At 62.7% G+C, this 111,440-nt stretch carries 113 protein-coding genes, 1 other RNA gene and 1 riboswitch; of the genes, 68 read left to right on the forward strand and 46 right to left on the reverse strand.

Annotated elements, in window-relative coordinates:
• Positions 1-109: 109 nt before the first annotated feature.
• On the reverse strand, positions 110-760 hold the full coding sequence (locus tag NKI20_RS02635; RefSeq protein ID WP_352828102.1) for a GntR family transcriptional regulator: 651 nt from the start codon (positions 758-760) through the stop codon (positions 110-112).
• 106 nt (positions 761-866) lie between these two features.
• On the opposite strand from NKI20_RS02635, the gene NKI20_RS02640 reads away from it, so the two are divergent.
• The 13 genes from NKI20_RS02640 to NKI20_RS02700 all read left to right on the forward strand — a co-directional run bounded on the left by NKI20_RS02640 (position 867) and on the right by NKI20_RS02700 (position 15,999).
• On the forward strand, positions 867-1,760 hold the full coding sequence (locus tag NKI20_RS02640) for a dihydrodipicolinate synthase family protein (RefSeq protein ID WP_023758596.1): 894 nt from the start codon (positions 867-869) through the stop codon (positions 1,758-1,760).
• 56 nt (positions 1,761-1,816) lie between these two features.
• Complete coding sequence (locus NKI20_RS02645) at positions 1,817-3,154, forward strand: NAD(P)/FAD-dependent oxidoreductase (protein WP_352828104.1); 1,338 nt, start codon at positions 1,817-1,819, stop codon at positions 3,152-3,154.
• A gap of 32 nt (positions 3,155-3,186) precedes the next feature.
• A complete protein-coding gene (locus NKI20_RS02650; RefSeq protein WP_352828107.1) occupies positions 3,187-4,188 on the forward strand; it encodes a 4-hydroxyproline epimerase in 1,002 nt (333 codons plus the stop codon).
• A gap of 334 nt (positions 4,189-4,522) precedes the next feature.
• Entirely contained in the window at positions 4,523-5,425 is a 903-nt protein-coding gene (locus NKI20_RS02655; protein ID WP_023758599.1) for a branched-chain amino acid ABC transporter permease, read from the forward strand.
• A gap of 4 nt (positions 5,426-5,429) precedes the next feature.
• On the forward strand, positions 5,430-7,025 hold the full coding sequence (livM, locus tag NKI20_RS02660) for a high-affinity branched-chain amino acid ABC transporter permease LivM (RefSeq protein WP_023758600.1): 1,596 nt from the start codon (positions 5,430-5,432) through the stop codon (positions 7,023-7,025).
• On the forward strand, positions 7,025-8,575 hold the full coding sequence (locus tag NKI20_RS02665; protein WP_023758601.1) for an ATP-binding cassette domain-containing protein: 1,551 nt from the start codon (positions 7,025-7,027) through the stop codon (positions 8,573-8,575). The genes livM and NKI20_RS02665 overlap by 1 nt, the downstream gene beginning before the upstream one ends.
• Positions 8,575-9,303, forward strand: a complete 729-nt coding sequence (locus NKI20_RS02670; protein ID WP_023758602.1) for an ABC transporter ATP-binding protein — start codon at positions 8,575-8,577, stop codon at positions 9,301-9,303. Before NKI20_RS02665 ends, NKI20_RS02670 begins: the two co-directional genes overlap by 1 nt.
• Positions 9,304-9,409: 106 nt before the next feature.
• Complete coding sequence (locus tag NKI20_RS02675) at positions 9,410-9,757, forward strand: DUF6867 family protein (RefSeq protein ID WP_023758603.1); 348 nt, start codon at positions 9,410-9,412, stop codon at positions 9,755-9,757.
• A 137-nt stretch (positions 9,758-9,894) separates the two neighbouring features.
• Positions 9,895-11,013: a branched-chain amino acid ABC transporter substrate-binding protein gene (locus tag NKI20_RS02680; RefSeq protein WP_023758604.1), complete on the forward strand. Its 1,119-nt coding sequence runs from the start codon at positions 9,895-9,897 to the stop codon at positions 11,011-11,013.
• Between the two features lie 304 nt (positions 11,014-11,317).
• Positions 11,318-14,776: a pyruvate carboxylase gene (pyc, locus tag NKI20_RS02685; protein ID WP_352828114.1), complete on the forward strand. Its 3,459-nt coding sequence runs from the start codon at positions 11,318-11,320 to the stop codon at positions 14,774-14,776.
• Between the two features lie 157 nt (positions 14,777-14,933).
• Complete coding sequence (locus tag NKI20_RS02690) at positions 14,934-15,194, forward strand: DUF2312 domain-containing protein (RefSeq protein ID WP_013529099.1); 261 nt, start codon at positions 14,934-14,936, stop codon at positions 15,192-15,194.
• A 45-nt stretch (positions 15,195-15,239) separates the two neighbouring features.
• Positions 15,240-15,680, forward strand: coding sequence for a hypothetical protein (locus NKI20_RS02695; protein ID WP_352605534.1), 441 nt, complete (start codon positions 15,240-15,242; stop codon positions 15,678-15,680).
• A gap of 7 nt (positions 15,681-15,687) precedes the next feature.
• Positions 15,688-15,999 (forward strand): hypothetical protein, encoded by a 312-nt coding sequence (locus NKI20_RS02700; protein WP_352733058.1) that lies wholly within the window; start codon positions 15,688-15,690, stop codon positions 15,997-15,999.
• Positions 16,000-16,094: 95 nt separating this feature from the next.
• Here NKI20_RS02700 and msrB read toward each other — a convergent pair whose 3' ends face one another.
• From msrB to NKI20_RS02730, 6 genes are all read right to left on the reverse strand, one after another.
• Entirely contained in the window at positions 16,095-16,499 is a 405-nt protein-coding gene (gene msrB, locus NKI20_RS02705; protein WP_013529102.1) for a peptide-methionine (R)-S-oxide reductase MsrB, read from the reverse strand.
• A gap of 105 nt (positions 16,500-16,604) precedes the next feature.
• Positions 16,605-17,795: a vWA domain-containing protein gene (locus tag NKI20_RS02710; protein WP_352828118.1), complete on the reverse strand. Its 1,191-nt coding sequence runs from the start codon at positions 17,793-17,795 to the stop codon at positions 16,605-16,607.
• A gap of 6 nt (positions 17,796-17,801) precedes the next feature.
• Positions 17,802-18,206: a type II toxin-antitoxin system HicB family antitoxin gene (locus tag NKI20_RS02715; protein WP_352605540.1), complete on the reverse strand. Its 405-nt coding sequence runs from the start codon at positions 18,204-18,206 to the stop codon at positions 17,802-17,804.
• Between the two features lie 11 nt (positions 18,207-18,217).
• The gene (locus tag NKI20_RS02720) at positions 18,218-18,412 is read right to left on the reverse strand and encodes a type II toxin-antitoxin system HicA family toxin (RefSeq protein ID WP_352828121.1); all 195 of its coding nucleotides are present in this window, start codon (positions 18,410-18,412) and stop codon (positions 18,218-18,220) included.
• A 62-nt stretch (positions 18,413-18,474) separates the two neighbouring features.
• On the reverse strand, positions 18,475-18,921 hold the full coding sequence (locus tag NKI20_RS02725) for a GNAT family N-acetyltransferase (protein WP_352605544.1): 447 nt from the start codon (positions 18,919-18,921) through the stop codon (positions 18,475-18,477).
• Positions 18,922-18,997: 76 nt separating this feature from the next.
• The gene (locus NKI20_RS02730; RefSeq protein WP_352605546.1) at positions 18,998-19,837 is read right to left on the reverse strand and encodes an AAA family ATPase; all 840 of its coding nucleotides are present in this window, start codon (positions 19,835-19,837) and stop codon (positions 18,998-19,000) included.
• Between the two features lie 160 nt (positions 19,838-19,997).
• On the opposite strand from NKI20_RS02730, the gene ssrS reads away from it, so the two are divergent.
• The 4 genes from ssrS to NKI20_RS02750 all read left to right on the forward strand — a co-directional run bounded on the left by ssrS (position 19,998) and on the right by NKI20_RS02750 (position 22,569).
• Positions 19,998-20,153, forward strand: a non-coding RNA gene (gene ssrS / locus NKI20_RS02735) — 6S RNA.
• 91 nt (positions 20,154-20,244) lie between these two features.
• Entirely contained in the window at positions 20,245-20,832 is a 588-nt protein-coding gene (locus tag NKI20_RS02740) for a 5-formyltetrahydrofolate cyclo-ligase (protein WP_023758613.1), read from the forward strand.
• Between the two features lie 70 nt (positions 20,833-20,902).
• Positions 20,903-21,727 (forward strand): TIGR00282 family metallophosphoesterase, encoded by an 825-nt coding sequence (locus NKI20_RS02745; RefSeq protein WP_023758614.1) that lies wholly within the window; start codon positions 20,903-20,905, stop codon positions 21,725-21,727.
• A 74-nt stretch (positions 21,728-21,801) separates the two neighbouring features.
• The gene (locus tag NKI20_RS02750; protein WP_352605550.1) at positions 21,802-22,569 is read left to right on the forward strand and encodes a TerC family protein; all 768 of its coding nucleotides are present in this window, start codon (positions 21,802-21,804) and stop codon (positions 22,567-22,569) included.
• An 83-nt stretch (positions 22,570-22,652) separates the two neighbouring features.
• On the opposite strand, the gene NKI20_RS02755 is transcribed toward NKI20_RS02750, so the two are convergent.
• Genes NKI20_RS02755 through NKI20_RS02765 form a run of 3 tightly spaced genes read right to left on the reverse strand, consistent with a single transcriptional unit; the run spans position 22,653 to position 24,012 of the window.
• Positions 22,653-23,120 carry an SRPBCC family protein gene (locus NKI20_RS02755; protein WP_352828125.1) on the reverse strand — a complete coding sequence of 156 codons (468 nt, stop codon included), beginning with the start codon at positions 23,118-23,120 and terminating at the stop codon, positions 22,653-22,655.
• A 26-nt stretch (positions 23,121-23,146) separates the two neighbouring features.
• Positions 23,147-23,509 carry a VOC family protein gene (locus tag NKI20_RS02760; protein ID WP_352605554.1) on the reverse strand — a complete coding sequence of 121 codons (363 nt, stop codon included), beginning with the start codon at positions 23,507-23,509 and terminating at the stop codon, positions 23,147-23,149.
• A 20-nt stretch (positions 23,510-23,529) separates the two neighbouring features.
• Positions 23,530-24,012, reverse strand: a complete 483-nt coding sequence (locus NKI20_RS02765) for an SRPBCC domain-containing protein (RefSeq protein WP_352828128.1) — start codon at positions 24,010-24,012, stop codon at positions 23,530-23,532.
• A gap of 52 nt (positions 24,013-24,064) precedes the next feature.
• On the opposite strand from NKI20_RS02765, the gene NKI20_RS02770 reads away from it, so the two are divergent.
• The 3 genes from NKI20_RS02770 (at position 24,065) to NKI20_RS02780 (ending at position 25,642) form a co-directional block, all read left to right on the forward strand.
• Positions 24,065-24,388, forward strand: coding sequence for an ArsR/SmtB family transcription factor (locus NKI20_RS02770; protein WP_352733039.1), 324 nt, complete (start codon positions 24,065-24,067; stop codon positions 24,386-24,388).
• Positions 24,389-24,599: 211 nt separating this feature from the next.
• The gene (locus NKI20_RS02775) at positions 24,600-25,349 is read left to right on the forward strand and encodes a YebC/PmpR family DNA-binding transcriptional regulator (protein ID WP_352828130.1); all 750 of its coding nucleotides are present in this window, start codon (positions 24,600-24,602) and stop codon (positions 25,347-25,349) included.
• Positions 25,346-25,642, forward strand: a complete 297-nt coding sequence (locus tag NKI20_RS02780; protein WP_352605558.1) for an Rdx family protein — start codon at positions 25,346-25,348, stop codon at positions 25,640-25,642. The genes NKI20_RS02775 and NKI20_RS02780 overlap by 4 nt, the downstream gene beginning before the upstream one ends.
• Before the next feature lie 18 nt (positions 25,643-25,660).
• Here NKI20_RS02780 and NKI20_RS02785 read toward each other — a convergent pair whose 3' ends face one another.
• Both NKI20_RS02785 and NKI20_RS02790 read right to left on the reverse strand, forming a co-directional pair.
• Complete coding sequence (locus NKI20_RS02785; protein ID WP_352733067.1) at positions 25,661-25,810, reverse strand: glycine zipper domain-containing protein; 150 nt, start codon at positions 25,808-25,810, stop codon at positions 25,661-25,663.
• Positions 25,811-25,889: 79 nt separating this feature from the next.
• Positions 25,890-26,369, reverse strand: coding sequence for an anthrone oxygenase family protein (locus tag NKI20_RS02790; protein WP_352733034.1), 480 nt, complete (start codon positions 26,367-26,369; stop codon positions 25,890-25,892).
• Between the two features lie 128 nt (positions 26,370-26,497).
• On the opposite strand from NKI20_RS02790, the gene NKI20_RS02795 reads away from it, so the two are divergent.
• Positions 26,498-27,139 (forward strand): TetR/AcrR family transcriptional regulator, encoded by a 642-nt coding sequence (locus NKI20_RS02795; protein ID WP_352828134.1) that lies wholly within the window; start codon positions 26,498-26,500, stop codon positions 27,137-27,139.
• A gap of 85 nt (positions 27,140-27,224) precedes the next feature.
• On the opposite strand, the gene rpmE is transcribed toward NKI20_RS02795, so the two are convergent.
• Positions 27,225-27,446 (reverse strand): 50S ribosomal protein L31, encoded by a 222-nt coding sequence (rpmE, locus tag NKI20_RS02800; RefSeq protein ID WP_006327661.1) that lies wholly within the window; start codon positions 27,444-27,446, stop codon positions 27,225-27,227.
• A 207-nt stretch (positions 27,447-27,653) separates the two neighbouring features.
• Between rpmE and NKI20_RS02805 the strand changes: the two genes are divergently transcribed.
• The gene (locus NKI20_RS02805) at positions 27,654-29,453 is read left to right on the forward strand and encodes an ABC transporter transmembrane domain-containing protein (protein WP_352828137.1); all 1,800 of its coding nucleotides are present in this window, start codon (positions 27,654-27,656) and stop codon (positions 29,451-29,453) included.
• Positions 29,454-29,488: 35 nt separating this feature from the next.
• Here the strand turns inward: NKI20_RS02805 and NKI20_RS02810 are convergent, their stop codons facing one another.
• On the reverse strand, positions 29,489-30,976 hold the full coding sequence (locus tag NKI20_RS02810; RefSeq protein WP_352828139.1) for a carboxypeptidase M32: 1,488 nt from the start codon (positions 30,974-30,976) through the stop codon (positions 29,489-29,491).
• A 139-nt stretch (positions 30,977-31,115) separates the two neighbouring features.
• On the opposite strand from NKI20_RS02810, the gene NKI20_RS02815 reads away from it, so the two are divergent.
• On the forward strand, positions 31,116-31,469 hold the full coding sequence (locus tag NKI20_RS02815) for a DUF1304 domain-containing protein (protein WP_023758627.1): 354 nt from the start codon (positions 31,116-31,118) through the stop codon (positions 31,467-31,469).
• 72 nt (positions 31,470-31,541) lie between these two features.
• Here the strand turns inward: NKI20_RS02815 and NKI20_RS02820 are convergent, their stop codons facing one another.
• From NKI20_RS02820 to NKI20_RS02860, 9 genes are all read right to left on the reverse strand, one after another.
• Positions 31,542-31,976 (reverse strand): hypothetical protein, encoded by a 435-nt coding sequence (locus NKI20_RS02820; protein ID WP_352828141.1) that lies wholly within the window; start codon positions 31,974-31,976, stop codon positions 31,542-31,544.
• Between the two features lie 250 nt (positions 31,977-32,226).
• A complete protein-coding gene (locus NKI20_RS02825) occupies positions 32,227-33,258 on the reverse strand; it encodes a peptidoglycan -binding protein (RefSeq protein ID WP_352605569.1) in 1,032 nt (343 codons plus the stop codon).
• Between the two features lies 1 nt (position 33,259).
• Positions 33,260-34,285 carry a MotA/TolQ/ExbB proton channel family protein gene (locus NKI20_RS02830; protein WP_352605571.1) on the reverse strand — a complete coding sequence of 342 codons (1,026 nt, stop codon included), beginning with the start codon at positions 34,283-34,285 and terminating at the stop codon, positions 33,260-33,262.
• Positions 34,286-34,392: 107 nt separating this feature from the next.
• Positions 34,393-35,079 carry a PAQR family membrane homeostasis protein TrhA gene (gene trhA / locus NKI20_RS02835; protein WP_023758631.1) on the reverse strand — a complete coding sequence of 229 codons (687 nt, stop codon included), beginning with the start codon at positions 35,077-35,079 and terminating at the stop codon, positions 34,393-34,395.
• A 121-nt stretch (positions 35,080-35,200) separates the two neighbouring features.
• Complete coding sequence (locus NKI20_RS02840; RefSeq protein ID WP_352605573.1) at positions 35,201-36,001, reverse strand: inositol monophosphatase family protein; 801 nt, start codon at positions 35,999-36,001, stop codon at positions 35,201-35,203.
• An 84-nt stretch (positions 36,002-36,085) separates the two neighbouring features.
• The gene (gene efp / locus NKI20_RS02845; RefSeq protein ID WP_023758633.1) at positions 36,086-36,652 is read right to left on the reverse strand and encodes an elongation factor P; all 567 of its coding nucleotides are present in this window, start codon (positions 36,650-36,652) and stop codon (positions 36,086-36,088) included.
• Between the two features lie 139 nt (positions 36,653-36,791).
• A complete protein-coding gene (locus tag NKI20_RS02850) occupies positions 36,792-37,787 on the reverse strand; it encodes a tetratricopeptide repeat protein (protein WP_502898031.1) in 996 nt (331 codons plus the stop codon).
• Positions 37,788-37,833: 46 nt separating this feature from the next.
• Entirely contained in the window at positions 37,834-38,481 is a 648-nt protein-coding gene (locus NKI20_RS02855) for a thiamine phosphate synthase (protein WP_023758635.1), read from the reverse strand.
• A 133-nt stretch (positions 38,482-38,614) separates the two neighbouring features.
• Positions 38,615-39,520, reverse strand: coding sequence for a DMT family transporter (locus NKI20_RS02860; protein ID WP_352828147.1), 906 nt, complete (start codon positions 39,518-39,520; stop codon positions 38,615-38,617).
• A 132-nt stretch (positions 39,521-39,652) separates the two neighbouring features.
• On the opposite strand from NKI20_RS02860, the gene NKI20_RS02865 reads away from it, so the two are divergent.
• Together NKI20_RS02865 and NKI20_RS02870 are read left to right on the forward strand one after the other, a co-directional pair.
• Complete coding sequence (locus NKI20_RS02865; protein WP_352605579.1) at positions 39,653-40,132, forward strand: Lrp/AsnC family transcriptional regulator; 480 nt, start codon at positions 39,653-39,655, stop codon at positions 40,130-40,132.
• 200 nt (positions 40,133-40,332) lie between these two features.
• Positions 40,333-41,103: a sulfite exporter TauE/SafE family protein gene (locus NKI20_RS02870; RefSeq protein WP_352605581.1), complete on the forward strand. Its 771-nt coding sequence runs from the start codon at positions 40,333-40,335 to the stop codon at positions 41,101-41,103.
• A 36-nt stretch (positions 41,104-41,139) separates the two neighbouring features.
• On the opposite strand, the gene NKI20_RS02875 is transcribed toward NKI20_RS02870, so the two are convergent.
• Positions 41,140-41,691, reverse strand: coding sequence for a DUF2269 family protein (locus tag NKI20_RS02875; RefSeq protein ID WP_352605583.1), 552 nt, complete (start codon positions 41,689-41,691; stop codon positions 41,140-41,142).
• 329 nt (positions 41,692-42,020) lie between these two features.
• Between NKI20_RS02875 and NKI20_RS02880 the strand changes: the two genes are divergently transcribed.
• From NKI20_RS02880 to ftsH, 19 genes are all read left to right on the forward strand, one after another.
• Complete coding sequence (locus NKI20_RS02880) at positions 42,021-42,401, forward strand: hypothetical protein (protein ID WP_023758641.1); 381 nt, start codon at positions 42,021-42,023, stop codon at positions 42,399-42,401.
• A gap of 376 nt (positions 42,402-42,777) precedes the next feature.
• Positions 42,778-43,311, forward strand: coding sequence for a protease adaptor protein RcdA (rcdA, locus tag NKI20_RS02885; RefSeq protein ID WP_023758642.1), 534 nt, complete (start codon positions 42,778-42,780; stop codon positions 43,309-43,311).
• Between the two features lie 179 nt (positions 43,312-43,490).
• Positions 43,491-44,012 carry a crossover junction endodeoxyribonuclease RuvC gene (gene ruvC / locus NKI20_RS02890; RefSeq protein WP_352828154.1) on the forward strand — a complete coding sequence of 174 codons (522 nt, stop codon included), beginning with the start codon at positions 43,491-43,493 and terminating at the stop codon, positions 44,010-44,012.
• A 43-nt stretch (positions 44,013-44,055) separates the two neighbouring features.
• Complete coding sequence (locus tag NKI20_RS02895; protein WP_352605587.1) at positions 44,056-44,325, forward strand: AbrB/MazE/SpoVT family DNA-binding domain-containing protein; 270 nt, start codon at positions 44,056-44,058, stop codon at positions 44,323-44,325.
• Positions 44,303-44,740, forward strand: a complete 438-nt coding sequence (locus NKI20_RS02900; RefSeq protein WP_352732997.1) for a type II toxin-antitoxin system VapC family toxin — start codon at positions 44,303-44,305, stop codon at positions 44,738-44,740. Before NKI20_RS02895 ends, NKI20_RS02900 begins: the two co-directional genes overlap by 23 nt.
• Before the next feature lie 10 nt (positions 44,741-44,750).
• Positions 44,751-45,371: a Holliday junction branch migration protein RuvA gene (gene ruvA / locus NKI20_RS02905; protein ID WP_352828158.1), complete on the forward strand. Its 621-nt coding sequence runs from the start codon at positions 44,751-44,753 to the stop codon at positions 45,369-45,371.
• A 67-nt stretch (positions 45,372-45,438) separates the two neighbouring features.
• On the forward strand, positions 45,439-45,723 hold the full coding sequence (locus NKI20_RS02910; protein ID WP_023758647.1) for an AbrB/MazE/SpoVT family DNA-binding domain-containing protein: 285 nt from the start codon (positions 45,439-45,441) through the stop codon (positions 45,721-45,723).
• Positions 45,720-46,124, forward strand: coding sequence for a type II toxin-antitoxin system VapC family toxin (locus tag NKI20_RS02915; RefSeq protein ID WP_352605591.1), 405 nt, complete (start codon positions 45,720-45,722; stop codon positions 46,122-46,124). Before NKI20_RS02910 ends, NKI20_RS02915 begins: the two co-directional genes overlap by 4 nt.
• Positions 46,121-47,158 carry a Holliday junction branch migration DNA helicase RuvB gene (ruvB, locus tag NKI20_RS02920; protein WP_023758649.1) on the forward strand — a complete coding sequence of 346 codons (1,038 nt, stop codon included), beginning with the start codon at positions 46,121-46,123 and terminating at the stop codon, positions 47,156-47,158. Before NKI20_RS02915 ends, ruvB begins: the two co-directional genes overlap by 4 nt.
• A 154-nt stretch (positions 47,159-47,312) precedes the next feature.
• Entirely contained in the window at positions 47,313-47,789 is a 477-nt protein-coding gene (gene ybgC, locus NKI20_RS02925; protein WP_352732991.1) for a tol-pal system-associated acyl-CoA thioesterase, read from the forward strand.
• Positions 47,790-48,062: 273 nt separating this feature from the next.
• Positions 48,063-48,773 carry a protein TolQ gene (gene tolQ, locus NKI20_RS02930; protein ID WP_023758651.1) on the forward strand — a complete coding sequence of 237 codons (711 nt, stop codon included), beginning with the start codon at positions 48,063-48,065 and terminating at the stop codon, positions 48,771-48,773.
• Positions 48,774-48,783: 10 nt separating this feature from the next.
• Positions 48,784-49,236, forward strand: a complete 453-nt coding sequence (gene tolR / locus NKI20_RS02935) for a protein TolR (protein WP_023758652.1) — start codon at positions 48,784-48,786, stop codon at positions 49,234-49,236.
• Between the two features lie 8 nt (positions 49,237-49,244).
• Positions 49,245-50,402 (forward strand): cell envelope integrity protein TolA, encoded by a 1,158-nt coding sequence (gene tolA, locus NKI20_RS02940; RefSeq protein ID WP_352632052.1) that lies wholly within the window; start codon positions 49,245-49,247, stop codon positions 50,400-50,402.
• Positions 50,403-50,469: 67 nt separating this feature from the next.
• The gene (gene tolB, locus NKI20_RS02945; RefSeq protein ID WP_502898032.1) at positions 50,470-51,753 is read left to right on the forward strand and encodes a Tol-Pal system beta propeller repeat protein TolB; all 1,284 of its coding nucleotides are present in this window, start codon (positions 50,470-50,472) and stop codon (positions 51,751-51,753) included.
• A gap of 38 nt (positions 51,754-51,791) precedes the next feature.
• Positions 51,792-52,169: a four helix bundle protein gene (locus NKI20_RS02950; protein ID WP_352828166.1), complete on the forward strand. Its 378-nt coding sequence runs from the start codon at positions 51,792-51,794 to the stop codon at positions 52,167-52,169.
• 242 nt (positions 52,170-52,411) lie between these two features.
• Positions 52,412-52,918, forward strand: coding sequence for a peptidoglycan-associated lipoprotein Pal (pal, locus tag NKI20_RS02955; protein ID WP_023758656.1), 507 nt, complete (start codon positions 52,412-52,414; stop codon positions 52,916-52,918).
• A 224-nt stretch (positions 52,919-53,142) separates the two neighbouring features.
• On the forward strand, positions 53,143-54,246 hold the full coding sequence (ybgF, locus tag NKI20_RS02960) for a tol-pal system protein YbgF (protein ID WP_352605601.1): 1,104 nt from the start codon (positions 53,143-53,145) through the stop codon (positions 54,244-54,246).
• Between the two features lie 60 nt (positions 54,247-54,306).
• A complete protein-coding gene (tilS, locus tag NKI20_RS02965) occupies positions 54,307-55,677 on the forward strand; it encodes a tRNA lysidine(34) synthetase TilS (RefSeq protein WP_352828170.1) in 1,371 nt (456 codons plus the stop codon).
• Between the two features lie 125 nt (positions 55,678-55,802).
• A complete protein-coding gene (gene ftsH / locus NKI20_RS02970; protein ID WP_352828173.1) occupies positions 55,803-57,731 on the forward strand; it encodes an ATP-dependent zinc metalloprotease FtsH in 1,929 nt (642 codons plus the stop codon).
• Positions 57,732-58,093: 362 nt separating this feature from the next.
• On the opposite strand, the gene NKI20_RS02975 is transcribed toward ftsH, so the two are convergent.
• Positions 58,094-58,969, reverse strand: a complete 876-nt coding sequence (locus NKI20_RS02975; protein WP_352828176.1) for a hypothetical protein — start codon at positions 58,967-58,969, stop codon at positions 58,094-58,096.
• Positions 58,970-59,337: 368 nt separating this feature from the next.
• Between NKI20_RS02975 and glmM the strand changes: the two genes are divergently transcribed.
• The 5 genes from glmM to serA all read left to right on the forward strand — a co-directional run bounded on the left by glmM (position 59,338) and on the right by serA (position 65,889).
• Positions 59,338-60,690 (forward strand): phosphoglucosamine mutase, encoded by a 1,353-nt coding sequence (gene glmM, locus NKI20_RS02980; protein WP_352605727.1) that lies wholly within the window; start codon positions 59,338-59,340, stop codon positions 60,688-60,690.
• Positions 60,691-60,944: 254 nt separating this feature from the next.
• The gene (locus NKI20_RS02985; protein WP_352828179.1) at positions 60,945-61,781 is read left to right on the forward strand and encodes an outer membrane protein; all 837 of its coding nucleotides are present in this window, start codon (positions 60,945-60,947) and stop codon (positions 61,779-61,781) included.
• A 170-nt stretch (positions 61,782-61,951) separates the two neighbouring features.
• Positions 61,952-62,851, forward strand: coding sequence for an outer membrane protein (locus tag NKI20_RS02990; protein WP_352605731.1), 900 nt, complete (start codon positions 61,952-61,954; stop codon positions 62,849-62,851).
• A 201-nt stretch (positions 62,852-63,052) separates the two neighbouring features.
• On the forward strand, positions 63,053-64,228 hold the full coding sequence (locus tag NKI20_RS02995) for a phosphoserine transaminase (protein ID WP_352605733.1): 1,176 nt from the start codon (positions 63,053-63,055) through the stop codon (positions 64,226-64,228).
• A gap of 59 nt (positions 64,229-64,287) precedes the next feature.
• Positions 64,288-65,889 carry a phosphoglycerate dehydrogenase gene (gene serA, locus NKI20_RS03000; RefSeq protein WP_352828183.1) on the forward strand — a complete coding sequence of 534 codons (1,602 nt, stop codon included), beginning with the start codon at positions 64,288-64,290 and terminating at the stop codon, positions 65,887-65,889.
• Positions 65,890-65,943: 54 nt separating this feature from the next.
• Here the strand turns inward: serA and NKI20_RS03005 are convergent, their stop codons facing one another.
• Positions 65,944-66,855: a DMT family transporter gene (locus tag NKI20_RS03005; protein ID WP_352828185.1), complete on the reverse strand. Its 912-nt coding sequence runs from the start codon at positions 66,853-66,855 to the stop codon at positions 65,944-65,946.
• Positions 66,856-67,062: 207 nt separating this feature from the next.
• Here NKI20_RS03005 and NKI20_RS03010 point away from each other — a divergent pair, with 207 nt between their 5' ends.
• Both NKI20_RS03010 and NKI20_RS03015 read left to right on the forward strand, forming a co-directional pair.
• On the forward strand, positions 67,063-68,361 hold the full coding sequence (locus NKI20_RS03010; protein ID WP_023758667.1) for an adenylosuccinate synthase: 1,299 nt from the start codon (positions 67,063-67,065) through the stop codon (positions 68,359-68,361).
• A gap of 74 nt (positions 68,362-68,435) precedes the next feature.
• Positions 68,436-70,100 (forward strand): hypothetical protein, encoded by a 1,665-nt coding sequence (locus NKI20_RS03015; protein ID WP_352828189.1) that lies wholly within the window; start codon positions 68,436-68,438, stop codon positions 70,098-70,100.
• Positions 70,101-70,123: 23 nt separating this feature from the next.
• On the opposite strand, the gene NKI20_RS03020 is transcribed toward NKI20_RS03015, so the two are convergent.
• The 4 genes from NKI20_RS03020 to NKI20_RS03035 all read right to left on the reverse strand — a co-directional run bounded on the left by NKI20_RS03020 (position 70,124) and on the right by NKI20_RS03035 (position 73,211).
• The gene (locus tag NKI20_RS03020) at positions 70,124-70,423 is read right to left on the reverse strand and encodes a CcdB family protein (protein WP_352828192.1); all 300 of its coding nucleotides are present in this window, start codon (positions 70,421-70,423) and stop codon (positions 70,124-70,126) included.
• On the reverse strand, positions 70,423-70,665 hold the full coding sequence (locus tag NKI20_RS03025; RefSeq protein ID WP_352727606.1) for a type II toxin-antitoxin system CcdA family antitoxin: 243 nt from the start codon (positions 70,663-70,665) through the stop codon (positions 70,423-70,425). Before NKI20_RS03025 ends, NKI20_RS03020 begins: the two co-directional genes overlap by 1 nt.
• A gap of 79 nt (positions 70,666-70,744) precedes the next feature.
• A complete protein-coding gene (locus tag NKI20_RS03030; RefSeq protein ID WP_352828195.1) occupies positions 70,745-72,565 on the reverse strand; it encodes an ABC-F family ATP-binding cassette domain-containing protein in 1,821 nt (606 codons plus the stop codon).
• A 1-nt stretch (position 72,566) separates the two neighbouring features.
• Positions 72,567-73,211, reverse strand: a complete 645-nt coding sequence (locus tag NKI20_RS03035; RefSeq protein WP_352828198.1) for a thiamine diphosphokinase — start codon at positions 73,209-73,211, stop codon at positions 72,567-72,569.
• Positions 73,212-73,298: 87 nt separating this feature from the next.
• A riboswitch (TPP riboswitch) is annotated at positions 73,299-73,413 on the forward strand.
• A gap of 43 nt (positions 73,414-73,456) precedes the next feature.
• Between NKI20_RS03035 and thiB the strand changes: the two genes are divergently transcribed.
• The 4 genes from thiB to NKI20_RS03055 all read left to right on the forward strand — a co-directional run bounded on the left by thiB (position 73,457) and on the right by NKI20_RS03055 (position 78,807).
• On the forward strand, positions 73,457-74,455 hold the full coding sequence (gene thiB / locus NKI20_RS03040) for a thiamine ABC transporter substrate binding subunit (protein ID WP_352828200.1): 999 nt from the start codon (positions 73,457-73,459) through the stop codon (positions 74,453-74,455).
• Positions 74,456-74,691: 236 nt separating this feature from the next.
• The gene (gene thiP / locus NKI20_RS03045; protein ID WP_352828202.1) at positions 74,692-76,311 is read left to right on the forward strand and encodes a thiamine/thiamine pyrophosphate ABC transporter permease; all 1,620 of its coding nucleotides are present in this window, start codon (positions 74,692-74,694) and stop codon (positions 76,309-76,311) included.
• Positions 76,304-77,080: a thiamine ABC transporter ATP-binding protein gene (gene thiQ, locus NKI20_RS03050; protein WP_352605749.1), complete on the forward strand. Its 777-nt coding sequence runs from the start codon at positions 76,304-76,306 to the stop codon at positions 77,078-77,080. Before thiP ends, thiQ begins: the two co-directional genes overlap by 8 nt.
• A gap of 257 nt (positions 77,081-77,337) precedes the next feature.
• Complete coding sequence (locus tag NKI20_RS03055) at positions 77,338-78,807, forward strand: M48 family metalloprotease (RefSeq protein WP_352605751.1); 1,470 nt, start codon at positions 77,338-77,340, stop codon at positions 78,805-78,807.
• A 40-nt stretch (positions 78,808-78,847) separates the two neighbouring features.
• On the opposite strand, the gene NKI20_RS03060 is transcribed toward NKI20_RS03055, so the two are convergent.
• A complete protein-coding gene (locus tag NKI20_RS03060) occupies positions 78,848-79,711 on the reverse strand; it encodes an RNA polymerase factor sigma-32 (RefSeq protein ID WP_023762875.1) in 864 nt (287 codons plus the stop codon).
• 327 nt (positions 79,712-80,038) lie between these two features.
• Between NKI20_RS03060 and NKI20_RS03065 the strand changes: the two genes are divergently transcribed.
• The 3 genes from NKI20_RS03065 (at position 80,039) to NKI20_RS03075 (ending at position 82,407) form a co-directional block, all read left to right on the forward strand.
• Entirely contained in the window at positions 80,039-80,812 is a 774-nt protein-coding gene (locus tag NKI20_RS03065) for an amino acid ABC transporter substrate-binding protein (protein ID WP_023762876.1), read from the forward strand.
• Positions 80,813-80,950: 138 nt separating this feature from the next.
• Positions 80,951-81,631: an amino acid ABC transporter permease gene (locus tag NKI20_RS03070; RefSeq protein WP_031261363.1), complete on the forward strand. Its 681-nt coding sequence runs from the start codon at positions 80,951-80,953 to the stop codon at positions 81,629-81,631.
• Entirely contained in the window at positions 81,628-82,407 is a 780-nt protein-coding gene (locus NKI20_RS03075) for an amino acid ABC transporter ATP-binding protein (RefSeq protein ID WP_023762878.1), read from the forward strand. Before NKI20_RS03070 ends, NKI20_RS03075 begins: the two co-directional genes overlap by 4 nt.
• Before the next feature lie 66 nt (positions 82,408-82,473).
• Here the strand turns inward: NKI20_RS03075 and NKI20_RS03080 are convergent, their stop codons facing one another.
• The 6 genes from NKI20_RS03080 to NKI20_RS03105 form a co-directional block, all read right to left on the reverse strand.
• Positions 82,474-83,055, reverse strand: a complete 582-nt coding sequence (locus tag NKI20_RS03080; protein WP_013529179.1) for a CarD family transcriptional regulator — start codon at positions 83,053-83,055, stop codon at positions 82,474-82,476.
• A gap of 365 nt (positions 83,056-83,420) precedes the next feature.
• Positions 83,421-83,759 carry a ferredoxin FdxA gene (gene fdxA, locus NKI20_RS03085; RefSeq protein WP_023762879.1) on the reverse strand — a complete coding sequence of 113 codons (339 nt, stop codon included), beginning with the start codon at positions 83,757-83,759 and terminating at the stop codon, positions 83,421-83,423.
• A gap of 234 nt (positions 83,760-83,993) precedes the next feature.
• Positions 83,994-84,380: an RNA-binding S4 domain-containing protein gene (locus NKI20_RS03090; RefSeq protein ID WP_023762880.1), complete on the reverse strand. Its 387-nt coding sequence runs from the start codon at positions 84,378-84,380 to the stop codon at positions 83,994-83,996.
• A gap of 15 nt (positions 84,381-84,395) precedes the next feature.
• Positions 84,396-87,830: a helicase-related protein gene (locus NKI20_RS03095; RefSeq protein WP_352828209.1), complete on the reverse strand. Its 3,435-nt coding sequence runs from the start codon at positions 87,828-87,830 to the stop codon at positions 84,396-84,398.
• A 708-nt stretch (positions 87,831-88,538) separates the two neighbouring features.
• On the reverse strand, positions 88,539-89,264 hold the full coding sequence (phbB, locus tag NKI20_RS03100; RefSeq protein ID WP_352828212.1) for an acetoacetyl-CoA reductase: 726 nt from the start codon (positions 89,262-89,264) through the stop codon (positions 88,539-88,541).
• 113 nt (positions 89,265-89,377) lie between these two features.
• Positions 89,378-90,562: an acetyl-CoA C-acetyltransferase gene (locus NKI20_RS03105; RefSeq protein ID WP_023762884.1), complete on the reverse strand. Its 1,185-nt coding sequence runs from the start codon at positions 90,560-90,562 to the stop codon at positions 89,378-89,380.
• Positions 90,563-90,867: 305 nt separating this feature from the next.
• On the opposite strand from NKI20_RS03105, the gene phaR reads away from it, so the two are divergent.
• Complete coding sequence (phaR, locus tag NKI20_RS03110; RefSeq protein ID WP_023762886.1) at positions 90,868-91,479, forward strand: polyhydroxyalkanoate synthesis repressor PhaR; 612 nt, start codon at positions 90,868-90,870, stop codon at positions 91,477-91,479.
• Positions 91,480-91,564: 85 nt separating this feature from the next.
• Here the strand turns inward: phaR and NKI20_RS03115 are convergent, their stop codons facing one another.
• Positions 91,565-92,695 carry a citrate/2-methylcitrate synthase gene (locus tag NKI20_RS03115; protein WP_352828216.1) on the reverse strand — a complete coding sequence of 377 codons (1,131 nt, stop codon included), beginning with the start codon at positions 92,693-92,695 and terminating at the stop codon, positions 91,565-91,567.
• Positions 92,696-92,788: 93 nt separating this feature from the next.
• Here NKI20_RS03115 and NKI20_RS03120 point away from each other — a divergent pair, with 93 nt between their 5' ends.
• From NKI20_RS03120 to NKI20_RS03145, 6 genes are all read left to right on the forward strand, one after another.
• The gene (locus NKI20_RS03120; RefSeq protein ID WP_352828219.1) at positions 92,789-93,877 is read left to right on the forward strand and encodes a citrate synthase/methylcitrate synthase; all 1,089 of its coding nucleotides are present in this window, start codon (positions 92,789-92,791) and stop codon (positions 93,875-93,877) included.
• A gap of 176 nt (positions 93,878-94,053) precedes the next feature.
• On the forward strand, positions 94,054-94,836 hold the full coding sequence (locus NKI20_RS03125) for a 3-hydroxybutyrate dehydrogenase (protein ID WP_023762889.1): 783 nt from the start codon (positions 94,054-94,056) through the stop codon (positions 94,834-94,836).
• 49 nt (positions 94,837-94,885) lie between these two features.
• Complete coding sequence (locus NKI20_RS03130; protein ID WP_352828222.1) at positions 94,886-96,016, forward strand: patatin-like phospholipase family protein; 1,131 nt, start codon at positions 94,886-94,888, stop codon at positions 96,014-96,016.
• 865 nt (positions 96,017-96,881) lie between these two features.
• Positions 96,882-98,057, forward strand: a complete 1,176-nt coding sequence (locus NKI20_RS03135; protein WP_352828224.1) for an efflux RND transporter periplasmic adaptor subunit — start codon at positions 96,882-96,884, stop codon at positions 98,055-98,057.
• A 76-nt stretch (positions 98,058-98,133) separates the two neighbouring features.
• Complete coding sequence (locus tag NKI20_RS03140) at positions 98,134-101,316, forward strand: efflux RND transporter permease subunit (RefSeq protein WP_352828227.1); 3,183 nt, start codon at positions 98,134-98,136, stop codon at positions 101,314-101,316.
• A 193-nt stretch (positions 101,317-101,509) separates the two neighbouring features.
• A complete protein-coding gene (locus tag NKI20_RS03145; protein WP_032908138.1) occupies positions 101,510-101,668 on the forward strand; it encodes a DUF3309 family protein in 159 nt (52 codons plus the stop codon).
• Between the two features lie 71 nt (positions 101,669-101,739).
• Here NKI20_RS03145 and NKI20_RS03150 read toward each other — a convergent pair whose 3' ends face one another.
• Positions 101,740-102,699 (reverse strand): SDR family oxidoreductase, encoded by a 960-nt coding sequence (locus NKI20_RS03150; RefSeq protein WP_352828230.1) that lies wholly within the window; start codon positions 102,697-102,699, stop codon positions 101,740-101,742.
• 95 nt (positions 102,700-102,794) lie between these two features.
• Here NKI20_RS03150 and NKI20_RS03155 point away from each other — a divergent pair, with 95 nt between their 5' ends.
• On the forward strand, positions 102,795-103,703 hold the full coding sequence (locus NKI20_RS03155; protein ID WP_352727589.1) for a LysR family transcriptional regulator: 909 nt from the start codon (positions 102,795-102,797) through the stop codon (positions 103,701-103,703).
• Here NKI20_RS03155 and NKI20_RS03160 read toward each other — a convergent pair.
• The 3 genes from NKI20_RS03160 to NKI20_RS03170 all read right to left on the reverse strand — a co-directional run bounded on the left by NKI20_RS03160 (position 103,667) and on the right by NKI20_RS03170 (position 106,058).
• Positions 103,667-104,842 (reverse strand): MFS transporter, encoded by a 1,176-nt coding sequence (locus tag NKI20_RS03160; protein WP_352828235.1) that lies wholly within the window; start codon positions 104,840-104,842, stop codon positions 103,667-103,669. The two genes, NKI20_RS03155 and NKI20_RS03160, sit on opposite strands and share 37 nt — an antisense overlap.
• A gap of 98 nt (positions 104,843-104,940) precedes the next feature.
• Positions 104,941-105,249 (reverse strand): DUF1244 domain-containing protein, encoded by a 309-nt coding sequence (locus NKI20_RS03165; protein WP_031261371.1) that lies wholly within the window; start codon positions 105,247-105,249, stop codon positions 104,941-104,943.
• Between the two features lie 11 nt (positions 105,250-105,260).
• Positions 105,261-106,058 carry an N-formylglutamate amidohydrolase gene (locus NKI20_RS03170; RefSeq protein WP_352727586.1) on the reverse strand — a complete coding sequence of 266 codons (798 nt, stop codon included), beginning with the start codon at positions 106,056-106,058 and terminating at the stop codon, positions 105,261-105,263.
• 322 nt (positions 106,059-106,380) lie between these two features.
• Between NKI20_RS03170 and NKI20_RS03175 the strand changes: the two genes are divergently transcribed.
• Positions 106,381-106,791: a DUF1036 domain-containing protein gene (locus NKI20_RS03175; protein WP_352605849.1), complete on the forward strand. Its 411-nt coding sequence runs from the start codon at positions 106,381-106,383 to the stop codon at positions 106,789-106,791.
• Positions 106,788-108,221 (forward strand): pyruvate kinase, encoded by a 1,434-nt coding sequence (gene pyk, locus NKI20_RS03180; RefSeq protein WP_023762901.1) that lies wholly within the window; start codon positions 106,788-106,790, stop codon positions 108,219-108,221. Before NKI20_RS03175 ends, pyk begins: the two co-directional genes overlap by 4 nt.
• 6 nt (positions 108,222-108,227) lie before the next feature.
• On the opposite strand, the gene NKI20_RS03185 is transcribed toward pyk, so the two are convergent.
• The 4 genes from NKI20_RS03185 to ykgO all read right to left on the reverse strand — a co-directional run bounded on the left by NKI20_RS03185 (position 108,228) and on the right by ykgO (position 111,225).
• Positions 108,228-109,139 carry a phosphotransferase family protein gene (locus tag NKI20_RS03185; RefSeq protein WP_352828239.1) on the reverse strand — a complete coding sequence of 304 codons (912 nt, stop codon included), beginning with the start codon at positions 109,137-109,139 and terminating at the stop codon, positions 108,228-108,230.
• Positions 109,140-109,184: 45 nt separating this feature from the next.
• The gene (locus NKI20_RS03190) at positions 109,185-110,252 is read right to left on the reverse strand and encodes an alpha/beta fold hydrolase (protein ID WP_352828241.1); all 1,068 of its coding nucleotides are present in this window, start codon (positions 110,250-110,252) and stop codon (positions 109,185-109,187) included.
• A gap of 129 nt (positions 110,253-110,381) precedes the next feature.
• Entirely contained in the window at positions 110,382-110,987 is a 606-nt protein-coding gene (locus NKI20_RS03195; protein WP_352605789.1) for a tetratricopeptide repeat protein, read from the reverse strand.
• A gap of 112 nt (positions 110,988-111,099) precedes the next feature.
• The gene (ykgO, locus tag NKI20_RS03200) at positions 111,100-111,225 is read right to left on the reverse strand and encodes a type B 50S ribosomal protein L36 (RefSeq protein WP_006203764.1); all 126 of its coding nucleotides are present in this window, start codon (positions 111,223-111,225) and stop codon (positions 111,100-111,102) included.
• Positions 111,226-111,440 lie beyond the last annotated feature (215 nt).

Here is a 111,440-nt window from a genome sequence, read left to right on the forward strand (position 1 = left end):
AAATCCTCGGCGAGGTCACGTCAACCGAATGCCGAAATTACTTCACCGAGGCTGGCTATGCCCAACCTAAATTCATCCCGCTCTAAGCCAACCGGGCGGTTCGATTGTTTTACCGTGTCGCCGCGGCCTCGGCATGACCGCGCAGCAGCGCCATCAGCCGTTTGGCATCCTTGGCCGCGGCCTCTTCGTCACCGTCGAGGATCGAGCGGATCAGTGCGACATGATGTTCAGCGGATTCAGCAAGACCGGTGTCGGCCTTGTAGCGGAACCAGAAACGGCGGCTGTGGGTCTGCAAGGGTGCGGCCAGGCGGGCAGCGAACGGGTTGTCGGCGGCCAGCGCCAGCGCTTCGTCGAGCGCCTTGTCGGCCTGGATGAAGGCAAGCACGTTGCCCGCGATGACTGCCTTTTGCATGGCAAGGGCTGCTTCGTGAAACAGATCGGCGGCTTCGCGACTGACAAAGCGGGCGGCCGAGCGGGCCAGGACCACCTCGACGCCGCGGCGCGCATCGAGCACGCGCAGCCAGTCGCCGGGATGTAGCGGAGCGATCGCGATGCCGGCGCGCGGGCGCACGTCGAGCAACCCTTCCCAGGCCAGCCGCTGGATCGCCTCACGTACCGGCGTGCGGCCGAGCCCGAGTCTTTCGATCAGGGTGCCCTCGGTGACGAAGCTTGCAGGGGCCAACTCGAGCGTGACGATCATATGCTCGAGTGTATGATAGGCCTTGGCAGCCGCCGGCTCGGTTGTGGTGCTCGCTTCCATGGATAGGCCGCCTCCTGATATATCTAGAATATATCATAGCGAAATCCGTATTGACAGGCGGTTTCCTGACAGATATATGGCTGATATATCAGATGGAGGCATAATCATGTGGACCGGAGTTTTCCCCGCCGTCACGACCAAATTCACCACGGATGATCGTCTCGATCATGCCGAGATGGAGCGCTGCTTCAACCTGCAGATGGAGGCCGGCTGCGACGGCATCATCGTCTGCGGATCGCTCGGCGAGGGGCCGATGCTGTCACCTGACGAGAAGATCGAGGTGCTGAAGACCGCCCAGAAAGTTGCGGGCAAGAAGCCGGTGTTGCTGACCGTCAACGAGGCCGGAACCCGCGAGGCCGCCAGCATCGCCAGGCGTGCCGCGAAAGAAGGCGCCAACGGGCTGATGGTGGTACCGAGCCCGATCTACCACACGAATGCAGAAGAGACCGTCGCCGCACTTCGTGCCGTAGCCGAGGCCGGCGACCTGCCGGTCATGATCTACTCCAACCGGCTTGCCTATCGGGTCGATGTCACTGTCGACCAAATGGAGGAGCTGGCGTCGGACAAGCGCTTCGTCGCCATCAAGGAGTCCTCCGACGATATCCGCCGCTCTACCGAGATCATCAATCGCCTGGGCACTCGCTACGACCTGTTTACCGGGGTCGACAATCTGGCCTTCGAGGCGTTGTCGGTCGGCGCCATCGGCTGGGTGGCCGGATTGGTCACCGCGTTCCCCCGCGAGACAGTCGCCATCTACCAATTGATGAAGCAGGGCCGCCGCGAAGAGGCACTCGCCATCTACCGCTGGTTCCGGCCGCTGCTCGATCTCGACGTATCGACCTATCTGGTGCAGAACATCAAGCTTGCCGAAGTGTTCGCGATCAACAGCAATGATCGCGTGCGCATGCCGCGACAGCCGCTGTCGGGCGAGCGCCGCAAGGCAGTCGAGAAGATCGTCAAGGACGCACTGGCGGTTCGGCCGACACTGCCGCAGTTCTGAGGCTTTCTTCTCCCGAACAGCCCTGCCGTCCACGGGGCAAAGATGGCGGCAGCCAGATGAAGGGCAGCACCTACGTGCAAGGAAATTCCAAGTCGCCGGAAACGGGGCGCCTACCCTCATCCGCCCTTCGGGCACCTTCGCCCTTTGAACGGGGAGAAGCGGAAGACATCGCCATCGTCGGTGGCGGCATCATCGGTGTCTGCGCCGCCGCGGCTCTGGCCGAGGCGGGGCGCAAGGTCACGATCTTCGATCGGACCGGCATTTGCGAGGAGACGAGCTCAGGCAACGCCGCTGCCTTCGCCTTCTCCGACGTACTGCCGCTGGCGCATAAGGGCATGATGCGGCAGCTGCCGAAATGGCTGGCCGATCCGCTCGGCCCGCTCAGCATTCCGCCCGCCTATCTGCCGAAACTTCTGCCTTGGCTGATCCGCTTCTGGCGTGCCGGTGCGCCGGGGAAATACGAGGCGAGCCTTGCCGCTCAGGCAGGCATGATGAAGCTCGCCGAAGCGGAATGGATGGGCCTGCTCGATCGCTCCGGCACGCGAGGGATGCTGCGCGAGGATGGTTCGCTCGAACTCTACGAAAGCGAGGCCGAGTTTCAGGCAGGGTTGCCCGGCTGGGCGACGCGCGAGCGCTTCGGCATCGGCTTTAGCCATGTCGGGCGCGAGGAACTCGCCGCCTTGCAGCCGGGGCTTTCACCGCGCTTCGTCAAGGGCACTTTCGTGCCGGGATGGAAGACAGTCGCCGACCCGAAACTGCTCGGCAAAGCGGTGTGGGCCTATGCACAAACCAAGGGCGCCCGATTTGAGATCGCTCGGATCGAGCGCGTTGCGACCAATCCGGAAGGTGCGGCGCTGACATTGGCCGACGGCACGACCAGGCAAGCCAGGCATCTCGTCATCGCCGCCGGCGCCTGGTCGCATCTGCTGGCGAGGCAACTCGGCGATCGCATTCCGCTTGAAACCGAGCGCGGCTACAACACGACGCTGCCGACGAGCGCCTTCGACGTGAAGCGGATGCTGATCTTCTCCGGACATGGCTTCGTCATCACGCCGCTCGAAACGGGGCTGCGCGTCGGCGGCGCCGTCGAACTCGGCGGCATCGAGCGACCTCCCAATTACAACAGGTCGAAGGCGTTGCTGCAGAAGGCGCAGAAATTCCTGCCGGGGCTCGATCCCTCAGGCGGGTGCGAATGGATGGGATTCCGCCCCTCGCTGCCGGATTCAGTGCCCGTCATCGGTCATGCATCGGGAAACCGGTCGGTGGTTTATGCTTTCGGCCACGGCCATCTCGGCTTGACCCAGGCAGCAGCCACCGGACGGTTGATCCGGGAACTCGTCCTGGGGCAGACTCCGCCGATCGATCTGGCCCCCTTCAGTCCATATCGGTTTTGATTTTCGTGGGTTTTGATTTTTCGAGGAGCGTGATGGCCAAGAAATCCTTCTTCTGCATAGACGGCCATACCTGCGGCAACCCGGTGCGGCTGGTCGCCGGTGGCGGCCCGCTGCTGCAGGGCTCGACGATGATGGAACGGCGAGCGCATTTTCTAGCCGAGTATGACTGGATCCGCACCGGGCTGATGTTCGAGCCGCGTGGCCATGACGTGATGTCCGGCTCGATCCTCTATCCGCCGACGCGCGAGGATTGCGACATCGCAATCCTGTTCATCGAGACCTCCGGCTGCCTGCCGATGTGCGGCCACGGCACCATCGGCACGGTAACGATGGCAATCGAGCACGGGCTGATCAAGCCGAGGACGCCGGGGGTGCTTCGACTCGAAACGCCGGCCGGCCTGGTCATCGCCGAATACAAGCAGGTCGGCGACTATGTCGAGGAGGTGCGCATCACCAATGTGCCGTCTTTCCTCTATGCGGAAGGGCTGACGGTCGAATGCCCGCAGCTAGGCGAAATCTCCGTCGATGTCGCCTATGGCGGCAACTTCTACGCCATCGTCGAGCCGCAGAAGAACTATCGCGACATGGCCGACCATTCGGCCGGCGACTTCATCGCCTGGAGCCCGGTGGTGCGGCAGCGGCTCAATGAGAAATATTCCTTCGTGCATCCCGAGAACCCTGGCATCAACCGGCTGTCGCATATGCTGTGGACCGGCGCGCCGACCAAACCCGAGGCCGACGCACGCAACGCCGTGTTCTACGGCGACAAGGCGATCGACCGCTCACCCTGTGGCACCGGCACCTCGGCGCGGATGGCGCAGCTTCATGCAAAGGGCAAACTCAAGGCCGGCGACAGCTTCGTTCATGAATCGATCATCGGTTCGCTGTTCAAGGGCAAGGTCGAAAAGGACGTCACCGTCGCGGGCAAACCGGCCATTGTTCCCTCGATCGGTGGCTGGGCGCGAATGACCGGATTGAACACCATTTTCATCGACGATCGCGATCCGTTCGCGCATGGTTTTGTGGTCAAGTGAAGGGAAACGTGACCCAACGGAAAGGAGCGGAACGAAAAACGGACTATGTCAGTAACGCAACGATTCTTCTCATCACCTAATTTTGACGGCGATTTCTTCGAAACGAGGCGCATGATGCGGTCGAATCGTCAAAGACATTGCGTTATGCCAATGGTAGGGTCCGCGATAGTCCAGGGGTCGGATACGGAAAAACGGGCAATCAGACGGCGTGTCGGCAAAACACGCACGACGATTGAAAAATGACGTTGCAATCCGGGCTCGAAACTTTACGACTAGGGGAAATACGAAAAGGAATGCGTCTGCATGGGCGACATTCCAGGGGAGCCACGTACACATGCAGTACTTTGTCCAGCAGCTTATCAACGGGCTGACGCTGGGATCGATCTATGGGCTGATCGCGATCGGCTACACGATGGTCTACGGCATCATCGGCATGATCAACTTCGCTCATGGCGACATTTTCATGGTGGGTGCCTTCACGGCCCTGATCGTCTTCCTCGCTCTAGGCGCGCTGTTCTATTCGGTGCCCGTGGTGCTGGCGCTGCTGCTCATGATGATCGTGGCGATGCTGCTCACCAGCCTTTACAATTGGACGATCGAGAAGGTTGCCTACCGGCCATTGCGCGGCTCGTTCCGGCTGGCGCCGCTGATCACCGCGATCGGCATGTCGATCGCGCTGTCGAACTTCGTCCAAGTGACACAGGGGCCGCGCAACAAGCCGATCCCGCCGATGGTCAGTCAAGTCTACAACATCGGCGGCATCAGCGTGTCGCTGAAGCAGATCATCATCGTCATCGTCACGGCGCTGCTGCTGGTGCTGTTCTGGTACCTGGTCAACAGGACTTCGCTTGGCCGAGCGCAACGCGCCTGCGAGCAGGACCGCAAGATGGCGGCGCTGCTCGGCATCGATGTCGACCGCACTATCTCGATCACCTTCATCATGGGTGCGGCGCTTGCCGCCGTCGCCGGCACCTTGTTCCTGATGTATTACGGTGTCATCGCCTTCTCGGACGGCTTCACGCCCGGCGTGAAAGCCTTTACCGCAGCGGTGCTGGGCGGCATCGGTTCGCTGCCGGGCGCGGTGCTCGGCGGGCTGATGATCGGCTTCATCGAGAGCATGTGGTCGGCCTATTTCTCGATCGACTACAAGGACGTCGCGGCGTTCTCGATCCTGGCGATCGTGCTGATCTTCCTGCCTTCCGGCATACTGGGCCGGCCAGAAGTCGAAAAGGTCTGAGACCATGGCCGTCACCGTATCTCCGGAGCGCGACGTCGTCGCCACCCCTGTCCAACGCGCCCTCAAGGAAGCCTTCTATGCCGGCGCCATTGCGCTTGGCCTGTTCGTGCTGTTCATCGGGCTGAAGACCGGTCAGAACATTTCCAATGAACTGGTCCTGACCGCGCGCTGGGGCCTGCTTGCGGCAGTGGTCATCGCCACGGCTGTCGGGCGGTTTCTTTATGTCGCCTATGGCCAGCCCTTCCTGGCCAACCAGAAGATCGCCGATGTTGCCACCGGCCTGTTGCCGAGCAGCGTCGCATCACGCTTCTTCCAGTTGCCGGCCTTCATCGCGGCCGTCATCGCCGCGGTGCTGCTGTTCGTTTTCAACAATTCTCTCGCTGGATGGGTCGGAGCAGAACCGGCCGGCTATCTGCAATTCCTGCGCGCGCTCGCGGTCATCTATCTGCTGGCTTGCGTGATCTATTACTTCCGCGCCTTCATTCATGCCAATTTCACCAAATTGGGCGTCACGGCGCTGGTGCTCTATCCGATCCTCGTGGTGGCGGTGCTGTCGCTGAACGCCTGGTCGATTGCCGGAGGCCTGCAGGGTTCGCTGAAATGGGTCGATAATTTCGGCATCCAGATCCTGATCTATGTGATGCTGGCCTGGGGCCTGAACATCGTTGTCGGCCTCGCCGGCCTGCTCGACCTCGGCTACGTCGCCTTTTATGCACTTGGCGCCTATTCCTATGCGCTTCTCGCCACGCATTTCGGCCTGTCGTTCTGGATCCTGTTGCCGGCCGCCGGCGCCATGGCCGCCCTCTGGGGCGTCCTGCTCGGCTTCCCGGTGCTGCGCCTGCGAGGCGACTATCTGGCTATCGTGACGCTGGCTTTCGGCGAGATCATCCGCCTGGTGCTGATCAACTGGCGCGAAGTGACCAACGGTTCGGCCGGCATTTCCGGCATTCCCAAGGTCAGCTTCTTCGGACTGATGTCGTTCAACGTGTCGGACTCGAACTACATCGCCAAAGTGTTGAGCATCACCCAGTCGGGTGCGTACTACAAGATCTTCCTCTATTATCTGATCCTGGGCCTGTGCCTGCTCACCGCCTTCGTCACCATCAGGCTGCGCCGTCTGCCGGTCGGCCGCGCATGGGAAGCGCTGCGTGAGGATGAGATCGCCTGCCGGTCTCTGGGCATCAACACCACCACCACCAAGCTGACCGCTTTTGCCACCGGCGCCATGTTCGGCGGCTTCGCCGGCTCTTTCTTCGCCGCGCGGCAAGGTTTCGTCAGCCCGGAATCCTTCGTCTTCCTGGAATCGGCCATCATCCTGGCGATCGTCGTTCTCGGCGGCATGGGCTCGCTGGTCGGAATTGCGGTTGCCGCGATGGTGATGATCGGCGGGACCGAGGCGCTGCGCGAACTCGACTTCCTCAAGCAGATATTCGGGCCGGACTTCACACCCGAACTCTACCGCATGCTTCTGTTCGGCATGGCCATGGTCATCGTCATGCTGTGGAAGCCGCGCGGCTTCGTCGGCAGTCGAGAGCCGACCGCCTTTCTCAAGGAGCGAAGGTCGGTTTCAGGTTCCTTCACCAAGGAGGGCCACGGCTGATGAACGCGAATCCGTCCATGAACGAGGCCATCCTGCAGGTCGAGCATCTGTCGATGAAGTTCGGCGGCCTGGTCGCCATCGGCGACTTGTCCTTCGTCGCCAAGCGCGGTGAAATCACCGCGCTGATCGGACCCAACGGCGCCGGCAAGACCACCGTGTTCAACTGCATCACCGGCTTCTACAAGCCGTCCGAAGGCATGATCACGCTCAACCGGAACGACGGCTCGAGCTATTTGCTCGAACGCCTGCCCAACCATGAGATCCCGGCACGCGCCAAGGTGGCGCGCACCTTCCAGAACATCCGCCTGTTCTCGGGCATGACGCTGCTGGAGAACCTGCTGGTCGCGCAGCACAACAAGCTGATGAAGGCCTCGGGTTATACGATCCTGGGCCTGTTCGGCTTCAGCGGCTACCGCAGGGCCTCGGCCGAATCGGTGGATCTGGCCAAGCATTGGCTGGAGAAGGCCGATCTTGTCGACCGCGCCGACGATCCGGCCGGCGATCTGCCCTACGGTGCGCAGCGCCGCCTCGAGATCGCCCGCGCCATGTGCACGGGGCCGGAGCTTCTGTGCCTCGACGAGCCGGCGGCCGGACTCAATCCGAAGGAATCGGCGGCGCTCAACGAGCTGTTGATCGACATCAAGGACACATCAGGCGCCTCGATCCTGTTGATCGAGCACGACATGTCGGTGGTCATGCAGATCTCGGACCATGTCGTTGTTCTGGAATATGGCCGCAAGATCTCCGACGGCAGTCCGCAGTCGGTGCGTACCGACCCGCGCGTCATCGCAGCCTATCTCGGCGTCGACGACGAGGACGTCGAGTCGGTGCTGACTGAAGTCGGCGACGAAGACGTCATCGAACAGCTCGATACCGGACCGGATGCCGCACACGGCCCGGGAACATCATCATCGTATCTCGCCGGGCCGGTGACCGACACGGTCGGCCACAGTTCAGGCGAGCGGGTCACGGTGGCCAAAGGCGCGTCAAAGGCCGGTCAGGTCGACGCAAAATCGCTCGCCGCGGCAGACAAGGCGGCCTCGCTGGCGGCGGTGCCGGCCGCGCCTCGCGCTCCGGCGGCGAAGGCAAAGCCTGCTCCGAAAGCTGCACCAAAGGCGGCAGCCGGAACGGCGGTGAAGTCGACTGCGCCGACCAAGCGGGCAGCCAAGGTCCCTTCCGCGAAGGCGCCTGCGGCGGCGGCAGGAGGAATCTCCAACCGGCTGCCAGCGCCTCGCGGTGGCAAGGCCGACAATTTGACCCGTATCAAGGGCATCGGTTCGGTCAACGAGAAGAAGCTCAACGATCACGGTATCTTCCACTTCGACCAGATCGGCGCCTGGAAAAAGGCCGACGTCGAGGCTGCTGAAGCCTATCTCGCCTTTGACGGACGCATTGCACGTGAGGAATGGGTCAAGCAGGCCAGGCTGCTCAGCCAGGGCAAAGACACGGAATTCTCGCGCCGCGTCGATGCGGGCAAGGTGGCGACCAGCCATGCTTCCGGAAAAACTGCTGCCAAGCCTGTGGCGGGCAAGCGCGGGGGGAGCAAGTGATGGCCGGGACAACGCTGCTCGATATCAAGGGCGTGCAGACCTACTATGGCAATATCCGGGCGCTTAACGGCGTCGATGTCACCGTGAAGGAAGGTGAGATCGTTGCGCTGATCGGTGCCAACGGCGCCGGCAAGTCGACGCTGATGATGACCATTTTCGGCGCCCCGCGGGCTCGCGGCGGCACCATCACCTTTGCCGGCACCGACATCACCCAGATGCCGACGCATGAGATCGCGCGCATGCGCATTGCGCAGTCGCCCGAAGGCCGGCGCATCTTTCCGCGCATGACGGTGATGGAAAACCTGCAGATGGGCGCCAGCCTCGACAACCTCAAACACTATGACGAGGACGTCGAAAAGGTGTTCAAGCTGTTCCCGCGGCTGAAGGAGCGCATAGCCCAGCGCGGCGGCACGCTGTCGGGCGGCGAGCAGCAGATGCTGTCGATCGGACGCGCGCTGATGGCACGGCCGAAGCTACTTTTGCTCGACGAACCATCGCTGGGTCTGGCGCCACTGATCGTCAAGCAGATCTTCGACGCGATCCGCGAACTGAACCGCACCCAGGGGCTTACCGTGTTCCTGGTCGAGCAGAATGCCTTCGGCGCGCTGAAACTCGCCACGCGGGGCTATGTCATGGTCAACGGGAACGTGACGATGAGCGGCACCGGCAAGGAACTGCTCGCCAATCCGGAAGTGCGCGCCGCCTATCTCGAAGGCGGACATCACTGAATTTGAAGCGGTGCGTTCGGTGTTCCGCTCCAAATTGTTTGTTTGTCGCATGATCCTTGTCCGAAAAGTCTGCAACCTTTCGGGATCATGCTAAGGAGACTTCATCATGCAGGGCATTCTCTATGAGGAACCCTCGATCTGGCAGTTCTTCTTCGTCACCTGTCTGCTCGGCGGCTGGGCGGCGTGGATGACGGGCAAGGCCAGTGCCCAGACATGGCGCAGCTTCGTCCAGTTGTTCGCCTATATGCTGGGCCTCGGCATCGGCATCCGCTTCATCCATCACGCGCTGTTCGGCGGCACAATGTTCTCGCTTCAATACTATGTCGTCGATACAATCGTGCTGATGATACTCGGTTTTGTCGGCTTTCAATACACGCGCACCAACCAGATGGTGACGCAATATAATTGGCTCTACGAGAGAGCTTCAATCTTGAGCTGGAAACCAAAAGGTTGACGTTCATCATTAGCGCCGCATCGAAATTGAATCGGCGTGACAAGTGCCTGAAAATCGGCAAACTATGCTTTCTGCGATAAGGGTGGGCATCGCATGAAAGCTTCATCCACGCCCACTCCGTAAATGGGAGCGTTTAAATGAAAAAGTCACTTTTGTCCGCCGTCGCCCTGACCGCGCTGGTCGCGTTCGGCGGCAGCGCGTGGGCTGACGTCCTGATCGGCGTAGCCGGCCCGATCACCGGCCCGAACGCCGCCTTCGGCGCGCAGCTTCAGAAGGGTGCGGAAGCCGCTGTCGCCGACATCAATGCCAAGGGCGGCATCAATGGCGAGCAGATCAAGCTCGAAGTCGGCGACGACGTCTCCGATCCGAAGCAGGGTATCTCGGTTGCCAACAAGTTCGTCGGCGACGGTGTCAAGTTCGTGGTCGGGCACTTCAACTCGGGCGTCTCGATCCCGGCATCGGAAGTCTATGCGGAAAACGGCATCGTCGAGATCACCCCGGCTGCCACCAACCCGAAGTTCACCGAGCGCGGCCTGTGGAACGTGTTCCGCACCTGCGGACGCGACGACCAGCAGGGTAGCATCGCCGGCGCTTATCTCGCCGCGAACTTCAAGGACGCCAAGATCGCCGTCGTGCACGACAAGACCACCTACGGTCAGGGCCTTGCCGACGAAACCAAGAAGGCGATGAATGCCAAGGGCCTGACGGAAGTCATGTACGAAGGCATCAATGTCGGCGACAAGGACTTCTCGGCACTGATCGCCAAGATGAAGGAAGCCGGCGTAACCATCATCTACTGGGGTGGCCTGCACACCGAAGCCGGCCTGATCATCCGCCAGGCGGCCGACCAGGGCCTCAAGGCGACGTTGGTTTCCGGCGACGGCATCGTGTCGAACGAACTGGCTTCGATCGCAGGTGACGCGGTTGCGGGCACGCTCAACACGTTCGGCCCGGACCCGCGCCTGATCCCCGCCAACAAGGAACTCGTCGAGAAGTTCCGCGCGCAGGGCTTCGAGCCGGAAGCCTACACGCTCTACTCCTACGCCGCCGTACAGGCGCTCGCCGAAGCAGCGACCGCTGCCAAGTCGAACGACCCGCAGGCAGTTGCCAAGGCGATGCATGAAAACGGCCCGTTCAAGACCGTGCTCGGCGACCTGTCCTATGACGCCAAGGGCGACCCGACGCTGCCTGGCTACGTCATGTACGAATGGAAGAAGGGCGACGACGGCAAGTACACCTACATCCAGAAGATGTAAGCTCGTCAGTCTCCAAGCTTTACAGATGCCCGGCGCTTCGCGCCGGGCATCTTACTTTTTCCCCTGTTGCCTCCCCATCGAGGCCGGCAGACCAATGCAGCCCGCGCCTTTAGCCCGGAAACGATCGCGCGTTGACCGGCGATGCCCAGCGCTTCGCTGCATGTTCGAACGAATGCGACAGCGTTCGGCGCAAAGATTCCATTTCAATCGGTTTAAATGCTCGTCAATTTCGTTTGCACTGCAGCATTTTCACGCTAATCATTGCGCCGATTTCTGTTTCCTTCCGTTGCTGGAGCCTCAGTCCTTGGCCATCACGAAGATTCTCGTCGCCAACCGGTCCGAAATCGCCATTCGCGTCTTTCGCGCGGCCAACGAACTCGGTCTCAAAACCGTGGCGATCTGGGCCGAGGAGGACAAATACTCCCTGCATCGCTTCAAGGCCGACGAGAGCTACCAGGTCGGACGCGGGCCGCATCTGGCCAAGGACATGGGACCGATCGAAAGCTATCTGTCGATCGAGGAGGTGATCCGCGTCGCCAGGCTTTCGGGCGCCGATGCCATTCATCCCGGCTATGGACTGTTGTCGGAAAGCCCCGAATTCGCCGATGCCTGTGCCCAGGCCGGAATCATTTTCATCGGTCCGAAGCCGGACACGATGCGCCGGCTCGGCAACAAGGTCGCGGCGCGCAATCTCGCCATCGAGGTCGGCGTGCCGGTGATCCCCGCCACCGATCCGTTGCCGGACGACATGGATGCGGTCAAGAAACTGGCCAAGGAAATCGGCTATCCGGTGATGCTGAAGGCATCATGGGGCGGCGGCGGCCGCGGCATGCGTGCCATCCGCGCCGAAGCCGACCTTGCCCGCGAAGTCACGGAAGGCAAGCGCGAGGCGAAAGCCGCCTTCGGCAAGGATGAGGTCTATCTCGAAAAGCTGATCGAGCGTGCCCGCCATGTCGAGGTGCAGGTTCTGGGCGACACGCATGGCAACGCCGTGCATCTGTTCGAGCGCGACTGCTCGATCCAGCGCCGCAACCAGAAGGTCGTGGAGCGGGCGCCGGCGCCCTATCTCGAAATGTCGCAGCGCGAGGAGCTTTGCGGCCATGCGCTGAAGATCGCCCGCGAGACCAGCTATATCGGCGCCGGCACGGTCGAGTTCCTGCAGGACGCCGACACCGGCAAGTTCTACTTCATCGAGGTCAACCCGCGCATCCAAGTCGAGCACACCGTCACCGAACAAGTGACCGGCATCGACATCGTCAAGGCGCAGATCCATATCCTCGACGGGTTTGCCATCGGCACGCCGGAATCGGGCGTGCCGGTGCAGAAGGACATAAGGCTAAACGGCCATGCCTTGCAGTGCCGCATCACCACCGAAGATCCCGAGCAGAATTTCATCCCGGACTACGGCCGCATCACCGCCTATCGCGGCGCGACAGGTTTCGGCATCCGCCTCGATGGCGGCACTGCCTATTCCGGCGCGGTCATCACCCGCTTCTATGATCCGCTGCTGGAGAAGGTGACGGCGTGGGCGCCGACGCCGGCCGAGACCATCGCCCGCATGAACCGGGCGCTGCGCGAGTTCCGCATCCGCGGCGTTGCCACCAATTTGACCTTCCTCGAAGCGATCATCAACCACCCGAGCTTCGCCGATAATTCCTACACCACCAAATTCATCGATACGACGCCGGAGCTGTTCCAGCAGGTCAAGCGCCAGGACCGTGCCACCAAGCTGCTCAACTATCTTGCCGACGTTTCGGTCAACGGTCACCCCGAGACACGCGGCCGGCCGCAGCCGAAGGCCGATGCGGCCGCACCATTGGTGCCCTATCTCAACGGCAATGTGCCTGATGGCAGCAAGCAGAAGCTCGACGTGCTCGGACCGCAGAAATTCGCTGCCTGGATGCGCAACCAGAAGGAGGTGCTGGTCACCGACACGACGATGCGTGACGGCCACCAGTCGCTGCTCGCGACGCGCATGCGCACGCATGACATCGCCGGCATCGCCGGCACCTATGCGCGTGCCTTGCCGCAGCTTCTGTCGCTCGAATGCTGGGGCGGCGCCACATTCGACGTCGCCATGCGCTTCCTCACCGAGGATCCGTGGGAGCGGCTGACGCTGGTGCGCGAGGCAGCGCCCAATCTGTTGCTGCAGATGCTGTTGCGCGGCGCCAACGGCGTCGGCTACACCAACTATCCCGACAATGTCGTGCAGCATTTCGTCAAACAGGCGGCCGCCGGCGGCATCGACCTGTTCCGCGTCTTCGACTGCCTGAACTGGGTCGAGAACATGCGCGTCGCCATGGATGCGGTCGGCACAGAGGGCAAGCTGATCGAAGCGGCGATCTGCTATACCGGCGACATCCTCGATCCGGCGCGGGCAAAATTCGACCTCAAATATTATGTCGGCCTGACCGGGGAATTGCAGGCGGCCGGCGCCCACATCATCGCCGTCAAGGACATGGCCGGACTGCTGAAGCCATCCGCCGCGCGGGTGCTGTTCAAGGCGCTGCGCGAAGCGACCGACCTGCCGATCCATTTCCACACCCACGACACGTCAGGCCTATCGGCAGCCACTGTGCTGGCGGCCGTCGACAGCGGCGTCGATGCTATCGACGCGGCGATGGATTCGCTCTCGGGCAACACGTCGCAGCCATGTCTCGGCTCCATCGTCGAGGCGCTGAAGGGCACCGAACGCGACCCGGGCCTCGATCCGCAATGGATCAGGAAGATCTCGTTCTACTGGGAAGCGGTACGCAACCAGTATGCGGCCTTCGAAAGCGACCTCAAGGGGCCGGCCTCGGAAGTCTACCTGCACGAAATGCCGGGCGGACAGTTCACCAATCTCAAGGAGCAGGCGCGTTCGCTCGGGCTGGAGACACGCTGGCACGAAGTGGCGCAGACCTATCACGACGTCAATCTGATGTTCGGCGACATCGTCAAGGTGACGCCGTCGTCCAAGGTCGTCGGCGACATGGCGCTGATGATGGTCAGCCAGGATCTGACCGTCGCCGATGTCGAGAACCCCAGCAGGGACATCGCCTTCCCGGACTCCGTGGTGTCGATGCTGCGCGGCGATCTCGGCCAGTCGCCCGGCGGCTGGCCTGAGAAGCTGCAGAAGAAGGTGCTGAAGGGCGACAAGCCGATCAAGGTGCGGCCCGGCTCGCTGCTCAAGCCGGCGGACCTCAAGGCCAACCGCAAGGAGATCGAAGCGAAGCTCGAGCGCAAACTCTCAGAATTCGAATTCGCCTCGTGGCTGATGTACCCGAAGGTGTTTACGGATTTCGCCGGCGCGCAGGAGACCTACGGTCCCGTCAGCGTGCTGCCGACGCCGACCTATTTCTACGGCATGAAATCCGAAGACGAGATCTTCGTCGATATCGAGAAGGGCAAGACGCTGGTGGTGCGCTGCCTTGCCATCGGCGATGTCGACGAAAAGGGCATGGTCACCGTGTTCTTCGAGCTCAATGGCCAGCCGCGTCGTGTGAAGGTGCCCGACAGGGCGCATGGCGCGTCCGCCGCCAAGGCCCGCCGCAAGGCCGAGCCCGGCAACGAAGCCCATGTCGGTGCGCCGATGCCGGGTGTCGTCTCCGCACTTTCGGTTGCCGCCGGCCAGGCTGTGAAGGCGGGCGATGTGCTGCTTTCCATCGAGGCGATGAAGATGGAAACGGCGCTGCATGCCGAGCGCGACGGCACCGTCGCCGAGGTGCTGGTCAAGGCCGGCGACCAGATCGATGCCAAGGATCTGCTGATCGCCTTCGGCTAATGCTACCTTCCTGGGGATGGCTGTCCGCATCATGGCGGCAGCCTTTCATGCAGCATCGATAACGGCTTGACCCGCCGCCGCCGGTCGGGCATCGAACCGGCTCAAATTTGGCGCCGTCGTCACCGAGTCGCGGCGCGAAAAACGATGTGGAGAAAAAATGGCCGACGATATCACCGATACCAGCCAGACAGTTGCCGCCGGCCAGCTGCGTGCCTTCATCGAGCGCATAGAGCGGCTCGAAGAAGAGAAGAAGACCATTTCCGACGACATCAAGGAAGTGTTTGCCGAGGCCAAGGGCACCGGGTTCGACACCAAGGCGATGCGCACGATCATCCGGCTGCGCAAGAAGGACCAGGCCGAACGCCAGGAGGAGGAAACCATCCTCGACCTGTACAAGGCCGCACTGGGAATGGTCTAGGGCCAGCCAGCCCCGGCGCCGACGCCGGAGATACGGTTTTGAGCCATGAGCGAATTCGACTTCGGTGCCCGACGCGCCTCTGAATTTCGCCAGCGCGGCTTCTGGACGCTGTTTGCCGAACGGCACCCGGAAGAAAAAGCCCTGATGGCGAGGCGCGGACCGTGGTTCTGGCAGCGCGGGCTGCCCGACTTCGCATTGGTCCTTTCCATGTATGTCGCGCCGGCACAGAACCATGTCGGCGTCTTCTTCGGCCGCAACGAGAAGTTCGGCGCCACGCAAGCCTGGTCGCGGCTCAAGCCGTTCCAGGCGGCGATCGAAGGCAGGCTGAAACTCAGGCCGGAACAGAGTTGCGAAGGCCTCGGCATCAATTCGATGTGGCGGGTGAACTGTTATGCCGAGGACAATTGGCCGGCGATGACCGACTGGCTGGTGACCGAATGTTCGCGTATCGAACGTGCGGTCACAGAAGTCCTGGGGCAGGGGTAGACATCAGGTGTTGCCAGACGGCGTCGGATCCTTCTTCCGCTCACGCTGGCAAGGCCGGGTGCCGCTCGACCGGCTGTTCTGGCGCGACCTTGCCCTTGTCGGTACGGCGCTCAACGTCGCTTCCGCGGTAGCAGCGATTATGCTGCTCGCGCTGAAGCTGCCGCTTGTGCTGGTCCTGGCGGTGCATTTTGCGCTGGTGCCCTACAACATCTTCCTGACCTTTGCCGTCTGGCGAACCACGGAAAGGGCCAGTGGCATCAAGGTGTCGTTGATGACGCTCGGGGCTACACTGTGGCTGATCCTGACGGTCGTGGTCTGAGCGAGCATCGACCGCACCAGCCAATTTCACGGATCGCAGACGAAAAGGGCGGCCGCAGCCGCCCTTCCCATCTATCCTGCGATCGATCGTTTGGCTCAAGCCGCCGGCTCGAATTTCAGCGCCACGCCGTTGATGCAATAGCGCAGGCCGGTCGGCGGCGGGCCGTCCTCGAAGACATGGCCGAGATGGCTGCCGCAGCGGGCGCAGTGGCATTCGGTGCGGACCATGCCGTAGCTGCGGTCGACAGTGTTCTCGACCGAGCCCGGTACCGGGTCGTTGAAGCTCGGCCAGCCGGTGCCGCTCTCGAACTTCAGTTTGGATTCAAACAAAGGCTGATCGCAGCCGACGCAGGAAAAGGTGCCGGCGCGCTTCTCGTAAAGCAAGGCGCAGCTTCCTGGCCGCTCGGTGCCGTGGCCGCGCATGACGGCATATTGCTCCGGCGTCAGCCGGGCGCGCCATTCAGCGTCGGTACGGGTTACGGGGTAGGTATGGGTGTCCATTCGATCTCCTCAGCCTTGCCGGCTCGTTATTGGTTGCAGCCTCGTATTCGCACCAAGATAGGCATTTGTTACCCGTCTGCCCAGTTCCGAGAAGGCGGGCAAGGTTCAGTGCTTTCTTGAAAGCTGCTTCGTCGCGCCTTCGAGCCCGGCCAGTGTCATCGGAAACATGCGGCCGCCGAAAATGTCGCGGATCATCGCGATCGAATGGGTGTAACCCCAGTTCTTTTCGGCCTCAGGGTTGACCCACACCGCGTTCGGCCATTGCTGCAGCAGGCGGCCGAGCCAGACGCTGCCTGCCTCCGGATTCCAGTGTTCGACCGAACCGCCGGGATGAGCGATCTCGTAGGGGCTCATCGATGCGTCGCCGACGACGATCACCTTGTAGTCCGGCCCGTATTTGTGGAGGAGGTCGAAGGTCGGAACCACCTCGGCATGCCTGCGGCGATTGTCCCTCCACACGCCCTCATAGAGGCAGTTGTGGAAATAGAAATATTCGAGCTGGCGGAATTCGGCGCGGGCGGCCGAGAACAGCTCCTCGACGCTTTTGATGTGATCGTCCATCGAGCCGCCGACATCGAAGAACATCAGGAGCTTCACGGCGTTGCGGCGTTCCGGCCGCGTCCGCACGTCGAGATAGCCGTGCTCGGCGGTGGCGTGGATTGTTCCAGGCAGGTCGAACTCCTCCTCGGCACCCTCGCGCACCCAGCGGCGCAGACGCTTCAGCGCGATCTTGATGTTGCGGGTGCCGAGCTCGACGGCATCGTCGAAATTCCTGAACTCGCGCCTGTCCCACACCTTCACCGCGCGGCGGTTGCGGCTTTCATGCTGACCGATACGCACGCCTTCGGGGTTGTAGCCATAGGCGCCGAAGGGCGAGGTGCCGCCGGTGCCGATCCATTTCGAGCCACCCTGGTGACGGCCGTTCTGCTCCTCCAGCCGCTGCTTCAAGGTCTCCATCAGCTTTTCGAAGCCGCCGAGTGCCTCGACCAGCTTTTTCTCTTCCTCGGTCAGGTGCTTTTCGGCGAGGCGACGCAACCAGTCCTCGGGAATGCTCGCGACATCGACCGCATCCGGTCCGCCCAGCGCTTCGATCCCCTTGAAGACATGCGAAAACACCTGGTCGAAGCGGTCGATATGGCGCTCGTCCTTCACCAATGCGGTGCGGGCGAGGTAATAAAAACCTTCGACATCATAGTCGACCAGCCCGGCTTCCAGCCCCTCCAGCAGCGACAGATATTCCCGCAGCGAAACGGGAACGCGGGCTGCCTTCAGTTCGAGGAAAAACGGGATGAACATGGTCGGTTATCTGTGGCCTTCGATCTTCTCTCGTGCGGCGCTTGCAATGAATGCGGAACGCGTCAGGCCACGCCGGCCTGCTTCTTCGTCGATCGCCGCCAGAAGACCGGCGTCGAGCGACAGATTGGCTCGGACGGGCCGGCCCGAGTCGATCAGCACCGGGATCATCACGGCGGATTCGCCGGCGGCAGTATCGAGTTCGTCTTGCAGGAGCAATTGCGCCACCGTACGCGAGACCGGTAACTGCAGATGTTTCGTCGCACGTGCTTCGACCCATTCGCGCACGGCGGAAGTCGCATCGGCAATGGCTTCTTCGGGGCTTGCGCCGCCGCCATGGCAGCCGGGAAGATCAGGGACGCGCACCCCCCAGATGTTCCCTGCCCCATCGAGAATTCCAACATAATGCGTCATGCGGTCTGTCCTCAAATCCATGCAGCCAGCCGGGCGATCGACCGGGCGACACCAGGAGATTGTTCACGATGCCTAGGCACGATGATCATCACCTCTGGCCGTTCCGGATGCTCATACTTGTCGTGCTTGCCGCCGCCGACACTTACCCAGCCATCGCGCAAAAGCCTGATGATAATTTTGCGCGTATTGGTCTCGATCAACGGCATTACACACCCAGATCATGCGCAATATATTGCGCAATGGCGGCCATTTCAAGCTCCCACTTTCTTCACAATAGATCGTACTCGATAAAGCCGGTCCGGCGCGCCACATGGTCGTAGAGCTTGCGCGCGGTGGTGTTGGTTTCGTGTGTCATCCAGTAGACGTTCTTGACGCCGATTTTCGCAGCTTCCTGTTTCACCGCCTCGATCAGCGCCGCGCCAATGCCCTTGCCGCGCACATCCGGGTCGGCGAACAGGTCCTGCAGATAGCAATTGTTTTTTTCCGACCAGCCGGAGCGATGGTAGAGATAGTGGGTGAGGCCGACGACCTTGCTGTCGAGGGTCGCAATGAAACCCTTGGGTTCGAACTCACCCGGCGTGAACAGTCGTTGCCAAGTGACGGCATAGACCTCTTCGGGAAGCTTCGTCTCGTAGAAGGTCAGGTAGTCGGTCCACAGCCGCCGCCAGTCGGCGTGGTCGGACTGCGCGAGCGGGCGGACGATGATCTCAGACATTGCATTTCCTCCGAAGGTTCTGGCCGAAACTGCCTTCCAGTTCGGCCGGCAGCAACGGTCCACAGAAGGGAAAGCGCTACTGCTGCCTTCTGGCCATGAAGGCCAGCCGCTCGAATAGGTGCACGTCCTGCTCGTTCTTCAAGAGGGCGCCATGCAGTTTGGGCAGGGCATTCTTCGGGTCGGCGCGCAAATCTTCCGGCGCAATGTCGTCGGCGACCAGCAGCCTTATCCAGTCGAGCGCTTCGGAGGTCGACGGCTTCTTCTTCAGTCCCGGCACCTCGCGGATCTCGTAGAACTGGGTCAGCGCCGCCCGCACCAGGTTCTGCTTGATGCCGGGATAGTGGACATCGACAATTCTGTGCAGCGTGTCGACGTCGGGAAAGCGGATATAGTGAAAGAAGCAGCGACGCAGGAAGGCGTCCGGTAGCTCCTTCTCATTGTTGGAGGTGATGATGACGATCGGCCTGACCGCGGCACGGATCGTTTCGCCGGTCTCGTAGACGAAGAACTCCATCCGATCGAGTTCCTGCAGCAGGTCGTTGGGGAATTCGATGTCGGCCTTGTCGATCTCGTCGATCAAAAGCACGACCTTTTTGCCGGCCGCGAACGCCTCCCAAAGTTTGCCGCGTTTGATGTAATTCTTGATGTCGTTGAACCTGATATCGCCGAGCTGGCTATCGCGCAGCCGCGAGACGGCGTCGTACTCGTAAAGGCCCTGCTGCGCTCTGGTGGTCGACTTGACGTGCCATTCGATCAGGTCGAGGCCGAGTGCCGCCGCCACCTGGCGCGCCAACTCCGTCTTGCCGGTGCCAGGCTCGCCCTTGACCAGCAAGGGCCGCTCCAGCGCGATCGCCGCGTTGACGGCCACCATCAGATCCTTGTCGGCGACATAGGCCGCCGTGCCTTCGAAACGCATTCTAGCTCCTTGGTTGCCACGACAACCGTAGGGAGACGGACTTGCCAGTGCAAGGCATGGCGGCATGGAGCTGAACAGGAGCAACGGATTTGCAGAGAATAAAGTCGCCGGCCACGCTGTCTCTCTGGCGCTTGCCCGATGAGCCGCCTATATTGCGGGTGACGGTCTGTGCTTCCCGGCAGGAGAACATTTTCCCCGGGGCCTTAACGATCCTTAGGGAGCTGTCCCTGGGAAGACCCGTGGGTTTTCTCACACGGCGCCCACCTACTTTGTAGGTTCCCGGGATCGCTCTCTCCACCGGTTGTGTGGACCGTCGCCTCTCCAAGGCGTCTCCACGCATTCGGTGAATGATACGGTGGAAACGCCGCTCTTCTCCATTCAAATCTGGCCTTCTCCAGCGTTGGCGCATGACATTGTCTAGAGACCTGAAAAAGCAGCTTCGCCGCGAGGCACTCGGGCGCCGCGACGCGCTCGATGAATTCTGGCGGGTGGAGATCGCGCTGGAAATGGCCGAGACGGCGCGCGATCACCTCCACATCGAAGCGGGCCAGATCGTTTCCGGCTTCTGGCCGATGCGCTCGGAGGTCGACGTCAGGCCGCTGATGTTTGCGTTGCGCGAGAAGGGCGCACGGCTCTGTCTGCCGGCCATTCTCGACAAGACCACGATCGTCTTTCGCGAGCTGGTGCGCGGCGCGCCGATGGTCGAGATGGGTTTCGGCACGGTCGGTCCGCATGAGGAGGCCGAGGTGCTCGATCCCTCGGTGATGCTGGTGCCGCTCGCCGCCTTCGATGCGCGCGGCCATCGCATCGGCTACGGCGCCGGCTATTACGACCGCGCCATCGCCAGGCTGATCGACAAGGGACAGCCGCCGCGACTGATCGGCATCGCCTTCGATTGCCAGGAGGTGGCGCAGGTGCCGGATGAGGACCATGACGTCATCATCGCGGAAATACTCACCGAGAGCGGGTTGCGCCGCTTCGTGCCAAAATTGTAGATAAATGGACGCATGATCTTTCACTGGCGTCATGCAGCTTTTGCTTCGCTGACCTTCGGTGCGGGATCATATGAGACTTCTCTTCCTCGGTGACATGGTTGGAAAAACGGGACGCACCGCGGTGTGGGAACAATTGCCCGGGCTGATCTCCGACTTCAAACTCGATTTCGTAATCGTCAACGGCGAGAATGCCGCCGGCGGCTTCGGCATCACCGAAGACATCTTTCGCGAGACGATCGCAGCCGGCGCCGATGTCGTCACCACGGGCAACCATGTCTGGGACCAGCGCGACGCGCTGGCCTTCGCGCCGCGCGAAGAGCGCTTCCTGCGCCCCTCCAACTTTCCCAAGGGCACGCCCGGACGCGGCTCCGGCGTCTACATCGCCAGGAGCGGCGCGCGCGTGCTGGTCGCCAACATCATGGGCCGGGTGTTCATGCATCCCGAGCTCGACGACCCGTTCCAGGCCGGCGAACGCGAGCTTGCCGCCTGTCCGCTCGGCGAGCAGGCGGATGCGGTGGTCATCGACTTCCACGCCGAGGCGACCTCGGAAAAGATGTGCTTCGCGCATTTCGTCGATGGCCGCGCCAGCCTCGTCATAGGCACCCACACACACCAGCCGACCGGCGATCACCAGATCCTCAATGGCGGCACCGGCTACATGTCCGACGCCGGCATGTGCGGCGACTATGATTCCTCGCTCGGCATGGACAAGGAGGAACCACTCAACCGGTTCCTGTCGAAAGTGCCGAAAGGGCGCTTCGAGGCTGCGACGGGACCGGCGACATTGTGCGGCGTCGGGGTCGACATTTCCGACCGCACCGGGCTGACGGAGAAGATCGCGCCGTTTCGTCGCGGCCCGCGGCTGGAGGAAACCGCCCCGTCCTTCTGGTCGTGACATTGATATAGCCGCGCATAGTACCTAACTGCCGGCGACACTGCTCTAGATCGTTAATAGAGGGGACGACCTCCATGCAGCTCATCGAATTCCTGGCACCGCATTTTCAATTCGTGTCCGATCCAACGGCCTGGGTCGCGCTGCTGACGCTGGTCGTGCTGGAGATCGTTCTCGGCATCGACAATCTGATCTTCATCTCGATCCTGACCAACAAGCTGCCGGTAGCCCAAAGGGCCCGCGCACGCCGCCTCGGCATCTCGGCGGCGCTGGTCATGCGGCTGGTGCTGCTGGCCACCATTTCGATCATCGTTCAGTTGACGACGCCGGTCTTCACCGCCCTCGGCCACGGCTTTTCCTGGCGCGACCTGATCCTCATCGCCGGTGGCCTGTTCCTTGTCTGGAAGGCGACCAAGGAAATCCATCACACGGTCGATCCCGACGACCACAAGGACACGATGCTGGGCGAGACGCTGCAGATCAGCCTTGCCGGTGCGATCTTCCAGATCCTGCTGCTCGACCTCGTCTTCTCCATCGATTCGATCATCACCGCCGTCGGCATGACCGACGAGATCGCCATCATGTACATCGCCGTGATCGTCGCGGTCAGCGTGATGATGCTGGCGGCCGGACCGCTGGCGGACTTCATCGCCAGGAACCCGAGCATCGTCATGCTGGCGCTGGGCTTCCTGCTGATGATCGGCATGACGCTGATCGCCGATGGCATGGGTTACCATGTGCCCAAGGGCTATATTTACGCGGCGATGGGCTTTTCGGCGCTGGTCGAGGGGCTCAACATGCTGGCGCGACGGCGCAAGAAGGCGAAGGCGGGTGGTGGGCACTGAGGGGCGGCGGATACCAAACCGAGATCAATCGCGTGCTCCGTCACCATGTGATTGAACAGGAAAAACGGCGATCTTGAGCCGGTTCAGTTCGTCGGCACACCCTTCGGGTGACGGTCGCCGATCAGGCCGAGCGTCAGGCCGTGCTCCAGCCACGTCTTGGCGCCGGCCAGCACGAGGGTGAAGCCGCCGGTTGAACCGATGGCCTCCTTCACCTGCTCGTCGCCGTTGCCGGCGAAACCGAAATTGCGAACCTCCACAAAGGTCGCATCGCCGGGCATTTCGGTGAAGGTCCAGACCACCGTGGTCGGCGGATCGCTCCACTGCATGACGATCTTGTCGTTCGCGACGATCTCGCTGACATCGACTGTCGTCGAGACGCCGTACATGCGCCACTCCCAACGAACCTGCTTTCCGCTGTCGAGACGGCCGCTGCCGTGGGTGAACCAGAATTTCGTGGTGATGGCCGGATCGACGATGGCCTCGAACACGTGGGCGACAGGCCGCCGGATCAGCATGCCGGCTTCGGCGGTCGGTGTCTCGCGGATTTCCATGGGATTGTCCTTTCCGGGCTTGGCGCTCACCAGGCGTCTGGTTCGCGCAGCATGTGAACGATGCTGGCTGGATTGCTGATCCAGCCGCCGCGGAAGCCCTCGCCCAGAGGCTCGATAGCATCGCAACGCACAATTCCGGCCCGGGCGAAATGATCCGCAGCGGCGGGAAAATCATCGGTGAACAGCTCCAGCCACACCTCGGCCTGGCTCAACATCGGCGCTTCATCGATCCACAAGCGGTTGGGACCGAGCTCGAAGCCGATTGCCGGCGCCTTATCGGTGAACGGCTTCAGGCCGACGACGTCGCGGTAGAAGGCGACCGTCGCCTCATATTGGTGCGGCGGCACCTTCATGGCGATGTTGATGCCGCCGGTGATCTTCGCGGTCATTGCGGGCTCCGTCGTCACGTTCAAATGTTGGTCTCGTTGGCGGGTTCGCCCTTCATCTCGCTGCGGTAGTAGCCGTCGCGCAAATTGATGCCGTATTCGACATAGGCCTTCATGCAGGCCAGCATCTGCGACCAGCCCTCGCAGTTGAGGTAGGATTTCTTCAGGCCGACCGCGCCTTCCCGCCAGCCGCTCTCGGCGATGGTGACGAAGGTGCCGCCATCGTCGAGCGGTTCGAGATTCATCTCGACGCGGGTCTTGTAGGCCGGCTTGCCGTCGGCATCCGTGGCATCCCAGCGCAGCACGATGCGGCTGTCCTTGACCACCTCGTCGACCTCGACTGGCACCTTGCCCCACCAGACGACACTGGCACCCGCTTGCAGCGGCGCGCTGGCGCCGCCGATCGTGGTGAAATAGCCGCTGAGCTTCGTTGGATTGACGACTGCGTCGAAGACGTCGGCGACCGGTCTGCCGATGCGTCCTGAAACACTGAATCCAAGTGACATATCCACAACTCCTTCCCTTGATTGGCCGAAGGATATGTTATAGAAATATAACATGTCAAGCCGATCGCAAGACGACCATGTTTTCAAGGCGCTGGCGCATCCGCGCCGGCGCGAAATCCTGGATCAGCTGAAGGATGCGCCAAGGACCACCGGCATGCTGTGCGATGCGTTTCCCGATATCGATCGCTGCACCGTGATGCTACACCTCAAGGTGCTGGAGGAGGCCGACCTCATCGTCGCGCGGCGCGACGGACGCGAGCGCTGGAACCATCTCAACGCGCTGCCGATCAAGCAGATCCATGACCGCTGGATCAGCCAGTATGCCGGCCATGCGCTCAGCATCATCGACCGGTTGAAGTCGGATCTGGAGGCGTGAGCGATGGCGGCGATCCATGTCGTGCGTCCCATGCGCCGTGTGGCTGGACGAATTGAGCCGATTTATCTATAAGCCGGCCATTCCGACAGAGAACGCCGTGCTTCCACGAGTTGCACCTGGGACGCTCTGAAATTTTGAATTCGAGCATTGCGCAAGTCGAGGTGAGATCACCTGCTTCGGATGCTCTAGCCGAGAACACGACAGGGGTGCCATGGCTGGCCATTCACAGTTCAAGAACATCATGCACCGCAAGGGCCGCCAGGATGCAGTGCGGTCGAAAATGTTTTCCAAGCTGGCGCGCGAAATCACCGTCGCCGCCAAGAGCGGTACGCCCGACCCATCGATGAACCCGCGCTTGCGCCTGGCGATCCAGAACGCCAAGGCGGTGTCGATGCCGAAGGACAACATCCAGCGCGCCGTCAACAAGGCCTCGATGGGCGACGCCGAGAATTACGAAGCCGTGCGTTATGAAGGCTATGGTCCAGGTGGCGTCGCCGTCATCGTCGAGGCCCTGACCGACAACCGCAACCGTTCGGCCTCGAACGTGCGCGCTGCCTTCACCAAGGCCGGCGGGGCGATGGGTGAAACCGGCTCGGTGTCGTTCATGTGGGACCGCTCCGGCGAGATCTACTATCCGGCATCGGCCGGCAGCGCCGACAAGATCATGGATGCGGCGATCGAAGCCGGCGCCGACGATGTCGAGTCCGATGAGGAAGGCCACACCATCTACTGCGCCTTCGAAAATCTTGGCGAGGTATCGAAGGCTCTGGAAGGTGCGCTCGGCGAGGCCGAATCGGTGAAGCCGATCTGGCGGCCGCAAAACAATGTTCCGGTCGACGAGGAGCGGGCCCAGTCGCTGATGAAGCTGGTCGCCACGCTCGAGGACGACGATGACGTGCAAAGCGTCTATGCCAACTTCGAGGTCGACGACGAGACGATGGCCAAGCTCAGCGCGGCATGAGCGAAAAAGCGCCTCCCACTATCCGCATCACCTATTGCACGCAGTGCCAATGGCTGCTGCGTGCCGGCTGGATGGCGCAGGAGCTACTGTCGACCTTCGGCACCGATCTCGGCGAGGTGACGCTGGTGCCTGGCACCGGCGGCATCTTCACCATTTCCTGCAATGACACTCTGGTCTGGGACCGCAAGCGCGATGGCGGCTTTCCGGACGCGGCCAAACTCAAGCAGCTTGTGCGCGACGTCATCGATCCGGATCGCGATCTCGGCCATTCGGATCGAAAAACAAAGGCCTGAAGAGCGCCGGCAGCACCGTCACTTACGTCGCAACGCTCCGAAAGCCGCGCCTATGGCGATGCCCATAGCGATGCCGATTGGCAGATCATCCAGAGCGGCGCCGATCGCCGAGCCGACACCAACTCCGATGGCCGTGCCGAAGGCCATGTTTGAGTACTGATCCTTCAAGATCCGTCTCCAAAAAACGTGCCGAACTTTTCAGGCGCGGAGCCTCACTGTCGGCCATCGATGGCTCCGCCCATTGCGGTCAACGCGCGGCGAACCAGAAGGATGCCAGCGCGGCTATGCCGCTGACGGTGCGGACATGGTTCCACATCACCCATTCATTGAGGTAGCGCGACCACAGACTTGCGCCGCTGGCGCTTGCCGGATCGACGGTGGCGAGCGCATCGTTGAGCGGGACGTTGAAGACCATCGTCACCACCACGGTGCCGATGAGATAGACCAGACTACCGGCAATCAGCCAGAGCGAACCCGACTGGCTCCAGTCCATTACCGCGCCGATGGCGACAAGGACGCAGAAAAGCGCCGTGCCGAACAGGGCGGTCATGAACAGCGGGGTCACAGCGGTCACATTGATCGAATTCATCGCCGCGATGCCGCCAGCGGCCGGCATGCGGGCGAGGCCCGGCATGATGAAGCTGGAAAAGGCGAAGAAGACGCCGCCGACGATTCCTGAGCCGATTGCGGCGATAAGGATGAGGATGGGCAGAACTTTCGCGATCATGTCAGTTGCTCCAGATGCCGGTTGCGGTTTTCTTCTGCTTAAAAATATGAGTACTCCTCACATTTGCAAAACGTGATAAACCCTCGTATTTTACGAGTCAAGCGATTTTGGCGGTATGAGAGTTAGTCATGGAAGATGCGGCCTCGCCGGATTCCCCTCAGGAGCAGATCGCTTCGCCGCGCCGGGCGCCAAGCCAGCAGCGCAGCCGCGAACGGGTCGAGCGGATGCTGGCCGCCGCCTCGGCGCTGATAGCCGAGCAAGGCAGCGACGCCATGCGCATGGGTGAGGTGGCGGAGCGGGCAGGGGTATCGATCGGCTCGCTCTACCAGTTCTTTCCCGACAAGCGGGCGATCATCTGGGCATTGGCCGAGCGCTACACCGCCGAAAGCCAAGCCTGCATCTCGGCCGCACTAGCCGGAGTCAGTGACGCCAAAGGGCTGAGCCAAGCGTTTTCGGAACTCGTCGATATCTACTACCGGCTGTTCCTGGCGGAGCCGGTGATGCGCGACATCTGGTCGGGCACGCAGGCCGACAAGGCGCTGCACCAGCTCGAGCTCGCCGACAGCCGGGCCAATGCGGAGTTTCTGACCACGGTGCTGAAACGGCTGCGACCGGCGGCCGATCCGGTGGCGCTGGAAACGACGGCGTTGCTGGTCTGGCAGATGGGTGAAGCCGCCATGCGGCTGGCGATCTCGGTCGAGCGGCAGGAGGGCGACAGGCTGGTCGCCGCCTACAAGCGGATGGCACTCAGGGAGTTGCTGGCTGAATAGCAGGCGGAAAAGCACAAGGATGAATGCTGCAACAAAAAACCCGCCACAAGGGCGGGTTTTCCGATCCGAGAAAAGATTATCGCCCTTAGAGGCCGAAACCTTCGAAACGCTTCTTGAACTTCGACAGGCGGCCGCCGCGGTCGAGCAGGGTCTGCTGGCCGCCGGTCCAGGCCGGGTGGGTGGTCGGGTCGATATCGAGGTTCATCGTATCGCCTTCCTTGCCCCAGGTCGAACGGGTCATGTATTCGGTGCCGTCGGTCATGACGACCTTGATGGTGTGGTAATCGGGATGAATGTCGGTCTTCATGGTTCGGTTCCTGGCTTGCCGGCGCTGCTGACGGGCATAAGCCTGCGTCGATGCGCCCCTTTTTAAAACTCGAAGCCGCAGCTATTGAGGAGCCACGGCTTCTAAAACGGTCGGCGAGCCTATACATCAGCCGGAATTGAATCACAAGGCCGCGGCAAGCGCATATTGAAGCGCATGGCTCAAAGGGCGGCTAGAGGAAACACTGGGATGGCGCACATCAGCAGCGCAGACGAGCGCCGGCGCTCGCTCAAGCCGCTCGGGCGCCTGTTTCCGTATATCGCGCACTATCGCACGCTGGTCATCGGCGCCCTCATCTCGCTGGTCATCGCCGCGACAACGACCCTGGCGCTGCCGCTCGCGGTACGGCGCATGATCGATCATGGGTTCTCGTCGGCCAACACCATCTTCATCGCCGAATATTTCGCCGCGCTGGTGGCGATGGCCGCGCTGCTGGCGGCGGCATCGGCCGGCCGCTACTACTTCGTCATCACGCTTGGCGAACGCGTCGTCGCCGACATCCGCCGCGATGTCTTTGCTCATGTGACGACGCTGTCGCCTTCCTTTTTCGATACCGCCCAGTCGGGCGAGATCGTGTCGCGGCTCGCCGCCGACACCACGCAGGTCAAGTCCGCGGTCGGGGCGACGGCCTCGGTCGCGCTGCGCAACGTCATCCTTGGGCTCGGTGCTCTGGGGATGATGGTGATCACCAGCCCGAAACTGTCCGGCCTGGTGATTGCCGCTATTCCCGTCATCGTGCTGCCGCTGGTCGCTTTCGGCCGCTCGGTGCGGCGCAAGTCACGGCAGGCGCAGGACACGCTGGCCGATGCGACAGCCTATGCCAGCGAACAGGTCGGCGCGGTGCGCACGCTGCAGGCCTTCACCAACGAGAAGCTGGTCACCGGCCATTTCTCGGCTGCGGTGGAAGCCGCTTTCGAGGCGGCGCGCGCCTCGATCTTCGCGCGCTCCTTCCTCACTTTCTTTGCCATTTTCACCATCTTCTCGTCCGTCGTGGCGGTGCTGTGGTTCGGCTCGCGCGACGTGCTCGAAGGCTCGATATCGCCGGGCACGCTCGGCCAGTTCCTGCTCTATTCGGTGTTTGCCGCCGGCGCGCTGGGTGCGCTGTCGGAGGTGTGGGGCGAGCTTGCGCAAGCTGCGGGTGCTGCCGAACGGCTGACCGAGATCCTGGCCGAGAAACCGGCGATCCATGCTCCGGCAGATCCGAAGCCACTGCCCGCGGTCGCTAAGGGCGAGATAGTCTTCGACAACGTCTCCTTCTCCTACCCGGCGCGGCCCGACCGCGCCGCCGTGCACGGCTTGAGCTTTCAGGTCATGCCCGGCGAAACGGTAGCGATTGTTGGGCCGTCAGGGGCTGGCAAGAGCACGGTGTTTTCGCTGATCCTGCGCTTCTACGATCCCGAAACAGGCAAGATCCTGATCGATGGCGTCGACGTGCGTGAGGCCGATCCCGTTTCGGTCCGCCAGCGCATCGCCATCGTGCCGCAGGACGTCACCATCTTCGCGGCCACCGCGAGCGACAATATCGGCTTCGGCCGGCCGGGCGCCAGCAAGGCCGAGATCGAGACGGCGGCGAAGGACGCACTCGCCGACGAATTCATCCTCAGGCTGGAAAAAGGCTATGACGGCCAGGTCGGCGAACGCGGCGTGACGCTTTCCGGCGGCCAGCGCCAGCGGGTGGCGATCGCCCGCGCCATTCTGCGCGACGCGCCGATCCTGCTGCTCGACGAAGCCACCTCCGCGCTCGATGCCGAAAGTGAGACGCTGGTGCAGATCGCGCTGGAACGCCTGATGCAGGGCCGCACCACGATCGTCATCGCCCACCGGCTGGCAACGGTGCTGAAGGCCGACAGGATCCTGGTCATGGATGGCGGCTCGATCGTCGAGGAAGGCACGCATCAGAGCCTGGTCGCCAAGGGCGGCATCTATGCGCGGCTGGCCAAGCTGCAATTCGAAACAGGCGCCAGCGCCTTCAAGGGGGCGGCGGAGTAGTTCAAGCTGTCTGCACTCCTGAAGTGCCGGCCGCCCTACGCCGTTCCATAGCGCTGCTTCAGATGGTTCACGAGATAGGTGGCGTTGAGCTTTTCGCCGGTTGCGCGCTCGAGCAGATCCGGCGTCGACCAGCGTGATCCCTGCGACCAGATTTTTTGGCGGCGCCAGTCGTTGATCGCCTCGAAATTGCCTTTGGCAAGATCCTCGTCGGCTGAAGGATGTTCCCGCGTCAGCGCCGCCCATTGCTGCGCCGCCATCATCGCGCCCAGCGTGTAGGAGGGGAAGTAGCCGAAGGCCGCACCCGGCCAATGCACGTCCTGCATCGGCCCGTCGGCGGGGTTGTCGATGGTGGAGAGGCCGAGATAGTCGCGCATCTTGGCGTCCCAGGCTTCGGGCAGGTCGCCCACCTCCAGCCGGCCCGAGACGAGCTCCTGTTCCAGTTCGTAGCGCAGGATGACATGCAGGGGATAGGTCACCTCGTCGGCATCGACACGGATCAGGCCGCGCTCGACGCGATGCACATGCGGCAGGATATCGTCGAGCGACCAGGCTTCGCCGAGATGCTTTTCGACCACCGGCAGCGCCCAGCGCCAGAAGGCCGGGTTGCGGCCGAGCTGCTTTTCGACAAACAGGCTCTGGCTTTCATGCACGGCCATGCCGCGCGCCTTGCCGAGCGGCCAGTGCGACCATGCCTTCGGCAGGTTCTGTTCGTAGAGCGCATGGCCGGTCTCGTGCAGCACACCCATCAGCGCCGACAGGAAATCGGAGGTCTTGTAGCGGGTGGTTATGCGGACATCACTCGGCACGCCGCCGCAGAAAGGATGGTGCGACACCGATAGCGACCCGTGCGTCAGGTCGAAGCCCACCGCCGCCATCATCGCAAGGCCAAGCTCGCGCTGCCGGTCGATCGCGTAGGTGCCTGAGAGCGGCTTCAACGGGCGCTTGCGCAGCCGCGCGTCCTGGATCGCCAGCGCCTCCGGCACAAAGCTCTTCAGGAAAGCCTTCAGGTCGGCGAACACCGGTGTGATATCGGCGGTGCGGTTGCCAGGATCGTACTGTTCCATCAGCGCGTCATAGGGGGCAAGGCCGAGCACGTCGGCACGCAGCGCCGCCTCCTCGCGCACCAGCGCCACCACGCCCTCCAGCGCCGGCTGGAAGGCCGCCCAGTCGTTCTTGGCGCGCAGGTCGCGCCACAGCTGCTCACAGCGCATGCGAGCCGTCGTCTGGCGTTCGACGAATTCGACCGGCAGGCAGGTCAGGTTGGTGTACTGCCGCCGCAGTTCCGCGACGGCGGCCCGTTGCTCTTCACCGAGCGCCTCGCCTTCGGCCGCGGCAATCCAGTCCGCTATCTCCGGCGCCGTTGCCCTGGTGTGATACATGCCGGCCAGTGCCGACATCGCCTCGGCACGCTTCTCGCCGCCGCCGACGGCCATGTGAGTGGCTTCGTCGGCGCCGAGGATGGCCAGCGCATGCTCGAGCGCTTCGAGCTTATGGCCGAGATCATCGAGTTTCTGAAAGGACATGGCGGCTTCCGTGATTGAGGACGGCGCGAAAAGACACCAACGCAAAAGCCTTGGCAACCCTCAGGCACTGTGCCGGGGATGCATCTTGCGCTGATGCGGTCATGCGTGAAATGCTGCAGCCACAGTTGAGGGGAACAGCATGATCGGCGACATCCTGGTTGGGCTGGTGGCCTTGATCCATGCCTACATCGTCTATCTCGAGATGGTGCTTTGGGACACGCCGCGCGGGCACCAGGCTTTCGGTTTGACACCCGAATTCGCCGGTGCCTCGAAAGTACTCGCCGCCAACCAGGGGCTCTACAACGGTTTCCTCGCCGCCGGCCTCATCTGGGGGCTTTACCTCGGTGCTGCCGGTTTCCAGGTCAAGGTTTTCTTCCTGTTGTGCGTCGCCATTGCTGGCCTCTATGGTGCAGCGACGGTCGGCCGCAAGATCCTGTTCATCCAGACCGTGCCGGCGATTGCCTCCCTGATCGCGGTCTGGCTGGGCTGGTAAAAGGACGCCCGCGGAATTGAGTCCCGAGGGCGTCGGGCGGCCCTTCCTCTTGGACCGTCAGGGGCTACGGCTTCAGCCGTTCGGGTAGTTGCCGCCGTCCGCGCCGTCGCCCATTAGGAAGCCACTGCCGGTATTGAGCCTCAGCCGTTGGTCGACATTGTCGAGGCGGCGTAGCAGGTCATGGTATTGCGCGGCCGGTATCCTGCCATGATCCGACGCCGCGATTTTCTCAGCTGCCTGGGTAATGTGCGAGGTGCGCATTTCCAGCCGCTGCGCCACGGCCGGGGTGATGTTGTTGGCCCGCTTGGCGTCGACTATGCCTTGGCGAACGCCCTGGACCTGTTGGATGACACTGTCGATCCGGGGCCCCGTGAAATCGGTCGGGTCGGTTGCGTCGAGAGCACCCTTGTGATGGCCGGCGGCATAGGCGCCGGCAAGCGGAACGGCGATGAGAAACGCCGCGAGTGTTGCAGTTCTTAGCGGTGTCCTGGGAGTGAAAGAGCGCATCACGCGTCTCCTCTTGTAGAGGAAGGCGGCGGTTGTTCCGCCTGCCTTCTGGCCTTTGGGCCGTCCGGTTCCGTCGTGTCGCGATGCGGGAGACTCATCGCCGGCGGTTCTCAGCCCGGGCGGGAAGCTAGGGCCGCCCTGCGACAATGTGTAATTAAAAAAAGATAATCTTTTCAGGTCTTGCCGGCGTCAGTCCACGCCCTAGAGTTGAGCCGACGAACAAATTCGCGTGAGCTCGCGTGATGAGAGATCAACGTTCGGTGAGCTTCAGTTCAATACGGCGGTTCTTGTTCCGCGCCTCTTCTGTGTCGGCGGCATCGAGCGGCTGAAACTCACCGAAGCCGGCGGCGACGAGCCGGTTGGCCGGCACGCCGTTCTCGATCAGAAATTTCACCACCGAGGTCGAACGCGCCGTCGACAACTCCCAATTGTCGCGATAGCGGCCGGTGCCGGAGAGCGGCTTGTTATCGGTATGGCCGTCGACGCGCAGCACCCAGTTGATTTCGGGCGGGATTTCCTTCTGCAACTCGATGATGGCGTCGGCGAGTTTCTTCATCTCGACCTTGCCGGCATCGTTGATCACCTCGGAGCCGGTCGGGAACAGCACTTCCGACTGGAAGACGAAGCGGTCGCCGACGATGCGGATATTCTCGCGGTCGGCGAGGATTTCGCGCAAGCGGCCGAAGAAGTCGGAGCGGTAGCGGTTCAGTTCCTGCACGCGCTGCGCCAGCGCGACGTTCAGGCGGCGGCCGAGATCGGCGATCTTGGTGTTGGAATCGCGATCGCGATTTTCGGAGACGTTGAGCGCATCCTCGAGCGCGCCGATCTGCTTGCGCAAGGCCGCGATCTGCTGGTTGAGGATCTCGACCTGGCTCAGCGCCTGCTGGCTGATCTGGCGCTGGTTGTCGAGTTCGCCGCCCAGCGCCGCGGCGCGCTGGTTGGCGGCGTCGCCGGCGCCCGCGCCTTGCGCCAGCAATTGCTCGAGCCGGCTCTTTTCCGCTTCGGCCGCCGACAGCGATGCCTGCAGATTGGCCAGCGAGTCATCCTTGTCCTGCGTTGATGAGCGCTCCAACGCCAGAAGCTGGGTCAATTCGTTGATTTGCGAGTTGAGGCGCGTGAGTGCCGTATCCTTGCCGGAAATTTCGCGACCGAGCAGGAACTGCGCCAGAACGAAGACGGTGAGCAGGAACATGATGGCCAGCAACAGCGTCGACAGCGCGTCGACGAAGCCCGGCCAATAGTCGATGCGGCGATCGGTGCGCCGGCCCCTGGCGAGTGCCACGTCAATGCACCCCAGGCTTCTTCAGGGCATCGGCGATCTTTTCCAGTGTGTTGCGCATCGCCTTCTGTTCGTCGGACTGGGCCTCGACCCAGTCGCGCATGATCTGCTGTTCCGAACGCATGTTCTTGACCAGGCCGGAAATGCCGTCGGCGAGATTGGCCATGGCGGTGGCGACGCGTGGATTGGAGCCGCCGCCATTCTCCTGCATGCTGCGCAATCTTTCCGACAGGACCCGGATCTCGTCCGAGGATTCGGCCTTGGCCGGGTCGGAGACGACGATGTCGGACGACAGGTCGGTAACCGAGGACAGCCAGTTTTCCAGCTCGGTGTAGAAGCGCGTTTGGGCGCGGCCGGCCTGCAGGTCGAGGAAACCGAGCACCAGCGAGCCGGACAGGCCGAAGAGCGAGGACGAGAAGGCCGTGCCCATGCCGGCCAGCGGCGCGGAAAGCCCTTGCTTGAGCGAATCGAGCACAGCCGCGGCGTCACCGGTGCCCGGATCGAGCGATTCAATCGTCTCGCGGATCGAGCCGATGGTGTTCAACAGGCCCCAGAAGGTGCCGAGCAGGCCGAGGAATACCAGCAGGCCGACGAGGTAGCGCGAGGTGTCGCGGCTTTCGTCGAGGCGCGTGGCGATGGAATCGAGCATGGTGCGCATCGAGCTGGTCGAGAAAGCCGTGGCCGAGGAGCGGCCGATCATCGCCTTCATCGGCGCCAGCAGCACCGGTTCGGTGGTCTCCGAGCCGGCTCGGAAGGAGTTGACCCAACGAACTTCGCGAAACAGCCGTCCGACTTGGGCGAAGGCCAAGAGGATGCCGACCACCAGCACGCCCACGATCAGCCCGTTGAGGCCGGGATTGCTGCTGAAGGCGGTCGAGATCTGCCGGGTCAGGATGGCGGCGATGAAGGCCACGATGACCAGGAAGATCACCATGGTCAGCAAAAAGACCTGCGGGCTCGAGAGTTTGTGCGGGTCGTAGATCAGGACATCAGAGCGTCTGCCCATGCCGAAGGATTTGAGAAAAGCCATCCGTGCCCCGTTTCCGATGCCGCCGCCGATCACGTGAACCGCGACTCTAAACGGAATTGTGACCAAATTGAATGGCGCTTGGCAAGATTGCCGCGTCGACGTCGGTGTCAGAGCCGATTGATGACCAGGCAGTCGACCATGGCGGCCAGATGCAGGCCGGCGCCGGTGACGACGAAACCGTGCCACAGCGCATTGTGGAAGCGCAGCCCCTTCCAGGCAAAGAAGACGACGCCGCAAGAGTAGACGATGCCGCCGGCGACGATGAGGGCGATCGACATCGTCGGCAGCGTCTGGACAAGGGGCTTGACCAGGATGATGCCGCTCCAGCCGATGGCGAGATAGAAGCCGATGGCCAGCCGGTCGAAACGGCCGGGAAAAAACACCTTGATGGCAATGCCCAGCACCGCTGCGGTCCAGACCAGGACAATCATCCAGCTCGCCAATGGCGAGCCTTCGAGCTGGGCCAGGAAAGGCGTGTAGGTCGCGGCGATCAGCAGATAGATCGCGGCGTGATCGAAACGTCGCAAGACCCATTTCGCCGGCGACGACACTGGCCAAAGATTGTAGGTCATCGACACCGACAGCACGGTGAGCAGCGAGACCACATAGAAGGCGGCGGCAATGTATTCGCCCGGCCCGACACGAAAGGCCGACAGCGCCAGCAATGCCGAACCGACCGATATCGCCAGCACGATGCCGACCGCGTGGACGATGCCGTCAGCGATCATCTCGGCGCGCGAATAGTGCCAGCGTCCAACGAATGGGATGTCGGGGGTGGGATCGATGTCGTTCACTGCCGGGTTTCCTGCGCCGAGCGCTCCAATTTGGACGCTCGCAGGGCAGTATTTCAAGTCTTGTTTGCAGTTTTACGACTGCGGCGCTTCAGCACGGCATGCCTTCAACGCGGCTTTCCTGTCAACGAGAAGAGAGCGGCTTCTTCACGGCCTTCAGCAGGGCTCGCTGAATGACCTCGTTGCCGGCGACAACCGAGCCGTTGTCGAGCATGTCCTGGCCGCCATCCATGTCGGAGACGAAGCCGCCCGCCTCGCGGATCAAAAGCAGCCCGGCGGCGATGTCCCAGGCGGACAGGCCCGTTTCCCAGAACCCGTCCATGCGGCCGGCGGCGACATAGGCAAGGTCAAGCGAGGCGGAGCCCATGCGGCGGACGCCGGAGACTTCGGCCATGACATTGCGCAGCTCGACGAGGAAATTGCCGTGATGGCCACGGCCGAGATGCGGCATGCCGCAGCCGATCACCGTGTCGACCAGTTTGATGCGTCCGGCGACGCGCAAGCGGCGGTCGTTCATGAAAGCGCCGCCGCCGCGTTCGCAGGTGTAGAGCTCGTCCATCGCCGGATTGTAGATGACGCCGGCAACGATCTGTCCCTGGCGTTCCAACGCGATCGAAACGGCAAAGAGCGGTATGCCGTGCAGGAAATTGGTGGTGCCGTCGAGCGGGTCGACGATCCAGCGATGCTGGCCGTCGTCACCCTCGACCGCGCCACGCTCTTCCATCAGGAAGGCATAGCCCGGCCTTGCCTTGGACAGTTCGGCAAAGACGATGTCCTCGGCCTTGCGGTCGGCCTGACTGACATAGTCGCCGGGGCCTTTCATCGAGACCTGCAGGTTCTGCACTTCGCCGAAGTCGCGCGATAGCGAGCGGCCGGCTTTCATTGCGGCCTGGACCATGACGTTGAGGAGGGCTGAGCGTGCCATAGTGGTTCTTCCTGGTGCTTCGCTTTAGACACTGTCTTGATGCATGTCGGTGACCCAAAACCGCGGCCACCTGCGCGACATGCATCAGTCGGCGCGGCGCACGTAAGTGATTTCGTTGGTGTCGACGATGATGCGCTCGCCGGCGCCGATGAATGGCGGCACCAGCACGCGGATGCCGTTATCCAGGATCGCGGGCTTGTAGGACGAGGCCGCCGTCTGACCCTTCACCACCGGGTCCGCCTCGGTGATGGTCAGCGTCACATAGTCGGGCAGCGAAATGCCGATCGGCCGCTCTTCGTAGAGCTGGACCGTCACCATCATGCCGTCCTGCAGGAAGGCGGCGCGATCGCCGACGAAGTCCTTGTTCAGTTCGAGCTGCTCGTAGCTTTGGGTGTCCATGAACACCAGCGCGTCTTCCTGCGCGTAGAGGAAGGAAAAGTCCTTCAGGTCGAGCCGGATCTGCTCGACCGTCTCGGCCGAGCGGAAGCGCTCGTTGAGCTTGGTGCCGTTGATGAGGTTCTTCAGTTCGACCTGGTTGTAGGCGCCGCCCTTGCCGGGCTTGACCGTGTTGGTCCTGACCGCCACCCAAAGGCCGCCATCATGCTCGATGACATAGCCGGGACGGATTTCGTTGCCATTGATCTTGGCCATGATGAGGTGATCCGGGATGCTACCAACGGCCAGGCCGTGGTATGGGATGGTCGCTGCGAAAGCGATTTCGGGCTCCCAAGACCACAAAACGCCAGAAGAGGCAAGGGAGCGCCAAGTCGGGGTCGGGTTGGAGAGGCCGCTACGGCAGGCGGTTCGCCTTCTGCAGGGCCTGCTTGGTCTCGCCGTCGCTCAGCCCCTGCAGGAAATCGTCCATCTGCGGATCGATGAGGCCGGCGCGGCGGGCGACGATGTACCAGGCGCCGGCAAGGACGAGATCCGGATCGGTGCCGATGCCTTGCATATAGAGCTTGGCCAGGCGATTCTGGGCGGCGACATTGCCGCCTTCCGCTGCCTGCTTCGTCCAGCCGAAGGCGGATTTCAGGTCGCGCGCACCGCCGCGGCCTTCGATCATCCAGGCGGCGAGGTCGATCTGCGCGGTGTCGTAGTTCTGTTGTGCCGCCTGCGCCAGCAGGCGCCTTGCCTGCACATCGTCACGCGGCCTGCCGCCGACGCCATTGGCGTAGATCTGCGACATCGCATACTGCGCGTCGGCAAGGCCTGTAGCGGCGGCGCGCTCATAGTAGGAGACCGCCTTCGCCATGCCGGCGTCGCCGGGGTCCTGCTGGACCAGCATCTGCGCGAAATTGAACTGCGCCAGCCGGTTGCCGGCTTCCGCGGCGGCCTGCATCAAAGCATAGGCCTCCTTTTCGTCCTTCTTGACGTAGCGGCCGTCGAGCAGCATCAGGGCGTACTGGAACTGCGCTTCGGGTACACCCTGCTCGGCGGCCAACGCGTACCATTTCGCCGCCTCCGCCGAATTGAGCGGCACACCAAGCCCGCGCGACAGGATCTCGGCGACCAGGGTCTGCGCCGCCGGATCGCCGTTTTGCGCGCGGACCAGTGCCAGATTGTAGGCCGTCTTGTAGAGCCCGCGCTGGAAGGCGCCATAGGCCGCATCGGCGGGTTTTGCGCCGAAGCGGTCGGGGTTGACAGTGTCGGCGGAGGGCAGAGGCGTCGGTTCGGCCGTGGTGGCCGGCTGCGGCAGCGGCTGTTCGATCGGCTTGTTCGCGTGTGCGCCGACATCGGGTTTGGGCTGCGGCAGCAGGATGGTCTCGGCGGCCGCTGCCTGAACCATCAGCGCCGCAAGCAGAGCCTGGAGGGGGAGCCTCGCCCAGGGCACGTCAGTCCTCGAAGCGCGGCGCGGTTTCGTCGAGCAGCGCGTTGGCACTGGCGACCGCTGTCTTGGGATCGGTGCCGTCCGCGAACACGGCGCTCGACAGCGCCACGAACTCGGCACCTGTGGCGCCCACCGCTTCGACCGAGGCAATGTCGGATCCGGCCATGACGATGCACGGGATCTGGATCATATCCGCCCACCATCTGCCGAGCGACAGGTTGCGCGGGTGCGGTTCTGGCTTGTTGTCGTAACCGAAGCGGCCGAAGAAGATGTAATCGGGCCGTGTTTCGCCAAGCTCAAGCGCGTCGTCACGCGTCTTGGCGCCGCCGGTGCCGACCATCATCTTTGCCTGGAAATGCTCGATCGTCTCGGCCAGTTCGGCCTTGGAGACCTCGACATGGATACCGTCGGCCTGGACGCGGCCGGCTATACGGGTGTCGCCGGCAATGATCACTGCCGCACCGGCGGCTTGCGCTGCGGGCACGACCTGTTCGGCGAAAGCCTGGAAGGAAGCCTCGTCCATGCCGTTCTCGGGCAGGATCAGCGACGCGACGTCGCCGCCTTCGAATGCCGCGGCGATACGGGCGGCCGGCACGCCGGGCGGCGCGATCAGCACGATGCGACAGCGGTTGGGGGGCGTTGCGTCATTCATGGTTCTTCGGATCCCGCGTTTCGCCTATGCCGGGCGAAGATGGTTGGATTGCGGCATAGAGCAAAGTGCCCGCTTTGAACAGGCGGGCAGCCGGGATAGCGATGTGGGCCCGCCGGACGCCGGCGGGACCGCTTCACTTAACCGGGTGTGGACTTGCGATAGGCGTTTGGCCCTTCCACAGCTTCCAGCCGAGATTCATGCCGGCAGCGGTGATCAGAATCGCGGTGGCGCCGACGATCTGGCTCAGATGCAGCCGATGGCCGAAGGCGACGACATCGACCAGGATGGCAATGACGGGGTAGATAAAAGACAGCGACCCCTGCAGATGCGTCGGCAGTTTCTGGATGGCGCCGTACATCAATATATACATCAGGCCGGTATGGACGATGCCGAGCGTCGCCAGCATGGTCCAGCTCCATGCATCGGCCGGAAGCTGCGAAAAATTGGCGAACGGAGCCAGCATAACGACGCCGACGCAGACCTGGATCAGTGCGATCAGGTGCGGCGGCGTGCCCTTGAGCTTCTTGGTGACAATGGCGGCGACGGCCCAGAAGAAAGCCGCTCCCAACGCCATGACGATGCCGGTAAAATAGTCCGTGCCGACATCGCTAGCATCGGGAGCGGCCTCAACGATCAACACCATGCCGGCGAAGGCGATGGCGAGCCAGGTCAACTTGGTCAGCGTCAGCCGCTCGGCGAAGAAGAGCGCGCCGAACCCGACCAGCATGAAGGGCTGCGTGTTGTAGACAGCGGTGGCGATCGAGATCGACGCGCGCGAGAAAGCGCTGAACAGCAAAAGCCAGTTGACGACGATGGCGACGCCGCCGAGTGCGGCGATGCCGATGATACGCAATGACAGCCTGTTGCGCAGCAAGCCCAGCCCGGCGCAGATGATGAGCAGCGTCAGCGCGCCGAACGCGCAGCGCCAGAACACCACATCCATGATCGGCTGGCCGGACAGCACGACGAACCATCCGATCGTTCCCAGGATCGCCATTGCGGCGGACATTTCGACCGTGCCACGCACCGTATCGTTCACAACAAACCTCCGTATCAGTTGAGCCGTTATGATCTCATGTGGTGACGCGGCTTTCTATCCGATAGGAAAGGAGATATTGATAAATGACCTAACTATATTAGGCCATGGTTCCAAATCAGCGGGAAATGTAAAATGCTTGATGATCTCGACCGAAATCTCCTCGAAATCCTGGTCAACGATGCGCGGACCTCCCTGAAGGATCTCGCCGCTCAGGTCGGGCTGTCATCGCCAAGCGTTTCGGAGCGGCTTCGACGGCTCGAGGAGCGCGGCGTCATCCGCGCGTTCACCGTCGAGATCGATCCGCTGGCGCTCGGCTATACGTTGCAGGCGATCGTGCGCATCCGGCCCTTGCCGGGCAAGCTGCACATCGTCCAGAAGCTGATCGAGGAAATCCCCGAATTCGGCGAATGCGACAAGGTGACGGGCGATGACTGTTTCGTCGCCCGGCTGTTCGTGCGCTCGATCGGCGATCTCGACGGGATTCTCGACCGCATCGCCGACAAGGCCGAGACCAGCACCGCCATCATCAAGGCGCAGCCGATCCGGCGCCGGCCCCCACCGCTCGATGCAACGGCGCCGCGTGGCAGGGCAAAGCTCGTGCACGCATCCTGAACGGAGTAGCCGCGGCCGGTTTTCAGAGGACTGAATCGAAGGATTTCAAGCGGCCAATGCTCCTGCTGGTTTCGGCTCGTCGATAGGCAGCGCCTGCCATGGCAGCGTGCACAAGCCATGCCGATATTTGCTGTCGCTCAGCTCGGGATTCTGGGTTATTCAATCACCGACACGCTTTCCCTCCAGACCAGTTCCCTCCCATGTCAGGCCTGCTTCTCGATCCGTGGTTCTATGCGGCTGCCATTCCGGCGGTCATTCTGGTCGGCCTGTCCAAGGGCGGGTTTGGCGGCGCCGTCGGTTTCGTTGGCGTGCCGCTGATGGCGCTGACCATGCCGCCGGTGCAGGCGGCCGCTATCCTGCTGCCGATCCTGTGCCTGATGGACATCGTGTCGGTGTGGACATGGTGGGGTGTCTTTGACCGGAAGATGCTGGTCGACATGATGCCGGGAGCCGTCATCGGCATCGGCCTTGGCTGGCTGACGGCGGCATTGGTCACCGAAGGGGCAGTGCGGCTGATCGTCGGTGCCGTCGCCATCATCTTCGTCCTGCGCTGGCTCTATCTGCAGTTTCGCCATGGAGCCGGTCACGCGGCCGCCCCCAACCGCGTGGCTGCGGCCGTCTGGGGTACGGTCGCCGGCTTCACCAGCTTTGTTGCCCATGTCGGCGGCCCGCCCTTCCAGGTCTATGCCTTGCCGATCCGCCTCGATCCCAAGGTCCTGTCGGGCACGGCGGCGATCTTCTTTGCCGCCACCAATGCGCTGAAGCTGGTGCCCTATTTCGCGCTCGGCCAGTTCGACACCGCCAATTTGACGGCGTCGGCGGTGCTGATGCCGTTGGCGCCGCTCTCGACCATAGCCGGGGCGTGGCTGGTGCGGCGGATGCGCCCGGAAATCTTCTATCCCTTCACCTATGCAACCGTCGCGGTCGTGGCGCTGAAGCTGCTGTGGGACGGCATCGTTGGCCTGATGTAAAATAGGTGAGGCGGCTGCCGTCTTCTCTATCTGGGATCAGGCGGCGCTCGGTACGAGGCGACGGTTGCCGCCAAAGGCCAGTGCCGCGCCAACCAGGATGACCAGCACCATGCCGGCGAGGACGCCGATGTCACGCGCAGTCGGCTTGAGGACCATGTCGGCAATGATCACCAGCATCACCGCATAGTCGAAGCGTGCCGCGCGCATCATGCGGTCACCGATGGCAAGAACAGCCGATGTTACGCCCTCCTTGGCGATCATCTCGCCGATGCGCTCGCCGGTCGGCTTGAAGATGAGCATGCCGATCGAAAAGGTCGTGGCGTAGCCGGCAAGGCCGATCAGTATCCACAGGTCGGAGAAGCCGACCCAGAAGCTGCACATGATGAGGCCGAAGACCAGCGTCAGCATCGACATCGGCGCAAAAAACCTGCCGCCCAGTTGGCCGCTGGCGCGCATCGCCTGCAGCTTGTCCTCGATGTTGCCCGCCCGCTCGGCAAGCACGCCGAGAAGGAACAGCACGAAGCCACCACCAACCCACAGAACGGCCGAGATGACGTGAAGGAATTTGACGATCGAATACCAGTCCATGATGTGCTCCTGCAGTGTTCTGGTCGGATTTGCGGCGGCGTGATTTGCGCCGGCCGTCAGAGGAGCGGGCGTTTAGCGCGGTGCCTGTTTCGGAACGATGTCGCCTAAAGCCCGGCTTCGTTTCAGCGCAATGAAGAAGCGGCTGAGATAGTGAACGCGCTATCTGATTTCCTGCTAATATACGCATTGTCGGGAGGGAGTCGGCGCGATATCGTCCGGAATATTGCCGATGCTTGATAGTGCGCTAGCGTCGGGAGTCCGCGGCGACAACAGTCGCTTGACGATCAATCCACTCCCGCAAACGGGAAAGACATTTCGAGGGGTACATTATGCAAGGGGTAGCACGGAATTTCTTCACGCTGGCCATTATCTATGCGTTGTGCGGCATGGCGCTCGGTATCCACATGGCGATCAGCGAAGACCATGGCCAGATGCCAACCCATGCCCACACGATGGTCGCCGGATGGCTGATGTCGTCGGTCTTCGCCTTTTTCTACCATCTGTTTCCGGCCGTCGGGCAAAAGGTCCTGGCCAAGGTTCATTTCTGGCTGACTGCCATCAGCGGTATCGGGCTCATGATCGGCCTTTACATCCTGCTCGCCGGCAATCCGGGGATAGAACCGCTGCTCGGGATTTCCTCGATCGCGTTCTATGCGGGCATATTGCTGTTTGCCCTCATCGCTTTGCCGGCGGTCTGGAAGACGGCCTGAGCTGAACCAGAGGCAGTGAGGCTGTACTGTTACGGCACAGGATTGCGGCGTTCGGTCAAAAAACATCCGCGCCGTTAAGGCTTCATTAAGCTTTACAGGCGTTTACTATGTGCATCCAGTGATCTGGATTCTTACCGAGTGGTTGGAGCCACTTTGTTTGACGCCTCCCTGTTAAACTCCTGAGAGCCGCCTTATCCGCGGCTCTTTTTTTGTCCGCATTTTCGGGGCAGGGGCCAGTGGACCGACGTTAACCTTCTGTTAAACATGTGCTTGCCTTCACCGGTGACGAAGCGCATTTTCAAGCTTCAGTCAGACGGGTTTCCGGGTGTATCGGCAGGGAGCCGAATCAGCCGGTTGCAAGTGCAGGGGCGTATCAATGAACGAGCTTTCGAAGGGCAGTGCGAAAACCGTCAAGCTGGCGGAACGCCGGGTTTTCTCGCAATCCTTCAAGCCGCTTTACCAGGAAGGTATGGGCCTCGTCGAACAGGCCGCCGAATACCTCGACGGCAAGGGCCGGGCCGAGGCGAAGAAACTATCCAGGCTGGCGGCCACCCTCTACGCGGCCGAATCGATGCGGCTGACCACCAGGCTTATGCAGGTTGCGTCGTGGCTGCTTTTGCAGCGCGCCGCCAACTCCGGCGAGATGACCCGCGACCAGGTCGCGTCAGAAAAATCCAAGGTGCGCCTCGACACCGCTTCCGCCCGTGACGAAGCCGCCGGCTGGGCCGAACTGCCCGAGGATTTCCTCGACCTCGTCACCCGCTCGCTGCGCCTGCAGGCACTGGTCCGTCGCATGGACGAGGAGATCTATGGCTCCGGCGCAGTGGCCGACATGCAGCCAGCGGCTCGCCGCCCCAATCCGGTTTCCGACCAGATCAGCCTGCTCAACACAGCTTTCGCCAGAGGCTAATGCATGTCGCCCAAAAGTGGGCCCCGGTTTTGGGAGAACGACATGCATCGCATCAAAAACCTAAAGCGCGTCGCCTGAATCCGTTCAAACGCGACGCGCTTTAGACCTCGGGCACTCCTCTGTTTCCGGTTTGTTCACATTTCGCTGGCATCGCTGTCCATCGGAGATAGAGTGGGCGCATGGGGGAAGCGATTCGCATTATCGGTATCGATCCGGGGCTTCGGCGCACCGGCTGGGGCATGGTCGAAAGCTTTGGCAATTCGCTGCGCTTCATTGCTTCCGGCACCGTGAAGTCCGACGACAAGGCGGCTCTGGCGACGCGGCTCTGCCAATTGCATGACGGCCTCGCCGAAATCCTGCACAGCGCGATGCCGCATGAGGCGGCCGTCGAACAGACCTTCGTCAACAAGGACGCCGTGGCGACGCTGAAGCTCGGCCAGGCGCGCGGCATCGCCATGCTGGTGCCGGCGCGTGCGGGACTCGTCGTTGCCGAATATGCGCCCAACGCCGTCAAGAAGGCGGTGATCGGCGTTGGCCATGGCGACAAGAAGCAGATCCACATGATGGTGAAGGTGCTGTTGCCGAAAGCCACCTTCGATACCGAACATGCCGCGGATGCGCTGGCCATTGCCATTTGCCATGCGCATCACCGACAAAGTATCGCGTACCGGATGGCGCTTGCCGGCCAGGTTTGTTCTTGACTTGTTCACGCTGTGCGGATAAGTAATACCACGAGGTATTACCATGCGTGTGACCACCAAGGGGCAAGTTACGATCCCCAAGCCGATAAGGGACTATCTGGGCATCGGCCCGGGCTCCGAGGTGGAATTCGTGGCCACCGATGGGGACGTTCGGCTGGTTGCCGTCAACGAGAATATCTCCGAAGAGGAGAAATTGCGCAGGTTCAGCGATGTCCTTGACCGGATGGAGGGGACGTTGGACCTGGGAGGCATGACCACCGATCAATACATGGATTTGTTAAGGGGGCCGCGTGAAGATCTCGACGTTGATTGACACCAATGTCTTGATCGACGTCTGGGGACCGGCCGGACCGCTGAAAAGATGGTCGGCCTGGGCGATTGCTTCCTGCCGCCGCGACGGAGCCTTGGTGGTCAACACGATCGTCTGGTCCGAGCTCGCGCCGCTGATCGCGACGGAGACGGCACTTCGAAAAGCAGTCGACATGCTCGAGATGGATCGCGAGTTCCTGCCTTGGGATGCGGCTTTCCTTGCGGGCGTCACGCATTCCCGCTATCGCCGGGCCGGCGGCGTTCGGGAAAGAACCTCGCCTGATTTCTTCATTGGCGCCCATGCGACCGTTGCCGGACACCGTCTTTTGACACGCGACGCGGCTCGTTATCGCAGTTACTTTCCCGACCTCGACATCATCTCTCCGGAAACGCACCCAAGAGGGGCCCATCTACCATGAAAGATCTGGCATGATCGGCAAGCTCAAGGGCACGCTGGACGAGATCGATGAGGATCATTGCCTCGTCGACATCCATGGCGTCGGCTATGTCGCCTATTGCTCGGCGCGCACGCTGGCCGCGCTGCCTTCGCCCGGCGAAGCTGTGGTGCTGTTCATCGAAACCTATGTGCGCGAGGACATGCTGCGGCTCTACGGCTTTCAGTCGGTGCTGGAGCGGGAATGGTTCCGGCTCTTGATGAACAATGTACCGGGCGTCGGCGCCAAGGTGGCACTGGCTATCCTGTCAACGCTGGCGCCGGCGGATCTCGCCAATGCGATTGCGCTGCGCGACATCGCCATGGTTTCTCGCGCGCCGGGCGTCGGCAAGAAGGTGGCCGAGCGCATCGTCACCGAGTTGAAGAACAAGGCGCCGGCCTATGCCGGGTCCGCTTCGGGGACCATCGGCCTGAAGCAGGAGCTCGGCGACGGCGTGGCATCCGCGCCGATTGCCGACGCCGTCTCGGCACTGGTCAATCTCGGCTATTCGCGCGACACCGCGGCCAACGCGGTCGCGGCGGCGCTGAAGACGGCGGGCGAGCATGCCGATGCGCCGAAGCTCATCCGTTTCGGGCTGAAGGAACTGGCGCGGTGACATGGTTGTGGAAAAGAAAAATCCGGCTATCATATGAATGGTAAGAAATTTCTTAGAAAGTAAGAAAATGGGCGCTTACGCCAGTCTGACCTCGAAGGGTCAGCTTACAATTCCAAAAGATGTCCGGGACGCGTTGTCACTCAAAACGGGTGACATGATCGCCTGGACGGTCATGGATGGCTATCTGATTGGAACGCCGCGCAATCTCGACTTTGCAGACCTCGCCGGATTTCTGGGCGATCCGCCCGGCGGTCCGGCGTCACTAGAAGAAATCGACCTCGCGGTGCGGGATGCCGTTGGCAGGCATGTTGTCGGCGGCGGGTCGCAAGGCGGACGAGAGGGCGACGAGTGACGTCGATCGGCATTGATACGAACGTTCTGCTTCGAATGGTGCTGAACGATGATGCAGAGCAGCGGGTGAAGGCCCTCGCATTCGGCGAAGGCCTCAGCGCCGATGCTCCCGGCTTCGTCAGTTTGATCGTGCTGGTGGAATTCAGCTGGTCGTTGATTTCGCGCTATAGGCTACCGAAAGAGCAGATGCAGGCGGCAATCCAGAGACTGTTGAAGATCAAGACACTGTTGTTCGAAGATTTCGATGCCATCGTGGTTGCGCTCGAAAGATCGAATTCGCCGCAGGTGGACTTTGCCGATGCATTGATCGCCGAGCACAATCGAAATCTGGGTTGCTCGCATACAGTCACGTTCGATCAGCGGGCCGCCAAATCCATTGCCAGTATGGAACTGCTCGCATGAGCCTGTCGCCCCGACTGATTGCGCCCGAAAAACGCGGCGAGGATGCCGAGCAGACCTTGCGGCCGCAGACGCTCGACGATTTCGTCGGCCAGGCAGCGGTGCGGGCCAATCTGAAGGTGTTCGTCGAGGCCGCCAAGGGCCGCAACGAAGCGCTCGACCATGTGCTGTTCGTCGGGCCGCCGGGCCTTGGCAAGACGACGCTGGCGCAGATCATGGCACGCGAACTCGGCGTCAATTTCCGCTCGACCTCCGGCCCGGTCATCGCCAAGGCCGGCGATCTCGCGGCATTGCTGACCAATCTCGAAGAAGGCGATGTGCTGTTCATCGACGAAATCCATCGGCTAAGCCCGGCGGTGGAGGAGATCCTCTACCCGGCGATGGAGGATTTCCAGCTCGACCTGATCATCGGCGAAGGACCGGCGGCGCGCTCGGTCAAGATCGACCTCGCGCGCTTCACGCTGGTCGCCGCCACCACGCGGCTCGGCCTGCTCACCAATCCGCTGCGCGATCGTTTCGGCATTCCGGTGCGGCTCAATTTCTACACCGTCGAGGAGCTGGAGCAGATCGTGCGTCGCGGCGCCCGCATCCTGCAGATGGCGCTCGGCGACGACGGCGCGCTGGAGATCGCGCGGCGCGCGCGCGGCACGCCACGCATCGCCGGAAGGCTGCTGCGCCGCGTGCGCGATTTCGCCTCGGTCGCCGGCGATGGTCATGTCAACCGGCAGATCGCCGACGAGGCGTTGACCCGGCTGGAAGTCGACGCGCTCGGCCTAGATGCGCTCGACCGCCGCTATCTATCGATGATCGCCCGCAATTTCGGTGGCGGGCCGGTCGGCATCGAGACGATCGCCGCCGGCCTGTCCGAGCCGCGCGACGCCATCGAGGACATCATCGAGCCCTATCTGATCCAGCAGGGTTTCATCCAGCGCACGCCGCGCGGCCGAATGCTGACGGCCAATGCCTGGCGTCATCTCGGCCTGGATGCGCCGAAGGACCTGGCGCAGCAGCAGATCAACCTGTTCCAGGAAGAGTAGTTTTCCCGAGACGGTCGCCCTAGCCCGACGGCACCGAAGCCACCAGCACTAGCAACGCCGCCGACAAGGTCTTGATCATCGCCGTCAACAGTGCCATCCGATGCTATGTCCCGCGAGGAACCGGTGCCTCGTCGGGACTGAAAAAGGAAGCGCAATGGGCGATCATGGTGATTCGGCTCCGCTGCTGGCAGGACTTTCTGGTGCGCTGACGACGTTCGGCCACCGGCTGATGGCGCGGGTTTATTATGCCGACACCGATTTCTCGGGTGTCGTCTATCATGCGCGCTATCTCGAATTCTTCGAACGCGGCCGCTCCGACTATCTGAGACTCACCGGCGTGCATCACACCGAGCTTGCCGACGGCAAGCATGGCGAAAGAATTGTCTGGGTGGTGCGGCGCATGGAGATCGATTTTCGCGGCCCCGCCCGCATCGACGACATCCTGACGGTCGACACAAGCACCGAGGACATTTCTGGCGCGCGCATCTTCATGGCGCAGCAGCTCAAGCGCGGCGACGAGGTGCTGGTGGAGGCCAAGGTCGAGGCGGCGATCATTGGCGAGAATGGCCGGCCAAGACGCTTTCCCAGGGAATGGGTGGCGGCGTTCATGCCCAAGGCCGCTGCCGACTAGCCTAATTGCGATCAATTTGGCACGGCTTGCGGGTTGCCCCCTGGGCGTGGCAATGCGCCGCGCCTTATGTACTAACCCATCCTTAACCATAACGGTTCATGAAGAGATTGGTGAAGATTGGCGTGATCGTGCGCCTTCCTTTCACCAATATTTGCCCCGAAAAGGCCGCTAACGGCACAGATTGGGGTTGTTCCGGTAGCTTCGTGCGAACCGACCACAAGGGATGCCAGGGGCCAGCCACCAGCTTCGCCCGGAAATCTTAAGGACGTAACGATGGAAAATATCGCACTCGCCGACCCGGGCGCGCAATTGTCGATTTGGGCGCTGTTCAGCCAGGCCAGCTGGGTGGTTAAGCTGGTCATGATCGGCTTGCTCTGCGCTTCGGTCTGGACCTGGGCGATCATCGTCGACAAGCTGGTTTCCTACGCCCGCATGCGGCTGGCGCTCAACCGGTTCGAGCAGGTGTTCTGGTCGGGGCAATCGCTGGAAGAGCTTTACCGGACGCTTGCCGACCGCAAGACCACCGGCATGGGCGCCATTTTCGTGGCAGCGATGCGCGAGTGGAAGAAGAGCTTCGAGAAGGGCGCGAAGACGCCACTCGGGCTGCAGACCCGCATCGACAAGGCGATGGATCTGGCGCTGACGCGCGAAATGGAAAAGCTGGAGGGCCGCCTCGGCTTCCTCGCCACCACCGGCTCGGCGGCACCCTTTATCGGCCTGTTCGGGACCGTCATCGGCATCATGACATCGTTCCAGGCAATTGCCGGCTCCAAGAACACCAGTCTCGCGGTGGTTGCGCCCGGCATTGCCGAAGCGCTGCTAGCGACAGCCATTGGCCTGCTCGCCGCCATCCCCGCCGTCATTGCCTACAACAAGCTGTCGTCCGATGCGAGCAAGATAGCGGTGCGCATGGAAGGGTTCTCCGACGAGTTCTCCGCCATACTCTCGCGCCAAATCGATGAAAAAGTGGCCCCCAAGGCCTGAGGAGTAGCAGATGGGTATGTCCATGGGCATGGGAGGACGCGGCGGGCGCGGCCACAGGCGGCGCGGCCGTCACCATGCACTGATGTCCGAGATCAACGTCACGCCGATGGTCGACGTGATGCTGGTGCTGCTGATCATCTTCATGGTCGCCGCACCCATGCTGACGGTCGGCGTGCCGATCGACCTGCCGGACACGCAGGCCAAGGCGATGAATGCCGACACGCAGCCGATCACCGTTTCGATCAACGCCGCCGGCCAGATATTCCTCCAGGAAACCGAGATCCCGATCGAGGAACTGGTGGCCAAACTGCAGGCGATCTCGAAGACCGGCTATGAAGAGCGCATCTTCATCCGTGGCGACAAGTCCACCGACTATGGCACCGCGATGAAGGTGATGGCCCGCATTTCGGCTGCCGGTTACAAGAATATCGGCCTCGTTTCGCTGCAGGAACAGGATCAGTAGACAAGAAGATGAAGACCGGCCTCACCACATCGGTGATCTTGCATGCGGCGGCGCTGACCTTTGGCCTGTTCACGCTGACGGCGCCGGCCGCGCTCCCGTCCTCCGATGTCGAGTCGGTCGCGGTCGATATCGTGCCGATGGAAGCCATCGCGCAGACGCTGCAGGGCGACAAGAAGGCCGTGATGCATGAAAAGCCGGCACCTGTGCCGACACAGCGCCCGGACGTCGTTCCCGATGCGCAGAAGGTGGGCGAGAACAGCGTCGATACCGACAAGCCGATAACGCCGGAGGCCAAGCCGAAGCCCGTCGACATGACCTCGGCTCCGCCGCCGGCGCCGACCCCGATCGAGAAGCCGAAGCCCGAGGACGTGCCGAAGCCGCAGGAGAAGCCCAAGCCTACGCCGGCAACGGAAGTGGCACCGGCGCCGACGCCCAAGGAAGAGGTCAAGCCCGAGCCGGTCAAGCAAGTCGATCCCAAGCCAACACCGGCCAAGCCGGCGCCGACCCCGCCGCCGCAGGACAAGACCGCGGCCATCGATCCAACGCCCGAGGTCAAGCCGGATGCCGTCGCTGAAGCCATAGCGCAGGAGCCGCCCGCCGAAGCGACGCAACTGCCCGACTCGGCGCCCGCGCCGGAGGCCCGGCCGAAGCCGCAACCGGCACAGGCCGAAAGCGCCAAGGCGCCGGACCGCAAGGATGCCGACAAGCCGGTCAAGGAGGCCTCGTCGAAGCCGAAGTCCGACGACAAGCAATTCAACGCCGACGAGATTTCCGCTCTCCTCGACAAGCAGAAGCCATCCGGCGGCGGCGCCAAGCGCTCGACGCAGCAGGCGTCGCTCGGCGGCGACAAGGATCAGGGCCAGAAGCTTTCCAGGTCGGAAATGGGCGCCCTGGAAAGCCAGCTCGGCGGCTGCTGGACCCTTCCCGCGGGCCTTGAAGGTTCCGAGAATTTCGTCGTCGTGGTGCGGTTCAACCTGGATGCCTCCGGCAAGCTGGACGGACGACCGGCCGTCGAAAAGTCGAGCGGAAGTCGTCAGTTCGACGAAAGCGCCGTCCGCGCGGTGCAAAAATGCGATGTCACCGGCCTGCAGGTTCCCGCGGGCAAGCAGGACATCTGGGCGGACGTCCGCGTCACCTTCGATCCTAGGGAGATGCTGGGTCTCTAGGGCCCGAGTATCCGAAAATCAGTACGAGAAGCGAGAAGACATGAAATCAATCCTCAAGCCGCTCCTGATGGTCGCAGCAATGGCGATGGGCATGACCGCGGCGGGCACGTTGCCGGCGCTGGCGCTCGTCGAGCTCAACGTCAACAAGGGCAATGTCGAGCCGCTGCCGATCGCCATCACTGACTTCCAGGGCGGCGATGCGCTTGGCGCGCAGATCTCGCAGATCGTCACCGCCGACCTGAAGCGCTCGGGGCTGTTTGCGCCGATCGACAAGAGCGCCTTTATCGAGAAGATTACCAACCCGGATGCAGCGCCGCGCTTCGATGACTGGAAGGTCATCAACGCGCAGGCGCTGGTCACCGGCAGCGTCAGCAAGGAAGCCGACGGCCGTATCCGTGCCCAATACCGGCTTTGGGACACCTTTGCCGGCCAGCAGATGTCCGGCGAGCAGTTCTTCGCCAATGATGCCAATCAGCGGCGTGTGGCCCACATCATCGCCGACGCTATCTATGAGCGGCTGACCGGCGAAAAAGGCTATTTCGACACACGCGTTGTCTTCATCGACGAATCCGGCGCCAAGAACGCGCGCAAGAAGCGCCTCGCCATCATGGACCAGGACGGCGCCAACATCCGCTATCTCTCGGATGGCAAGTCGATCGTGCTGACGCCGCGTTTCTCGCCGAACCGGCAGGAAATCACCTACATGTCCTATGAGAGCGGCCAGCCGCGGGTCTACCTGCTGCAGATCGAGACCGGCCAGCGCGAACTGGTCGGAAATTTCCCCGGCATGACTTTTGCGCCGCGCTTTTCGCCCGACGGCCAGAAGGTGATCATGAGCCTGCTGCGCGACGACGGCAATTCCAACATCTTCGCCATGGATCTGCGCAGCCGCTCGACGACTCGGTTGACCAATTCGACCGCCATCGACACCTCGCCCTCCTATTCGCCGGACGGCAGCCAGGTGGTGTTCACCTCCGATCGCGGCGGCCGTGCACAGATCTACGTGATGGGCGCCGATGGCTCGGGCCAGAACCGCATCTCGTTTGGCGACGGCGTCTATTCGACGCCTGTATGGTCGCCGCGCGGCGATCTCATCGCCTTTACCAAGCAGACCGGTGGCGAATTCCAGATCGGCGTCATGAAGACCGATGGCTCCGGCGAGCGCATCCTGTCCTCCGGCTTCCAGCAGGAGGGACCGACCTGGGCGCCGAACGGCCGCGTGCTGATGTTCTTCCGCGACTCCGCCGGCGGGCCCAAGCTTGTGTCGGTCGATCTTACCGGCCGCAACGAGCAGTCGATCCCGACCACGAACTTCGCTTCGGACCCAGCTTGGTCGCCGCTGCTCGAGTAAGAGGCGAATTGGAGAAATGACGAATTGAAGAATTGAAGATGGAGAAACCGGCGAATTATATTAAGCGTGCGAAGGATCTAGAAGTTTATAAGCGCGCTTATGCGGTTTCTCTTGACGTACATAAAGCTACGCTCGCTTTCCCGAAGATTGAGCAATACGCATTGGCCGATCAGTTGCGTCGTTCCAGCAAGGGAATCTGCGCCAATCTGGCTGAAGGATTTGCCAAGCAGACACACTCCAGACCGGAATTCGCACGGTTCGTTTCGATGGCGATGGGGTCGTGCAGCGAAGCGGAGACGTGGGTATCTTACGCGTTCGATCTGGAATACATCAGCCGAGCGCAATGCGATGAGTGGCTGCAAGCGTATGCGCATGTCCACGGCATGCTGATCAATCTGAGAGAAAAGCTGAAGTGAATTGTCCTGTCGGGGTTCGACATTTCATCAATTCCTCAGCTCTTCAATTCCCCTTTTTTCCATCACCTCGTCGCGTTTTGGCCGCATTTCCGCCTAGGGTCCGCGCCAACTGTGACCACCGACAAAGAGGTTGTGGACGGCAGCCTAAACCAAATTTTAACCGTGTTTCTTGAATGCCGGTTAACCCAAACGTGGTTACTGGGTGATCAACGAAATCACTCGAAATACGAAGGAGAGGCGGCATGGGCCGTATCGCAGCACTTACCAGAAACCCAGTCATGATCGCGCTGGTGGCGATGCTCGCCATCGCCGGTTGCGCCTCGAAGAAGACGCCGAACAACGCGGCTGATCTTGGCCTCAACGGCGCCGGCGCGGCAACTCCCGGATCGGCGCAGGACTTTACCGTCAATATCGGCGACCGCATCTTCTTCGATACGGACTCGACCTCGATCCGTGCCGATGCGCAAACGACGCTGGCTCGCCAGGCACAGTGGCTTAACCAGTACAAGCAGTATGCTATCGTCATCGAAGGCCATGCCGACGAACGCGGCACGCGTGAATACAATCTGGCGCTCGGCGCCCGCCGCGCTGCCGCCACCCGCGACTTCCTCGTCGCCAAGGGCGTCTCGGCCAGCCGTCTGAAGACCATTTCCTACGGCAAGGAACGTCCGGTCGCGGTGTGCGACGACATCTCCTGCTGGTCGCAGAACCGCCGTGCGGTCACCACGCTCAGCGGCACCGGTTCCTGAGGCGGCGTGCAGCCGGTCGCGCGTCAAAAGAACGCGCGGCGTACAGCGGTAAAAATGCAACATACCTATGCGAAAGGCGGCCTCCGGGCCGCCTTTTTCATATCCGGATGTCGGAAACAAAATTTGGCCGAAGTCTCGGCTCCTGCTATGAGCCGAAGGCGCTTGGCTGGTCCCATTCTGATTGGAAGGCGCGAACAAGCTAACGAAATCACGGCGAGAGGCACATGCATTTGAGATCGGTTTTGAGCGGCACGCTTGCGCTGCTGCTTCTATCAGGCGTCACCGCCTCGGCTAGCGGCCCCGGGGCGAACGGCTCAGGGCAATCCAACGAAAGCGGCTTTTCCTTCCACCTGCCCAGCATCGAACTGCCCGGCATTTTCGGTCAAAAGAAAAAGCCGGACCAGTTTCAGATGGTGCAGTCCGATCCTGCCGCCGTCACCAGCGTGGAAGAGCAGCTGCGGCAGATGAACGGCAAGATCGAGGAACTTAATTTCCAGGTCCTGCAAATGCAGGAACAGATCCGCAAGCAGCAGGAAGACAACGAATTCCGCTTCCAGCAGCTTGAAGGCGGTGGCACGCAAGGCGGACAGCCGCCGGCACAGAAGAAATCCGATGCCACCACCGGCAGCGACACCAACGTGGCAGCGGCCCCGGCAACGCAGCCGCCTGCCGATGCCGCGCCCGGCAACAACCAGTCAGCAGGCGGCAAGACGGTCGAGGACGTCATCGTCGAATCTCCCGATGGCGACCCCGGCAAGGTTATTCCCGGTACGGGAGCGCCTGAAAAGACCTTCGGAACCATCACCGTCGACAAGAACGGCAATGTCGTCGATGCCGGCGGCAACACTCAGTCGACCACGCCTGCGCAGGATACCGCGCCAGCCACCGGCGCGCCGGCTAAGTCCGGCAAATCCGATACGGTAATCGCGGCATTGCCCGCCACCAACGACCCTGAGGAGCTCTACCGCAACTCCTACCAGTTCATCCTCTCGGGCGATTACGGCACCGCCGAACAGGGTTTTCGCGACCACATCGCCCGCTTTCCCAGGGATGCGAAGGCGGCGGATGCGCATTACTGGCTGGGCGAGTCGCTGCTCGGCCAGCAGAAATATCGCGACGCTGCGGAGACTTTCCTTGCCGCCAGCAAGGACTACCCCAAGGCCAAGAAGGCTCCCGATATGCTGCTGAAGCTCGGCGTGTCGCTGGTCGGCCTTAAGCAGCATGACGTGGCCTGCGCCACCTTCAGTGAAATAGGCAAGCGCTACCCCGACGTTTCCGGTGCGCTCAAGGAACGCATCAAGCAGGAGAAGGCCCTGGCTGCGTGCTGATCCCTTTCACGCATGTCGTTGCCCCGGAACCGGGACCCATCTCTAAGGTGACATGCATCGATGCTCGACACCGAGCCTGATCTTTCGACCAGAATTTTTTCGCATATCGATTTTACCAGCGGCGCTGTTGCGGCCGTGTCCGGCGGCAGCGACTCGACCGCCCTGCTCCTCCTCCTCAAACACCATCTCGACCGCACGGCGCCGGCGACGAAGCTGCTGGCGGTGACGATCGACCACGATTTGCGGGCCGGTTCAGCGGCGGAAGCGCAAGCGGTGGCGAAGCTGTGCGCGACCTACGGAATTTCACACCGCATCCTGACCTGGTCGGGCCCCAAGCCCTCGACCGGTCTGCCCGCAGCGGCGCGTGAGGCGCGCTACCGGCTTCTGGCCGAGGCGGCACAAGCGGAAGGCCTCGGCCTGATCCTCACCGGCCATACCGCCGACGACCAAGCGGAGACGGTGCTTATGCGGCGAGCGCGCCAGGAAGGGTTGGCCCAGGACGCGGGCCGCGGGCTTGCCGGCATGGCGCCGGCCACCTTGTATGACTGGCGCAGTTGGATCGTGCGACCGCTCCTCGGGTTGCGGCGCGCGGCATTACGCGACGTCCTGCGGCGTCAAAATATCGGCTGGGCCGACGACCCGACCAATGCCGACAAGGCTTTCGAGCGGCCACGGATGCGTGCAGCCCTTGCCGACGACAACGGCGCGTGGCGCGTGGACGACGCACTGGCATTGGCCGCGCATGAGGGCCGTGCGCGCAGTCAACTCGGCCTCGCCGCCGCAAGCCTGATCCACTTTTTCGCGACCCACCCGGTCACTGGCCTCATCCGTCTTGATCCTCACTTGTTGAGCGCAGCCGACGATCGGGCAGCCGTTTATGCGCTCCGCATTCTCTTGGCCACCATCGGCGGGATGGACTTCCTGCCGGATCAGACGCGTAGCGAGGGACTGTTGGGTCGGCTGAAAGCGGGATTTTTTTGCGCCACATTGTCGCGGACGGTTGTCGATTTCCGGCGCGCAGGCATCTTCCTGCGCCGCGAGGCGCGCGGCTTGCCCGCTGCCACCGCCGCCAGCGACGAAACCCTCTGGGATGGCCGGCGGCATATCACATTAAACGACGGCAGCGGCACATTGTTGATTGCCCCGTTCGGCGCAGCAGCGGCGAAGCGGCTGGCCATTGGGGAAGGAAAGGCCCCGCCGAGCCTAATGCGCGCCGCGCTCGCCGCCGAGCCGGCGTTGTGGCAGGCCGGTGAATGCCTTGATTTGTCTGAACATAGAACGGTATCCGCGATGGTTGAAGTGCGGCCGGTCGTTGCACCCTTTGCCCGCTTCCTGCCGTCCTTCGATCTGGCGCCGGCGCGTGCCGTTGCCGGGCTGATTGGCGCGCCGAAGCTGCCCGCCCTGCCTTTCAGCGGCCACAGTGCCGGTTGATGATAAGGCGAAAGCTTAACCCAGACATGCTGTTATGCTTGGCAAGGGGAGGCGCTCTCCCTATGTTAGGCGCAAGTTTCCTCTCACGACGTGTGTCCGCCCTGCGGATGCCAACGGGACAATTGATGAATCCGAACTATCGCAACCTCGCGCTTTGGGCGATCATAGCGGTCCTGCTCATAGCGCTGTTCAATCTGTTCCAGACGCCGCAGACGCGAGGGGCTTCCAGCGATGTACCTTATTCGCAGTTCCTGCAGGATGTCGCGTCGGGCCGGGTCAAGACGGTGACCATCGCCGGTGCTCGTATCAGCGGCACTTACACCGACAATTCCAGCGGCTTCCAGACCTATTCGCCCGGCGATCCATCGCTGGTCTCGCGACTGCAGGACAAGAACGTCACCATCAACGCGCGGCCTGAGAGTGACGGTTCCAATTCGCTGTTCGGCTACCTGATCTCATGGCTGCCGATGATCCTCATCCTCGGCGTCTGGATATTCTTCATGCGCCAGATGCAGTCCGGGTCCGGGCGCGCCATGGGCTTCGGCAAGTCGAAGGCCAAGCTGCTCACCGAGGCGCATGGCCGGGTCACCTTCCAGGATGTCGCCGGCGTCGATGAAGCCAAGGAAGATCTGGAAGAGATCGTCGAATTCCTGCGCGATCCGCAGAAGTTCCAGCGGCTCGGCGGCAAGATCCCGCGCGGCGTGCTGCTCGTCGGCCCTCCAGGAACCGGCAAGACGCTGCTCGCCCGTTCGGTTGCCGGCGAAGCCAATGTGCCATTCTTCACCATTTCCGGTTCGGACTTCGTCGAGATGTTCGTCGGCGTCGGCGCGAGCCGCGTGCGCGACATGTTCGACCAGGCCAAGAAGAACGCGCCCTGCATCATCTTCATCGACGAAATCGATGCCGTCGGCCGCCATCGCGGTGCCGGTCTCGGTGGCGGCAATGACGAACGCGAGCAGACGCTGAACCAGCTGCTGGTCGAGATGGATGGTTTCGAATCCAACGAAAGCATCATCCTGATCGCCGCCACCAACCGGCCCGACGTGCTCGATCCGGCGCTGCTCAGGCCGGGCCGTTTCGACCGCCAGGTCGTGGTGCCGAATCCCGACATCGTCGGCCGCGAAAAGATCCTGAAGGTGCATGTGCGCAACGTGCCGCTGGCGCCCAATGTCGATCTCAAAGTCGTCGCGCGCGGCACGCCGGGCTTCTCCGGCGCCGATCTGATGAACCTCGTCAACGAATCGGCCCTGATGGCGGCGCGGCGCAACAAGCGCCTTGTCACCATGGCCGAGTTCGAGGACGCCAAGGACAAGATCATGATGGGCGCCGAGCGCCGCTCGTCGGCGATGACCCAGGCCGAGAAGGAACTGACGGCCTATCACGAGGCCGGCCACGCCATCCTGGCGCTCAACGTGCCATCGGCCGACCCGCTGCACAAGGCCACCATCATCCCACGCGGCCGCGCGCTCGGCATGGTCATGCAGTTGCCGGAGGGTGACCGCTATTCGATGAGCTACAAATACATGATCTCGCGCCTTGCCATCATGATGGGTGGCCGTGTCGCCGAGGAGTTCAAGTTCGGCAAGGAAAACATCACCTCGGGCGCCTCCTCCGACATTGAGCAGGCGACCAAGCTGGCGCGAGCCATGGTCACGCGCTGGGGCTTTTCCGACAAGCTCGGCCATGTCGCCTATGGCGACAACCAGGAGGAAGTGTTCCTTGGCCATTCGGTGGCGCGCACGCAGAACGTCTCGGAAGAGACCGCGCAGATCATCGACGCCGAAGTGCGCCGCCTGATCGACGAGGCCTATTCCACGGCGAAATCCATCCTGACCAAGAAGGAGAAGGAATGGATCGCGCTGGCGCAAGGGCTGCTCGAGTACGAGACGCTGTCCGGCGACGAGATCAAGCAATTGATCGCCGGGCAGAAGCCTTCACGCGACCTCGGCGACGACACGCCGCCGAGCCGTGGCTCGGCCGTGCCGAAGTCCGGCGGCCGGCGCAAGAAAGGCCCCGAGCCCGAAGGCGGCATGGAACCGCAGCCGTCAAGCTGAGTTCGACAAGAGATGTTTTAGAGACGCCGCGGCATGGTCCGCGGCGTCTTTGTTTGGAGGCTTTGTTGAGAGCGGGCCAGGCCGGCGCTGCCCCTCATCTGCCTGCCGGCATCTTCTCTCGTATAATGACGGGGAGAAGGGCGCCACCTTCCGGAGATTTCGCCAATCACCTGCGTTGCCAGTATGGCGCCGGCGTTGCGGGCAGCTACTTTCGCTCCGTCACTGTACGTCACGGGGAGAAGTGCCCGGCAGGGCAATGAGGGGCGGCACCGAACGAGCGCGAATGGCGTGCCCGGCATTTGACAAAGACAGGCCCGCGAACGTTGCGGTTGGGGGGCCTGTCTTTCAGGTATTTTTGTCGTTCAGCCCTTCAGCTTTGCGTTGCACAGGCTGTAGAAGCCGCCGCCCTTCTGGATCCACTTGAGGCCGCCAAGCGCGTTGGCGTCCTTGAGGGCATAGTACTGGTCGAGGCAAGTATGCATACGGCCCTTGCCGGGGGTCTCGCTGGCATATTTCGGCGAGATCGCGGAGGGGAAAGTGACGCCCTTGGGCGCAACCGTGGTCGGCTTCGCCGGCTCTTTGGTGTAGCTCGCCTCGTCGGCGGCCGGCACGGTGTCGTCATCCGACGCGCTGGCGCCGCATTCGGTCTTGCGGAAGTCGTTCCACTTCATGCCTTTCAGCGTGTTGGCCGTCTTGGCAGCCTGATACTTCGTGCTGCATTCGGCCATGCTCAGACCTTTGCCGCTAGTATCGGCGGGAGCCGCGGCGGCCTTGGTGGTTGCCGGCTTGGCGGCGGCCGATGCACCGGCGGCGCATTCGGACTTGCGGAAATCGTTCCACTTCATTCCGTTCAGCGTGCCGGCAGCCTTCGCCGCCTGGTACTTGGCGCTGCATTCCTTCGCCGTCAGACCCTTGGCCGTGCTGTCGGCGGCCGCAGCGGCCGCCTTGGCCGGCTTCGTCTCGGCAGCCTTCTTGGTGTCGGCAGCTTTCTTGGTGTCGGCTGCCTTCGTGTCGGTTGCTTTGGTTTCGGTTGCCTTGGTGTCGGTCTTGGCTGCGGCGTCGGTGCCGCACTGGGCCTTGCGGAACTGGTTCCAGGTCGCCCCGGCGAGTGTCCCGGCATCCTTGGCGGCGTTGTATTTCGTGCTGCACTCGGCCATCGTCAGTGCGTTGGCGGGCGCGGCCAGAAACAAGGTCGCGACGGCGAGGCCGGTCAAAGTGGCAAGTCGGTGGATGAGCATAGCGTTTCTCCGTTGCAGCAGCCCATGTTACGTCCCGGCGAATCAATAACGCTCAACGGTCGGTTGCGCCAGATACTAAGTAGCGTATATATCGCCGAAAGCTGGGCTTTGCCGATAAGGTGATGAAATCGTTGCCCGTTGCCGGCTTCAGAGCAAGAGTTTCCAGGTGCATCTGCGCTGAAAGGTTCGCATGACTGGTATTTTGCAGCATGGCAGTTTCAGCATGTTAGGTTGCAGCCATGTTGTGTGCAGTGCACAACAATGATTTTCTAAGGATTGGTAACATATAATCACACAATGTGATCATGGCGCCCTGGCCAATTGTGGCATGACGTGCCGGGGAAGAAACGTTGAGGAATCGGGCTAGCATGGCAGGGAATTATTTCGGCACGGACGGCATTCGCGGGCGTGCCAACAAGTTTCCGATGACCGCGGAAATCGCGATGCGGGTCGGCATGGCCGCCGGCCTCTCCTTCCAGCGTGGCAGCCACCGTCATCGCGTCGTGCTCGGCAAGGACACCAGGCTTTCCGGCTATATGATCGAGAATGCCATGGTCGCCGGTCTTTGTGCCGCCGGCATGGACGTGTTCCTGCTCGGCCCGATCCCGACTCCGGCGGTCGCCATGCTGGTGCGTTCGCTGCGCGCCGATATCGGCGTCATGATCTCGGCTTCGCACAATCCCTACTATGACAACGGCATTAAGCTGTTCGGACCCGACGGCTACAAGCTCTCCGACGAAATCGAGGAGCGCATCGAGAGCATGCTCGACAAGGACATCGAGCTGGCGCTCGCCGATTCCGACGGGCTTGGCCGCGCCAAGCGCGTCGACGGCGTGCATGACCGCTACATCGAATTCGCCAAGCGGACCTTGCCGCGCTCGATGTCGCTCTCCGGGCTCAGGATCGTCGTCGATTGCGCCAATGGCGCGGCCTACAAGGTGGCGCCCGAGGCGCTGTGGGAACTGGGCGCCGAAGTCGTCGCCATCAATGTCGAGCCCAACGGCTTCAACATCAACAAGGAATGCGGCTCGACCCATCCTGCCGGCCTTCAGAAGAAGGTGCACGAAGTGCGCGCCGACATCGGCATCGCCCTCGACGGCGATGCCGACCGGGTCGTCATCGTCGATGAGAACGGGGCGATCGTCGACGGTGACCAGATCATGGCACTGATCGCCGAATCCTGGCATCAGAGCGGGCGGCTTGCCGGCGGCGGCGTCGTTTCGACGGTCATGTCCAATCTCGGGCTCGAGCGCTTCCTCGGCGACATGAAGCTGCAATTGCACCGCACCAAGGTCGGCGACCGTTATGTCGTCGAGCATATGCGCGCGCACGGGCTGAATGTCGGCGGCGAACAATCCGGCCATATCGTGCTGTCTGACTTCTCGACCACCGGCGATGGCCTGGTTTCGGCACTGCAGGTACTGGCCTGCATCAAGCGGCAGGGGCGGCCGGTCAGCGAACTGTCGAAGAAGTTCGAACCGGTGCCGCAGCTTCTGAAGAACGTCCATATTTCCGGCGGCAAGCCGCTCGAGCAAGCGCCGGTCAAGGCAGCCATCGAGGATGCCCGTAACCGCCTCGGCAAGGCTGGGCGGCTGGTTATCCGACCCTCCGGCACCGAGCCGCTGATCCGCGTCATGGCCGAGGGCGACGACCCGCAATTGGTCGAGTCCGTCGTCAATGGCATCGTTGAGGTTATCTCCGAAACGCGCAGCGCAGCTTAGTCACAAGCCCGCCCCCGAGGGTGCCGCACTCATATCTTCGCCAACTCAAGCCCGCCCTTCCGGCGGGCTTTTTTGGTCGGTCCGGCGGTCGATTCCGACATCTTGAAAACCGCTCAACGATCCCTCGAAGTGTCGGGATTCGTGGTTAAGCAACAGGGTTAAACGCCTTTTAACCTTTGCACTTCATTATCCACGACTGAAAAGCAATTGCATTCGGACCGATGGCCGTTCCGAACTTCTCAGGGGTGACAAGCATGTTCAATACAGCCAGAAAGGTCCTGCCCGCCTTACTGTTCGCAGGTCTGGCAGGACCACTGTTCGCGGCCGACCTGCCGGAACCGGTAGTCGAGGAGGCTCCGCCTCCGGCCGTCTACGAGCAGCCGGTCGAAGTCGGCGGCTGGTACATCCGCGGCGACATCGACTATCACAAGTCGACCCTGCGCGGCATCGACTATATGACCTACACCGTCGATCCCTGTAACTGTACGGTCATTCCCGGCAGCAAGAGTTTCGACTTCGGCAAGCTCAAGGGCGGTTTCTCGCTCGGTGCCGGCGTCGGCTACAAGATCAACGACCATTTCCGTACCGATCTGACAGCCGACTACTGGTTCAAGTCGAACTTCAACGGCGGCACATCGGATATCAACGGAACATCGACCGAAGTGTCGAAAATGAGCGCCCTGCTGCTGCTTGCCAACGCCTATGTCGATCTCGGCACCTATAGTGGCATCACGCCTTACGTAGGCGCCGGCATCGGCGGTGCGCGCGTCAAGTGGGATACTGTCTATGACCCGAACACCACCGAGACTAACCCGGGAGCGTCCAACTGGCGCTTCGCCTACGCTCTGATGGCCGGCGCTTCCTACTGCCTGACCGACAAGATCATCCTCGACGCGGGCTATCGCTTCAGCCACATCCAGGGCGGCCGAATGTTCGAATGGGATGTCAGCAGCTCTGGCCCCGGCTTCGATCGCGGCATCAACACACACGAGGTTCGCGGTGGCCTGCGCTACCAGTTCGGCGGCAGCAACGGTTGCGCAGCGCCGGTCGTGGCCTACCAGCCCGAACCCGAGCCGATCTACACCAAGTAACACCCGGCATTAGCTGAAATTCTCGTGAGCCGCCCGGCACCAGCCGGGCGGCTTTCGTTTGGGCCCCATGTAATGAAAGCTCGCCCGAAATGAATTCGCTAACGCTCTGTTAGCCTTAACCGGCACTTAACCACTATGGTTAACAATGCTCCCTGAAACGATGGCTGCCGTTGCTATTGCCAGCGGGCCAAATTCGGGAGTCGGGGACCATGAGAATCATTTCGCGTGCGGCGCTGGCGCTTGGCGCCTTAGCCCTCTTGCCGCTGGCGCCCTTGCATGCTGCCGACTACAATCCGCCGATCTATGTCGACCAGGCGCCCGACTATGTGCCGGTCGAGGTCGGCTCCGGCTGGTATTTGCGCGGCGATATCGGTTACGCCTTCAGTCATCCGTTCAAACATGAGGAAACATCGAGCGGTCCGCTCGACAGTTTTACTGATGAGAGCAGCCTTTTCACAGGCAGCATCGGTATGGGCTATCATGTTAACGACTATCTCAGGGTCGAGCTGAACGGCGGGATTCTACCAACCGACAAATTCGGCGAGCACGCGAAGCTCGCCGCCACCTGCGACGGTCATACGCTCCAGGCCGACGGATTTGGAAATATCAATTCCGTTCCGGTCTCACAGGCATGCGATCTCTCCGACAACGCCTCCAACAAAGGCTACAGCATCATGGCCAACGGCTATGTGGATCTGGGCACTTACGTTGGGCTCACTCCCTATATCGGCGGTGGCATTGGTCTTGCTTACAACAAATATTTCAGAAGCATAGGCGCACGCGACTGCGTGGAAACACCGACCAATTCCGGCGGCACCGGCGGGTTTTTCTGCGACGATCCCGCCGGCTATGAAGGTCAGACCGACAGCGAGGGCAAGTTCAACCTAGCCTACTCGATCGGTGCAGGACTTTCCTATCAGGTCACCAAAAACGTTTCTGTAGATCTCGGCTACGAATATTTCTCGGTGCCGAGCGCAAAATACGTCGCCTTTGATGGCGGTGCCTTCAATATCCGCAAGGGTATCGACTACCAGACGGTCAAGCTCGGGCTGCGTTACGACCTCTGGTAAGTGCTACGCATAAGAAGAACAGGACGGGCGGATCCTCGGGTCCGCCGCTCCCGGTTTTGCGCCATGACATTTTCGTACAGATCGCCGGTATCCTGCCCGCGACAAAAACTTTCCTCTTGACGCCCGAGGCCTGAACGCATATCGCCGTCCGTGGGCCACCCCTCCCCAACGAGGGGCCACTATCTGGAAGGATAGACCACGATGACGACGCATGCGAAGCCCGGACTGCGTCCGGCAAACCCTAATTTTTCCTCAGGTCCCTGCGCGAAGCGCCCCGGCTGGTCAGTCGAGGCCCTGAAAACTGCAGCGCTCGGTCGTTCCCATCGCGCCAAAATCGGCAAGGCCAAGCTCGAACAGTCGATTTCGCTGACGCGGGAAATTCTCCAGGTCCCGGCGGACTACCGCATCGGCATCGTGCCGGCATCGGACACCGGCGCGGTCGAGATGGCGCTGTGGTCGCTGCTCGGCGAGCGCGGCGTCGACATGGTCGCTTGGGAGAGCTTTGGCTCCGGCTGGGTCACCGACGTGGTCAAGCAATTGAAGCTCGCCGACGTGCGCAAGATCGAAGCCGGCTACGGCGAACTGCCCGACCTCACGAAGATCGATTTCGACCGCGATGTGGTCTTCACCTGGAACGGCACCACGTCCGGCGTGCGCGTGCCGAACGGCGATTTCATCCCTGCGGATCGCCAGGGCCTGACCATCTGCGACGCGACTTCGGCTGCCTTCGCACAGAGGCTCGACTTTGAAAAACTCGATGTCGTCACCTTCTCCTGGCAGAAGGTGCTGGGCGGCGAGGGCGCGCACGGCATGCTCATCCTGTCGCCCCGCGCCGTCGAGCGGCTGGAAACGTACAAGCCTTCATGGCCGCTGCCGAAAATCTTCCGCCTGACCTCGGGCGGCAAGCTGATCGAAGGCATTTTCAAGGGCGAGACCATCAACACCCCCTCAATGCTGTGCGTCGAGGATTATCTCGATGCGCTCAACTGGGCGAAGTCGATTGGGGGCCTCGACGCGCTGATCGCCAGAGCGGACGCCAATGCGGCTGTCCTCGATCGCTTTGTCGCCAAGTCCGCGTGGCTCGGTCATCTCGCCGTCCAGCCGGCGACGCGGTCGAACACGTCCGTGTGTCTGTCCTTCACCGATCCGGATGTGTCCGCGCTCGATGCCGATGGGCAAGCGGCTTTCGCCAAGGGACTGGTGTCGGTGCTCGACAAGGAAGGTGTCGCCTACGACATCGGCGCCTATCGCGACGCACCGCCCGGCCTGCGCATCTGGTGCGGCGCGACCGTCGAGACGTCGGATCTCGAAGCATTGCTGCCCTGGCTCGACTGGGCCTTCGCTACGCAGAAGGCGTCGCTGAAAGCGGCGGCCTGAGATTTTCAGTGGCGGCCCTCGGCCGCCCATCCCCAACAATCCATTTCAAGGAGGCCGCTATGGCGCCCCGCGTTCTCGTCTCAGACAAACTCTCTCCCACAGCCGTGCAGATCTTCAAGGATCGCGGCGTCGAGGTCGACTATCTGCCCGATCTCGGCAAGGACAAGGAAAAGCTGCTCGAAGTGATCGGCCAGTATGACGGCCTCGCCATCCGGTCAGCGACCAAGGTCACCGAAAAATTGATCAAGGCCGCCACAAAGCTCAAAGTCGTCGGCCGCGCCGGCATCGGCGTCGACAATGTCGATATCCCGGCGGCGAGCCGCAAGGGCATCATCGTGATGAATACGCCCTTCGGCAATTCGATCACGACAGCCGAACATGCGGTGGCGATGATCTTCGCGCTTGCCCGCCAGATCCCGGAGGCCAACGCTTCGACCCATGCCGGCAAATGGGAGAAGAACCGCTTCATGGGCGTTGAGATCACCGGCAAGACGCTGGGCGTCATCGGCTGCGGCAACATCGGCTCGATCGTCGCGACGCGCGGCGTCGGCCTGAAGATGCATGTCGTCGCCTTCGACCCGTTCCTGTCGGACAAACGCGCCGAGGAACTCGGCGTCGAGAAGCTCGAACTGGACGAGCTTTTCGCCCGCGCCGACTTCATCACGCTGCACACGCCGCTGACCGACAAGACGCGCAACATCATCGACGCCGCGGCAATCGCCAAGATGAAGAACGGCGTACGCATCATCAACTGCGCCCGCGGCGGGCTGATCGTCGAGGCCGACCTTGTGGCGGCGTTGAAGAGCGGCAAGGTGGCAGGTGCAGGCGTCGACGTGTTCGAGGTCGAGCCGGCCGAGCAGAATGCGTTGTTCGGCATGGAGAATGTCGTGGCGACGCCGCATCTCGGCGCCTCGACGGCGGAAGCGCAAGAGAATGTCGCGCTGCAGGTCGCCGAGCAGATGGCCGATTATCTGATCAAGGGTGCCGTCTCCAATGCCATCAACATGCCGTCGATCACCGCCGAGGAAGCCCCGCGACTGAAGCCCTTCGTCAAGCTTGCCGAAGTGCTCGGCGCCTTTGTCGGCCAGGTCACCGAAGACCCGATCACGGAGGTCGAGATCCTGTTCGACGGCTCGACGGCGACAATGAACACCCGCGCGCTGATCAGTGCCGCGCTTGCCGGGCTGATCCGGCCGCAGGTCTCCGACGTCAACATGGTGTCGGCGCCGATCATGGTGAAGGAGCGCGGTATCATCGTTGCCGAGGTCAAGCGCGACAAGTCGGGCGTGTTCGACGGCTACATCAAGCTGACGGTAACGACCGAGCACAAGACGCGCTCGATCGCCGGCACCTGCTTCTCCGACGGCAAGCCGCGTTTCATCCAGATCAAGGGCATCAATCTCGACGCTGAGGTCGGCCAGCATATGCTCTACACGACCAATGCCGACGCGCCGGGCATCGTCGGCCTGCTAGGCACCGTCTGCGGCGAGAACGGCGTCAACATCGCCAACTTCCAGCTTGGCCGCAACCGGCCGGGAGGCGATGCCATCGCGCTGCTCTATCTCGACGCGCCGTTCCCGGAGGCCGTCCTGGAAAAGGTCAGGAAGCACAAGTCGATCGACTCGGCCAAACGGCTGCAGTTCGACATCAACGCCGTGTGATCCCGGACTTGCCGTGAAGGATCGAAAGGCGCGGCCTGTTCCGCGCCTTTTTGTTCAGCGTGTCCTGGCTGTTGGCAGGTTTGCCGCTTTGCGCCCGCTGTATTCGGCAAGCCCGATGCCGCCCAGCACGAGCGCCAGCGCCAATGCCTGATAGAACTGGAACGTCTCGCCGACGATCAGCACCGACAGCAGCGCGCCGAAGATCGGCACCAGATTGATGAACAGGCCGGCGCGGTTGGCGCCGATCAGTTCGTTGCCCCTGATGTAGAAGATCTGCGAGATAACCGAGGCGCCGATCGCGGTATAGAGGATGACCGCCCAGCCGCGCGCGTCGGGCACGATAACCTTGCCGGCAGCGATCTCCCACAGGAAGAAGGGCACCGAGGTAACGAGAGCCGCAACCGACAGGGCGAGCATCAGGCTCTGCCAATGCATCACCGGTTTCAACCGCAGCCCGACCGAATAGCCGCTGTAGAGAAACACGGCGACCAGCATGATGGCGTCGCCGAAATTGAGCTCCAGCGTCAACAGCCGGCGCGGGTCGCCGTGACAGGCGGTCAGGATCACGCCGACGATGGTCAGAACGACGCCGACAATCTGCGCCCAGTTCACGCGCAGGCGGAAGAAGATGAAATTGGCTGTCATGATCAGGATCGGCATAGCTGCCTGTTCGATCGAGACGTTGATCGCCGTCGTATAGTTGAGCGCCGTGTAGAAGATGGTGTTGAACAGAGTGAAACCGCTGGCACCGAGGGCCGCGAGGATGACCCAGTGCTTGCGCACCAGCGGCCAGTCCTTGCGTATCGTCTTCCAGCCGATCGGCAGCATGATCGCCGCGGCCAGCACCCAGCGCAGGAAGACCAGCGTCAACGGCGAGACGTGATCGACTGCCAGCTTGCCGGCCACCGAGTTGCCACCCCACAGCAAGGTGGTGAGCAGCAGGACTATGTAGGCGCTTCGATGCATCGTGGGATTCCGGCCGCGGGGCCGCGGTGTTTGTCGGCCTATTGCCCCCGTGCGTCCAAGTAAATGATGTTAAGCCCGAAAATTGTTATGCCTCAGGGCATTTTCGGCGGCAAAGAAAGGTCGCGCTCGCGAGGTCTTGACGTTATAGAGGCCTGTCGTTTCGAACCATATTCAAGCCGCTTGGCGGCGTCTCAAGGGAAAAGAAACATGGCCAATGTGGTGGTCGTCGGCTCGCAATGGGGCGATGAAGGCAAGGGCAAGATCGTCGACTGGTTGTCGGAGCGCGCGGATGTCGTGGTGCGTTTTCAGGGCGGCCACAATGCCGGCCACACGCTGGTCGTCGACGGCAAGGTCTACAAACTGTCGTTGCTTCCGTCGGGCGTCGTGCGCCAGGGCAAGCTGTCCATCATCGGCAATGGCGTCGTTTTCGACCCGCACGCCTTCGTCGCCGAAGTGGCCAAGCTCAAGGCGCAAGGTGTCGAGGTGACGCCGGACCGCCTGAAAATAGCCGAAAACACAGCGCTTATCCTGTCGCTGCACCGAGAACTGGACGGATTCCGCGAGGACGCAGCTTCCAATTCCGGAACGAAGATTGGCACGACCCGTCGTGGCATCGGCCCCGCCTATGAGGACAAGGTGGGCCGGCGCGCGGTCAGGGTGATGGATTTGGCGGATTTGGAAACGCTGCCCTTGAAGGTCGACAGGCTGCTGACGCACCACAATGCGCTGCGTCGTGGGCTTGGCCATGCCGAAGTCACGCATGACGCCATCATGCAGGAATTAACCTCGGTCGGGCACGAGATCCTGCCCTATATGGACCGGGTCTGGAAAATCCTCGACGACAAGCGCCGGGCTGGTGAGCGCATCCTGTTCGAGGGCGCGCAAGGCACGCTGCTCGATATCGACCATGGCACCTATCCGTTCGTCACCTCGTCGAACACGGTCGCAGGGCAGGCTGCCGCCGGCTCCGGCGTCGGCCCGGGCGCCATCGGCTATGTGCTCGGCATCACCAAGGCTTACACGACGCGCGTCGGCGAAGGTCCGTTTCCGACCGAGCAGAGGAACGAGGTCGGCGAATTCCTCGGCACGCGCGGCCACGAATTCGGCGTCGTCACCGGCCGCAAGCGACGCTGCGGCTGGTTCGACGCCGTGCTGGTGCGCCAAGCCGTCGCCGTCAACGGCATCAAGGGCATCGCGCTGACCAAGCTCGACGTGCTCGACGGGCTGGACGAGATCAAGGTCTGCACCGGCTACCGGCTGGATGGCGAGATGATCGACTATCTGCCGGCCAGCCAGGGCGCGCAGGCGCGTGTCGAACCCGTCTACGAGACGCTGGAGGGCTGGAAAGGCACCACCGCCGGCGCGCGCAGCTGGAACGATCTGCCGGCCCAGGCGGTCAAATATGTTCGCTACATCGAGGAGCTGATCGGTGCCCCGGTCGCGCTCCTTTCCACCAGCCCGGAACGGGACGACACGATACTTGTGACCGATCCGTTTCAAGACTAGTTTCTCAGCCTTTCCGGGCTTAGCGGCTGATTTGCGGGGGCCGGCGCGGAAACAAAATACAGGTCGACTGAAGCATGGCAGATTTCGTTTTTGTTCTGAAGAAAGCGATAGACGGTCTCGGCGATCCGTCGCCAGAGATGCGGGCGAAGGTCTACGAAAAGGCCCGCTCTACGATCGCAGCGAAGATTGCCCAGCGCGATCCGCCGCTTTCGCCGGAGGATGTCGCAAAGCAGAAACGCGGTCTGGAAGATGCCATAGCCAACGTCGAGCGGGACTATGCCAAGAGCGTGCCGGAGACCGACCCGCTCGCGGAACTGGAACACATCTTTTCCTCGATCGATCGCAACAAGAACCAGCCAAGCCACACGCGGCAACCGGCCAAGGCGGAGCCGGCCTGGCCGGCACCGCCTGCGGCCAAGCCTGAACCTTATCAACCCGCGCCGCCACCTGCCGCCAAGGTCGAGCCAAGCTGGCAAAGGCCAACGCCGGCGCCTGCCCAGCCGGCTCGCGCCGATACGCCCCTTCCAGCTATGGACGCTGAGGAGGCCGACGACGGTGTCGATGTGTTTTCCAGCAACGAAGAGCCGGCGTCGGACACTTTCCAGCGCCTGCGCCCGGCGGAGCGTAAGCGCAGCTACGGCGGGCTGATCGCCGCCGCCGTCGCGCTTCTGGTCATCGCCGGTGGCGGCTACGGCATCTGGCTGAACAAGGACGCCTTCGGCAAGATGCTCGGGCTCGACGGCACCAAGGTCGCGACAAAGACCGAACCCGTGAAGCCGACACCTGCCAAGCCGGCAACCACCGCCGCCGCGCCGGCGCCAGCACCAGCGCCAGCGCCAGCAGCTGGCGGCACGGAAGCTGAAAGCACGAAATTCACCCAACGGCTGACGCCGCAAGGCAGTGAAGTCGACCCCGGCCCGGCCGGCGGACAAAGCGGCATCGGCGAAGGCGAATCGGTCGCTGCGCTGACCACGCCGCCCTCGGCGACCAACGCGCCGCCGATTTCCGCACCGGCCGCCGGCACTCCTCCCGCGGCTACGCCTCCGGCGGCAGGTGCCGCCCCCGCAACACCGCCTGCCAACGGAGCTGCCCCGGCGGCGCCGGCCAACGCCGCCGCCACTCCGCCAGCACCGGCGGGTGCTGCGCCGGCGGCACCGGCCACCGCGCCGGCGGAAACCCCGCTGCCGGTCGGCCAGAAGGCGATCTTCTACGAGGAGCGCACCAGCACCGCCCAGGGCTCGGCGGAGCCGGGCAACATCGTCTGGTCGCTGGTACAGGAATCGCCCGGTGGCGACCTGCCGCCGGAGCCGGCGATCCGCGCCGAGGCGACCATTCCCGGCAAGGACATCCAGTTGCGCATGACGATCCGCCGCAACACCGACCAGACACTGCCGGCCAGCCATATCATCGAGATGATCTTCCTGACGCCGGACGGCTTTGAAGGCGGAGGCGTCGACAACATTCTGCGCGTCGCCATGAAGGGTTCGGAACAGGATGCCGGCAGTCCGCTGATCGGCATTCCGGCCAAGATCGCCGACGGCTTCTTCCTCGTCGCGCTGAACGACACCAAGGCCGACGAAGACGCCAACATGACCTTGCTTCGCGGCCAAGACTGGATCGACGTGCCGGTCGTCTACAAGACCGGCCGGCGGGCATTGCTGACCATGGAAAAAGGCATTCCCGGCGAGAAGGTGTTCGACGAGGCGATCAAGGCCTGGCAGGCGAAGACGGCGGGCTGAGAAGGGCGCCGGCTGTGGTGCGCTCAGAAGCCTTGGAACAGCATGTCGAGTGCGGCGACGATGTCGTCGTGGTGCTTCATAAGGTTCAGTCGACTTTCGCCTAATTCACTGGCAGGAACGGTGGCAATCAGATGTGTTGCCATAACCAGCTTTCGACCGTTGATCTCAAAGATCGGATGAAGCTTTCGCATCGGCGGTGGAACAGTCGCGATCGGCAGAAGCGGGACGACCGCCCGCGTTTTGAAGTAGTCGAGGAGCTCGGACTGAACGTCGAGCAAATAGCGGCCATCGAGGTGATCGCCGAAGACATCATAGCGGGGCATCAGAATTGCCGGTACTCTTCCAGCGGAATGCCGTGTTTTTCGACATAGTCGTTCCAGGCGTCCATGGTGGCGCGGTTCTCGAGTTTCCATAGGCGCGCTTTTTCGGCCGCCACCGCTTCCGCGATGCCAGCCTCCGCGGCGCGAGAGACATTCACGTCAAGGCCCTTGGCTTCCCGCATGAGATTCGAATCGATCGATAGATTTGCTGGCTGACGGGTCGCATTCACGGCAATCTTACGCATAGTAGCCTCCGCAACATGCGCATAATATATGCGCATTTTCGCGTCGCTGCAATAATCAGAAGGTGCTGATGCGGTGAGACTACCCTTCCATCTCTTCGCGCAGCATCTCCAGTTCCAGCCATTCCTCCTCCAGCGCTGCCAGCGTCGCGCGCTCCTTGTCGAGCGCGGCGATCGTCTTCTGGAATGAGGCTGGGTCGCGCTCGTAATAGGCCGGATCGGCGATGTTGTTCTCGAGCCTTGAGATCGACGCCATCACAGCTTCGATTTTCTTGGGCAGCGATTCCAGCGCGAATTTCTGCTTGAACGACAGCTTCTTCGCCGGCCCCTTTGGTGCTGTGGCCTCGCTCTTGCCTGGTGCGGGCGCTTCACCGTTTTCGGCCTTCGCGCGCGCCTTGCGGTCGTCCAGCCTTGTGCCGCCGCGCTGCGCCAGCATGTCGGAATAACCACCGGCATATTCGATCCAGCGGCCGTCGCCATCAGGCGCGATCAGGCTGGTCACGGTGCGGTCGAGGAAATCGCGGTCGTGGCTGACCAGGATGACCGTTCCGGCAAACCCGGCGACCAGTTCCTGCAAAAGCTCCAGCGTCTCCATGTCGAGATCGTTGGTCGGCTCATCGAGAACCAGAAGGTTTGCCGGCCGGGCCAGCACGCGGGCCAGCAAAAGCCGCGCCCGCTCGCCGCCGGACAGTTCTCGCACCGGCGTGCGCGCCTGTTCCGGCTTGAACAGGAAATCCTTCATGTACGAGACGACATGGCGCTGCTCGCCATTGATGACGAGGTTTTCGCCGCGTCCGTCGGTGAGATACTGCGCCAAGGTCTCCTGCGGGTCGACCGCCTCGCGCTTCTGGTCGAGCGTGGCGATTTCCAGATTGGTGCCGAGCCGCACCGAACCGGCATCGGGCTTCATCTCGCCGGTCAGCATTTTCAGCAGCGTCGTCTTGCCGGCACCGTTCGGCCCGACCAGGCCGACCCGATCGCCGCGCTGGATGCGGGTCGAAAACCCCTTGACCACGGTGAGATCGCCAAAGCTCTTCTCGATATTTTTGGCCTCGATCACCAGCTTGCCGGATTCTGCGGCATCGCTGGCCACCATGGTGGCCGATCCTTCGGCCCCGCGATGGCCGCGAAAACGCTGGCGCATGGTCTGCAATTCGCCCAACCGGCGCATGTTGCGTTTGCGCCGCGCCGTCACGCCATAGCGCAGCCAGTGCTCCTCACGCACGATCTGGCGGCCAAGCTTGTGCTGCTCGCGTTCTTCTTCCTCCAGCACTAGGTCGCGCCATTCCTCGAAATGGCCAAAGCCCTTGTCCAACCTGCGGGTCTGGCCGCGATCGAGCCAGACCGTGGTGCGCGATACACGCTCGAGGAAGCGGCGGTCGTGCGAGATGACGATCAGTGCCGACGAGGTGCGGACGAGCTCCTCCTCCAGCCATTCGATCACGGACAGATCGAGATGGTTGGTCGGCTCATCGAGCAGCAGGATGTCGGGTTCGGGCGCCATGACGCGGGCAAGGGCGGCGCGCCTCGCCTCGCCGCCGGACAGGTCGTTGGGCCGCTCCTCACCAGACAAGTCGAGATGCTCCATCAGATAGCTGGCGCGGTACGGGTCGTCGGCGGGGCCAAGTCCGGCCTCGACATACGCCCGAACACTGGCAAAACCCTCCATGTCGGGCATCTGCGGCAAATAGCGTATGGTCGCCGAAGGCTGGCGGAACACCTCGCCGTCCTGCGGCTCGATCAGGCCGGCGGCTATCTTCAGCAGCGTCGACTTGCCCGACCCGTTGCGGCCGACCAGCGCGATCTTGTCGCCTGCCGACGCCGTCAAGGAGGCACCATCGAGCAGCGGCGTGCCGCCGAAGGTCAGTCTTATACCGTCGAGATTGAGAAGGGGTGGGGCCATATCAGCTTTCAGGCAAGGGATAGGGATGGGCGAGCAGTATCGCGCGGCCGTGGCCCAGCGCGATTTCGAGGCGGCCCCTGACCTCATTGGAAATGGTCAGCGACGAGCCAAACGCCACCTCGACGTGGTTCAGCGGCCATTTGGCGCCGGTGACGGTCAGGCCGGCGAGTTGGGAAAAGCCGAGCACCGAAAACAACGTGCCGTCGGCATAGTCGAAGCCAGCCTTGCCGTGGAGCAGGGGGACACCCTCCTGCGCGCCGCTGGTTAAAAGCACATCCGTCCCGGCCTCGGCCAGCCGCAGGGCCAGCGCCAGATGCAGGAAGGCGTGGTCGGCGCGCTTGCCGCCGAAGGCGCCGGCGAGCACCAGGCTGGTCGCACCGAGCTCCAGTGCGGCGGCGATGGCCAGTTCGCCATCAGTCTTGTCCTTTTCGGCCGGGAAAGTCCGACGAGGGACAGTGGCTAGGTCATCAGGCAGGTTGGCCGGCACGGAATCGAAATCCCCCACCCACAGTTCCGGGACAAGGCCGAGCAGCCGCGCATGGCCGATGCCGGCGTCGGCGGCAATCACGCGGGAGCCTTCGACCTGGCGGTCGAGCCGTGGCGTGCGGATGAGGTCGCCGCCAAGCAGGATGGTGAATGTGCTCATATCGTGTGGCCCTTACCAGCCCGGCAACGGAAACGGAAGGCGGCAAACTCCCACTTGCGTGGGGGATCGGCCCGGCCTATGTGTCGAAACGCTCTAACGGGGTGCCGGACGCGATCTTCGCGGACCGGCTGAGAGGCAGTCTCGCCAACCCGCTGAACCTGATCCGGTTTGTACCGGCGGAGGGATTAGACGTTTCGGACAGTCCGACGCCTCAATTCCTTTCAATTCGAACGAAGGAGGCGCCGATGCGCACGCTCTTATACGCTCTTGTATCAGCCATGACCTTGGTCTTGTCAGGACCGGCCTTGGCCAAGGACAAACTCACCGTCTACACCTATGAAAGCTTCACCGCCGACTGGGGTCCGGGTCCCGTGGTGAAGAAGGAATTCGAGGCCGAATGCGGCTGCGACGTCGAGTTCGTCTCGGTCGCCGATGGCGTCGCGCTGCTCAACCGCGTCAGGCTGGAAGGCGCATCGACCAAGGCCGATATCGTGCTCGGTCTCGACACCAACCTTACCGCCGATGCCAAGGCCACCGGCCTGTTCGCGCCGCATGGCGCGGTGACGGATGTCACTGTGCCGGGCGGCTGGAGCGATGACACTTTCGTGCCGTTCGACTACGGTTATTTCGCTGTCGTCTACGACACCGAGAAGCTGAAGACGCCGCCGAAGAGCCTGAAAGAACTGATCGAAGGCAGCGCCGACGACAAGATCGTCATCCAGGATCCGCGCACCTCGACGCCGGGCCTCGGCCTGCTGTTGTGGGTGAAGTCGGTCTATGGCGACAAGGCGCCGGAAGCCTGGGCCAAGCTCAAGGCCAAGGTGCTGACCGTGACGCCGGGCTGGAGCGAGGCCTACGGCCTGTTCACCAAGGGCGAAGCGCCGATGGTGCTCTCCTACACGACGTCGCCGGCCTACCACATGGTTGCCGAGAAGACAGAGCGCTATCAGGCGGTGTCCTTCGAGGAGGGCGAGTATCTGCAGATTGAGGTCGCCGGCATCACCACGACTGGGGCGAAAAACCCGCTGGCGGAGAAGTTCATGGCCTTCATGACCGGACCGAAGTTCCAGGATGCCATCCCCGAGACCAACTGGATGTTCCCAGCCGGGAAGACCGACAAGCCGCTCAACCCGGCTTTCGACAAACTGGTCAAGCCGACCAAAACCTTGCTGTTCAGCCCCGAGGAAGTTGCCGCTAACCGCAAGGCCTGGGTGGATGAATGGCTGGCGGTGATGAGCAAGTAGGGCTCAGCCACGTCGGATGTTTGTGCCAAGCCACCCCCCTCTGGCCTACCGGCCATCTCCCCCTCAAGGGGGGAGATCAGCTGCTTTGCTGGCGGCTCGTCCCCGGCAACGTTGGAGGTTGGCGAAGGCATGGGTAACGGCTAATCTCCCCCCTAGAGGGGGAGATGTCCGGCAGGACAGAGGGGGGCGCGACGGAACGCAATCCTCGCTAAGAGTCGCGAGTCAGGTGGCCCAGCGTGCAACGCGCGTCTGACCCCCGCATCACCGCTGGCACCCTCGCGCTAGCTGCAATAGCGCTGCTGATCGGCGGCGCATTTGCCGGCCTGCTTTTCGAAGGCGCCCATGATTTCTCGGGCGCCTGGGCAGCCTTCGATGCCTATCTCCTGCGCGTCGTGCGCTTCACGCTCTGGCAAGCGGTATTGTCGACGCTGCTCTCCGTCGTGCCTGCACTGTTCGTCGCACGCGCTATGTCGCGGCACCCACGCTTCTTCGGCCGCGCCTTCATCCTGCAACTGTTCGCCGTACCGTTGGCGCTGCCGGCCATCGTCGCGGCCCTCGGCATCCTGGCGCTTTATGGCCGCGCCGGCTATTTCGCCGGCGTTCTCACGGTGATCGGCGGCGGAAGCTGGCCGGGCATCTATGGCCTGTCCGGCATTCTCGTCGCCCATGTGTTCTTCAACCTGCCGCTGGCGACGAGGCTGTTCCTCGAGGCGCTGCAGACCATTCCATCCGACCACTGGCGGCTGGCGAGCCAACTCGGCATGGCAGCACGGCCGGCGTTCCGGCTGATCGAATGGCCAACGCTGCGTGCGGCATTGCCGGGTGTCGCCGGGCTTGTCTTCATGCTCTGCATCACATCCTTCACGATCGTGCTGACGCTCGGCGGCGGGCCGGCCGCGACGACCCTGGAGGTCGGCATCTACCAGGCGCTGCGCTTCGATTTCGATCCCGCGCGGGCGGTGACGCTGACGCTGCTGCAGATCGCCTTGACCTTTATCATGGTGCTGGCCCTGACGCGGCTTGGCGCCAATGTGGTTGGCGACACCAACCTGCCAGTTGCCCAACGCCGCTATCTCTCCGTCAATAGGAGCGAGAGCTGGCTGAACGCCATGCTCATTGCCTTGGCGCTGCTGTTCGTCGTCGGGCCGATGGCAGCGACGGTGACGGCCGGGTTGAGTGCCGACCTCGGCCGGCTGGCCGGTGAGGCCACTGTCCGACAGGCTGCTCTGACCAGTGCGGTGCTGGCCTTGCTGTCTGCACTGCTCTCGGTGATGCTGTCGCTGGCGCTGACCATGGCACGGCGGGCACTGGCGTTGAAACGCCGGGCTGGCCCCCGGACAATGCTTGAGCATGTCACGGATACAGGCGCCGGCTTTGTCCTGGTCGTGCCGCCGATCGTCATCGGCGCCGGCTGGTTCCTTTTGCTGCGCCATGTCGGCGACGTCTTCGCCATCGCCCCGGTCATGGTCGTCACCGTCAACGCGGTGATGGCGATGCCGTTCGCCCTGCGCGCCGTCCGTCCCGCCTACGATGCGGCCAGCGAGCGTCACGAACGGCTCTGCGCACAGCTCGGCATTGCGGGCTGGAACCGGTTGGTGCTGGTCGACTGGCCGTCGCTTCGGCGGCCGCTCGCCACCGCCTTCGCTTTCGCCATGGCCCTTTCGCTCGGCGACCTCGGCGTCATTGCCTTGTTCGGCAGTGATTCCGTGCAGACATTGCCCTACCTTCTCCTGGCGCGCATGGGCAGCTACCGCACCGCGGATGCCGCCGGCCTGGCACTGCTGCTCGGCCTCGTCTGCCTCGCGCTGATCGTGGCGGCGCACTGGCTGGGAAGGGAGAGGGTCCGGGATGCTTGATGGAGAGGCCAGCGGGCTTAAAAAAGGCGCGCCTGTGCGGCTGGACAGGGTGTCGTTCAGCTACGGCGAGATGCCGCTCGTCTTCGACGTCGAGTTCGCCAAGTCGAAGATCACCGCCATCATGGGGCCGAGCGGGTCGGGCAAGTCGACCCTGCTCAATCTGGTCGCCGGCTTCGAGGCCCCACAGTCGGGCCGCGTGCTGATCGGCGGCGCCGACGTCAGCGCCGACCCGGCCTCTGCGCGGCCGGTATCGATGGTGTTCCAGGAGAACAATCTCTTCGCCCATCTTTCCGTCGAGCAGAATGTCGGGCTCGGCCGCTCGCCAGCCTTGCGGCTGACCGAGGCGGACCGCGCCGCGATCGCCGAGGCACTTGTACGCACCGGTCTCGGGGGCAAGGAAAAACGCCTGCCACGCGAACTTTCGGGTGGGGAACGCCAGCGCGTCGCATTGGCCCGCGTTCTGGTGCGCGACCGGCCGGTGCTGCTGCTCGATGAACCCTTCGCGTCGCTCGGGCCCGCTTTGCGCGACGATATGCTGGATCTGGTCGCCGCCGTTCATGCCGAGCGTGGCATGACGGTGCTGTTTGTCACCCACCAGCCTGAAGACGCTCGCCGTATCGGCGAGCACGTGGTGTTTCTCGACAATGGGATGGTCGCGGCAATCGGCAAGGCAGATGATTTCTTCATCGGGGCTGGTCCCGAAGTGTTCCGGCGCTATATCGGCGGGAGTGGCGGTGTATCACGAGATATTGCCCGGAAGCGGACATAATTTACGGTCAAACCGGCTCCAGGCGATGTGGCGCTTGCTTGCCATGACTGGAGGAGTGTGGCTAGGTCCGCCCTACTGGTCCGGCACAGGACGTGATTTGCCTGCAGCATCCGCCGCCCGCCCGAGGGACGTGCAACGGATGCTGCAGCAGTTTAAGATAGCGCATGACGTGTTCCGAAGATCGCCCCCGGTTTTCGTGGTTATGCGCCGGGACCCGAAAGGAAACCGTTCTGGCGATCGGCGTTGATAGACTACGAATGAATCCGCTGGCGCGTTTTCTTGCGCTGGCCGGTTTTGCCGTGGCGCTGGCGAGCTGCCAGATGTTCATGCCGCCGGAAGTACAGGAGTCCGGCTTCCAGCCTTCCGACAAGCCGATCACGGTCGACAACGTTGGCGCCAACAACAAGCTCGCCGAACTGGCCAAGGCGCAGCACCCGCGCATCCTGGCGACTTATGGCGGCGAATATTCCGACCCCAAGCTCGAGCGCATGGTCGCCAAGGTGGTCGGCAATCTGACGGTGGTGTCTGCCAACCCGACGCAGACCTATCGCATCACCATCCTGAATTCGCCCAACGTCAACGCGTTCGCGCTGCCGGGCGGCTATCTCTACATCACCCGGGGCCTGCTGGCGCTGGCCAATGATTCGGCTGAGCTTGCCGCTGTCATCGCCCATGAAATGGGCCACGTCACCGCCAATCACGGCCTGCAGCGCCAGCAGCTGGAGGCCGAGGAGGGCCTGGCGACGAAAGTGGTTTCCGATGTGCTGGGCGACAGCCCGACCGCCAAGGCGGCGCTGATCCGCGGCAAGCTGCGGCTGGCGCAATTCTCGCGCAACCAAGAACTGGAAGCCGACGCCATCGGCATCAAATCGATCGGCGAAGCCGGCTATGATCCTTTCGCCGCCGGCCGCTTCCTGCAGTCGATGTCGGCCTATACGGACTTCCGTTCGATCAGCGGCGCCACCGATGCCAGCCTCGACTTCCTGGCCACGCACCCCAACACGCCGCAGCGCATCGATCTGGCGCAGCGCCATGCCCGCCAGTTCGGCGCGCCGGGCGTCGGCTCGCGCGACCGCGATTCCTTCCTCGCCGGCATAGACGGCCTGCTGTATGGCGACACGCCTGAAGAAGGCTATGTGCGCGGCGAAACCTTCCTGCATCCGGGCCTCGGCGTGTCCTTCTCGGTGCCGCAGGGTTTCATCATCGACAATTCGGCGGCCGCGGTGACGGCAACCGGTCCCGGCGATATGGCGATCCGCTTCGACGGCGTCTCGATCGACAAGAACCGCGCGCTGACCGATTATATCCGCAGCGGCTGGGTGGCCGGTCTCGACGACAGCAGCGTTAGGCAGGAGACGATCAACGGCAACGAGGCGGCGACGGCGCATGCCGGCGCTGAAGGCTGGCAGTTCGACATTGCCGTGATCCGTGCCGGCGGCCAGGTCTATCGGCTGTTGACTGCGGCACCTTCGGCCAGCACCTCGCTGGATGCGGTCGCGCGTTCGGTCAGTGGATCGTTCCGTATCCTGAGTGCTGCCGAAAAGGCCGCGTTGAAGCCACTGCATATCCGCGTCGTCACCGTCCAGCCGGGGCAGACGATGGGTTCGCTTTCGGCTCAGATGGTTGGCGTCGATCGCAAGCTCGACCTGTTCCGCGTGCTCAATGCTCTGTCGCCGGGCGCCGCGGTTTCCGCCGGCGACAAGGTCAAGATCGTCACCGACAAATAAGCGCTCGCTGCAAATTCATTTGCTGAACGTCTGTTACGGATCAGGCGGCAGTCGCCATGAACTCCGGGTTCTGCTTCACCAACGCCACCTTGAGCTTTTCCATGGCGCGGGCCTCGATCTGGCGGACACGTTCCTTGGAAATGCCGAGCGTCTCGCCGAGCGCTTCGAGTGTCGCGCCCTCGTCATTCAGCCGGCGCTCCTCGATGATCCTCAACTCCCGTGCGTTGAGCGCGCGCAGCGCCTCCCTCAGCCATAGCGAGCGGCGCGCGACATCGATCTTGTCTCCGACGATCTCGTCGGGTAGCGGATCGTCGGAGACCAGGAAGTCCATGCGCTCGGTCGAACCCGCATCATCGGCAACCGGCATGTTTAGCGAGGAATCGGGTGCCGACAGGCGCGAATCCATCATCGCCACATCGGCTTCGGAGACGCCGAGTGTCTCCGACACTTCGCGGTATAGGGTCGCGTTCGACAGCGGCTCGGCGCCATTCGCCAGCCGTGCGCGCAGGCGGCGCAAGTTGAAGAACAGCGCCTTTTGGGCCGAACTGGTGCCGCCGCGCACAATCGACCAGTTGCGCAGGATGTAGTCCTGCATCGAGGCGCGGATCCACCACGTCGCGTAGGTCGAAAACCGCACCTCGCGCTCCGGCTCGAAGCGGGCTGCGGCTTCAAGCAGGCCGACGTGGCCCTCCTGGATCAGATCGCCGAGCGGCAGGCCGTAGTGGCGGAATTTCGAGGCCATGGAAATGACCAGCCGCATATGGGCGACGGTGATGCTGTGCAATGCGTTCTGGTCATTGTCCTCTTTCCAGAGCAATGCCAGCCGATGCTCTTCATCACGTTCGAGGTAGGGAGCCTTCATTGCCGCGCGGACCATGATCCGTCCTGCCGTGTCTTCCATCATGAGGCGCTCCCTGGCTCAGGCGATGCGGATGACTTTGCAAACTTGGCTGGCGCCCGGTTGAAATAGCGGCGTCGTGCCCTAGAACTGCCAGAACGTGCGGTACGCCGGAAAGGTTCCCTGGTTGTTGCCGGGCGGATCAGGTTGCTTGAACGATGTCTGCAGGACCGGTGACGGCCTCGATTGCCGCCAAGAAACGCCATTTGGAGAATCCAATTTCAGAAACGTGTGATTTACGAAATCCGGTTCCTTATTTTCTCACCTCGCATCTGGCAGTTTCCAGCGCTCACACAATGCCGGATATCCGGCCAAGGACGGGATCACAGAAAAATGAAATGGCTGAAGTCGCTCATTATCGCCGGAACGCTGCAGGCTCTGGCTGTCACCGCAGGCAATGCCGGCGCCAATCTCGACCAGATCAAGCAGGCCGGGGTCATCAAGGTCGGCACGGAAGGCACCTATGCGCCATTCACCTATCATGACACTTCCGGCGCCCTGGTCGGCTTCGATGTCGAAATCGCCAAGGCGATCGCCGACAAGCTCGGCGTCAAGGCCGAGTTCCTTGAAGGCAAGTGGGACGGGCTGATCGCCGGCCTCGACGCCAATCGCTATGACGCCGTCATCAATGAAGTCGGCATCACCGATGCCCGCAAGGCCAAGTACGCCTTCTCCGATCCCTACATCGCCTCCAAAGCAGTGCTGATCGTGCGCGGCGACAACACCGACATCAAGACGTTCGCCGATCTCAAGGGCAAGAAGTCGGCGCAGTCGCTGACCTCGAATTTCGGCAAGCTGGCCGAGGCGAACGGCGCCGAATTGGTCGGCACCGATGGCTTCGACCAGTCGATCCAGCTGCTTTTAACCGGCCGTGCCGACGCCACCATCAATGACAGCCTGTCGTTCCTCGACTTCAAGAAGCACAAGCCCGACGCCAATGTGAAGATTGCCGCGCAAGAAGAAAACGCTGACTATTCCGGCGTCATCGTGCGCAAGGGCGATCCGGAACTTGTTGCGGCGATCAACAAGGCGCTGGCCGACATCAAGGCCGATGGCACCTACCAGAAGATCGCCGACACCTATTTCGGCCAGGACGTTTCGAAGTAAGCTGATGAGGTGGGCCCGGTCTCCGGCCCACGAGACATATGAAGCGGCGAGCCGTCTTTGACCGGCCGCCGCTTTTGTCGTGATATGTCTGACGCATTCACGCCTTGATGAGCCGCCTCGACCATTGGAGAATCTTACGTGCCGCACTGGCTGCAACTGATGCTGGAGTCACTGCCTTCGCTGTTGTGGGCGGCGCTGATCTTCACCGTGCCGCTGACGCTGTTGTCCTTCGCTCTCGGCTTGACGGTCGGCCTGGGTGCTGCGCTCGCCCGGCTGTTCGGACCGAAGCCCCTGGTCGCGCTGGTGCGCTTCTACGTCTGGATTTTTCGCGGCACGCCGCTCCTGGTTCAGCTGTTCCTGATCTTCTACGGCCTGCCGTCGGTCGGCATTCTGCTCGATGCCTTCACCGCGGCGTTGATCGGCTTCACGCTCAACATAGGCGCCTACACGTCGGAGATCATCCGCGCTGCGATAGGCTCGGTGCCGAAGGGCCAGTGGGAGGCCGGCTATTCGATCGGCATGACCTGGAGCCAGGCGATGCGGCGCACCATCCTGCCGCAGGCCGGCCGGGTCGCGGTGCCGCCGCTCTCCAACACTTTCATCTCGCTGGTCAAGGACACGTCGCTGGCGGCCGCGATCACCGTGCCGGAAATGTTCCAGGCGGCGCAGCGCATCGTCGCCACCACCTATGAGCCGCTTATCCTCTATGTCGAGGCGGCGATGCTCTATCTGGCGATGAGTTCGGTGCTGTCGGCCTTGCAGACGCGACTGGAAACCCGGCTCAACCGCTATGGCGGCTTCCTGGAGGCGCGCTCATGATCGGCCTCACCAACATCGAGAAACGCTTCGGCGACAACCTTGTGCTGAAGGGCGTGACGGTCACCATTGCCGAAGGCAGCGTTACAGCGCTGGTCGGGCCTTCAGGCGGCGGCAAAAGCACCTTGCTGCGCTGCGTCAACCTTCTGGAGATCCCGACTTCGGGCACGGTGCGCATCGGTGACGAGGCGCTGGAATTCCAACCCGGCGTCAGGGTTCCGGCCAGGGATATCCAGCGCCTGCGGCTGCAGACCGGCATGGTGTTCCAGAACTTCCAGCTGTTTCCGCATCGCACCGCGATCGAAAACGTCATGGAAGGGCTGGTGACGGTGCTGAAATGGCCGCCGGAGAGGGCACGCGAGCGGGCGCTCGCCCTGCTGGAAAAAGTTGGGATGGTGCACAAGGCGGACGCTTGGCCGGCGACGCTGTCGGGCGGCCAACAGCAGCGTGTGGCGATCGCGCGTGCCTTGGCGCCGTCGCCGAAAGTTCTGCTCTGCGACGAGCCGACCTCGGCGCTTGACCCGGAACTGGCGCAAGAGGTGGTAGACGTGCTCGGCAAGCTCGCCAGCGAAGGCACGACCATGGTGATGGCGACGCATGATCTGCGCCTCGCCTCCAAGATCGCCCAGGAAGTGGTGTTTCTCGATGCCGGCGTCATCGTCGAGAAAGGGCCGGCCGCGCTGCTGTTCGGCAATCCCGAGAAGCAACGGACGAAGCGGTTTATTGCGACGCTGAAGCAGGAGGCGGAGAGGGAAAGTGGCGGCGACGGATCGCTGTAGCTTCATCGTCAAAAAGCAAAAAACCCGGCGCAAGGCCGGGTTTTTCATGAACTCAAAGGCAAAAGCTCAGGCAGCTTCTTCCTGCTCGGCTTCCTCATTATCAGCCTTGGCACCCCGCTTAGGCCCCTTGTTGAGGTTGACCTCGATCAGGCGCACGGCTTCGGTTTCCGACATGCGATTGACGGCCGCGATCTCGCGGGCCATGCGGTCGAGCGCTGCCTCATAGAGTTGGCGTTCGGAATAGGACTGCTCTGGCTGGTTGTCGGCGCGGTAGAGGTCGCGCACAACTTCCGAGATCGAGATCAGGTCGCCGGAATTGATCTTCGCATCATATTCCTGGGCGCGGCGCGACCACATGGTGCGCTTGACCCGGGCGCGACCCTGCACGACCTTCAGCGCGCGCTCGACATAGTCCTCTTCCGACAGCTTGCGCATGCCGATGGAGGTCGCCTTGGCGACCGGCACCTTCAGGCGCATCTTGTCCTTCGAGAAGTCGATGACGAATAGTTCCAGCTTATGTCCAGCAACTTCCTGCTCGTCGATCGACACGATCTGGCCGACGCCGTGCGCCGGGTAGACGATGTACTCGCCGGTCTTAAAACCGTGACGCGCAGCGGTGGACTTTTTCTGCGGGGTGATCGTAGCCATTACGCCCTGAACTCCTTGTTGTGGTACCGGCGTCCTGCCGGCCCGAACTCGCGCGATCGGGGGAGCCGATCGTTTGCCGCACAACAGATGACCCACCGGAAAAGCCGGACCGGCAAACGCAATATTGCGACCGCCTGGCCCAGATCGCTCTGGTCCGGAATGGGATTTTCACCTTTCAGTGATTTGGGGCGTCTGCGCCATAAATCGACGTGTGTCACCGGCATATTTGGCTCATGTAACACAAAAAGTCGGAAGAATCAAGGTTTTGCTGCATAAGCGAACGCCACAGGTCAACGCCGCCTGTCAAGGCGGTTAATGTGACGTGCCCCTTACCCCGCGTAATTCAGGCCTTTGCGGCCGTGTTGTCAATCGCCTTCGCCGGGCTCGGGCGAGAAGTATTTCTCGAACTTGCCGGCCTCGCCGTCGAAGGATTTGGCGTCGGCCGGTGGCTCCTTCTTGGCGGTGATGTTGGGCCATTTATCGGCGTATTCGGTGTTGATCTGCAGCCATTTGTCGAGCCCCGGCTCGGTGTCGGGCTTGATCGCGTCGGCCGGGCATTCCGGCTCGCAAACGCCGCAGTCGATGCACTCGTCGGGATGGATGACGAGCATGTTCTCGCCTTCGTAGAAACAGTCGACCGGACAGACCTCGATGCAGTCCATATATTTGCATTTGATGCAATTGTCGGTCACGACATAGGTCATCGGTCGGCTCCGGTACGTCCCATTTTTGTTGGGCTTTTTCCGTCAGGTAACGCCTTTATCGGCCGCTTGCAAGGGTAGCGATTGCGGGTGGTGCCGGTGTTTCGGGAATGAATATCAGACGACAGGCCCGGCGGCAGTCAGCCATGTCCCGCGAAACGTCTTGATTGCCGGGTTCAGTTTTGCCTCAGGCGTGTCGTTGTCCCATTCCCGCTGCGTGTTCCTGGATGTCAGGCATCAGTCTTCGCCGAGCAAGCGGTCGGTCTGGCGGCGTTCCTTCTTGGTCGGGCGGCCGCTACCGGCCTCGCGCAGCCCCGGAATTGCATCAGGAGGGGCTTCGCCCTTCGGCGCGGGCGGTGGCGAGATATCTTCGTACAGCGTGCGGGCCTCCTCGGCCGGGCCACGTCGAACACCGGCGCCAAGCACCTTCCAGACGAAGATGCGCCGCTCGAGCGTGATGGTCAGCACGTCGCCAGGCTTGACCAGATCGGAGGCCTGCGCTGCTTTGTCGCGATTGATGCGCACGCGGCCGGCGACCACCAGTTTCGCTGCCAGCGAGCGTGATTTCACGGCGCGCGAGAAGAATAGCCATTTGTCGATGCGCTGGCGGCCTTCGACGACCATCGAGGCGAGCCAGGTCTACTTCTTCAGCTGGTCGCGCAGAGCGGCGAGCTTGGCAAACGGCGAGTCAGGATCGAAGCGCACCGGGCGTTCCTCGCGCGGCTTCGGCTGGAAAGCCGGCTTGCTGCCTTGCGCACCCTTGCCGTCCGGCCTGCCGCCCTTCCAGTCGGGCCGGCCATCGCGTCGGTCCGACCGCTCGCCTTGCGGGCGGCCATCACGCCGCTGTTCGCCTTGCGGGCGGCCGTCACGCCGCTGTTCGCCTTCGGCCTGAGGCTTGGGCTTGAACTTCGAACGGTCGAAGCGCGGCTTGCCGGCGCCTTCGCGCCGTCCTTCATGGGCCGGACGATCGCCAGGTGGAACTGCGGCTGGGGCGCCGGCAGCATCCACAGGCGCATCGCTTCGGCCGCGCCCTTGCCCGTTGCGCGGGCGATTGTTCCTGCGGCTGTCGTCGCGGTTGCGCGGGCGCTGTTCGAAGCGACCCTGGCGCCACAACAGTATGGGCTTTGGCGCTTCGGCTTCTGGGGCGGGTTCGCTGCTGGCGGCCGCTTCAGCCGCCGCTGCAGGTTCGCTTGGCGCGGCGTCCGTTGCGGGCGCGGCATCTGGCGTCAGCTCGGCCGGTGCGGTTTCAATCTCGGCTGCCTGTGGTTCAACCGGCGCAGGTTCGGCGGCCTCTGCAACAATCTCGGCTACCGGCGCTTCGTCCTGCACGGTTTCGACTGGAGTGTCCGCCTGTTCCGCCACATCGGGCACAGTAGGTTCTGCGGCGGTGTCTGCGATGATTTCGGCAGGACTTTCGGCCGGCGTTTCCGAAGCGGCCACTGCGTCCGATGCCGGCTCCGAACCTTCGATCGCTGCCTCCGCGGCCGCGTCGGTTGCCGCGGCTTCTGCCGCCTTGGCCTGTTCGGCACGTGCCGCCGCTTCCGCCGCCAGCTTGGCAGCGGCAGCTTCGCGCGCGGCATTGTCCTGTGCTTCGAGCAGTGCCTTGACCTCGACGGCCGGTTTAGGCTCGGCGCGGTAGCCCAGGCCTTTCAGGATTTCTTCCATGTCGTCGGCGGTGGCGCCGAGGATCGACATCATGGGCGGCGTCACCATGAAGGACTGGCCGTCATAGGCGCCGTCCGGGCGTTGCCCGAGACCCGGCTTCCAGTTGGTCGCCGGGCGGATCAGGTCGGCCAGCCGTTCCAGGATGTCGATGCGCACGGCGCGGCGGCCGAGATTGCGGTAGCCGGCCAACTTGTAGAAGGTCTTGTCGAAGGCAGGATCGATGACCACCGATGTGCGGCCGGAAGCGAGCGCGTGAACCACGTCGCCAAAGCCGGGCTTGTCCTTGCCGTCGTTCTTCAACGCCCAGAGAAGCGTCACCAGTCCGGCGGGCGCCGGCTTGATCAGCGCCGGCACGAAGACATGGTAGGCGCCGAAGCGCACGCCAAGCCGGCGAAGGGCGGCGCGACCTTCCTGGTCGAGCGACTTCATCTCCTCGGCGATGTCGCGGCGGTTGATGAGACCGAAATTCTCGACCAGCTGGAAGGCGATGCCACGGCCGATGCCGGAAATCTGGTCGGCATTCTTAAGGTCGACCAGCGGCTTCAGCAGCGATTCGATCTGGAAATTGACGAACCGCTCGGCACGCGCGGCGACCTTGTCGCGTGCCGGGCCAGTCAGCTGTTCGTCGGCCAACAGCACCAGGCGCGGCTTCAGCGCGTCTTCGCCCGAAACCAGCGTGCCGATCGGCGCGCCGATCCAGCGCAGCGTGCCGTCCGAGCCAAGCGCGATGTCGCCATTGGCTGAAGCGCCGAAGCGCTCGGCGCGCGCCTCGAACTCGGCGGCCAGCGCCTTCTGGGCGGCGGTGCGCACGGCCTTGGCGTCTTCGCCGCCGACGGTCTGGTCGGCGGTGAAGCGGAACCCTTGCAACTCGCCGACATGGTGGCCTTCGACAAGGACGGTTCCGGTAGGACTAATTTCGGCTTCAGGCATGGTATTTTCTCTAAGGCGCCGCATGAGGACGGAAGTCCTGCGGTCTACGAAGCGTTTCGTCAACCGCTCATGCAGCGCATCCGACAATCTGTCTTCGATTTCGCGCGTCTTTTCCTGCCAGTGTGCCTGATCGGCCAGCCAACCGGGCCGGTTCGACACGAATGTCCAGGTGCGGATCTGGGCAATGCGATGCGACAACGTGTCGATGTCGCCCTCGGTGGTGTCGGCGCGGCGCACCTGCTCGGCCATGTAATTCTCGTCGACATGGCCATGCCGTGCAAGGTCCGTGTAGATCGAAGCAATGAGGTCTGCATGCTGGGCCGGCGCGATCCTGCGGTAATCGGGCAGCGCGCAGGCCTCCCACAGCAGCGCCACGCGTTTGGCATTGCTGGCAAGAGCGCGGATGTCTTCGTCGCGCGACAGATATTCAAGCGCCTGCGCGTCGACTGCAGGCAGCGCACGCGTCAGTCCTTCGACCGGGGCATTGGTTTCGATCGAGCGCTTCAGCGCATCGAGGCTGGCGAAGTCGAAACGCGCGGTTCGCCATTGCAGCACCTTCACCGGATCGAAATCATGGCCTTCGATCTTCTTGATCAGTTCCTCGTCCAGCGGGTCGACCTGGCCGGTGACGCCAAAGGTGCCGTCGCGCAGATGCCGACCGGCGCGGCCGGCGATCTGGCCAAGCTCGGCCGCCATCAGGTTGCGATACTGATAACCATCGAACTTCCGGTTCTGGGCGAAAGCGACGTGATCGAGATCGAGGTTGAGGCCCATGCCGATGGCGTCGGTGGCAATGAGATAGTCGACATCGCCCGACTGGAACAGCGCCACCTGGGCGTTGCGGGTGCGTGGGCTGAGCGCGCCGAGCACGACTGCGGCACCGCCTTGCTGCCGGCGGATCAGTTCGGCGATGGCGTAGACCTCGTCGGCGGAGAAGGCGACGATCGCCGTGCGCCGCGGCAGACGGGTCAGTTTCTTGGAGCCGGCATAGGCAAGATGCGACAGCCTCGGCCGCGTCACCACAGAGACGCCTCTCAGCAGGCGCTGCAAAATGCCGTGCATGGTGGCGGCACCGAGCAGCAACGTTTCCTGACGGCCGCGCAGATGCAGGATGCGGTCGGTGAAGATGTGGCCGCGTTCGAGGTCGCCGGCAAGCTGCACCTCGTCGATGGCGACAAAGGCGGCATCGGTCTCGCGCGGCATGGCCTCAACGGTGCAGACCGAATATTTCGCGCCCGCCGGCTGGATCTTTTCCTCGCCGGTGATCAGCGCGACCTTGTGGGCGCCAACCTTTTCGCAGACGCGGGCATAGACCTCGCGCGCCAGCAGCCTGAGCGGGAGGCCGATGATACCACTCTCGTGTGCCACCATGCGCTCGATGGCGAGATGGGTCTTGCCGGTGTTGGTGGGCCCAAGTACGGCAGTCACGTCGCGACCCGAAAGGATCAGTGGCTCAGTGTGTTTCGGCTGGATGTTCATTGATCCGGAAATAAGGCTTCTGGCCTCTGGTTGTCGGGAGCGTGCCTCAACTGGCGCGTATGACAGGGGACACATAGGGATTTCGGGCGAGAAGCGAAAGCGGAATGTTCCGCCGGCGGCTAGAAGGGGTCTTTGTCAAGCTCTCAATCGGCTGCGGATTAACGGATAGAACGAGTCTGGAACGAATCGGCGACGAATCAGTGACTCCTGCAGATTCAGCTTTTGTTCACGGCTATATGTGGGTTTTGCGACCACTGAACGCACCACATGCTGAATCCCGGAACTGGCCCGTTTCATGCTAGGAGGGCTATGACGTTAACCTTTGCCCATGAGCGATCATGAAGGCTTGGCGTTCCTCGCCCAACGGCATGAAATTATTGATCTTTCCTAATCAACGTTAAGGATTGGGCTGGCGATTCAGGTCGCCATCGTTAACTTTCCGGTCAAAGCCAGAACGAATCGGAGACGAATCGGCGATGGCATGATTTTCCTGGTTTGTTCACCCCAATACCTAGTGTTGTAGACAGGTTTTCCACCAATTATCCACAGGCTTGGGAACAGGTTTCGCACACGGCAGCGGCCGGCCGTTAACCTTTGCGTGCCGGATTGGGTCAGCGACCGACGAGGACATCTCGAAAAGATCAGGCTGGCAACGAAAAACGGGCCGGCGTACCGGCCCGTCGATCTATCGCCTACATCGCCGCGTCGTCAGACGAAATACTGGCCGCCATTGGCTGTGATGGTCGAGCCGGTGATGAAGCCGGCATCTTCGGAAGCCAGGAAAACGACGCAGCGCGCGATCTCCTCGGGCTCGCCGAGGCGGCCGACGGGGATTTGCGGGATGATGCGCTCGTTGAGCACCTTCTCGTCGATCGCCTTGACCATCTCGGTGGCGATGTAGCCGGGGCAGATGACATTGACGGTGATGCCCGCGCGCGCCCCCTCTTGAGCCAGAGCTTTGCTGAAACCGATGTCGCCGGCCTTGGCGGCGGAATAGTTGACCTGGCCGGCCTGGCCCTTCTGGCCGTTGATCGAGGAGATGGTGATGACACGGCCGAACTTGCGGTCGCGCATGCCGCTCCACAGCGGATGCGTCATGTTGAAGACGCCCGACAAATTGGTGTCGATGACCTCTTTCCACTGCTCGCGCGTGATCTTGTGGAACATGGCGTCACGGGTGATGCCGGCATTGTTGACCAGCACCGAGACGGGGCCGAGATCGGCCTCGACTTGGCTGATGCCGGCGGCGCAGGCGTCATAGTCGGCGACCGACCATTTGTAGACCGGAATGCCGGTCTCGGCCTTGAATTTCGCCGCCGCTTCGTCATTGCCGGCATAGTTGGCGGCAACCGAATAGCCGGCGTTCTTCAATGTGATCGAGATCGCCGCGCCGATGCCGCGCGATCCGCCCGTGACGATTGCTACCTTGGTCATGAAGTTCCTCCTCCCTAGAGTTTTTCGTGAATGGTCAATAGTGAATGGTGAATGGTCGAAGACGGACGGCTACCCGCCATTCACCATTTGCCACTCACCATTCACTCTTTTTCTCAGATTGCCTCCACGCACATGGCGACGCCCATGCCGCCGCCGATGCAGAGCGTAGCGAGGCCCTTCTTGGCGCCGCGCCGGCGCATCTCGAAGACCAGTGTGTTGAAGATGCGGGCACCTGAGGCGCCGATCGGGTGACCGATGGCGATCGCACCGCCGTTGACGTTGACGATCGAAGGATCCCAGCCCATATCCTTGTTGACGGCGCAGGCTTGCGCCGCAAAGGCTTCGTTGGCCTCGATCAGGTCCAGATCGCCGACCGACCAGCCGGCCTTTTCCAATGCCTTGCGCGAGGCGGGAATAGGTCCGGTGCCCATGATCTGCGGATCGACGCCGGCGGTTGCCCAGGACACGATACGCGCCAGCGGGGTGATGCCGCGCCTCACTGCTTCCGCTTCGCTCATCAGCACAGCACCCGCGGCGCCGTCATTGATGCCGGAGGCGTTGGCGGCGGTTACCGTGCCGTCCTTGTCGAAAGCCGGCTTCAGCTTGGTCATGGCGTCGATCGTGGCGCCGTGACGGATGTACTCATCCTGGTCGACAATGGTGTCGCCCTTCTTGCCCTTGATGGTGACGGCGACGATCTCGTCCTTGAATTTGCCGGCCTTCTGCGCGGCCTCGGCCTTGTTCTGCGAGGCCAGTGCGAACTGGTCCTGGTCGTCGCGGGTGATCTGGAACTGGCGCGCGACGTTTTCGGCGGTGTTGCCCATGTGATAGCCGTTGAAGGCATCCCACAGCCCGTCCTTGATCATGGTGTCGATCAGCTTGAAGTCGCCCATCTTGACGCCGGCGCGCAGGTGCTGGGCATGTGTCGAAAGCGACATCGATTCCTGGCCGCCCGCGATGATCACCTTGGCGTCGCCGCTGGCGATCTGCTGCATGCCGAGCGCAATGGCGCGCAGCCCCGAGCCGCAAACCTGATTGAGGCCCCAGGCCGTGGTTTCCTTGGGCAGGCCGGCATTGATCGATGCCTGGCGGGCCGGGTTCTGACCCTGCGCCGCGGTCAGCACCTGACCAAGGATGACCTCGTCGACCTCGCCTGGTTCAACACCGGCGCGCGACAGCAATTCCCTGATGACGACGGCACCGAGCTCATGTGCCGGGGTGGCGGCGAAGGCGCCGTTGAAGGAGCCGACCGGTGTGCGTGCGGCGCTGGCGACGACGATGGAATTGGCAGAGGTCATTTTCTTCTCCGGACTTCGAGCTGTCGTATTTTTGGGCGTTGTTGGCGACTTTTCTTGCCCTTTCCATGATCCAAGTCAAACCGGAAATGGGCATGGCGCCCATGCGTCGCAAGCGGGTCGTGCTTCGCCGGGGCGGCAGTTCCCTCATTGCTGCGCAGCATATTTTGGCCGCTATGCAGCATTTAGTGATCCCGCACTGCACAAACTGCTTGGAATTGTGAGGCTTTTGCGCATATCCTCAAAAAAGGCACAATCGTTATCGGCGGCTTACTCAGAGGCTCGCCGGTGTCCCCGGGAGGATGTAGATGGCCGCGAAAGACGATCCGATCATCATCAAGAAATACGCCAATCGCCGCCTCTACAACACCGGCACCAGCACCTATGTGACGCTCGAGGACCTCGCCGAGATGGTCAAGAAGGGCGAGGAGTTCACCGTCCAGGACGCCAAGACCGGTGACGACATCACGCATCCGGTGCTGACCCAGATCATCTTCGAACTGGAGAACAAGGATGGGCAGAACATGCTGCCGATCCCGTTCCTGCGCCAGCTGATCGCCTATTACGGCGACCAGATGCAGATGATCGTGCCGAGCTTCCTCGAACAGTCGATGCTCGCCTTCTCCAAGGAGCAGGAGCGCTTTCGCGAGCAGATGAAGGGTGCTCTCGGCAAGTCGCCGCTGGACATGATGAAAATCACCACGCCAATCAAGGCGCTGGAGGAGCAGACGCGCCGCAATATGGAAATGTTCCAGAATGCGATGCGTCTGTTCACGCCGTTTCCGCCCGCGGGCTCCGCACCAGCCGCTACGCCAGCGTCCGAGCCGGCCAAGAAGGAAACGCCTGACAAGCCCGACGACCTGCAGGAACTGAAGGACCAGATCGCAGCCATGCAGCGCAAGCTCGATACGATGTCTTGAGGCGTTCGGATCGAAAGATCCGATAGCAACGGCACATCGGATCGCTGCCCGTCCCACTTTTCCGAAGACCGGTACCCTTTCGGCCCTATGGCAGCACTCCCACATAACGGCCGCGGGGCCTGATAAGGCCTCCGCTTGTTATCTGTTCGACCGTATGCGCGGCCCAGCCGACGCTGCGTGCGAGTGCGAACAGGCGGAACGGCGCATCGCGCGGCAAGCCAAGGCTGCGCGTCAGCGCGGCCAGGGCAAAGTCAATGTTGGGAAGCGCACCAGTCGCGGCATGGGCCGCGTCGCACAGCGACGACAGTGTGCCGTCTACCTCGACTACCGACAGCAGCGCCTCCGCCCGCGGATCGCCGTCGGGATAGAGCTGATGACCGAAGCCCGGCAGCGGTCGATCATGACTGAGCCAGCGCCGGATCGTCGCATCGGCGCCGTGCCGTGCCGCATCCTCGGCCAGTTGCATCACCGCCTCGCCGGCGCCGCCATGACGAGGGCCTGACAGTGTCGAGAGCCCCGCGAGCAGGCAAGCGGCCAGCGGCGCGCCGGTCGAGGCCGCGACGCGCGCGGCGAAGGTCGACGCGTTCAGTTCATGATCGGCAAGCAGGACAAGCGCGCGGCGGATCGCTTCCGCGCCGCCGGCATCCACCGACCAGTCGTGCGCCAATCGCCGGTGGACCGGACCTGATCCCGCCAGCGCGCCGGCCAACACGCCGACAGCGTGCGCGGCATCGGCATGCAGCGACGCGGCATTGCGCCCGAGAGATGAGCGTTCCTGGCCGGCAAGCATGGCAAGTTGCGCAAAGGCCGCGGCTCGGCTGTCTTCAAGGGGCGCATCCGGCGACGGCGCTTCGAAAGCCACCGGTCCAGGCAGATCCCATAGCACTGCGGCTGTTTCTTCCAGTGTCGCATTCTCAGAAAGCGCAACGGCGTCCTGGCCACGATAGACAAGGCGACCATGCGAGACGGTTGAGATGGAGGTGACGATCGATGGCTCGCCCCAGGCAATGGCGCTTTCGGCGATGGCCGAGGGGCTCCTTCCGCGCGCCCTCCGGGTTGCCAGCGCCGCTATGTCGTCGGCACGATACTGGCTGCGACGCGGATCGGCGCGGTCGGGCCGCATGCCGATGCGCCCACGGCTGACATAGGCGTACAGCGTCTGCGCCCGCACCTGGAGACGTTCAAGCGCTTCTTCTCGCGACAGCCACTCGGACATATCGAACTCTCATATTGATTCTATTGATCAAGATTGATGGCGATGTTGCCCAGCCTTATCTCCGATCCGCAGAAGCTTCAAGGAGACAAGGCTATGGCGAATGGACTCGATGATGTTGTAGCGGCGGAAACTGTGCTCTCCGACGTGGATGGCTTGGGCGGTCGTCTGACGGTCCGGGGTCATTCGCTGCCGGAACTGGCCGGCCGCTGGAGCTATGCCCAGGTGGTTCGGCTGCTGCTCGATGGCTTTTTCGACGATCTTCCCGATGATGCGGAACTGACGCGGGCTCTGGGTCAGGCGCGTGCTGATGTGTTCGAGCGGCTTTTGCCGTCGCTGCCCTTGCTGGCATCGTTCGATATCTACAGCGCCATGCGTGCCGGCATGGCGCTGCTGCCGGACGACGACACGCTGACGGACGCCTTGCTGCTGATCGCGGCGCCGGCGGTGCTGACGCCGGCCCTGCTTCGCCTGCAACGCGGCGAGGAGGCGATCTCCCCGGACAGCCGGGGCGATCACGCCGCCGACATGTTGCGGATGCTGAGTGGCAGCGTCGCCTCGCCAGGGCTGGCGAAGGCGCTCGACACCTATCTGGTGACCGTCTGCGATCACGGTCTCAATGCATCGACCTTTGCGACACGCGTGGTCGCGTCCACGCAGGCCGGCCTGACTTCGTGCATGCTGGCCGGGCTTGGCGCGCTCAAGGGGCCGCTGCATGGCGGCGCGCCTGGCCCTGTCATCGAGATGCTGGATGCAATCCAGGCGCATGGCGATGCGGCCGGCTGGCTGCGCGACGCGGTCGCGCATGGCGAGCGCATCATGGGCTTCGGACATCGCATCTACCGCGTGCGCGATCCGCGTGCCGATGTGCTGAAAGCGGTGGTGCGGCAACTCGGCGGCGAGGGCGAAGCCGGCCGCCGGTTGGCGTTCGCGGAGACGGTGGAGCAAGCGGCGCTCGACGTGCTGCGGGTTGCGAAGCCGTCGCGCTCGCTGCAGACCAATGTCGAGTTCTACACCGCGCTGCTGCTGGAAGCGGCGGGCTTTCCCAGCCAAGCCTTCAGCAATGTCTTTGCTGCCGGGCGTGTTTCCGGCTGGATTGCGCATGCGCGCGAGCAGCAGAAAACCGGTCGGCTGATCCGCCCGCAGTCGCGTTATGTCGGGCCGGTGCCGGACCTGGTTGCCTGAAGATCGTTTCGCTTGCGGGGAAGGACAGGGCGATTTGGCTTACGTCCTGCTGCAGCGGCTCATGACAAAAATGTCATCTCGCCGGACAAATCTGGCCGCTGTTATTGCGTCACATTGGGCATATATGCTGCACTGCAACATAGGCCTGCTCTTGCCGCAACCAGAGGATTCCGCCCTTGGCCACCAGGAAAACCGCAGTCATCACCGGCTCCACATCCGGCATTGGCCTGGCCATAGCCCAGGCGCTGGCGGGCGAAGGCCATAATGTCGTCGTCAATTCCTTCTCCGACACGGAAGCCGACCACGCCATCGCCGATGCCATCGCCAAACAACACGGCGTGAAGAGCGCCTACGTCAAGGCCGACATGTCGAAGGCGGCGGAATGTAGGGCACTTGTCGCCAAAGCTGCCGAGGCATTCGGGTCGGTCGATATTCTGATCAACAATGCCGGCATCCAACATGTGGCGCCGGTGGAGGAATTCCCGATCGAGAAATGGGATGCCATCATCGCCATCAACCTGTCTTCGGCGTTCCACACCGTCGCCGCCGCCATTCCGCTGATGAAAAAAGCCGGCGGCGGCAGGATCGTCAACATCGCCTCGGCGCATGGCCTGGTCGCATCGCCATTCAAATCGGCCTATGTCGCGGCCAAGCACGGCATCATGGGGCTGACCAAGACGGTCGCGCTCGAGCTGGCGCGCGACAAGGTCACCTGCAACGCCATCTGCCCCGGCTATGTGCTTACGCCCCTGGTCGAAGCGCAAATCCCCGACCAGATGAAAGCCCACGCCATGGACCGCGAGACCGTCATTCGCGAGGTCATGCTGGACAAGCAGCCGACCAAGGAATTCGTCACCGTCGAGCAGATCGCGGCAGCGGCGCTGTTCCTGTGTTCGGACGCTGCGGCGCAGGTCAACGGCACGCATCTCTCGGTCGACGGCGGCTGGACCGCCGCGTGAGGCCAGAATTTTCTCATCCCCCAACGCGGGACAGATCAAGGACGACGCCATGACCAAAAACGGCAAGGCGGAGGAGACGAAGAAGATCAACATAGCGCTCCAGGGCGGCGGCTCGCACGGAGCCTTTTCCTGGGGTGTGCTCGACCGGCTGCTGGAGGACGGCAGGCTGGAGATATCAGCGGTGTCAGGCACCAGTGCCGGCGCCATGAACGCGGTGGCGCTGGCCGACGGTTTTGTCCGCGGCGGGGTTGAGGGCGCAAGACAGAAGCTCGACGATTTCTGGCGTGCGGTGGCGGCCAAAGGCCGGTTCAGCCCGGTGCAGCGCATGCCGTGGGATGTCGCCTGGGGCAATTGGTCGATCGAGAACACGCCGGGCTATGTCTTTTTCGACACCATGTCGCGGGTGTTCTCGCCCTATGCCGCCAACCCGCTGGGCCTCAATCCGCTGCGTGACGTAGTTGCCAAGGAGATCGATTTTAAGAATGTCCGCGCCTGCAAGTCGATGGAACTGTTCATTTCGGCGACCAATGTCGAAACCGGACAGTTGCGCGTCTTTTCCGACGGCGAGATCGACCTCGACACGGTGATGGCTTCGGCATGCCTGCCGCAGCTGTTCCGCGCCGTCGAGATCAAGGGCGTGCCCTATTGGGACGGCGGCTATGGCGGTAACCCGGCGCTTTATCCGTTCTTCAAGACGGCGGCGACCGAGGACGTGCTGCTGGTGCAGATCAATCCGGTGGTGCGGGAGGGAACACCAAGGAGCGCCAATGAGATCCAGAACCGCATCGACGAGATCACCTTCAACGCAGGGCTGCTGCGCGAATTCCGCTCGATCGCCTTCGTCAAGGAGCTGATCGCCGCCGGCCGTCTGCCGCATGGCGAATACCGCGACATCCGCATGCACCGCATCGATGCCGACGAGGCGTTCAAGGACCTGTCGGCATCGTCGAAGGTCAATGCCGAATGGGCGTTCCTGACCTATCTGCGCGATCTCGGCCGCACCGCCGCGACCGACTGGCTGGAAGAGAATTATGACGCTGTCGGCAAGCACCCGACGCTCGATCTCTCAGGCGAACTCGATGACGGTTTCAAGCCGATGCGCGGTCCCGCACCAGGCCGGCGGGTCAAGGAATTCCTCGCCGCGCGGAAGAACCCAGAGGTGGTTCGCCGTCGGGCCTGAGCTCAACCGCGACACAACTCGACTTCATCCAGGCTTCAGGGTAGGTCGATCGTCCTGATCAGGGCGGCGGCTGCCCGGCGCTGCCCTGGCGCCTTCACGTGGCCTTCGCATGAAAAGTTCCCTATCATGCTGACGCCTACTGCCATGCTCGCCTTCACAGCGCCGTTCGCGATCGCGCAAGAGAGCCCGACGCCAGCGCCGGCGATGGTCCACGCGAAAACAGGCCCGTCCGAATGAGGCAAGATCCACGCCGTGTTTTCGCGTCCGCGCTGCGCCGACCGCCGTGTCGTGGACGACCGGCCGCGCTGGTCCGGTGCGCATCATGGCGGCACGCGCGTTCACGCCTTCAACGTCCAGGGCGGCGTCGATGGGTCCGGTTTCGGCAATCCGGGCTTGCGTTGCACGACACGGCATTTGTCCAGCTATTCCAATATTTTGCATGGGCCACCCGGGACCGAGGGCTGGCATCTGGCATCGACCGAGATGGCCTGGTTCGGAAGGTCCTCGCCTGCACCCGGATCAAGGATCCCGCCGCCCGCAATGGCGGGCATAGCCTGCAGGATGTGGCGCTGTATGCGCGCGACGACAAATTGGCTGCCTGGGGCTGGGCCCGGTGGAGATCGCGAGTCAGCGCCAGGCTCGGCGGAAGACACATACGAGACGATCGAAAATGGATAGCGGCGGGCGCATCTTGTCCGGTGGAGCAATGATCTTGCAACTTTCGGACTATATTGCGGGACAACTTTGATGTAGAAGCGCGCTTCGCCGATCACGGCAAATTGAACACGGCTTGGCGCGCACCCATATCGGCGACGCGCCCGCGTTATGAGGACGCTGGCCGAACCCGCAGTGGAAAACAACGACGATGCCAAGAATCAGGTTTCACAAGCTTGCAGCCATTGTTGTGCTCATTGGTTTCGCGGCCTGGATGGCGACAGGCGAGTTTTCGTCCGTCGGCAGCGTAGCCGCCAACAATGCCAAGGCAGCCGGAGTCGAGCAGGCTAAGGCGCCGGACGCCAACAAGCCCAAAGCGGCGGAAGCCGAGCCGAAGGCACCGCTGCGCACCGTGGCGGTGGTGACGCCGCCGCGCAAGACCTATGCACGCGCTATACGTGTTTCCGGGCTGACCGAAGCCGACAAGCGGGCGGTGCTGGCGACGCGCGTCGCCGGCGTGATCGACAAGCTGCCGGTCAAGCAAGGCCAGCACGTCAAGACCGGCGATCTGGTGATGATGCTTGCGGCGGAAGAAAAGATCTCGATGGTCGACAACGCCAAGCAATTGGTTGTGCAGCGTCAGGCCGAGTTGGAAGCGTCGCTGCAACTGATGAAGTCAGGCAATTTGCCGAAGCTGCAGCTCGACACCGCGCGCTCCAATCTGACCCTGGCGCAATCGCAGCTGGATACCGCGCAGGCCGAGCTTGACCGCAACGAAGTCAAGGCGCCGTTTGACGGCGTTATCGACAGGGTGCCGGTGGAACTTGGCAGTTCCATCATGCAGGGCGGCGAGGTGGCAACCATCCTCAAGCTTGACCCGGTGATTGCCCGCGGCGAAGTCAGCGAGCGCGACCTGGGCTATCTCAAGCTCGGCGACAAGGCCAATATACGACTGGTCAGCGGGCAGACCGTCGAAGGCACAGTGCGCTATATCAGCCGCGACGCATCATCGGCGACCCGGACCTTCCGCGTCGAGGTGGCGATCCCCAATGGCGACGGCTCCGTGCCGGCTGGCATGACGGCGGAAATCGCGCTCAACGCACAACCGACCGACGCAGTGCTGCTGCCGCGCTCGGTGGTGACGCTCGGCGACAAGGGCGACCTCGGCATCCGTGCCGTCGGCAAGGACAACAAGGTGGCGTTTTTCCCGATCGACCTCGTCGACGACACGCCGACCGGCCTCGTGCTCGGCGGCATTCCGGCCGATGCGCGCATCATCGTCGCCGGCCAGGAACTGGTGAAGGAAGGCGATCTGGTCAATCCGGTCGAGGCCGACCAGGCGACCATCAAGAAGCTGCTGGGCGAGGCGACTGCCGGCACGCAGTAGTATCGCGATGGACTAACCCTGGATGGGGACAATCGGCTGCGACGCAGCTCCTGAAATTCAAAAACAGGCGTTAGCCATGGATATCGTCAGACTCGCGATCAACAATGCCCGGCTGACCATCTCGGTCCTGGTCTTCCTCATCCTTGCCGGGGCGGTCGCCTATCAGTCGACGCCGAAGGAGGCGGAGCCTGACGTTCCGATTCCGATGATGTATATCAGCCTGATCTATCAGGGCATTTCGCCTGAGGATTCGGAACGGCTTTTGTTGCGGCCGATGGAAAGCAAGCTGAAAAGCTTGAAGGGCCTCAAGGAAATGCGTTCGGCCGCGTTCCAGGGCGGCGGCTACGTGTTGGTCGAATTCCAGCCGCAGACCAATCTGGCCACCGCGCTTCAGGATACGCGCAGCAAGGTGCAGGACGCCAAGGCCGACCTGCCACAGGCGGCCGAGGAACCGACAGTCAACGAAGTCAACATTTCCGAGTTTCCGGTGCTCGTCGTCACGCTGTCGGGCGAATTGCCCGAACGCGTGCTGACCGCCGCGGCGCGCGAACTGCGCGACCGTATCGAGGAGGTGCCCGGCGTTCTCGAGGGCTCGCTGCAAGGTGCGCGCGACGACCTGGTCGAGGTCGTCATCGACCCGATGAAGCTGTCGTCCTATGGGCTGCAGCTCGATCAGCTGATCGGTGCGGTCGGCAGCTCCAACAGTCTGGTCGCCGCCGGCAACATCGAAGGCTCGGAAGGCAAGTACGCCGTCAAGGTGCCTTCGCTGATCGAGACGCCGGAGGATGTGGCGGCACTGCCGGTGGTCGCCGGCCCCAACGCCGTGGTGCAGGCCAAGGACATCGCCACGATCCGCTCGACCTTCAAGGATGCCGAAACGGTGACCCGCCTCAACGGCAAGCCGGCCATCGCCATCGAAGTCAAGAAGCGCATCGGCTCCAACCTTATCGACACCATCGCCAAGGTGCGGACGGTGTCCGACGAGTTCGTCAAATCCATGCCTGCGGGCATGAGCGTCACCTACACGCAGGACAAGTCCGTCTTCGTCAACCAGCTGCTGGGCGATCTGCAGAACCACGTCATGATCGCCGTTATCCTGGTGTTCATCGTCATTCTCTATGCGCTGTCCGGCCGTGCCTCGCTGCTCATTGGCCTGGCCATTCCGTCGTCCTTCCTGATCGGCATCCTGCTGCTAGCGATGATGGGCTACACGATCAACATGATCGTGCTGTTCAGCCTCATCCTGGCCGTCGGCATGCTGGTCGACGACGCCATCATCGTCACCGAGTTCGCCGAGCGACGGATGAGCGAAGGCATGCCGAAGGAGGAAGCCTTCGCGCTTGCCGCCAAGCGCATGGCCGGCCCGGTCATCGCCGCGACGATGACGCGTATCGCCGCCTTCTCGCCGCTGCTGTTCTGGCCGGGCATCATCGGCGACTTCATGAAGTACATGCCGATCACCCTGATCGTCACGCTGTCGGCCTCGATGCTCTACGCGCTGGTGTTCGCGCCGACGCTGGGGGCGATCTTCGCCAAGGCGCCGCCGCATCACGAGGATGACAATCGCGACGGCTGGTACATGGCGATCGTCAAGCAGGCGGTGCGTTTCCCCGTCACCGTGCTGGTGCTGACCGTCGCGCTGCTGTTCGGCGTCGGCTTTGCCTATTCGAAATACGGCGCCGGCGTCGAGTTCTTCCCGAATGTCGAGCCCGACTATGGCCTGCTATACGTGCATGCGCGCGGCAATCTCTCGCTGGCCGAAATGGACACGGCGACCAAGGTCGCGGAAAACAGGCTGCTCGGCTGGCCCGGCGTCAAGTCGGTCTATACCCGCGTCGGCAAGACGCAAGGCGGCGGCCAGGATGTTCCCGAAGACGTCGTCGGCGTCATCCAGTACGAATTCATCGACTGGCGCGAGCGCAAGTCGGCGAACCACATCCTGGATGATTTGCGCGGCGTCATGGCCGGCATCCCCGGCGTCGATGTCGAGGTGCGCGTGCCGGAGGCCGGCCCTCCGACCGGCAAGCCGATCCAGATCAGGCTTTCGGCCGTCGACCCCAAGGGGCTCGACGATAAGGCCCGTGCGGTCGCGGCGCGCATTGGCAAGGTGCCGGGCGTCATAGACATTTCCGACGGCCTGCCGCCGCCCGGCGTCGACTGGGCGCTGGAGGTCGACCGCGCCAAGGCGGCGCAGTACGGCATCAGCCCGACCTCGGTCGGCACCGTGGTGCAGCTGGTGACCAACGGACTTAAACTCTCAGAATACCGTCCGGCCGGCGCCGATGACGCCGTCGACATCCGGCTTCGCCTGCCCGAGGACCGGCGCACGCTGTCGACGCTCGACGAACTGCGCGTGCAGACCTCGCAAGGCTCGGTGCCGATCTCGAACTTTGTCGTGCGCAAGCCTGAACCGACGGTCGGTATCCTCAACCGCATCGACGGCGCCCGTACGGTGGTCGTCCAGGCCAACGTCGCCGCCGGCGCCCAGGTCGCGGCCGTGCAGGAGCAGGTCACCAGGGCCGTCTCCGATATGGATCTGGGCAGCGGCATCCGCTGGAAGCTGGCTGGCTCGAACGAGGACAGTGCCGAAGCCAGCGCCTTCCTCAGCAAGGCCTTCGGAGCGGCGATCTTCCTGATCTTCCTGGTGCTTTTGGCACAGTTCAACAAGTTCACCAGCGTCTGGCTGGTGCTGTCCTGCGTGGTCATGGCCACGATCGGCGTGTTCCTTGGGCTGCTGATAACAGGCGAGACGTTCGGCATCGTCATGTCGGGCATCGGCGTCATTGCGCTGGCCGGCGTGGTGGTGAACAACAACATCGTGCTGATCGACACCTATGACCGGCTGCGCGAAGAGGGCTGGGACAAGGTCGAGGCGGTGCTGCAGACCTGCCGCGAACGCGCCCGCCCGGTGGTGCTGACGGCGGTGTCGGCCATTCTCGGCGTGCTGCCGATCGCCTTCGGCCTTGGCCTCGAAATCTTCCATCACGAGACCACGATCAACGCGCCGTCGACGCAATGGTGGATTTCGCTGTCGTCGGCTATCGTCTTCGGCCTGTCCTTCGCCACAGTGCTGACGCTGGTGGTGACACCGTCGATGCTGATGGTGTTCACCCGCGCCAAAGTCAGGCCGGGCGCGCGGCGCGGCTGGTTCAACCGGCTGTTCCGGCGCGGCAAGGGCGAGATCTCGTCGGCCGATGCGCCAGGACAGGACGATGCCGGAGCCGAGCCGGAGATTGCCTTTCCAAAAGCCGCCGAATAGACTCGTTGCCGATTTGAACGGCAAAGGCCGCCCGGAACAACCGGGCGGCCTTTTGCATTGTTGTCTCTAAGAGCAACGTGAAGCGTTGTCTCCCAGACAAATGCGAAGCATCGCCCCGGAAGCAACGTAAAGTGATGTCCCGGGTGCAACGCAAAGCGTTGTCACCGGAGCAATGCTGGACGGAGAGTTTGCCATGCCGATCACCACCATTATCATCATCGTCCTGGTTCTCGTCCTCATTGGCGCCGTGCCAGCCTGGCCGCATTCGCGTTCCTGGGGTTATGGGCCGTCGGGCATTGTCGGGGTGGTGCTGGTGGTGCTTCTGGTGCTGGTGTTGATGGGAAGGGTTTAGCCCGTCCTTCCCGGAGAGACCTCTCGATGTAAAGAGATCGGGCAGGCAGCCATGGCTGCCCGCCGGGCCTGTCAGGCAGCTTTCGCAGCGCCGTTCACGGTGGCGATGCCGATATCCTCAAGAGCTTCAGTGACCGCCTGATCCAGCGGCGTGTGGGGGATCGCACCGATGATGCCTTCCAGCCGCGTCGAAATCAGTTGATGCGGCTCGAAGCGCAGATAAGACATCGACACGATCTCGCGCCACATCGCCACGAACGGGCTGCCGGCGCGCAGCACCCACCACGGCATCGAAGTCATCTTGAGCGGGCGACCGAGCGCCTTCTCTGCCGCGGCCTTGAGTTGCCGGTCGGTGATTGCATGGCCGGGAAGGTTCAGGGCTTCATAGGTGCCGAGCTTGTCGAGGTTCTGCGCCAGGCCGACGAAGGCCTTGGCGAAGTCCGGCAGGTAGGCCCATTCATGCACGACATCGACTGGACCAGGAGCGGTGTAGATGCCCTTGGTCATCTTGGCGGCGACGACCAGGTCGAACCATGAACCGCTGCCGGTGCCGCCGAAGAAGTCGCCGGCGCGCAAGAGAATGGTACGCACCCGGCCGGCGTCGGCCTCGCAGCGGAACAAATCCTCCATGGCGCAGCGGATGCGGCCCTTCTCTGTCGTCGGGTGGAACGGCGTGTCTTCCGTGATCACCGCCGGCATTGGCGAGCCGTAATTGTAGACGGTGCCGGGGAAGAGGTGCAGCGTGTCATTCGCATGGCAAGCGGCCATGACGTTCTCGGCCATCGGCAGGCACTTGCCCCAATCGGTGTAGATCGGGTTGAGGCCGTTGAAGATAATGTCGACGCCTTCCGTGGCGCGGATCAAGCCCTCGCGGTCGAGCGCGTCGCCGGCGACCGCCGTGGCGCCGTTGAGTTCGGCCGGCACCTTGCCGCTGCGGGTGATTGCGCGGACATCATAGCCGGCATCGATGAAGGCCTTGGCGACCACGCGGCCGAGCCGGCCATTGGCACCGAGAATTGCGATCTTGGTCATTTCTGGTCTCCGTGTTTGCGTTTGCAGCCTGAATATGATCGCTCCGCAAGTGAATTGAAATTGACAACGATTGGCGGGCTGATATTCAAAAATGAATGGTCGAATTCGATTGGAACCTGATCAAGAGCTTCGTCACCGTGGCGGAAACCGGCAGCTTGTCGGCTGCCGCGCGAAAACTGTCGGCGAGCCAGCCGACACTTGGCCGCCACGTCGCCGAACTGGAGCAGGCGCTGGGTGTCACGCTGTTCCGGCGCGGGCGGCGCGGTTATGAACTGACGGAAGCCGGCAGCACGCTGTTTGAACGCGGCAAGGCAGTCAGCGAGCAGGCAAGCGCTTTTTTACTGCTGGCGCTGGGATCGGTCGAGGCAATCGAGGGCACCGTGCGTATCGCCGCCAGCGAAGTTGTCGCCGCCTATGTGCTGCCGGAGATGACGGCGCGGCTAGGGATCGAGGAGCCGGGTATCGAGGTTGAGATCGTCGCCTCCAATCAGGTCGAGAACCTGCTGCGCCGCGATGCCGACATCGCTATCCGCATGGTCAAGCCGGCGCAGAATGAACTGGTGGCGCGCAAGGTCTGCGATATTCCGCTCTGCGTCTGCGCGGCAAAATCCTATCTCGACCGCCGTGGCCGCCCGCTGGAGCCATCCGGCCTTGTCGATCACGATCTGGTCGGCTTCGACCGCAGCGACGAGATCATCAGGGGCTTCACCCAGTATGGCATCCCTGTTACGCGGAGCAGTTTCCGCTTCAGGGCCGACAACCAGATCGTCTTTTGGGAGGCGGTGCGGGCGGGAAACGGCATCGGTTTCGGCCAGCAGCCGCTGGTCGATCGTGATCCATCGGTGGAGAAATTGCTGCCTGGGCTGCCACTGCCTGATCTGCCGGTATGGCTGGCCATGCATCGCGACGTGCGCACCAGCGTGCGTATCCGCCGCGTGGCAGATTTCCTCTACGAAGAGCTGAAACTTTATTCGGCCGGTGCGGCCGCGAACTCGGCACGGTGAGCAAGGCCGGCCATCAGCAGCACGACGATCAGCAAACCCGACATGGCGACGAAGATCGGGCCGAAGCTCGAATGCTCGGCAACGAAGCCGATCGCCGACGGCGCCACCAATATGCCGGAATAGCCCATGGTCGTGACGACGCTCATGCCGGTGCCCGACGACATGCCTTCCTGATTGCCGCCGGCAGAAAAGATGATCGGCACCATGTTGGCGATGCCGAAGCCGCACAGGGCAAAGGCGGCGATTGCAAGCCAGGGCGAGGGCGACAGTCCGGCGATCAGCATGCCAGCAGCCGCGACAACCGCCGAGCCGCGTAGCGTCGTGACCGCGCCGAAGCGGTTGCGTACGCCGTCGCCGAAGAACCGCATGATCGCCATGACGCCGGAAAAGGCAGCATAGGCGAGACCGGCGATGGCAAGGTCTGCGCCGAGTTCCTGCCTTAGATACAGCGCCGCCCAGTCAAGCACCGCGCCTTCGGAGATCATCGTCAGCAACGCCATCAGTCCGACGAGGTAGACCAGCGGGTTGGCCGGCAGCGTGAATTTGTGATGCCCGGCCGCCTGCGGCCTGTTCTCACCGATCAGATAGCCAACCGCCACCGCGATCACCGCGAAGGCGAGCGCAGTCACCACCGCCGCGTGGGCGAGATGGCCGTAGGTCTGGATGACGAAGCCGCCGAGGCCGCCGCCTGCGAAACCGCCGAGGCTCCAGAAGCCATGCGACGACGACATGATGGCGCGGGAGAGCCGCCGTTCGACCACCACGGCATTGGCGTTCATGGCGACGTCCATGCCGCCGATCGAGCCACCGAAGATGAACATGGCGATGGCTGCAAGCGGCACATTGGGCGCCAGCGCCACGACCAGCAGGCCGAGGCTGCCACAAAGGCCGAACCAGCGCAGCACGTTGCGCGAACCATGTCTGGAGATCAAATGGCCGCACCAGGTCATGGCGGCGACGGCGCCGGCTCCGAACAGCAGGATCAACAAGCCGAGCGTGAATTTCGAGATGTCGAGCCGGGTCAGGAACACCGGAATCTGAGGCGCCCAGCTGCCGGTCAGGAAGCCGTTGGCAAGAAAAATGGCGGCGACGGCCCATCGTCCGCGAATGGCTGTCTGCATGGCTGTTGACGCGTTCATAAGGCGAATCCGGTCAGAAAATGGCTTCGCGCGGCAAATTAGATCGATTCAATTTCCAGTCAAGCGCTCTATTTCGAAAGCGTTTGGGCCAAGCGGGCTTAGTGGTCCTTGGGGCGCCGTGCCTCGAACTCGGCCTTCTTGGCGTCGGAGGCCTCAGTCTGATTGAGTGCCTGCCATTGCGCATAGGGCATGCCATAGACGATCTCGCGCGACTGGTCCTTGCTGAGGTCGACGCCCTCGGCATTGGCCGCGTCTCGATACCAGTTCGACAGGCAGTTGCGGCAGAAGCCGGCGAGGTTCATCAGATCGATGTTCTGCACGTCGCTGCGTTCGCGCAGATGTTGGACCAGCCGGCGAAAGGCGGCGGCCTCGAAGTCGCGCTTCTGCTCGTCGCTGAGTTCGGTCATCGAAACCTCCGTCATAGCGGCCCGGTGCGCGAGCCGAACATCTTCACGACATGTATATCGGGACGGCGATTGATCGCGTCAACGATCAGCGCCAACCGTTCGGCCCAGTCGAGCGCGCCCTTCTGGTCTGCTATCAGATCCTGGCGGATTTCGATCAATGCATGAGCGAAGCCGTTGATGATGGCGTGCTTGTACATGGTGTCGCCGCGCAGCGCGCCGTCATAGGGTTCATTGTCGCCGACGACGAGGTTCTTGTCCTCGGCCAGCATATCGATCAGCGGGCGTGCCACCCGGTCGTCGAGGTCCCACAGGATGCCGACATGCCAGGGACGCTGGACCCCTTGCATGGCCGGCGTGAAGGAATGCACCGACAAGATGAAGGGCGCCTGCGCAGAGGCCCGCGCGACCGAGGCAATCACGGCGCCGACGGCATCGTGATAGGGCCGGTAGAAGCCATCGAGCCGCCTTTCGCGCTCCTCGGGAGCGATGGGGTAATTCCCGGGCACCACAGTGCCGTCATAGAGTTGGCGAATAAGCGTCGGATCGTCCTCGCCGCGGTTGGGATCGATCAGCAGCCGCGAAAAATTGGCGAGCACCGCCGGCACGTCGAGCAAAGCGGCCAGTTCGCGCGTTACCGTTTCGACGCCGATGTCATAGGCAATGTGGCGGTCGAACTCCGCCGCCGGCAGGCCGAGCCTGCCATAATCGTCGGGCAGGTCGCGGCGGGCATGGTCGCACAGGAGCACGATGCCTCGCTTGCGGTCGCCTTCGACAATATCGCAAGGCGCGAAAACTGTGGATCGGGTCATTGTCGGGAAATGGTCTGTTCGCTGGCTTCCGGGGAGGGTGCTATCGTCATTCCACGAAGACGACGCTTGCGCAATGCCGTTGTTTGGCCAAGGTTTCCCTGGAAATCTGGCAGAGGCCGGCGAATTGTGCGCCGGAGCCTTCTAAATCGATTGGAATTGGACAAAACGGTGCGTTGACATGCGCCCGGACTTTTCCGAAAAGGGGCGCAGAGAGATGCTGATGTGGTTCTTGAGGGGTTTTCGGATGAGTTCCGCTGGCAGGCAGCGCATGCGCTCTGCCTTTGCCACGCCGCTCTTGATCCTTGCCGTCGGCCTGTCGGCGATGGTCGTGGCCTCGCCGGCGCGCGCCGATTTCCGCGTCTGCAACGCCACGCAGAATCTGGTCGGCGTCGGTATCGGCTATCGCGCCAAGGCCGGCTGGATCACCGAAGGTTGGTGGCACATCGAGGGATCGAGCTGCAAGACGCTGATCGAAGGGCCGCTGTCATCAAGGTTTTACTATCTTTATGCAGAAGACGCCGAGCGCGGCGGACGCTGGGACGGCCCGATCAACATGTGCGTGGCTGAGAAAGAGTTCAAGATCGCCGGCGTAACCGACTGCGTCGCACGGGGCTTTCAGCGCGCCGGATTCCAGGAATATGACACGGGCGAACAGGGAAACTGGATGGTCCAGCTGACCGATGAGTCCACAACGGGAGGCGCTCCAGCCGCCCCGGGAACAAACAGTCAATGAGACGTAGCCGCAAGGTCAAGATCCTAGCCACCATCGGTCCGGCCTCCTCGTCGGAGGAGATGCTGAAGAAACTGTTCGAAGCTGGCGCCGATGTGTTCCGCATCAATATGAGCCACACCGATCACGAGCTGATGCGCACGCTGGTCGGACGCATCCGCACTGTCGAGGAAGCGGTCGGCCGGCCGATCGGCATCCTGGCCGATCTGCAAGGGCCAAAACTGCGCGTCGGCAAGTTCGCCAATGGCAAGGAAGTGCTGACCGTCGGCCAGACCTTCACGCTCGACGACAATCCCGAACCCGGCACCTCGACCAGGGTCTATCTGCCGCATCCCGAAATCCTGACCTCCGTCGAGGCCGGACATCGCCTGCTGATCGATGACGGCAAGCTCGAATTGAAGGCGGTGAGAAGCGACGGCAAGTCGATCGTCTGCACCGTCGTCGCCGGCACCACGATCTCCGACAAGAAGGGCGTCAGCCTGCCCGATACCGACCTGCCGGTCGGCGCGCTGACCGAGAAAGACCGCAAGGACCTCGATGCCGTGCTGGCCACGGGCGTCGATTGGGTCGCGCTGTCCTTCGTCCAGCGGCCGGAGGACCTTGCCGAGGCGCGCAAGATCGCGCGCGGCCGGGCGCTGATCATGGCCAAGATCGAAAAGCCGCAGGCCGTCGCCCGGCTGGCGGAGATCATCGAACTGTCCGACGCGCTGATGGTCGCCCGTGGCGATCTCGGCGTCGAGATGCCGCTCGAGGCGGTACCCGGCATCCAGAAGCAGATCACGCGCGCCGCGCGCCGCGCCGGCAAGCCGGTGGTGGTTGCAACGCAGATGCTGGAATCGATGATCACAGCACCGGTGCCTACCCGCGCCGAGGTGTCGGATGTTTCGACCGCAGTCTTCGAAGGCGCCGATGCCGTCATGCTGTCGGCGGAATCGGCGGCGGGCGCGTATCCCGTCGAAGCCGTAGCGATGATGAACCGTATCGCCACCAAGGTCGAAACCGATCCGACCTATGCCGGCATCATCAACGCACAGCGTTCCGAGCCGGAAGCGACCGGCGCCGACGCCATTTCGCTGGCCGCCCGCGAGATCGCCGAGACGCTGAAACTTTCGGCGATCATCACCTACACGGCGTCCGGCACCACGGGCCTGCGCGCCGCCCGCGAGCGTCCGCAAGTGCCGATCGTCGCGTTGTCGCCGATCGTCAACACGGCGCGCCGGCTGTCGCTGCTATGGGGCACGCATTGCGTCGTCTCACCCGACGCAATCGATCTTGACGACATGGTCGACCGCGCCTGCCGCATCGCCTTCGAGGAAGGCTTCGGCAAGCCCGGCGACCGCGTCATCATCACCGCTGGCGTGCCGTTGAGGACGCCGGGCTCGACCAATATGCTGCGCATCGCCTATCTGGGATCGGAAGCGGCCGGCCGGTAAGCCGCTTCAACGGCGGTCGCCCCGGACGCGGCTAATCGCCATCCGTTGGTGTGGTGCAGCAAACCATTCCGCAACGCTTCGGATCATGGCCGGAACATGGTCTGGGTCGTCGGCGAGTTCAGCCAACTCGGACAGACGATGGACGCCGGTCAGGATGGAGATACGTTTGCGGTCCAGCACGCGTCCGGTCGCGATTTCATACGCGGCGACTATTCGCCCGGTAAGGTCCGGCGCGATAAAATTCGAGTAGATGAACTCCTGGTGCAACGCGCCTATGCCTGAATCGGCAAAGTCGTAGAGTCCGTTGAGCCTCATTCGCGCATGATCGAACGCCATGTTCCAGCCATGTCCGTCGAAGAATCCAAATGTAGTCCCATGCGGGTCTGGTGGCAGACTTTCGTATGCCATCAGGGTTGCCTCCGCGCTGGCGAGTAGCCGAGGCGCCAGCAAGGGCAACGCCTTCGCACGGATTGCGCTCAGTGCGTGCCAGGTACCTACCGGCTCGGCGCCAGCGGTCGCCATCTGGTTCAGGTCGAGCCGATGAAGCTCGGCGTAAAAGCGGCCCAGATCGTTGCCCAAACGTTGGCGGGCATGTTCGGGCAATTCTTCATATCGTGCTGCCAGCAGACGTTCCCCTTTCAGTTTCTCATGTCTGGAGAACAGCGGCGGCCCCTCATGGATGCTCATATCGGGGACCGGCATCGACAGGCAAGGGCGGATCAGGGCCAGCAGGGCGGCTTCCCTGAGAAGCGCTCGTTCAGCAACCTTGTGACGCGGGAACTTGAACACCAGCCTGTCGTCGACATCGACCGCCGTCGAGTGCCAACCTGCCGTCATCAGCCGGAAGCTTGAAGTCTTCAATTCCGGGAAGACACGAATTATTGCTCGTGAGAATGTGTCCAGGTTCGGTTCAGGCATGGCCGTGTTGTAGGGGAGCTTCCCAGCCACGTGAAGGGACGGCGGTCAGGTCGGTGCAAGCTCTGCTTCCGGCTGCTTGAGATCGGCGCATTTCCCGACGCCATACAGATCGCCGGCGATCCGGGCTTCGACGCTTTTGGCGATAATCCGCAGGTCGACATCCTTGCCGGAGACCTTCTCGATGGCACCAACGACGAGATCGGGCGCAATCCAGTCCGGCTTGTGGCCGAGATTATGCACCCAGACGAGTTGGGCGCCCGGTATGTCGCGCTGGAGCCCGATCGAGTGAATCTCCGCATAGACGACCTTGTCGCGATCACCCGAAATGACCACGGTCGGGGCCTTGATCTGGTTGTAGTGCGGTGCGGCGCCAAGGGCATAGCGATAGAGCCCGGCGACATCGGTGGCGTTGGCACGAAAGGCCGATGGTCGCAGGACCAATGGGATGGAGGCCGCGGCGAGATAGTTGTCCGGCACCATGTTGGGCGAGAAGACGCAGGTCGTGGCGTCTTCCATCCGCAGCGTTCCCGTCGGATAGATCAGCGTCTCGGAAAACAGCCAGCCGATCACCGGAATGGTCGTCAGATCGTAATACCAGGAGGTTGCGCCGCCCGGCCACGGATGAGTTGCCGGCGCGAGAAAGACCAGGCCAAGCGTCTTGTCGGGATGCTCGCGGCCGAAAGTCGATGTCACCACACCACCGAAAGAATGACCGACGATAACAGCCTTCCTGATGCCCAGACGGTCCATCAACGCAGCGATGGTGTTGGCCTGAGCCGCCGGGTCTTCGTTGTTGCCGCGACCACGGCCCGACCAGCCGTGGCCTGGCCGGTCGAAGAACAGCATTTCGGCGTGGCCTTCGAGCAATGGCCGCAGCGGCAGCATCTGATCCCTGAGATTGGCGCTGGCGCCGTGGATGAAGACGATCGGCGGCCGCTCGGCGTTCGCGGGGCCCGGAATGTGGACATAGTGAATGCGGGCGCCATTGATGTCGGCGAATTCACCAATCGACGGATTGCGGCGTTCGATAAGCCATGAACCGGCGCGGGTGATGCCGACAAAGCCGAAGACAAGCGCCATCAGGAAGGCAAGGGCGGCGTAGATCAGGTTCATGGGGGAGATACGGGGATGGAGGGGGATAAGTTGTGCAGTAGCGAATAGGGAATAGGCAGTAGGCAGTAGGCAGTAGGAATGTGCGTAACGCGATCTGCGCCTACTGCCTAATCCCTACTGCCTATTCCCTTAAATGCCTTCTCCAGCAAGCTCTTCCGAAAGCGTGCCGACCTGGTCCTGGGCGCTGCGCATCATTGGATAGATCGCCAGAACCTTCTGCCAGGCCTCGAGTGCCGATTGCTTGTGGCCGGTCAGTGCCATGATCTGCGCCAGGCCGGAGAGCGCGCCGAAATGGCGCGGCTCGAGCTGCAGCGTATGGTCGATGTCGGACATCGACTTGCCGTAGTTTTTCATCATGAAATGCACGGTGGCGCGCCTATTCCAGCCTTCGGCATAGGTCGGCTGTAAGATCACCACCTGGTCGAGGAAATCGAGGGCGACGTCGAACTTCTGACTTTCGATGGCCTTCTGCGACCACTGCATCATCAGATCGATCGAGGCGCTGCCGGATTGAGACCACTCATTCCAGATGTTGCCGGCAATACGCTCGGCTGCCTTTTCGTTGCGCTCGCGCTTCAGGTCGTTGAACAGCTGATCGAGACGGGCCTGCCTCGTCGTTGCCACCGGCGGCACGTCCTTGCTGGCCGGCGGCACGACAGCGTCATCCGCGCGCGCCAGGCCATAAATGGCGCTGGAAACAAGCAGAGACGTCAAAAATGCAAAAAGAATCCGCATCGCCGGACTCTAATCCCGGGCGGCGGAACGTCAAACTGAATTTGGCGTGAAAGGGCCGGCAGGCGGGCAACAAGCATCAATGGGCGGAGGCAACAGCCTCCAGCCCGAAAACTCAGCCCTGGCGTGCCTTGTAGCGCGGAGCGGTCTTGTTGATGATGTAGATACGGCCTTTGCGGCGAACCAGCTGGTTGTCGCGGTGACGCGCCTTCAGCGCCTTGAGCGAATTCTTGATCTTCATGGTCTTGCCTGTCGGTGTGGACCCGGTTCGGGTCGAAATTTTAAGGCGCGCCAGAAGACGCGCCTTTGAACTGTGGGTGGCTCATAAACGAGGAGCCTTGTCCGTGTCAACCGCAAGCGTGCTCCGTCTCTCCATATCATCAAATATCCGCCATGTCGGCCTTGCGGCATTGCACGGGCTTCAGCCGGCTGGGATGATGCGCCCGCCATGAAGTG

This window comes from Mesorhizobium sp. M0830, from assembly GCF_040319965.1.
Lineage (GTDB): Bacteria > Pseudomonadota > Alphaproteobacteria > Rhizobiales > Rhizobiaceae > Mesorhizobium.

What these genes read in the sequence shown, in the direction of transcription:
- NKI20_RS02870 (WP_352605581.1), top strand. Translation starts at nt 40,333, where the DNA reads ATGTCAGGCCTGCTTCTCGATCCGTGGTTCTATGCGGCTGCCATTCCG.
- NKI20_RS03175 (WP_352605849.1), top strand. Translation starts at nt 106,381, where the DNA reads ATGGTCGTGGCCTCGCCGGCGCGCGCCGATTTCCGCGTCTGCAACGCC.
- NKI20_RS03165 (WP_031261371.1), bottom strand. Translation starts at nt 105,249, where the DNA reads ATGACCGAACTCAGCGACGAGCAGAAGCGCGACTTCGAGGCCGCCGCC.
- NKI20_RS02645 (WP_352828104.1), top strand. Translation starts at nt 1,817, where the DNA reads ATGAAGGGCAGCACCTACGTGCAAGGAAATTCCAAGTCGCCGGAAACG.
- NKI20_RS02780 (WP_352605558.1), top strand. Translation starts at nt 25,346, where the DNA reads ATGAGCGAAAAAGCGCCTCCCACTATCCGCATCACCTATTGCACGCAG.
- glmM (WP_352605727.1), top strand. Translation starts at nt 59,338, where the DNA reads ATGGCAGGGAATTATTTCGGCACGGACGGCATTCGCGGGCGTGCCAAC.
- NKI20_RS02675 (WP_023758603.1), top strand. Translation starts at nt 9,410, where the DNA reads ATGCAGGGCATTCTCTATGAGGAACCCTCGATCTGGCAGTTCTTCTTC.
- NKI20_RS02815 (WP_023758627.1), top strand. Translation starts at nt 31,116, where the DNA reads ATGATCGGCGACATCCTGGTTGGGCTGGTGGCCTTGATCCATGCCTAC.
- NKI20_RS02820 (WP_352828141.1), bottom strand. Translation starts at nt 31,976, where the DNA reads ATGCGCTCTTTCACTCCCAGGACACCGCTAAGAACTGCAACACTCGCG.
- NKI20_RS02770 (WP_352733039.1), top strand. Translation starts at nt 24,065, where the DNA reads ATGTCAAGCCGATCGCAAGACGACCATGTTTTCAAGGCGCTGGCGCAT.
- phaR (WP_023762886.1), top strand. Translation starts at nt 90,868, where the DNA reads ATGGCCGCGAAAGACGATCCGATCATCATCAAGAAATACGCCAATCGC.
- NKI20_RS02765 (WP_352828128.1), bottom strand. Translation starts at nt 24,012, where the DNA reads ATGTCACTTGGATTCAGTGTTTCAGGACGCATCGGCAGACCGGTCGCC.
- NKI20_RS02670 (WP_023758602.1), top strand. Translation starts at nt 8,575, where the DNA reads ATGGCCGGGACAACGCTGCTCGATATCAAGGGCGTGCAGACCTACTAT.
- NKI20_RS03095 (WP_352828209.1), bottom strand. Translation starts at nt 87,830, where the DNA reads ATGAACATCCAGCCGAAACACACTGAGCCACTGATCCTTTCGGGTCGC.
- ruvC (WP_352828154.1), top strand. Translation starts at nt 43,491, where the DNA reads ATGGGGGAAGCGATTCGCATTATCGGTATCGATCCGGGGCTTCGGCGC.
- ruvB (WP_023758649.1), top strand. Translation starts at nt 46,121, where the DNA reads ATGAGCCTGTCGCCCCGACTGATTGCGCCCGAAAAACGCGGCGAGGAT.
- NKI20_RS03065 (WP_023762876.1), top strand. Translation starts at nt 80,039, where the DNA reads ATGAAATGGCTGAAGTCGCTCATTATCGCCGGAACGCTGCAGGCTCTG.
- fdxA (WP_023762879.1), bottom strand. Translation starts at nt 83,759, where the DNA reads ATGACCTATGTCGTGACCGACAATTGCATCAAATGCAAATATATGGAC.
- tolQ (WP_023758651.1), top strand. Translation starts at nt 48,063, where the DNA reads ATGGAAAATATCGCACTCGCCGACCCGGGCGCGCAATTGTCGATTTGG.
- NKI20_RS02710 (WP_352828118.1), bottom strand. Translation starts at nt 17,795, where the DNA reads ATGTTCATCCCGTTTTTCCTCGAACTGAAGGCAGCCCGCGTTCCCGTT.
- NKI20_RS03195 (WP_352605789.1), bottom strand. Translation starts at nt 110,987, where the DNA reads ATGCGGATTCTTTTTGCATTTTTGACGTCTCTGCTTGTTTCCAGCGCC.
- tilS (WP_352828170.1), top strand. Translation starts at nt 54,307, where the DNA reads ATGCTCGACACCGAGCCTGATCTTTCGACCAGAATTTTTTCGCATATC.
- NKI20_RS03160 (WP_352828235.1), bottom strand. Translation starts at nt 104,842, where the DNA reads ATGAACGCGTCAACAGCCATGCAGACAGCCATTCGCGGACGATGGGCC.
- NKI20_RS03135 (WP_352828224.1), top strand. Translation starts at nt 96,882, where the DNA reads ATGCCAAGAATCAGGTTTCACAAGCTTGCAGCCATTGTTGTGCTCATT.
- NKI20_RS02840 (WP_352605573.1), bottom strand. Translation starts at nt 36,001, where the DNA reads ATGGCACGCTCAGCCCTCCTCAACGTCATGGTCCAGGCCGCAATGAAA.
- NKI20_RS03120 (WP_352828219.1), top strand. Translation starts at nt 92,789, where the DNA reads ATGGCGAATGGACTCGATGATGTTGTAGCGGCGGAAACTGTGCTCTCC.
- NKI20_RS02725 (WP_352605544.1), bottom strand. Translation starts at nt 18,921, where the DNA reads ATGTCTGAGATCATCGTCCGCCCGCTCGCGCAGTCCGACCACGCCGAC.
- NKI20_RS03115 (WP_352828216.1), bottom strand. Translation starts at nt 92,695, where the DNA reads ATGTCCGAGTGGCTGTCGCGAGAAGAAGCGCTTGAACGTCTCCAGGTG.
- NKI20_RS02775 (WP_352828130.1), top strand. Translation starts at nt 24,600, where the DNA reads ATGGCTGGCCATTCACAGTTCAAGAACATCATGCACCGCAAGGGCCGC.
- NKI20_RS02880 (WP_023758641.1), top strand. Translation starts at nt 42,021, where the DNA reads ATGCAAGGGGTAGCACGGAATTTCTTCACGCTGGCCATTATCTATGCG.
- NKI20_RS02810 (WP_352828139.1), bottom strand. Translation starts at nt 30,976, where the DNA reads ATGTCCTTTCAGAAACTCGATGATCTCGGCCATAAGCTCGAAGCGCTC.
- NKI20_RS03055 (WP_352605751.1), top strand. Translation starts at nt 77,338, where the DNA reads ATGAATCCGCTGGCGCGTTTTCTTGCGCTGGCCGGTTTTGCCGTGGCG.
- NKI20_RS02790 (WP_352733034.1), bottom strand. Translation starts at nt 26,369, where the DNA reads ATGATCGCGAAAGTTCTGCCCATCCTCATCCTTATCGCCGCAATCGGC.
- NKI20_RS02895 (WP_352605587.1), top strand. Translation starts at nt 44,056, where the DNA reads ATGCGTGTGACCACCAAGGGGCAAGTTACGATCCCCAAGCCGATAAGG.
- NKI20_RS02910 (WP_023758647.1), top strand. Translation starts at nt 45,439, where the DNA reads ATGGGCGCTTACGCCAGTCTGACCTCGAAGGGTCAGCTTACAATTCCA.
- NKI20_RS02680 (WP_023758604.1), top strand. Translation starts at nt 9,895, where the DNA reads ATGAAAAAGTCACTTTTGTCCGCCGTCGCCCTGACCGCGCTGGTCGCG.
- pal (WP_023758656.1), top strand. Translation starts at nt 52,412, where the DNA reads ATGGGCCGTATCGCAGCACTTACCAGAAACCCAGTCATGATCGCGCTG.
- NKI20_RS02750 (WP_352605550.1), top strand. Translation starts at nt 21,802, where the DNA reads ATGCAGCTCATCGAATTCCTGGCACCGCATTTTCAATTCGTGTCCGAT.
- NKI20_RS03030 (WP_352828195.1), bottom strand. Translation starts at nt 72,565, where the DNA reads ATGGCCCCACCCCTTCTCAATCTCGACGGTATAAGACTGACCTTCGGC.
- NKI20_RS03105 (WP_023762884.1), bottom strand. Translation starts at nt 90,562, where the DNA reads ATGACCTCTGCCAATTCCATCGTCGTCGCCAGCGCCGCACGCACACCG.
- NKI20_RS03090 (WP_023762880.1), bottom strand. Translation starts at nt 84,380, where the DNA reads ATGGTCGTCGAAGGCCGCCAGCGCATCGACAAATGGCTATTCTTCTCG.
- NKI20_RS03190 (WP_352828241.1), bottom strand. Translation starts at nt 110,252, where the DNA reads ATGAACCTGATCTACGCCGCCCTTGCCTTCCTGATGGCGCTTGTCTTC.
- NKI20_RS02795 (WP_352828134.1), top strand. Translation starts at nt 26,498, where the DNA reads ATGGAAGATGCGGCCTCGCCGGATTCCCCTCAGGAGCAGATCGCTTCG.
- phbB (WP_352828212.1), bottom strand. Translation starts at nt 89,264, where the DNA reads ATGACCAAGGTAGCAATCGTCACGGGCGGATCGCGCGGCATCGGCGCG.
- ykgO (WP_006203764.1), bottom strand. Translation starts at nt 111,225, where the DNA reads ATGAAGATCAAGAATTCGCTCAAGGCGCTGAAGGCGCGTCACCGCGAC.
- NKI20_RS03075 (WP_023762878.1), top strand. Translation starts at nt 81,628, where the DNA reads ATGATCGGCCTCACCAACATCGAGAAACGCTTCGGCGACAACCTTGTG.
- tolR (WP_023758652.1), top strand. Translation starts at nt 48,784, where the DNA reads ATGGGTATGTCCATGGGCATGGGAGGACGCGGCGGGCGCGGCCACAGG.
- serA (WP_352828183.1), top strand. Translation starts at nt 64,288, where the DNA reads ATGGCGCCCCGCGTTCTCGTCTCAGACAAACTCTCTCCCACAGCCGTG.
- NKI20_RS02740 (WP_023758613.1), top strand. Translation starts at nt 20,245, where the DNA reads ATGACATTGTCTAGAGACCTGAAAAAGCAGCTTCGCCGCGAGGCACTC.
- NKI20_RS02730 (WP_352605546.1), bottom strand. Translation starts at nt 19,837, where the DNA reads ATGCGTTTCGAAGGCACGGCGGCCTATGTCGCCGACAAGGATCTGATG.
- ybgC (WP_352732991.1), top strand. Translation starts at nt 47,313, where the DNA reads ATGGGCGATCATGGTGATTCGGCTCCGCTGCTGGCAGGACTTTCTGGT.
- NKI20_RS02745 (WP_023758614.1), top strand. Translation starts at nt 20,903, where the DNA reads ATGAGACTTCTCTTCCTCGGTGACATGGTTGGAAAAACGGGACGCACC.
- ftsH (WP_352828173.1), top strand. Translation starts at nt 55,803, where the DNA reads ATGAATCCGAACTATCGCAACCTCGCGCTTTGGGCGATCATAGCGGTC.
- NKI20_RS03010 (WP_023758667.1), top strand. Translation starts at nt 67,063, where the DNA reads ATGGCCAATGTGGTGGTCGTCGGCTCGCAATGGGGCGATGAAGGCAAG.
- NKI20_RS02855 (WP_023758635.1), bottom strand. Translation starts at nt 38,481, where the DNA reads ATGAATGACGCAACGCCCCCCAACCGCTGTCGCATCGTGCTGATCGCG.
- NKI20_RS02975 (WP_352828176.1), bottom strand. Translation starts at nt 58,969, where the DNA reads ATGCTCATCCACCGACTTGCCACTTTGACCGGCCTCGCCGTCGCGACC.
- NKI20_RS02695 (WP_352605534.1), top strand. Translation starts at nt 15,240, where the DNA reads ATGAGCGAATTCGACTTCGGTGCCCGACGCGCCTCTGAATTTCGCCAG.
- thiB (WP_352828200.1), top strand. Translation starts at nt 73,457, where the DNA reads ATGCGCACGCTCTTATACGCTCTTGTATCAGCCATGACCTTGGTCTTG.
- NKI20_RS03185 (WP_352828239.1), bottom strand. Translation starts at nt 109,139, where the DNA reads ATGCCTGAACCGAACCTGGACACATTCTCACGAGCAATAATTCGTGTC.
- NKI20_RS02805 (WP_352828137.1), top strand. Translation starts at nt 27,654, where the DNA reads ATGGCGCACATCAGCAGCGCAGACGAGCGCCGGCGCTCGCTCAAGCCG.
- NKI20_RS03150 (WP_352828230.1), bottom strand. Translation starts at nt 102,699, where the DNA reads ATGACCAAGATCGCAATTCTCGGTGCCAATGGCCGGCTCGGCCGCGTG.
- NKI20_RS02640 (WP_023758596.1), top strand. Translation starts at nt 867, where the DNA reads ATGTGGACCGGAGTTTTCCCCGCCGTCACGACCAAATTCACCACGGAT.
- NKI20_RS02655 (WP_023758599.1), top strand. Translation starts at nt 4,523, where the DNA reads ATGCAGTACTTTGTCCAGCAGCTTATCAACGGGCTGACGCTGGGATCG.
- NKI20_RS02850 (WP_502898031.1), bottom strand. Translation starts at nt 37,787, where the DNA reads ATGGTTCAGGCAGCGGCCGCCGAGACCATCCTGCTGCCGCAGCCCAAA.
- NKI20_RS02985 (WP_352828179.1), top strand. Translation starts at nt 60,945, where the DNA reads ATGTTCAATACAGCCAGAAAGGTCCTGCCCGCCTTACTGTTCGCAGGT.
- pyk (WP_023762901.1), top strand. Translation starts at nt 106,788, where the DNA reads ATGAGACGTAGCCGCAAGGTCAAGATCCTAGCCACCATCGGTCCGGCC.
- ruvA (WP_352828158.1), top strand. Translation starts at nt 44,751, where the DNA reads ATGATCGGCAAGCTCAAGGGCACGCTGGACGAGATCGATGAGGATCAT.
- NKI20_RS03170 (WP_352727586.1), bottom strand. Translation starts at nt 106,058, where the DNA reads ATGACCCGATCCACAGTTTTCGCGCCTTGCGATATTGTCGAAGGCGAC.
- NKI20_RS03020 (WP_352828192.1), bottom strand. Translation starts at nt 70,423, where the DNA reads ATGCCCCGCTATGATGTCTTCGGCGATCACCTCGATGGCCGCTATTTG.
- NKI20_RS03060 (WP_023762875.1), bottom strand. Translation starts at nt 79,711, where the DNA reads ATGATGGAAGACACGGCAGGACGGATCATGGTCCGCGCGGCAATGAAG.
- efp (WP_023758633.1), bottom strand. Translation starts at nt 36,652, where the DNA reads ATGGCCAAGATCAATGGCAACGAAATCCGTCCCGGCTATGTCATCGAG.
- NKI20_RS03035 (WP_352828198.1), bottom strand. Translation starts at nt 73,211, where the DNA reads ATGAGCACATTCACCATCCTGCTTGGCGGCGACCTCATCCGCACGCCA.
- tolA (WP_352632052.1), top strand. Translation starts at nt 49,245, where the DNA reads ATGAAGACCGGCCTCACCACATCGGTGATCTTGCATGCGGCGGCGCTG.
- NKI20_RS02995 (WP_352605733.1), top strand. Translation starts at nt 63,053, where the DNA reads ATGACGACGCATGCGAAGCCCGGACTGCGTCCGGCAAACCCTAATTTT.
- ybgF (WP_352605601.1), top strand. Translation starts at nt 53,143, where the DNA reads ATGCATTTGAGATCGGTTTTGAGCGGCACGCTTGCGCTGCTGCTTCTA.
- NKI20_RS03140 (WP_352828227.1), top strand. Translation starts at nt 98,134, where the DNA reads ATGGATATCGTCAGACTCGCGATCAACAATGCCCGGCTGACCATCTCG.
- NKI20_RS03005 (WP_352828185.1), bottom strand. Translation starts at nt 66,855, where the DNA reads ATGCATCGAAGCGCCTACATAGTCCTGCTGCTCACCACCTTGCTGTGG.
- NKI20_RS03080 (WP_013529179.1), bottom strand. Translation starts at nt 83,055, where the DNA reads ATGGCTACGATCACCCCGCAGAAAAAGTCCACCGCTGCGCGTCACGGT.
- NKI20_RS02760 (WP_352605554.1), bottom strand. Translation starts at nt 23,509, where the DNA reads ATGACCGCGAAGATCACCGGCGGCATCAACATCGCCATGAAGGTGCCG.
- NKI20_RS02650 (WP_352828107.1), top strand. Translation starts at nt 3,187, where the DNA reads ATGGCCAAGAAATCCTTCTTCTGCATAGACGGCCATACCTGCGGCAAC.
- NKI20_RS03015 (WP_352828189.1), top strand. Translation starts at nt 68,436, where the DNA reads ATGGCAGATTTCGTTTTTGTTCTGAAGAAAGCGATAGACGGTCTCGGC.
- NKI20_RS02720 (WP_352828121.1), bottom strand. Translation starts at nt 18,412, where the DNA reads ATGCCGTTGATCGAGACCAATACGCGCAAAATTATCATCAGGCTTTTG.
- NKI20_RS02865 (WP_352605579.1), top strand. Translation starts at nt 39,653, where the DNA reads ATGCTTGATGATCTCGACCGAAATCTCCTCGAAATCCTGGTCAACGAT.
- NKI20_RS03025 (WP_352727606.1), bottom strand. Translation starts at nt 70,665, where the DNA reads ATGCGTAAGATTGCCGTGAATGCGACCCGTCAGCCAGCAAATCTATCG.
- NKI20_RS02635 (WP_352828102.1), bottom strand. Translation starts at nt 760, where the DNA reads ATGGAAGCGAGCACCACAACCGAGCCGGCGGCTGCCAAGGCCTATCAT.
- msrB (WP_013529102.1), bottom strand. Translation starts at nt 16,499, where the DNA reads ATGGACACCCATACCTACCCCGTAACCCGTACCGACGCTGAATGGCGC.
- NKI20_RS03130 (WP_352828222.1), top strand. Translation starts at nt 94,886, where the DNA reads ATGACCAAAAACGGCAAGGCGGAGGAGACGAAGAAGATCAACATAGCG.
- livM (WP_023758600.1), top strand. Translation starts at nt 5,430, where the DNA reads ATGGCCGTCACCGTATCTCCGGAGCGCGACGTCGTCGCCACCCCTGTC.
- thiQ (WP_352605749.1), top strand. Translation starts at nt 76,304, where the DNA reads ATGCTTGATGGAGAGGCCAGCGGGCTTAAAAAAGGCGCGCCTGTGCGG.
- NKI20_RS02690 (WP_013529099.1), top strand. Translation starts at nt 14,934, where the DNA reads ATGGCCGACGATATCACCGATACCAGCCAGACAGTTGCCGCCGGCCAG.
- NKI20_RS02665 (WP_023758601.1), top strand. Translation starts at nt 7,025, where the DNA reads ATGAACGCGAATCCGTCCATGAACGAGGCCATCCTGCAGGTCGAGCAT.
- tolB (WP_502898032.1), top strand. Translation starts at nt 50,470, where the DNA reads ATGGTCGCAGCAATGGCGATGGGCATGACCGCGGCGGGCACGTTGCCG.
- NKI20_RS02830 (WP_352605571.1), bottom strand. Translation starts at nt 34,285, where the DNA reads ATGGCTTTTCTCAAATCCTTCGGCATGGGCAGACGCTCTGATGTCCTG.
- NKI20_RS02755 (WP_352828125.1), bottom strand. Translation starts at nt 23,120, where the DNA reads ATGGAAATCCGCGAGACACCGACCGCCGAAGCCGGCATGCTGATCCGG.
- NKI20_RS02715 (WP_352605540.1), bottom strand. Translation starts at nt 18,206, where the DNA reads ATGACGCATTATGTTGGAATTCTCGATGGGGCAGGGAACATCTGGGGG.
- NKI20_RS02875 (WP_352605583.1), bottom strand. Translation starts at nt 41,691, where the DNA reads ATGGACTGGTATTCGATCGTCAAATTCCTTCACGTCATCTCGGCCGTT.
- rpmE (WP_006327661.1), bottom strand. Translation starts at nt 27,446, where the DNA reads ATGAAGACCGACATTCATCCCGATTACCACACCATCAAGGTCGTCATG.
- rcdA (WP_023758642.1), top strand. Translation starts at nt 42,778, where the DNA reads ATGAACGAGCTTTCGAAGGGCAGTGCGAAAACCGTCAAGCTGGCGGAA.
- NKI20_RS03145 (WP_032908138.1), top strand. Translation starts at nt 101,510, where the DNA reads ATGCCGATCACCACCATTATCATCATCGTCCTGGTTCTCGTCCTCATT.
- NKI20_RS03155 (WP_352727589.1), top strand. Translation starts at nt 102,795, where the DNA reads ATGGTCGAATTCGATTGGAACCTGATCAAGAGCTTCGTCACCGTGGCG.
- NKI20_RS02950 (WP_352828166.1), top strand. Translation starts at nt 51,792, where the DNA reads ATGGAGAAACCGGCGAATTATATTAAGCGTGCGAAGGATCTAGAAGTT.